General features: G+C 70.9%; 94 protein-coding genes, 1 pseudogene and 2 riboswitches (1 of these 97 only partly in view). Of the genes and pseudogenes, 57 read left to right on the plus strand and 38 right to left on the minus strand.

What is annotated here, in order from left to right; genetic code table 11:
• The first annotated feature begins 80 nt into the window (after positions 1-80).
• A complete protein-coding gene (guaA, locus tag ACFY9I_RS14180) occupies positions 81-1,661 on the plus strand; it encodes a glutamine-hydrolyzing GMP synthase (RefSeq protein WP_391001110.1) in 1,581 nt (526 codons plus the stop codon).
• Positions 1,662-1,692: 31 nt separating this feature from the next.
• Here guaA and ACFY9I_RS14185 read toward each other — a convergent pair whose 3' ends face one another.
• A complete protein-coding gene (locus ACFY9I_RS14185; protein ID WP_391001113.1) occupies positions 1,693-2,175 on the minus strand; it encodes a pyridoxamine 5'-phosphate oxidase family protein in 483 nt (160 codons plus the stop codon).
• A gap of 209 nt (positions 2,176-2,384) precedes the next feature.
• Between ACFY9I_RS14185 and ACFY9I_RS14190 the strand changes: the two genes are divergently transcribed.
• The 3 genes from ACFY9I_RS14190 to ACFY9I_RS14200 all read left to right on the plus strand — a co-directional run bounded on the left by ACFY9I_RS14190 (position 2,385) and on the right by ACFY9I_RS14200 (position 5,529).
• Positions 2,385-3,179, plus strand: coding sequence for a class II aldolase/adducin family protein (locus tag ACFY9I_RS14190; RefSeq protein ID WP_391001115.1), 795 nt, complete (start codon positions 2,385-2,387; stop codon positions 3,177-3,179).
• Between the two features lie 340 nt (positions 3,180-3,519).
• Positions 3,520-4,800, plus strand: a complete 1,281-nt coding sequence (locus tag ACFY9I_RS14195) for a hypothetical protein (RefSeq protein WP_391001118.1) — start codon at positions 3,520-3,522, stop codon at positions 4,798-4,800.
• A gap of 186 nt (positions 4,801-4,986) precedes the next feature.
• Complete coding sequence (locus ACFY9I_RS14200; protein ID WP_391001121.1) at positions 4,987-5,529, plus strand: DoxX family membrane protein; 543 nt, start codon at positions 4,987-4,989, stop codon at positions 5,527-5,529.
• A gap of 410 nt (positions 5,530-5,939) precedes the next feature.
• Here ACFY9I_RS14200 and ACFY9I_RS14205 read toward each other — a convergent pair whose 3' ends face one another.
• The gene (locus tag ACFY9I_RS14205) at positions 5,940-6,221 is read right to left on the minus strand and encodes a hypothetical protein (protein WP_391001124.1); all 282 of its coding nucleotides are present in this window, start codon (positions 6,219-6,221) and stop codon (positions 5,940-5,942) included.
• Positions 6,208-7,737: a PspC domain-containing protein gene (locus tag ACFY9I_RS14210; RefSeq protein WP_391001127.1), complete on the minus strand. Its 1,530-nt coding sequence runs from the start codon at positions 7,735-7,737 to the stop codon at positions 6,208-6,210. Before ACFY9I_RS14210 ends, ACFY9I_RS14205 begins: the two co-directional genes overlap by 14 nt.
• A 166-nt stretch (positions 7,738-7,903) precedes the next feature.
• Here ACFY9I_RS14210 and ACFY9I_RS14215 point away from each other — a divergent pair, with 166 nt between their 5' ends.
• Both ACFY9I_RS14215 and ACFY9I_RS14220 read left to right on the plus strand, forming a co-directional pair.
• A complete protein-coding gene (locus ACFY9I_RS14215) occupies positions 7,904-9,193 on the plus strand; it encodes a PspC domain-containing protein (protein WP_391001130.1) in 1,290 nt (429 codons plus the stop codon).
• Positions 9,190-10,047 (plus strand): LuxR C-terminal-related transcriptional regulator, encoded by an 858-nt coding sequence (locus ACFY9I_RS14220; RefSeq protein ID WP_391001133.1) that lies wholly within the window; start codon positions 9,190-9,192, stop codon positions 10,045-10,047. Before ACFY9I_RS14215 ends, ACFY9I_RS14220 begins: the two co-directional genes overlap by 4 nt.
• 162 nt (positions 10,048-10,209) lie before the next feature.
• On the opposite strand, the gene ACFY9I_RS14225 is transcribed toward ACFY9I_RS14220, so the two are convergent.
• Entirely contained in the window at positions 10,210-11,283 is a 1,074-nt protein-coding gene (locus ACFY9I_RS14225; protein ID WP_391001135.1) for an NlpC/P60 family protein, read from the minus strand.
• 455 nt (positions 11,284-11,738) lie between these two features.
• Between ACFY9I_RS14225 and ACFY9I_RS14230 the strand changes: the two genes are divergently transcribed.
• Positions 11,739-12,092: a hypothetical protein gene (locus tag ACFY9I_RS14230; protein ID WP_391001138.1), complete on the plus strand. Its 354-nt coding sequence runs from the start codon at positions 11,739-11,741 to the stop codon at positions 12,090-12,092.
• Between the two features lie 57 nt (positions 12,093-12,149).
• On the opposite strand, the gene ACFY9I_RS14235 is transcribed toward ACFY9I_RS14230, so the two are convergent.
• On the minus strand, positions 12,150-13,376 hold the full coding sequence (locus tag ACFY9I_RS14235; protein WP_391001141.1) for an NlpC/P60 family protein: 1,227 nt from the start codon (positions 13,374-13,376) through the stop codon (positions 12,150-12,152).
• Between the two features lie 8 nt (positions 13,377-13,384).
• A riboswitch (cyclic di-AMP (ydaO/yuaA leader) is annotated at positions 13,385-13,545 on the minus strand.
• A 252-nt stretch (positions 13,546-13,797) separates the two neighbouring features.
• On the opposite strand from ACFY9I_RS14235, the gene pcrA reads away from it, so the two are divergent.
• Positions 13,798-16,314, plus strand: a complete 2,517-nt coding sequence (gene pcrA, locus ACFY9I_RS14240) for a DNA helicase PcrA (RefSeq protein ID WP_391001144.1) — start codon at positions 13,798-13,800, stop codon at positions 16,312-16,314.
• 69 nt (positions 16,315-16,383) lie between these two features.
• Here pcrA and ACFY9I_RS14245 read toward each other — a convergent pair whose 3' ends face one another.
• Together ACFY9I_RS14245 and ACFY9I_RS14250 are read right to left on the minus strand one after the other, a co-directional pair.
• Positions 16,384-17,991, minus strand: coding sequence for a peptidoglycan DD-metalloendopeptidase family protein (locus tag ACFY9I_RS14245; RefSeq protein WP_391001147.1), 1,608 nt, complete (start codon positions 17,989-17,991; stop codon positions 16,384-16,386).
• A 461-nt stretch (positions 17,992-18,452) separates the two neighbouring features.
• Positions 18,453-19,313: an alpha/beta fold hydrolase gene (locus tag ACFY9I_RS14250; RefSeq protein WP_391001149.1), complete on the minus strand. Its 861-nt coding sequence runs from the start codon at positions 19,311-19,313 to the stop codon at positions 18,453-18,455.
• Positions 19,314-19,979: 666 nt separating this feature from the next.
• On the opposite strand from ACFY9I_RS14250, the gene ACFY9I_RS14255 reads away from it, so the two are divergent.
• A complete protein-coding gene (locus ACFY9I_RS14255; protein WP_391001152.1) occupies positions 19,980-20,396 on the plus strand; it encodes a cobalamin-dependent protein in 417 nt (138 codons plus the stop codon).
• 230 nt (positions 20,397-20,626) lie between these two features.
• Here the strand turns inward: ACFY9I_RS14255 and ACFY9I_RS14260 are convergent, their stop codons facing one another.
• Positions 20,627-22,264, minus strand: coding sequence for a DUF5691 domain-containing protein (locus ACFY9I_RS14260; protein WP_391001155.1), 1,638 nt, complete (start codon positions 22,262-22,264; stop codon positions 20,627-20,629).
• 32 nt (positions 22,265-22,296) lie between these two features.
• On the minus strand, positions 22,297-23,694 hold the full coding sequence (locus tag ACFY9I_RS14265) for an SWIM zinc finger family protein (RefSeq protein WP_391001158.1): 1,398 nt from the start codon (positions 23,692-23,694) through the stop codon (positions 22,297-22,299).
• A 133-nt stretch (positions 23,695-23,827) separates the two neighbouring features.
• On the opposite strand from ACFY9I_RS14265, the gene ACFY9I_RS14270 reads away from it, so the two are divergent.
• From ACFY9I_RS14270 to sucD, 6 genes are all read left to right on the plus strand, one after another.
• Complete coding sequence (locus tag ACFY9I_RS14270) at positions 23,828-25,030, plus strand: AAA family ATPase (protein WP_391001161.1); 1,203 nt, start codon at positions 23,828-23,830, stop codon at positions 25,028-25,030.
• Positions 25,030-27,558, plus strand: coding sequence for a DUF5682 family protein (locus ACFY9I_RS14275; RefSeq protein WP_391001163.1), 2,529 nt, complete (start codon positions 25,030-25,032; stop codon positions 27,556-27,558). The genes ACFY9I_RS14270 and ACFY9I_RS14275 overlap by 1 nt, the downstream gene beginning before the upstream one ends.
• 241 nt (positions 27,559-27,799) lie before the next feature.
• Positions 27,800-29,023: a VWA domain-containing protein gene (locus tag ACFY9I_RS14280; protein WP_391001462.1), complete on the plus strand. Its 1,224-nt coding sequence runs from the start codon at positions 27,800-27,802 to the stop codon at positions 29,021-29,023.
• Positions 29,024-29,563: 540 nt separating this feature from the next.
• Positions 29,564-30,418 (plus strand): hypothetical protein, encoded by an 855-nt coding sequence (locus ACFY9I_RS14285; protein ID WP_391001165.1) that lies wholly within the window; start codon positions 29,564-29,566, stop codon positions 30,416-30,418.
• A gap of 810 nt (positions 30,419-31,228) precedes the next feature.
• Entirely contained in the window at positions 31,229-32,407 is a 1,179-nt protein-coding gene (gene sucC, locus ACFY9I_RS14290; RefSeq protein WP_391001167.1) for an ADP-forming succinate--CoA ligase subunit beta, read from the plus strand.
• Positions 32,408-32,428: 21 nt separating this feature from the next.
• Positions 32,429-33,313 (plus strand): succinate--CoA ligase subunit alpha, encoded by an 885-nt coding sequence (gene sucD / locus ACFY9I_RS14295; RefSeq protein ID WP_391001169.1) that lies wholly within the window; start codon positions 32,429-32,431, stop codon positions 33,311-33,313.
• 111 nt (positions 33,314-33,424) lie between these two features.
• Here the strand turns inward: sucD and ACFY9I_RS14300 are convergent, their stop codons facing one another.
• Positions 33,425-34,468, minus strand: a complete 1,044-nt coding sequence (locus ACFY9I_RS14300; protein WP_391001172.1) for an RNA polymerase subunit sigma-70 — start codon at positions 34,466-34,468, stop codon at positions 33,425-33,427.
• Positions 34,469-34,707: 239 nt separating this feature from the next.
• On the opposite strand from ACFY9I_RS14300, the gene ACFY9I_RS14305 reads away from it, so the two are divergent.
• The gene (locus ACFY9I_RS14305) at positions 34,708-37,158 is read left to right on the plus strand and encodes a DUF6350 family protein (RefSeq protein WP_391001174.1); all 2,451 of its coding nucleotides are present in this window, start codon (positions 34,708-34,710) and stop codon (positions 37,156-37,158) included.
• A 10-nt stretch (positions 37,159-37,168) separates the two neighbouring features.
• Here the strand turns inward: ACFY9I_RS14305 and ACFY9I_RS14310 are convergent, their stop codons facing one another.
• Positions 37,169-37,960, minus strand: coding sequence for a hypothetical protein (locus ACFY9I_RS14310; RefSeq protein ID WP_391001177.1), 792 nt, complete (start codon positions 37,958-37,960; stop codon positions 37,169-37,171).
• 567 nt (positions 37,961-38,527) lie between these two features.
• On the opposite strand from ACFY9I_RS14310, the gene purN reads away from it, so the two are divergent.
• Both purN and purH read left to right on the plus strand, forming a co-directional pair.
• Complete coding sequence (gene purN, locus ACFY9I_RS14315; RefSeq protein WP_391001180.1) at positions 38,528-39,157, plus strand: phosphoribosylglycinamide formyltransferase; 630 nt, start codon at positions 38,528-38,530, stop codon at positions 39,155-39,157.
• Positions 39,154-40,743: a bifunctional phosphoribosylaminoimidazolecarboxamide formyltransferase/IMP cyclohydrolase gene (gene purH / locus ACFY9I_RS14320; RefSeq protein WP_391001182.1), complete on the plus strand. Its 1,590-nt coding sequence runs from the start codon at positions 39,154-39,156 to the stop codon at positions 40,741-40,743. The genes purN and purH overlap by 4 nt, the downstream gene beginning before the upstream one ends.
• A 150-nt stretch (positions 40,744-40,893) precedes the next feature.
• Here the strand turns inward: purH and ACFY9I_RS14325 are convergent, their stop codons facing one another.
• The 3 genes from ACFY9I_RS14325 to ACFY9I_RS14335 all read right to left on the minus strand — a co-directional run bounded on the left by ACFY9I_RS14325 (position 40,894) and on the right by ACFY9I_RS14335 (position 43,774).
• Positions 40,894-41,514 (minus strand): peptidoglycan DD-metalloendopeptidase family protein, encoded by a 621-nt coding sequence (locus tag ACFY9I_RS14325; RefSeq protein ID WP_391001185.1) that lies wholly within the window; start codon positions 41,512-41,514, stop codon positions 40,894-40,896.
• Between the two features lie 143 nt (positions 41,515-41,657).
• Positions 41,658-43,040, minus strand: coding sequence for a protein kinase (locus ACFY9I_RS14330; protein WP_391001188.1), 1,383 nt, complete (start codon positions 43,038-43,040; stop codon positions 41,658-41,660).
• Complete coding sequence (locus ACFY9I_RS14335) at positions 43,040-43,774, minus strand: FHA domain-containing protein (protein WP_391001191.1); 735 nt, start codon at positions 43,772-43,774, stop codon at positions 43,040-43,042. Before ACFY9I_RS14335 ends, ACFY9I_RS14330 begins: the two co-directional genes overlap by 1 nt.
• 229 nt (positions 43,775-44,003) lie before the next feature.
• Here ACFY9I_RS14335 and ACFY9I_RS14340 point away from each other — a divergent pair, with 229 nt between their 5' ends.
• Positions 44,004-44,408: a hypothetical protein gene (locus ACFY9I_RS14340; RefSeq protein WP_391001194.1), complete on the plus strand. Its 405-nt coding sequence runs from the start codon at positions 44,004-44,006 to the stop codon at positions 44,406-44,408.
• A gap of 140 nt (positions 44,409-44,548) precedes the next feature.
• Here ACFY9I_RS14340 and ACFY9I_RS14345 read toward each other — a convergent pair whose 3' ends face one another.
• Positions 44,549-45,127: a hypothetical protein gene (locus ACFY9I_RS14345; RefSeq protein ID WP_391001197.1), complete on the minus strand. Its 579-nt coding sequence runs from the start codon at positions 45,125-45,127 to the stop codon at positions 44,549-44,551.
• 306 nt (positions 45,128-45,433) lie between these two features.
• Between ACFY9I_RS14345 and ACFY9I_RS14350 the strand changes: the two genes are divergently transcribed.
• The 3 genes from ACFY9I_RS14350 (at position 45,434) to ACFY9I_RS14360 (ending at position 48,341) form a co-directional block, all read left to right on the plus strand.
• Positions 45,434-46,288 carry a bifunctional methylenetetrahydrofolate dehydrogenase/methenyltetrahydrofolate cyclohydrolase gene (locus ACFY9I_RS14350; RefSeq protein WP_391001200.1) on the plus strand — a complete coding sequence of 285 codons (855 nt, stop codon included), beginning with the start codon at positions 45,434-45,436 and terminating at the stop codon, positions 46,286-46,288.
• A 697-nt stretch (positions 46,289-46,985) separates the two neighbouring features.
• Complete coding sequence (locus tag ACFY9I_RS14355) at positions 46,986-47,504, plus strand: DUF3017 domain-containing protein (RefSeq protein WP_391001465.1); 519 nt, start codon at positions 46,986-46,988, stop codon at positions 47,502-47,504.
• Positions 47,505-47,843: 339 nt separating this feature from the next.
• Entirely contained in the window at positions 47,844-48,341 is a 498-nt protein-coding gene (locus tag ACFY9I_RS14360; protein WP_391001203.1) for a helix-turn-helix domain-containing protein, read from the plus strand.
• Positions 48,342-48,360: 19 nt separating this feature from the next.
• Here the strand turns inward: ACFY9I_RS14360 and ACFY9I_RS14365 are convergent, their stop codons facing one another.
• The gene (locus ACFY9I_RS14365; protein WP_391001206.1) at positions 48,361-48,894 is read right to left on the minus strand and encodes a peptidoglycan-binding protein; all 534 of its coding nucleotides are present in this window, start codon (positions 48,892-48,894) and stop codon (positions 48,361-48,363) included.
• Between the two features lie 539 nt (positions 48,895-49,433).
• On the opposite strand from ACFY9I_RS14365, the gene ACFY9I_RS14370 reads away from it, so the two are divergent.
• Complete coding sequence (locus tag ACFY9I_RS14370; protein WP_391001208.1) at positions 49,434-50,774, plus strand: DUF2690 domain-containing protein; 1,341 nt, start codon at positions 49,434-49,436, stop codon at positions 50,772-50,774.
• A 382-nt stretch (positions 50,775-51,156) separates the two neighbouring features.
• Positions 51,157-52,146, plus strand: a complete 990-nt coding sequence (locus ACFY9I_RS14375; protein ID WP_391001211.1) for a malate dehydrogenase — start codon at positions 51,157-51,159, stop codon at positions 52,144-52,146.
• A 549-nt stretch (positions 52,147-52,695) separates the two neighbouring features.
• On the opposite strand, the gene ACFY9I_RS14380 is transcribed toward ACFY9I_RS14375, so the two are convergent.
• From ACFY9I_RS14380 to ACFY9I_RS14390, 3 genes are all read right to left on the minus strand, one after another.
• The gene (locus ACFY9I_RS14380) at positions 52,696-53,724 is read right to left on the minus strand and encodes a GNAT family N-acetyltransferase (RefSeq protein WP_391001213.1); all 1,029 of its coding nucleotides are present in this window, start codon (positions 53,722-53,724) and stop codon (positions 52,696-52,698) included.
• A gap of 216 nt (positions 53,725-53,940) precedes the next feature.
• Entirely contained in the window at positions 53,941-54,732 is a 792-nt protein-coding gene (locus ACFY9I_RS14385; protein WP_391001468.1) for an isocitrate lyase/phosphoenolpyruvate mutase family protein, read from the minus strand.
• A 361-nt stretch (positions 54,733-55,093) separates the two neighbouring features.
• Positions 55,094-56,380: an alpha/beta fold hydrolase gene (locus tag ACFY9I_RS14390; RefSeq protein ID WP_391001216.1), complete on the minus strand. Its 1,287-nt coding sequence runs from the start codon at positions 56,378-56,380 to the stop codon at positions 55,094-55,096.
• Positions 56,381-56,463: 83 nt separating this feature from the next.
• Between ACFY9I_RS14390 and ACFY9I_RS14395 the strand changes: the two genes are divergently transcribed.
• The 4 genes from ACFY9I_RS14395 to ACFY9I_RS14410 all read left to right on the plus strand — a co-directional run bounded on the left by ACFY9I_RS14395 (position 56,464) and on the right by ACFY9I_RS14410 (position 60,830).
• Entirely contained in the window at positions 56,464-57,513 is a 1,050-nt protein-coding gene (locus tag ACFY9I_RS14395) for a WYL domain-containing protein (RefSeq protein ID WP_391001219.1), read from the plus strand.
• A 35-nt stretch (positions 57,514-57,548) separates the two neighbouring features.
• Entirely contained in the window at positions 57,549-57,938 is a 390-nt protein-coding gene (locus ACFY9I_RS14400) for a hypothetical protein (protein WP_391001222.1), read from the plus strand.
• 21 nt (positions 57,939-57,959) lie between these two features.
• Positions 57,960-59,141, plus strand: a complete 1,182-nt coding sequence (locus tag ACFY9I_RS14405; protein ID WP_391001225.1) for a glutathionylspermidine synthase family protein — start codon at positions 57,960-57,962, stop codon at positions 59,139-59,141.
• A 120-nt stretch (positions 59,142-59,261) separates the two neighbouring features.
• A riboswitch (ZMP/ZTP riboswitch) is annotated at positions 59,262-59,350 on the plus strand.
• A 31-nt stretch (positions 59,351-59,381) separates the two neighbouring features.
• Complete coding sequence (locus ACFY9I_RS14410) at positions 59,382-60,830, plus strand: glycine hydroxymethyltransferase (RefSeq protein ID WP_391001227.1); 1,449 nt, start codon at positions 59,382-59,384, stop codon at positions 60,828-60,830.
• Positions 60,831-60,843: 13 nt separating this feature from the next.
• Here ACFY9I_RS14410 and ACFY9I_RS14415 read toward each other — a convergent pair whose 3' ends face one another.
• From ACFY9I_RS14415 to ACFY9I_RS14425, 3 genes are all read right to left on the minus strand, one after another.
• Positions 60,844-61,596 carry a hypothetical protein gene (locus ACFY9I_RS14415; protein WP_391001229.1) on the minus strand — a complete coding sequence of 251 codons (753 nt, stop codon included), beginning with the start codon at positions 61,594-61,596 and terminating at the stop codon, positions 60,844-60,846.
• Positions 61,597-61,948: 352 nt separating this feature from the next.
• The gene (locus tag ACFY9I_RS14420) at positions 61,949-62,791 is read right to left on the minus strand and encodes a hypothetical protein (protein ID WP_391001470.1); all 843 of its coding nucleotides are present in this window, start codon (positions 62,789-62,791) and stop codon (positions 61,949-61,951) included.
• 421 nt (positions 62,792-63,212) lie between these two features.
• Entirely contained in the window at positions 63,213-63,869 is a 657-nt protein-coding gene (locus ACFY9I_RS14425; protein ID WP_391001232.1) for a sigma-70 family RNA polymerase sigma factor, read from the minus strand.
• 100 nt (positions 63,870-63,969) lie between these two features.
• On the opposite strand from ACFY9I_RS14425, the gene trpS reads away from it, so the two are divergent.
• Both trpS and ACFY9I_RS14435 read left to right on the plus strand, forming a co-directional pair.
• Positions 63,970-64,983: a tryptophan--tRNA ligase gene (gene trpS / locus ACFY9I_RS14430; protein ID WP_391001235.1), complete on the plus strand. Its 1,014-nt coding sequence runs from the start codon at positions 63,970-63,972 to the stop codon at positions 64,981-64,983.
• 182 nt (positions 64,984-65,165) lie between these two features.
• The gene (locus ACFY9I_RS14435) at positions 65,166-65,747 is read left to right on the plus strand and encodes a 2'-5' RNA ligase family protein (RefSeq protein ID WP_391001237.1); all 582 of its coding nucleotides are present in this window, start codon (positions 65,166-65,168) and stop codon (positions 65,745-65,747) included.
• Positions 65,748-65,902: 155 nt separating this feature from the next.
• Here the strand turns inward: ACFY9I_RS14435 and ACFY9I_RS14440 are convergent, their stop codons facing one another.
• Positions 65,903-66,658 carry a decaprenylphospho-beta-D-erythro-pentofuranosid-2-ulose 2-reductase gene (locus ACFY9I_RS14440; protein ID WP_391001240.1) on the minus strand — a complete coding sequence of 252 codons (756 nt, stop codon included), beginning with the start codon at positions 66,656-66,658 and terminating at the stop codon, positions 65,903-65,905.
• A gap of 194 nt (positions 66,659-66,852) precedes the next feature.
• Positions 66,853-68,331 carry an FAD-binding protein gene (locus ACFY9I_RS14445; protein ID WP_391001243.1) on the minus strand — a complete coding sequence of 493 codons (1,479 nt, stop codon included), beginning with the start codon at positions 68,329-68,331 and terminating at the stop codon, positions 66,853-66,855.
• Positions 68,332-68,474: 143 nt separating this feature from the next.
• On the opposite strand from ACFY9I_RS14445, the pseudogene ACFY9I_RS14450 reads away from it, so the two are divergent.
• The 3 genes and pseudogenes from ACFY9I_RS14450 to ACFY9I_RS14460 form a co-directional block, all read left to right on the plus strand.
• Positions 68,475-69,011: pseudogene (locus ACFY9I_RS14450) on the plus strand (phosphatase PAP2 family protein); the annotation flags it as partial.
• Positions 69,012-69,108: 97 nt separating this feature from the next.
• Complete coding sequence (locus tag ACFY9I_RS14455; protein WP_391001246.1) at positions 69,109-70,050, plus strand: decaprenyl-phosphate phosphoribosyltransferase; 942 nt, start codon at positions 69,109-69,111, stop codon at positions 70,048-70,050.
• Positions 70,051-70,200: 150 nt separating this feature from the next.
• Complete coding sequence (locus ACFY9I_RS14460) at positions 70,201-71,076, plus strand: YhjD/YihY/BrkB family envelope integrity protein (RefSeq protein ID WP_391001249.1); 876 nt, start codon at positions 70,201-70,203, stop codon at positions 71,074-71,076.
• Positions 71,077-71,272: 196 nt separating this feature from the next.
• Here the strand turns inward: ACFY9I_RS14460 and ACFY9I_RS14465 are convergent, their stop codons facing one another.
• The gene (locus tag ACFY9I_RS14465; protein WP_391001251.1) at positions 71,273-72,586 is read right to left on the minus strand and encodes a D-alanyl-D-alanine carboxypeptidase family protein; all 1,314 of its coding nucleotides are present in this window, start codon (positions 72,584-72,586) and stop codon (positions 71,273-71,275) included.
• Positions 72,587-72,713: 127 nt separating this feature from the next.
• Here ACFY9I_RS14465 and ACFY9I_RS14470 point away from each other — a divergent pair, with 127 nt between their 5' ends.
• From ACFY9I_RS14470 to ACFY9I_RS14480, 3 genes are all read left to right on the plus strand, one after another.
• Positions 72,714-72,956, plus strand: a complete 243-nt coding sequence (locus ACFY9I_RS14470) for an SCO4848 family membrane protein (protein WP_391001254.1) — start codon at positions 72,714-72,716, stop codon at positions 72,954-72,956.
• A gap of 16 nt (positions 72,957-72,972) precedes the next feature.
• Positions 72,973-74,385 (plus strand): metallophosphoesterase, encoded by a 1,413-nt coding sequence (locus ACFY9I_RS14475; protein ID WP_391001472.1) that lies wholly within the window; start codon positions 72,973-72,975, stop codon positions 74,383-74,385.
• Between the two features lie 170 nt (positions 74,386-74,555).
• Positions 74,556-76,109 carry an ABC transporter substrate-binding protein gene (locus tag ACFY9I_RS14480; RefSeq protein ID WP_391001257.1) on the plus strand — a complete coding sequence of 518 codons (1,554 nt, stop codon included), beginning with the start codon at positions 74,556-74,558 and terminating at the stop codon, positions 76,107-76,109.
• Positions 76,110-76,476: 367 nt separating this feature from the next.
• On the opposite strand, the gene ACFY9I_RS14485 is transcribed toward ACFY9I_RS14480, so the two are convergent.
• Both ACFY9I_RS14485 and ACFY9I_RS14490 read right to left on the minus strand, forming a co-directional pair.
• Positions 76,477-76,887, minus strand: a complete 411-nt coding sequence (locus ACFY9I_RS14485) for a VOC family protein (protein WP_391001260.1) — start codon at positions 76,885-76,887, stop codon at positions 76,477-76,479.
• Between the two features lie 178 nt (positions 76,888-77,065).
• Positions 77,066-77,866 (minus strand): hypothetical protein, encoded by an 801-nt coding sequence (locus tag ACFY9I_RS14490; protein ID WP_391001262.1) that lies wholly within the window; start codon positions 77,864-77,866, stop codon positions 77,066-77,068.
• 309 nt (positions 77,867-78,175) lie between these two features.
• On the opposite strand from ACFY9I_RS14490, the gene ACFY9I_RS14495 reads away from it, so the two are divergent.
• The 4 genes from ACFY9I_RS14495 (at position 78,176) to ACFY9I_RS14510 (ending at position 80,624) form a co-directional block, all read left to right on the plus strand.
• Positions 78,176-78,907 (plus strand): thioredoxin domain-containing protein, encoded by a 732-nt coding sequence (locus tag ACFY9I_RS14495; protein WP_391001475.1) that lies wholly within the window; start codon positions 78,176-78,178, stop codon positions 78,905-78,907.
• Positions 78,908-79,138: 231 nt separating this feature from the next.
• On the plus strand, positions 79,139-79,630 hold the full coding sequence (locus ACFY9I_RS14500) for an NINE protein (protein WP_391001263.1): 492 nt from the start codon (positions 79,139-79,141) through the stop codon (positions 79,628-79,630).
• On the plus strand, positions 79,623-80,021 hold the full coding sequence (locus ACFY9I_RS14505; protein WP_391001265.1) for a DUF2752 domain-containing protein: 399 nt from the start codon (positions 79,623-79,625) through the stop codon (positions 80,019-80,021). Before ACFY9I_RS14500 ends, ACFY9I_RS14505 begins: the two co-directional genes overlap by 8 nt.
• A 339-nt stretch (positions 80,022-80,360) precedes the next feature.
• Positions 80,361-80,624 (plus strand): TM2 domain-containing protein, encoded by a 264-nt coding sequence (locus ACFY9I_RS14510; RefSeq protein ID WP_005481016.1) that lies wholly within the window; start codon positions 80,361-80,363, stop codon positions 80,622-80,624.
• Between the two features lie 114 nt (positions 80,625-80,738).
• Here the strand turns inward: ACFY9I_RS14510 and ACFY9I_RS14515 are convergent, their stop codons facing one another.
• From ACFY9I_RS14515 to ACFY9I_RS14535, 5 genes are all read right to left on the minus strand, one after another.
• Positions 80,739-81,518 carry a succinate dehydrogenase iron-sulfur subunit gene (locus tag ACFY9I_RS14515; protein WP_391001267.1) on the minus strand — a complete coding sequence of 260 codons (780 nt, stop codon included), beginning with the start codon at positions 81,516-81,518 and terminating at the stop codon, positions 80,739-80,741.
• Complete coding sequence (sdhA, locus tag ACFY9I_RS14520; protein WP_391001268.1) at positions 81,518-83,272, minus strand: succinate dehydrogenase flavoprotein subunit; 1,755 nt, start codon at positions 83,270-83,272, stop codon at positions 81,518-81,520. Before sdhA ends, ACFY9I_RS14515 begins: the two co-directional genes overlap by 1 nt.
• Positions 83,273-83,295: 23 nt before the next feature.
• Positions 83,296-83,787, minus strand: a complete 492-nt coding sequence (locus ACFY9I_RS14525; RefSeq protein ID WP_391001270.1) for a succinate dehydrogenase hydrophobic membrane anchor subunit — start codon at positions 83,785-83,787, stop codon at positions 83,296-83,298.
• A gap of 5 nt (positions 83,788-83,792) precedes the next feature.
• Complete coding sequence (gene sdhC / locus ACFY9I_RS14530) at positions 83,793-84,173, minus strand: succinate dehydrogenase, cytochrome b556 subunit (RefSeq protein WP_391001272.1); 381 nt, start codon at positions 84,171-84,173, stop codon at positions 83,793-83,795.
• 557 nt (positions 84,174-84,730) lie between these two features.
• The gene (locus tag ACFY9I_RS14535; protein ID WP_391001274.1) at positions 84,731-85,369 is read right to left on the minus strand and encodes a 2-oxo-4-hydroxy-4-carboxy-5-ureidoimidazoline decarboxylase; all 639 of its coding nucleotides are present in this window, start codon (positions 85,367-85,369) and stop codon (positions 84,731-84,733) included.
• 197 nt (positions 85,370-85,566) lie between these two features.
• On the opposite strand from ACFY9I_RS14535, the gene ACFY9I_RS14540 reads away from it, so the two are divergent.
• The 3 genes from ACFY9I_RS14540 (at position 85,567) to ACFY9I_RS14550 (ending at position 88,514) form a co-directional block, all read left to right on the plus strand.
• On the plus strand, positions 85,567-87,216 hold the full coding sequence (locus ACFY9I_RS14540) for a family 20 glycosylhydrolase (RefSeq protein ID WP_391001277.1): 1,650 nt from the start codon (positions 85,567-85,569) through the stop codon (positions 87,214-87,216).
• A gap of 175 nt (positions 87,217-87,391) precedes the next feature.
• A complete protein-coding gene (locus ACFY9I_RS14545; protein ID WP_391001279.1) occupies positions 87,392-87,964 on the plus strand; it encodes a hypothetical protein in 573 nt (190 codons plus the stop codon).
• A 121-nt stretch (positions 87,965-88,085) separates the two neighbouring features.
• Complete coding sequence (locus ACFY9I_RS14550; RefSeq protein ID WP_391001282.1) at positions 88,086-88,514, plus strand: hypothetical protein; 429 nt, start codon at positions 88,086-88,088, stop codon at positions 88,512-88,514.
• 41 nt (positions 88,515-88,555) lie between these two features.
• Here ACFY9I_RS14550 and ACFY9I_RS14555 read toward each other — a convergent pair whose 3' ends face one another.
• Both ACFY9I_RS14555 and ACFY9I_RS14560 read right to left on the minus strand, forming a co-directional pair.
• Entirely contained in the window at positions 88,556-88,717 is a 162-nt protein-coding gene (locus tag ACFY9I_RS14555) for a hypothetical protein (RefSeq protein WP_391001285.1), read from the minus strand.
• 17 nt (positions 88,718-88,734) lie between these two features.
• The gene (locus ACFY9I_RS14560) at positions 88,735-91,263 is read right to left on the minus strand and encodes an FG-GAP-like repeat-containing protein (RefSeq protein WP_391001288.1); all 2,529 of its coding nucleotides are present in this window, start codon (positions 91,261-91,263) and stop codon (positions 88,735-88,737) included.
• A 185-nt stretch (positions 91,264-91,448) separates the two neighbouring features.
• On the opposite strand from ACFY9I_RS14560, the gene ACFY9I_RS14565 reads away from it, so the two are divergent.
• The 5 genes from ACFY9I_RS14565 (at position 91,449) to ACFY9I_RS14585 (ending at position 95,832) form a co-directional block, all read left to right on the plus strand.
• On the plus strand, positions 91,449-91,595 hold the full coding sequence (locus ACFY9I_RS14565) for a hypothetical protein (protein WP_391001291.1): 147 nt from the start codon (positions 91,449-91,451) through the stop codon (positions 91,593-91,595).
• Positions 91,596-91,726: 131 nt separating this feature from the next.
• Entirely contained in the window at positions 91,727-92,353 is a 627-nt protein-coding gene (locus tag ACFY9I_RS14570) for a sigma-70 family RNA polymerase sigma factor (RefSeq protein WP_391001294.1), read from the plus strand.
• A 185-nt stretch (positions 92,354-92,538) separates the two neighbouring features.
• The gene (locus ACFY9I_RS14575) at positions 92,539-93,465 is read left to right on the plus strand and encodes a hypothetical protein (RefSeq protein WP_391001296.1); all 927 of its coding nucleotides are present in this window, start codon (positions 92,539-92,541) and stop codon (positions 93,463-93,465) included.
• Between the two features lie 394 nt (positions 93,466-93,859).
• Positions 93,860-94,546 carry a sigma-70 family RNA polymerase sigma factor gene (locus ACFY9I_RS14580; protein WP_391001478.1) on the plus strand — a complete coding sequence of 229 codons (687 nt, stop codon included), beginning with the start codon at positions 93,860-93,862 and terminating at the stop codon, positions 94,544-94,546.
• Positions 94,546-95,832 (plus strand): hypothetical protein, encoded by a 1,287-nt coding sequence (locus ACFY9I_RS14585; protein ID WP_391001299.1) that lies wholly within the window; start codon positions 94,546-94,548, stop codon positions 95,830-95,832. Before ACFY9I_RS14580 ends, ACFY9I_RS14585 begins: the two co-directional genes overlap by 1 nt.
• 526 nt (positions 95,833-96,358) lie before the next feature.
• Here the strand turns inward: ACFY9I_RS14585 and ACFY9I_RS14590 are convergent.
• Positions 96,359-97,288, minus strand: a complete 930-nt coding sequence (locus tag ACFY9I_RS14590) for a L,D-transpeptidase family protein (protein ID WP_391001301.1) — start codon at positions 97,286-97,288, stop codon at positions 96,359-96,361.
• Positions 97,289-97,536: 248 nt separating this feature from the next.
• Between ACFY9I_RS14590 and ACFY9I_RS14595 the strand changes: the two genes are divergently transcribed.
• The gene (locus ACFY9I_RS14595) at positions 97,537-99,117 is read left to right on the plus strand and encodes a methylmalonyl-CoA mutase family protein (RefSeq protein WP_391001304.1); all 1,581 of its coding nucleotides are present in this window, start codon (positions 97,537-97,539) and stop codon (positions 99,115-99,117) included.
• 85 nt (positions 99,118-99,202) lie between these two features.
• Here ACFY9I_RS14595 and ACFY9I_RS14600 read toward each other — a convergent pair whose 3' ends face one another.
• Genes ACFY9I_RS14600 through ACFY9I_RS14610 form a run of 3 tightly spaced genes read right to left on the minus strand, consistent with a single transcriptional unit; the run spans position 99,203 to position 102,721 of the window.
• Positions 99,203-100,408, minus strand: a complete 1,206-nt coding sequence (locus ACFY9I_RS14600) for an acyltransferase family protein (protein WP_391001307.1) — start codon at positions 100,406-100,408, stop codon at positions 99,203-99,205.
• 4 nt (positions 100,409-100,412) lie between these two features.
• Positions 100,413-101,747 (minus strand): polysialyltransferase family glycosyltransferase, encoded by a 1,335-nt coding sequence (locus ACFY9I_RS14605; RefSeq protein WP_391001310.1) that lies wholly within the window; start codon positions 101,745-101,747, stop codon positions 100,413-100,415.
• Positions 101,744-102,721 (minus strand): glycosyltransferase, encoded by a 978-nt coding sequence (locus tag ACFY9I_RS14610; RefSeq protein WP_391001313.1) that lies wholly within the window; start codon positions 102,719-102,721, stop codon positions 101,744-101,746. Before ACFY9I_RS14610 ends, ACFY9I_RS14605 begins: the two co-directional genes overlap by 4 nt.
• A gap of 198 nt (positions 102,722-102,919) precedes the next feature.
• Between ACFY9I_RS14610 and ACFY9I_RS14615 the strand changes: the two genes are divergently transcribed.
• From ACFY9I_RS14615 to ACFY9I_RS14650, 8 genes are all read left to right on the plus strand, one after another.
• Positions 102,920-104,290: a DUF6716 putative glycosyltransferase gene (locus tag ACFY9I_RS14615; protein WP_391001316.1), complete on the plus strand. Its 1,371-nt coding sequence runs from the start codon at positions 102,920-102,922 to the stop codon at positions 104,288-104,290.
• A 35-nt stretch (positions 104,291-104,325) separates the two neighbouring features.
• The gene (locus tag ACFY9I_RS14620) at positions 104,326-105,936 is read left to right on the plus strand and encodes a cytidylyltransferase domain-containing protein (RefSeq protein ID WP_391001319.1); all 1,611 of its coding nucleotides are present in this window, start codon (positions 104,326-104,328) and stop codon (positions 105,934-105,936) included.
• A gap of 14 nt (positions 105,937-105,950) precedes the next feature.
• Positions 105,951-106,901 carry an N-acetylneuraminate synthase family protein gene (locus tag ACFY9I_RS14625; RefSeq protein WP_391001321.1) on the plus strand — a complete coding sequence of 317 codons (951 nt, stop codon included), beginning with the start codon at positions 105,951-105,953 and terminating at the stop codon, positions 106,899-106,901.
• A gap of 138 nt (positions 106,902-107,039) precedes the next feature.
• Positions 107,040-108,146, plus strand: a complete 1,107-nt coding sequence (locus ACFY9I_RS14630) for a hypothetical protein (RefSeq protein WP_391001324.1) — start codon at positions 107,040-107,042, stop codon at positions 108,144-108,146.
• A gap of 361 nt (positions 108,147-108,507) precedes the next feature.
• Positions 108,508-110,010: a hypothetical protein gene (locus tag ACFY9I_RS14635; protein ID WP_391001327.1), complete on the plus strand. Its 1,503-nt coding sequence runs from the start codon at positions 108,508-108,510 to the stop codon at positions 110,008-110,010.
• A gap of 598 nt (positions 110,011-110,608) precedes the next feature.
• The gene (locus ACFY9I_RS14640; RefSeq protein ID WP_391001330.1) at positions 110,609-111,862 is read left to right on the plus strand and encodes an amidohydrolase; all 1,254 of its coding nucleotides are present in this window, start codon (positions 110,609-110,611) and stop codon (positions 111,860-111,862) included.
• Between the two features lie 301 nt (positions 111,863-112,163).
• Positions 112,164-113,219, plus strand: a complete 1,056-nt coding sequence (locus ACFY9I_RS14645) for a BMP family ABC transporter substrate-binding protein (protein ID WP_391001333.1) — start codon at positions 112,164-112,166, stop codon at positions 113,217-113,219.
• A gap of 342 nt (positions 113,220-113,561) precedes the next feature.
• Positions 113,562-114,250, plus strand: the 5' portion of a protein-coding gene (locus ACFY9I_RS14650) for a BMP family ABC transporter substrate-binding protein (protein ID WP_391001335.1). It continues 364 nt past the right edge of the window; 689 of the gene's 1,053 nt are visible here — the first part of the coding sequence; it begins with the start codon at positions 113,562-113,564; the stop codon falls past the right edge of the window.

Here is a 114,250-nt window from a genome sequence, read left to right on the forward strand (position 1 = left end):
CCTCGGTGGGCCCGCATCACAGGAGGGCACCCCGGTAGACTCGGCACCACAGACCCCGCCCAACCGCCGGAAGGCACCCCGTGTCATCAGCGAACCCCGCTGCCGCCGCTCCCGACACCGTCCTGGTCGTCGACTTCGGCGCGCAGTACGCCCAGCTCATCGCCCGACGCGTCCGCGAGGCCCGGGTCTACAGCGAGATCGTGCCGAGCACCATGCCGGTCGCGGAGATGCTCGCCAAGAACCCGGCGGCGATCATCCTCTCCGGCGGCCCCTCCTCGGTCTACGCCGAGGGCGCCCCCCGCCTCGACCGCGCACTCTTCGAGTCCGGCGTCCCGGTCTTCGGCATGTGCTACGGCTTCCAGCTCATGGCCACGACCCTCGGCGGCACGGTCGACAACACGGGAGCGCGCGAGTACGGCCGTACGCCCCTGCACGTCTCCAAGTCCGGCAGCACCCTCTTCGAGGGCACCCCCGACGAGCAGTCGGTCTGGATGTCCCACGGCGACGCCTGCTCCGCCGCCCCCGAGGGCTTCACCGTCACGGCCTCCACCGACGTCGTACCGGTCGCCGCCTTCGAGAACGACGAGAAGAAGCTGTACGGCGTCCAGTACCACCCGGAGGTCATGCACTCCACGCACGGCCAGCAGGTCCTGGAGCACTTCCTCTACCGGGGCGCGGGCATCACCCCGAGCTGGACCACCGGCAACGTCATCGAGGAGCAGGTCGAGGCCATCCGCGAACTGGTCGGCGACAAGCGCGCGATCTGCGGTCTCTCCGGCGGCGTGGACTCCGCGGTCGCCGCCGCCCTCGTACAGAAGGCCATCGGCTCCCAGCTCACCTGTGTGTACGTCGACCACGGTCTGATGCGCAAGAACGAGACCGAGCAGGTCGAGAAGGACTTCGTCGCCGCGACCGGCGTCCAGCTGAAGGTCGTCGACGCGGAGGAGCGGTTCCTCAAGGCGCTGGCCGGGGTCTCCGACCCCGAGCAGAAGCGGAAGATCATCGGCCGCGAGTTCATCCGCGTCTTCGAGCAGGCCCAGGCTGAGATCATCGCCGACGAGGGCCCCGAGGTCGCGTTCCTCGTCCAGGGCACCCTCTACCCGGACGTGGTCGAGTCCGGCGGCGGCACCGGCACGGCCAACATCAAGTCCCACCACAACGTGGGCGGCCTGCCGGAAGACCTCGAGTTCAAGCTGATCGAGCCGCTGCGCAAGCTCTTCAAGGACGAGGTCCGGATGGTCGGCCAGGAGCTGGGGCTCCCGGAGGAGATCGTCCAGCGCCAGCCGTTCCCGGGCCCCGGCCTCGGCATCCGGATCGTCGGCGAGGTCACCAAGGAGCGTCTCGACCTGCTCCGCGAGGCCGACGCCATCGCCCGCGAGGAGCTGACGGCGGCCGGCCTCGACCGTGACATCTGGCAGTGCCCGGTGGTCCTCCTCGCCGACGTCCGCAGCGTCGGCGTCCAGGGCGACGGCCGGACCTACGGCCACCCGATCGTCCTGCGCCCGGTCTCCTCCGAGGACGCCATGACCGCCGACTGGTCCCGGTTGCCGTACGACGTCCTCGCCAGGATCTCCACCCGGATCACCAACGAGGTCGCGGACGTCAACCGAGTCGTCCTCGACGTGACCTCGAAGCCGCCGGGCACCATCGAGTGGGAGTAGGCCCCGCTTTCTCGGCCTCCGCGCCCCGGGTTCAGGTCCGCTTGAGGGTCCGCACCGGCTCTCCGGGCTTCCAGACCTGGACGACCAGGTACTTGTCGTCCTCGATGTAGGTCCGTACGACCTCCGTCAGCTCGGTGCGGAAGAGGTGGAACGGCTCCGGCGGTTCCACCTCTTCGGTGTACGCGGCCTTGACCGCCGGATCGTCGACCTCGACCGCCCGACCGCTGATCCGTACGTCGCCGCCGCCCATCTCCGTGCCGGGCCCAGGATTGGCCTGGAGCGCGAACCGGGGATCACGACGCAGATCGAGGGCCTTGACCGAGTTCGGCAGCATCCCCAGCCACAGGTCGCCGTTGAGGAACCGGATCTCCAGCCCCGTCGTACGCGGGGAGCCGTCCTTGCGGAGAGTGGCGAGGACGTGATGGGTGAAGGCCTGGAAGCGCGCCTCGACGGTCTGCGCGAGCCCGGGTTCGGCGGCGGCGAAGGCGGCCCAGCGTGAAGGATTCTCTGGCATACGTCGAGTCTCGCGCGGATACCCGACAACTGCTGTCCGGTTACCCGGAGCGACGGGGAAGAATCGCTCGACCCGAGCAGGGCGTGTGCGTCCGGCACGTTTCTGTGACTTGCGTAACGGTTACGCACTCTCTTCACGGAACGCACCTGTTCCGCATGGGGAGCCGACGGTAACTTCCGCCTCGTAAAGGAAGTCAGTCTGGAGGACACATGCACGGGCCCACACCGCCCCTGCCCCTACCCACCGAACAGCTCCGGTTCGCCATGCCGCCGATGCACGAGTCGGCGCAGGACGAGCGACGGCACCGCAAGGAACGGCTGGCCGGGGCCCTGCGGATCTTCGGGCGTCTGGGGTTCGAGGAGGGGGTCTCGGGACACATCACCGCGCGCGACCCGGAGTACAGCGACTGTTTCTGGGTCAATCCGTTCGGGATGCCGTTCAAGCACGTCACAGTGAGCGATCTGGTCCTCGCCAACCAGGACGGGCAGGTGATAGAGGGCCACTACCACGTGAACCAGGCCGCCTTCACCGTCCACGCCCAGGTGCACGCCGCCCGCCCCGACGTCGTCGCGGTCGCCCACTGTCACTCCGTGCATGGCCGCGCGCTCGCCGCGCTCGGCGACCTGCTCGACCCGATCACCCAGGAGTCCTGCGCGTTCTACGAGGACCACGCCCTCTACGACCACTACACGGGGGTCGCGGTGGACGCGGACGAGGGCCGCCGGATCGCGGCCGTGCTCGGCAGCCGCAAGGCGCTGGTGCTGCGCAACCACGGGCTGCTGACGGTCGGCGACTCGGTCGACGCGGCGGCATGGTGGTTCCTGTCGATGGAACGCTCGGCCCAGGTACAGCTCACCGCGAAGGCCGCCGGAAGGCCGCTCCTCATCGAACACCGGCTCGCCGCGGCGACACGGGAGCAGGCGGGCGGTGATCTGGTGGCGTGGATCAACTACCAGCCGCTGTGGCAGGACATCAGCCGCAGCGAGCCGGATCTGTTGAGCTGACCCGGCTTCCCCTCCGTGTGCAGCTGCGAGTACGCCGTGGCTCCCCCCCCGGCCGGGTCAACACGAAGACCGGAACTTCACCCCGCGCCCGCCTTGCACGGAGCGGCCCCACCGGACCCAGGCCGCGTTCCGTACGGCACAATGCGTCGTCATCGCAGGGCACCTGTACGGCGGTACGGCTGTGGTAGCGAGCGGCCGTACGTACGACCGCCCGGCGGCGCGGTGACGGCGTCGATGAGGTGACGACGCCGATGGCGGTGACAGTGACAGTGACAGTGACGGCGGATGCCGAGGGACGCGGACGCGGAGGCGGACGCGGCGCGGGAAGGCGGGCTCGGACGTGGCGGTGCAGGAGGCGAGAGGGGGCATGGGCGCGGGCGCTCATGAAGGCGGGTGCACGTGCGGCGACTGCCCGCACGGGGCACGCGCGGGGCATCGGCGGGCGGTTGCCGCATTCCTGCTGAAGCGGGAGGAATTCGCGTCCGGGCAGGGGCTTCCCGCTGCAGTCGCCCACTCCGCGTCCGCCTCCCGGCAGTGGGTCTCCGACGAACTCACCCAGTCCGCCGCCCTCGTCGCCGAACGCGGCCGCGTCGAGGGCGAGGCCTGGCTCTCCCGCCTCTGGCTGCGCACGGCGATCGTCGCCTGGGCCGCCGTCATCACCCTCCTCCTCGTCCAGTCCCTCACCGCGATCGGCGCGGGCTGGACGGCCGCCCGCACGGCGGGCCTGCTCGCCGCCCTGCTGGTCGGCGCGGCCCTGACCGGTGCCGGATATCTGCACCGGGCGCGCGGTGGCGCCCTCGCCCCGGTCATCGGCGAGGACAACCGTCTCTCCACCTCCCGCGCGGTTGCCGCCGGTTGGGTGCTCTTCGTCGTCTACGCGATCCTCGTCCTCGTCGGCCGCCTGGCCGCGGCCTCCGACCACCGTGAACGCGACGCCCTCATCGCCGGCCTCGACCTCGCCCACGGCGCCGGCATCGTGACCGTCCTAGCCGTCGTCTGCGGCATCGCCGTCCTGGTCCGCCGTGTGGTCGGCCTCCGCGTCCTGTCGCAACGCCTCCAGAAGGTCCGCGCCCACCGACCCCGCGCCGCCGACCTCCTCACCGACGACTCGGGCCGGGGCAGCTTCACGGACATCCAGTACGTGATCATCTGCACCGTCGCGCTGGTCTTCGCCGCGGTGCGCCTGGCCCGCCGCCCCGACCAACTCCCCGACCTCCCCTGGGGCCTCGCCCTCCTCGTCCTGGTCTCGTCCGCCACCTATGTCGCCGGCAAGTACGCGGAGGGCGGCCGCCCCGTCATCCTCTCCGTCGTCCGCGCCCGCGAGGCCGGCGACCTCGACGCCCCCATCCGCAGCGGCGACGACATCGAGATCCGCGGTGCCGGCTTCGTCCCACCCGGCGCCCAGACCGCCGACCGCCTCTCCCGCATGGTCGTCCGCATCGGCCCCATCCATGTCCACGTCCCCCTCGTCCCCGTCACCGGCGGCTTCAGCAACCCCACCGACGCCGTCCTCACGGCCCCCGTCCCCGCCGACGTCGAACCCGGCACGGTCGAGGTCCAGGTCGTCACCGCAGCCGGCGTCGAAACCAACCGCTACACGATCGAGGTCTCGGCGGACTGACGCCCGAGCGGCGGATCGCCGGGGCGGATTCCTCGAAGCTGCCCCGCGCCGGTGGGCTCCCGGAGGGCCATGGGACGAGGCTTCCGCCCAGGAAATTCCCCACCGCAGTCTTGAGCACCCCCACCCTTGCGAACGTATCGTCTGTTGAGGGGTCAACGGCACGGTGGACAAGAGGCGGCGCAGACGATGACTCACGACATTCGCTCGGACTCCCACACCCCCTACTACGACGGCGGCCAGGACTGGCGGGACACAGCCACCCGCTACGCACTGCTCCCCCTACGCGTCTTCCTGGCCGTCACCTTCATCTACGCGGGCCTGGACAAACTCACCGACAGCGCCTTCATGGCCGCCTCCGGCTCCGGCTCCATCGGCGACATGATGAGCGCCGCCAGAGACTCCTCCGCCATCCCGGCTCTGATCGACATGGCCCTCAAGAACCCCGTCGGCTTCGGCTACGCCATCGCCCTCGGCGAGCTCGCCGTCGGCATCGGCACCCTCCTCGGCCTTCTCTCCCGTCTGGCCGCCCTCGGCGGCGCCCTCATCTCCCTCAGCCTCTGGCTCACGGTCAGCTGGTCGGCGTCCCCGTACTACTACGGCAACGACCTCCCGTACCTCATGGCATGGATTCCCCTGATCCTCGCCGGCGCCCCGGTCCTCTCCCTCGACGCGGCCATCCGCTCCCGACGCCACGGCCCCAGCAGGCACCGCGCGGGCGATTACCGCTGAGCCGTTCCTGCCCCGCCACCGCCCACCACTCCCCAGCGACGGCGGCTCAGCCCTCGCGATTGAGCCCGAATTCTCGGCGAGGCCATCCGCGCCCGCTTGAGCCCTGCGACCCAGTGCCCTGCGCCTGCACCCAACCTGCACCCCCGTGCCCTGCGCCTGCACCCAGGCCCGCGCGAGCCTGCGCCTGGGCTGTCGCAGCCCTACTACTGGGGGCTGCCGAGGCTGTATCCGGGGACGAACACGCTGTGCGCCCCGCCAGCCCGAGCCCTCCATCTCGGCCCCGCCCGAGCCCGCCGTCCTTACCGCCTTCAGGCCTCCCCACCTCCTTCAGACCGGCCCCGCCCCTTCAGACCGGCCCCGCCCGCCGCCTCCTCTCCGGTCGTGTCTGTCAGCCCGCCCGCTCGGTGGTTTCACGCCATCCCGTCACCCCAGGCGTTCCTGTCGGCCCGGTTGTTCCCGTCGGATCCGGCCGCCCCCGGCGCCCCCGGCCGTACGGACGCCCGGTGCCCTCGTATCACGTGGCTCAGGAAGGCCACCGCACCCGCGAGGCACAGCCCGCCGACGACGAGTGGGATCACGACGTACCACGGTGTCGCCCAGGCATCACCCGCGTCGCCCAGGTACACGACCCCGGTGGCGGTGAGGACGAGGCCGGCGACGAGCTTCCCCGGCCGGAACTCATGACGCAGCACGAGCCACCTCCGCCTGTCCCAGACCGACCTCGAGGTCGATCGTGAGGGTGCCACCGCTCTCCGAACCCTTCGCCGGGGACAGCGTCAGCCGATCTCTCTTGTCCGGTGCCACGTCCACGTCCTCCTTGTCGTCACCCGGCAACTGGATGTCACCGAGGCCCACTTCGACGTCGAGCCGCACGACGACGTCCGGCGGAACCACGACCTTCACCTTGCCCGCGCCCACCTCCACGCTGGTGGCGAGCGTCGCTCCCTCCGCCACGTCCACCTTCGACAGATCCAGCGTCCCCACGCCCGTGCCCAGCTCGTACCGGGCCGCCACGCCGTCCGCGTTCCTCGGCGTCCACTCCGTACGGGCCCAGTCGGTGGTGATGTTCGCCGGGAGCGCCGCCGCACCCGCCAGGAGGCCCGCCGTGACCACGGCCAGGAAGATCGACCCCGCTCCCGTACGGCCCAGGAGGGCGCTCACGGCTATGCCCAGGCCGAACACGGTCAGCGCGCAGGCCAGGCCGGTCTGCAGGCCGGCCGCCAAGGAACGGTCGTCCCATGTCGCGCCGGTGCCGATACCGCCGGCGAGCAGCGCGAGCAGGAAGACCCAGCCACCTATCCAGCGCGGCCCGCGCGGTTTCGGCGGGCGCACGGTGCGTATGTCCCGGCGGGAGGGTGGAACGCCCCGGGCGATGTTGACAGCCGCGGCTATGTCCCGGTCGCGGGTCGCCCACGGCCCCCACAGATAACCGGTGCCGCCCACATGCGTCCCGTCCTTGACTATCGGGTCGCGCCACCAGGAGGGGTAGGAGGCGGCCGCGGGGGGTGCCTGGGCCTCCGGCGGGGCGTCGGCCACGGCCTGCGCGGCGAGCGGGTCGGGATCGGGGGCGCCACGCTGCTGCGACCAGTAGCCCGCGCCGGCCAGGAGCAGGGAGACGACCACGGAGAAGGTCAAGACCGTCGTGTTGCTCAGCAGGGTGAGGAAGACGCCACAGCCGACCAGCGCGAACAGCACGGCCGCCAGGGCCTGGCCGTCGACACGGCCGGTCAACAACTTGCGTACCTCGTTCTCCTCCTCGTCGTCGTACGGCATGAACAGCCAGGCGAAGCCGTAGAAGATGAGGCCGAAGCCGCCGGTCGCGGAGAGCACCGCCAGCACCACCCGGAATATCACCGGATCCATGTCGCACTGTCGGCCGAGCCCCGCGCAGACACCGCCCAACATCTTGTACCGCCGGTCGCGGCGGAACTTGTGCGGAGCGGCGGAGACACCGGCAGGGTCGGCGGCGACCGCTTGATCCGCGGGTGCGCCCGCAGACGCCTGCGGGCCCGCGTCCGCCCGTGTGTGGGCGCTCGCCCGTGCCCCCGCGACGCTCGCCTGGGTATGGGCGCCCGCGTTCTCGTGCGCGCGCGGCTCCCTGGCCGTGCTCGGTGAGGGCGCGGCGTCCTGCGGCTCTTCGCTGGGCCGCCGGGCGTCCGGACCCGAGCCGGGGCCCGGCTCCGCTGCCGCGTGCTGGTGATGCGTCATGCGTCCATCGTGACCGTCGCGCCGCTCCGATGGCAGTCGGGATGACCCTGGTCCGACCCTGATATCCGTCAGGGGATGTGTTCGACCGCTCCTGGGCCGAAGATCAGGGGCGTCTCGGGGGTCGACCCTGATGCCCTGATCCGCCATGCGTGTGAACATCGATGGCATGCCGGAAGCCGCAGCATCGCCAGTCGACACTCCGCGGCCCCCGCGCAAGCTCTACCGCAGCAGCGACGGACGCTGGCTCGGAGGCGTGGCGCGAGGGCTCGCCGGACATCTCGGCCTGCCCGTGACCTGGGTGCGGCTCGTGTTCGCCGGCCTCTTCCTCGCGGACGGCCTCGGTGCCCTGGTCTACGCGGCATTCTGGTTCTTCGTGCCGCTGGGCGTGGGTGGTGTGGACAATCAGCGGCTCCCGGCCATTGCCACCGAGACCTCCCCGGACGGCCGCCGCAGACTCGTGGCCCGCAAGCCTGATCGGGGCCAGATAGTAGCCCTCCTCCTCATGGTCGTCGTGGCCATGGTCTTCGTGGGCAATGTGGATCTCGGCGATGCCGCCAGGGCCTACCTCTGGCCCAGCGTGTTCGTCGCGGCCGGCGTCGCCCTGGTCTGGCGCCAGGCGGACAACGCCCGGCGCGCCCGCTGGGCCGAGGTCGGCCGCCGCCGGCGCACGATCACCCTGCTGCGCTCCGTGGCCGGTGTCCTGCTGGTCACCGCGGGCGTCTCCGGCATCTTCGTGCTGCAGGGCTCGGCAGACCACCTCGGCTCGGTGCTCCAGGCCGCGCTCGCGGTCCTGGTGGGGATAACGCTGCTGGCCGGCCCCTATCTCGTCCGCATGACCCAGGACCTCTCCGAGGAGCGCCTGATGCGCATCCGCGCCCAGGAACGCGCGGAGGTCGCGGCCCACGTCCACGACTCGGTGCTGCACACCCTGACACTGATACAGCGCAACGCGGACAACCCGAACGAGGTCCGCCGTCTCGCCCGCGCCCAGGAGCGCGACCTGCGCACCTGGCTGTACAAGCCCGAGGGCACCGGAAAGGAGGAGGACGACGAGCCCGACACCCTGGCCGAGGCAGTGCGGCGCAACGCGGCGGAGGTCGAGGACAAGCACGGTGTTCCGATAGAGGTGGTCGTCGTCGGCGACTGCCCGCTCGACGAGGGACTGACCGCACAGATGCAGGCCGCGCGCGAGGCGATGGTGAATGCCGCCAAGTACGGTGGCGAGGGCGGTGCCGTGCAGGTCTTCGCCGAGGTCGAGGGAAGGACGGTCTTCGTGTCCGTTCGCGATCGCGGCCCAGGCTTCGACCTCGACGCGATACCCGCCGACCGCATGGGCGTCAGAGAATCGATCATCGGCCGCATGGAGCGCAACGGAGGTACGGCACGGCTGCGCGCCGTACCGGACGGCGGCACGGAGGTCGAGCTGGAGATGGAGAGGGCGGAGACGACGTCATGAGTGACGCGAACGGGGCCAACGACCGTGCCGCACAGGGTGGTTCGGGCACCGGGCCGGGTGGTGACCTGGCAAGCTCGGCCTCGCGGGACCGGGGGGCGGCCGAAGAGACGACGGGCGCCTCCGCGACCCACGCCGACACCGGGGCCGGGACCGACACCGGGACCGGGATCGGCGCCGGGGCCTCCGGCCCCGGGCGGCATGTCCGGGTCGTGCTGGTTGACGATCACCGTATGTTCCGTACCGGGGTACAGGCCGAGATCGGGCAGACGGACCGCACGGGCGTGGAGGTCGTCGGAGAGGCGCCCGATGTCGACCAGGCGGTCTCGGTGATCACGAGCACGCGGCCCGAGGTGGTACTCCTCGACGTCCATCTGCCAGGTGGCGGCGGTGTCGAAGTGCTGCGTCGCTGTTCGGCGTTGATGGCGGACACCGAGCAGCCGGTCCGATTCCTCGCCCTGTCCGTGTCGGACGCGGCGGAGGACGTGATCGGTGTGATCCGGGGCGGTGCGCGGGGCTATGTCACCAAGACGATCACCGGCTCCGACCTTGTGGACTCGATCTTCCGGGTCCAGGACGGCGACGCGGTCTTCTCCCCACGTCTGGCCGGCTTCGTGCTCGACGCCTTCGCCTCCACCGACGCCCCGCCCGTCGACGAGGACCTCGACAGGCTCACCCAGCGCGAGCGCGAAGTGCTGCGCCTCATCGCCCGGGGCTACGCGTACAAGGAGATCGCCAAGCAGCTCTACATCTCCGTGAAGACGGTGGAGTCCCATGTCTCGGCCGTTCTGCGGAAGTTGCAGCTGTCCAACCGTCACGAGCTGACGAGGTGGGCGACGGCTCGACGCCTGGTCTGACAGCCCTCGCCCACTGTGCCGGGGCGGCGGGCTCACGTCGTCGCAGTCGTGCGAGCCGGCGACCGGCCGCCGTTCGGTCGTTCGGTCGTTCGGTCGTTCGGGAGGGGAGAGGCGAACAGAGCCGATGGGCAATGGCTTGCACGGACCGATCTCCCCGCCCGCTCAAGCCACCCGCGTAGCCCCCGCGAACGGCATCTCGTCGAGTGGGGCCACGCGTACCGGGGCGGACGGGTTGGGGGCGTGGATCATCTGACCGTTGCCGATGTAGATGCCGACGTGGCTGATGCCGGAGTAGAAGAAGACGAGGTCGCCCGGGCGGAGTTCGGAGCGGGCGACGCGTCGGCCTGCGTTGATCTGGGCGTAGGTGGTGCGGGGGAGCGAGATGCCGGCCGAGCGGTAGGCGGCCTGGGTGAGCCCGGAACAGTCGAAGGCGTTGGGGCCGGTGGCACCCCAGACATACGGGCTGCCGATCTTGGTGTAGGCGTAGGAGACGGCCGCGGCGGCGCGGGAGTCGGAGGCATGGACGGTGGCGGGGGAGGCCGGGCCGGTGAAGTCACGCCGGGACGAGGCGGAGGTACGCGAGGCGCGCCCCGGGGCGCCGCCGGTGGTGTCGAACCGTGCCCGGTCCTCGGTGCTGAGCCGGTCTAGGAGCTGTCGCGCGGTGGTCAGTTTAGAGGTGACGGTCTTCTTGTGCCGTTTCAGTTCCGTCTGACGGGTCTTGAGCGTGCCCAGTTCCACGCGGGCGGCTCCGCGCAGCCGTTCGATCTCCAGCAGTTGCTTCCGCACGCTGGACACATCGGCCGCCTGACGGCTGCCGACCCGCTCGACGAAGGCGGCGCCGTCCAGGTACTGGTCCGGATCGGTGGAGAGCGCGAGCTGCCAGGAGGGATCGATACTTCCGCTCCGGTACTGCGCTGCGGCCAGGGAACCGAGTTCGTCCCGCGCCGAGTTGAGTCGATCGGTCCGGCGGGCGGCCTGGTCGCGCAGTTCCTCGAGGTTTTCCTGCGCCTTGTCGGCCTTCTCCTTCGCGCCGTTGTATTTCTCGGTGGCGACCTCCGCCTCCTGGTACAGCTTCTCCACCCTCGCCTTGACCTGCTCAGGCGTGAGCTGTGGATCGGCGTGCCCGGTGCCGTCGAAACCGGTCGCGGTCGCCGCGCCCGCGAGGGCGACGGTCGCGGCCGTGCGGACCGTTTGGCCGCCGAGCGAGCGCTGTCTGGGCTTGCGGTGCGCTGCCACGTGGACTCCATGTCCTCTCCGTACGACCGCCGTCCGTTGTACGAACATCGGTCTGTCCGTACGGACCGCCTGGGGGAGCGGTTACGCGTCCGGCGGCGGCCCGCACAGGGGGAGCGGGACGCCGCCGGACCTTTCTCGGCGGTGGTGTCCGACTGCCGCCCCTGGCCCGGGCGGCGGTGGGGAGCCGGTCACCTGCTGGAGGACGGTAAACCTGGCTGCGGCGGCCCGGTGGGGTCTTGTACGGAACTGGCTTGCACCGACCGGGAGGTGACCGTATGTGACCGCGATCCCTTCCCGCCGTCGCTGACTTCACGCTGTGCGATGACCGATGCGGGCATTTCGGACCGGGCGCAGGTGCGGCGGTGCTATAGGGCGCATATATGCAAGATCGGTACGGGTTTTCGGCGGCCGCCCCGGTGCCCGACCGAAGGCGCCCCTCTCATTAGGCTCCGCCCATGGACGTACTCATCCACCTCTTCGTCGCCCTCCACATCATCGGCATCGCCTCCCTGCTCGGGGGCTTCCTCACCCAGATGAGGGCCATGGGGCAGGGCACGGCCCGCTTCGTCCCGGCGATGCTCCACGGCGCGCTCGTCATGCTGGTCACAGGCGCCGTCCTCGTCGGCCTGAACCAGGCCGACGACCAGCCTGTCGACAACATCAAGATCGGCGTCAAGCTGGCGCTGCTGATCGTGATCCTCGGACTGGTCTACGTCAAACGGGACGAGGGCACGGTGGACAAGCCGCTGTTCGGGCTGGTGGGCGCGCTGACCACCGCGAACGTCTTCATCGCGGTGCTCTGGACCTGAGGGCTCGCACGGCGTGAGCCGGGGGGCAGGAGCGTCGCCGAGCCGTGCCCCCGTCGGCTACGCAGGCCGCACCACGCTGTGGATCGACGACTCCCCGTCGTAGAAGACGGATTCCTCGCGGACGTACGTCCCCGGCTTCGGGGCGTGGATCATCATGCCGTTGCCGATGTAGAGGCCGACGTGGCCGATGTTGTCGTAGAAGAAGATCAAATCGCCGGGCCTGGCGTTGGCGAGGGAGACCGTGGTGCCGGCGTCGACCTGCTCGTAGGTGGTGCGGGGGAGGTCGACGCCCGCGGCCTTCCAGGCGGCCTGGGTGAGGCCGGAGCAGTCGTAGGAGCCGGGGCCGGTCGCGCCCCAGACGTACGGCTTGCCGATCTGCGCGCGGGCGAAGGCGAGGGCCTTGGCGGCTTTCGAGGCGTAGGTGGAGTCTTCGGCCGGGGTGGTGCTCTCGGTGCCGGCGGAGGGTTCCTCCTGGGTGGCTCCCGTGGCTCCCGTAGCCCCCTGAGCCGTCCCCGTGGCCTCCCGGGGCGCTGCTGTGGTGGCCCCCTGCGCCTCCTGGGCTTCCTGGGTCGTCTGGGCTGCCGCCTGCTGCCGTGCCAGTTCCCGCGCCTTGCGCTCGGCCTCCTCCTGCTCCCGCTGTTCGATCGCGGCGAGCCGGGTCCGCTCCTCGGCGGTGAGGGTGGACAGCAGTTCGCGGGCCTCGGCGAGCTTCGCCTGAACCTTGGCCTTGCCGGCCTTGAGTGCGTTCTGTGACTCGGTGAGCTGGTCGAGGCTGTCGGTCGCCTGCCGGCGCTGTTCGGCCGCCTCGGCCTGCTGCGTGACGTACGCGTCCACGGTGCCCTGCTGACGGTCCGTCAAGCGGTCCATGAGCTGGGTCTGGTCGAGGTAGTCCTGCGGGCTGTCAGCCAGGAGCAACGACGCCCCGTCGGGGGCGGCGGCGCCCGTGCGGTACTGGGCGGCCGCGAACGAACCGAGTTGCTCCCGCGCCTCGTTGAGCTTGTCCGTGCGCTGGGCGACGTCATCGAGGAGGGTTTCGACCTTTTTCTTCTGCTTGGTCGTCCTCTCCTTTGCCGCGTTGTAGTTCTCGGTCGCCGACCCGGCCTGACGGTAGAGGTCGTCGACCTTCTTCTCGACCTCCTCCAGGCTCGGCTTGTCGTCCGTCGACGGGGCGGCGGTGGCCGTCTGGGAGAGCAGGGCCACGGAGGTGAGGGCGGCCGTGGCGAGCGCGGGCGTGCGTATGCCCGCGCGCGTCCGGCCGGCCGGGCGCGGCTTGCGGTGCGCCATGGTTCGGCGACTCCTTCCGTACTCCGCCTACCGAGTTAGCTGTCGGGTTCGGGCGCATGCTTTCGGAAGGTTTGCCCTACGACCCTCGCCGCGGGCGGCGGTCGGGTCGATTCACCCCGGAGATCGGTGGGTCCCCGGCTCCGGCTGCCACGGGAGGCGTGCCGGACTCGGCGGGGCCGTGCGGCCCGGCGAGGTTCGCCGGTTGGGTCGTACGGCCTGTCAAAACGCTAGCCAACTCGTGTGGTCCCTGTGAAGGTTGATGTTCGATATGCCCGATACGTTTTCGTGACCTTAGCCTCTTCGGCGCGATAGGCGATACGCTCGATCGCTCGGCGTCGCGACATGGGCACGGTGCGTATGCGGTGCGGACTTCCCGGGGCGGCCCCGCGCTGTCAGTGCGGGCGCCTAGACTCGGACAGCGATGAGCAGCCTCTTTGACGACAGCTTCCTGGCGGACCTCCAGGCCCCCCGCGGCCACGCGGAGGAGCCCCCGCCGCCGCCCGAGGACGATCACGTACCGGAGTCGATTCCGGACGATCTGTTCGGCGGGAAGTTCGACGTGCCGCCCGACCGGGACGCGTACTACCGCGACGGCGCCCCCCGCCCCGCCCTGGACGCGGCGGCGCTCCTCGACGGGCTGAACGAGAACCAGCGCGCGGCCGTGGTGCACGCCGGCTCCCCCCTGCTCATCGTGGCCGGCGCCGGCTCCGGCAAGACCCGTGTGCTCACCCATCGCATCGCTCATCTGCTCGGCGAGCGGCAGGTCCACCCGGGCCAGATCCTCGCGATCACCTTCACCAACAAGGCCGCGGGTGAGATGAAGGAGCGCGTCGAGCACCTCGTGGGCCCGCGCGCGAACGCGATGTGGGTCATGACCTTCCACAGCGCGTGCGTACGGATCCTCCGGCGCGAGTCGAAGAAGCTCGGCTTCACGTCCTCCTTCTCGATCTACGACGCCGCCGACAGCAAGCGGCTGATGGCGCTCGTCTGCCGTGATCTGGACCTGGATCCCAAGCGCTTCCCGCCCAAGTCCTTCAGCGCCAAGATCTCGAACCTGAAGAACGAGCTGATCGACGAGGAGGACTTCGCCGCCCAGGCCTCCGACGGCTTCGAGAAAACCCTCGCCCAGGCCTACGCGCTCTACCAGTCCCGCCTCCGTGAGGCCAACGCGCTCGACTTCGACGACCTGATCATGACGACGGTCAACCTGCTCCGCGCCTTCCCGGACGTCGCCGAGCACTACCGCCGCCGCTTCCGCCATGTCCTCGTCGACGAGTACCAGGACACCAACCACGCGCAGTACGCCCTGGTCAGGGAACTGGTTGGCACCTCCGAGCACCCCGCCGACGTACCGCCCAACGAGTGGGACGTGCCGCCCGCCGAACTGTGTGTCGTGGGTGACGCCGACCAGTCGATCTACGCGTTCCGCGGCGCGACCATCCGCAACATCCTCCAGTTCGAGGAGGACTACCCGAACGCGACGACGATCCTGCTGGAGCAGAACTACCGTTCCACGCAGACGATCCTGTCCGCCGCCAACGCGGTCATCGAGCGCAACGAGTCCCGCCGCCCCAAGAACCTGTGGACCAACGCGGGCGCGGGCGCCCAGATCACCGGCTACGTCGCCGACACCGAGCACGACGAGGCCCAGTTCGTCGCCGACGAGATAGACCGGCTGACGGACGCGGGCGAGGCGAAGGCCGGGGACGTCGCTGTCTTCTACCGCACGAACGCCCAGTCCCGTGTCTTCGAAGAGGTCTTCATCCGTGTCGGCCTGCCCTACAAGGTCGTCGGCGGCGTCCGCTTCTACGAGCGCAAGGAGGTCCGGGACGTCCTCGCGTATCTGCGCGTCCTGGCCAACCCGGAGGACTCGGTCCCGCTGCGCCGCATCCTGAACGTGCCGAAGCGCGGCATCGGCGACCGTGCCGAGGCGATGATCGACGCGCTCTCGCAGCGCGAGAAGATCAGCTTCCCGCAGGCGCTGAAGCGCGTCGACGAGGCGTACGGCATGGCGGCGCGGTCGACCAACGCGGTCAAGCGGTTCAACACGCTGATGGAGGACCTGCGGACCGTCGTCGACTCCGGCGCCGGCCCCGCCACCGTCCTCGAGGCCGTCCTCGAACGCACCGGCTATCTGGCGGAGTTGCAGGCCTCCACCGACCCGCAGGACGAGACACGCATCGAGAACCTCCAGGAACTCGCCGCCGTCGCCCTGGAGTTCGAGCAGGAGTCCGGTGCCGCGGAGGGCGAGGGCGAGGGCGAGGCAGCCGGTACGACACCCGCCGGGCTCTCCGACTTCCTGGAGCGGGTGGCCCTGGTCGCCGACTCCGACCAGATCCCGGACGAGGAGGAGGACGGCTCGGGCGTCATCACGCTCATGACCCTCCACACCGCCAAGGGCCTGGAGTTCCCGGTCGTCTTCCTGACCGGCATGGAGGACGGCGTCTTCCCGCACATGCGCGCCCTCGGCCAGACCAAGGAGCTGGAGGAGGAACGTCGCCTCGCGTACGTCGGCATCACCCGCGCCCGGGAGCGGCTCTACCTCACCCGGTCAACGCTCCGCAGCGCCTGGGGCCAGCCCTCGTACAACCCGCCGTCCCGCTTTTTGGAGGAGATTCCGGCCACCCACCTGCAGTGGAAGCGCACGGGTGCTTCCGCGCCGGTGTCCTCGGGCCCGGCCGCCGGAATCGCGTCGTCGCTGTCGTCATCCCGCTCCCGGTCCTCCGCCGCGGGCGCGTCCGGCTTCGCGACCCGGCGCTCCAACGAGAAGCCGGTGGTCTCCCTCGCCGTGGGCGACCGCGTCACACACGACCAGTTCGGCCTCGGCACGGTCGTCGGCGTCAAGGGCACGGGCGCGAACGCGGAGGCGACGATCGATTTCGGAGACACCAAGCCGAAGCGGCTGCTGCTGCGGTACGCGCCGGTGGAGAAGCTGTAGCGAGCGAGGCGGCGCCGATATGAGTCGGGCCCCTGCTGAGCAGGGGCCCGGCCGCCGTCGCGGTTTCTCTTACGTCGGGTCCAACCCGTGGCTGCGCAGCCACGGCAGCGGGTCGATGGCGGAGCCGCCCGCCGGGTGGACCTCGAAGTGCAGGTGAGGGCCGGTCGAGTTGCCCGAGTTGCCCGAGTAGGCGATGGTGTCGCCGGCCTTGACGGTCGTACCGGAGGCGACGTTGTACGTGGAGAGGTGGCAGTACCAGGTCTCCGTGCCGTCCTTGGCGGTCACGATGACCATGTTGCCGTAGGCGCTGTTCCACTGGGTGCGCACGGTGCCGTCGGTCGCGGCCATCACCGGGGTGCCGTAGGAGACGGGGAAGTCGATACCGGTGTGCAGGGACATCCAGTTGACGCCGGACTGCCCGTAGTACGCGCTGAGTCCGTGCTGGGAGACCGGCAGCGCGAACTTCGGGCGCAGCCGCTCCTTGCGGGCCGCCTCGGCCGCCGCCTTCTTCTGCTCCAACTCCTGCTGGGCCTTGAGGTCGATGCGCTCCTGCGTCCGGCTCGCCCGGTCGGCGAAGTCGTCGGCCTCGGCCGAGAGGCTCTCCAGCTGGGTGTCGAGCTGGTTGTTGGCGGCGGACGGCTGTACGGCGGTGGCGTCCGACTTGATGGCCGCCGTCGTCTCCGTGTCGTCCGACGTGGCACCGACCGAGGCGGCCGCGATCCCCGCGACCCCCATGACACATGCCGACGGAACGGCCACGGTCAGCAGGGCGGAACGTTTGGCCGGAGCCTTCCGGCGTGATCGCGACGCCGCCCGGGTGGCTGCCCGACCGGGGCCGGCGCTCCTGGGCGCAGTGGGAGTGGCCTCCTCCTCACCGTCGAGGAGGGGGGCGCGATCCGCGCCGTCAGCGTCCGACTCGCCGTCCAGGCTGGGCGATTGTTCCTGGTCGTACGGGGCGATCTGCTCGAAGGTCGCGGTCGCCTGCTGTGCGAAGTCCACAGCCTCGGCCGAGAAGTCCACGATTTCGGTCTGCGGGTGCTCGTGCATGTCGTACGACTCGGGTGCGCTGCCGCCGTGTTCGTACGAGTCGGAGGCGGAGCCCCCGCGTTCGTCACCGGCCGGCGTGCCGTCGCTGTTCCACTGCGTCGCGTCGAAGGCGCCCGTGTCGAAGTGCTGGGTGCCGATCCACTGCTGGGTCTGGTCGGACTGTCCCGACTGGCCCGCCTCGTCCGGCTGTTCGGGCTGCAGCCAGTCGCTCGCGTCCCACTGGCCGCTGATGTCGGGACTCGACGACTGCGCCGGGATCTGGGCGAGGTGCTCGTAACCGGCCGACCAGGCGGTCGTTTCGTAACTACCCGTGTCGTACGCGGTCTGGTGCTGCGCCGCGTACGGGTCGTAGTTCAGCGTCTGGTGGCTGCCGGTCGACCACTGCGAGGCGTCGTAGGTGCCGGTGCCGGTGTCGCTGCCGGGCATGTCACCGAAGAGCGGGTCGGCCGCGAAGGTGCCGGTCGCGTGGGCGCCGGTACCGGAGCCAAAACCAGTGGCGGTGTAATCGCCGTACGTGGTGAAGTCGCCGTGGCCGGTTTCCTGGTGGCCGTACGACGCGTAGTGCGTCGGGTCGGCTTCGGAAGCCGGAGTCGGGGGTGTTGCGGTCCCCGACGGGTGACGGTCGTTCACCAACTTCTCTTTCGCCTCGACGACAGGGGCTGGCAGAGCAGTGCGGTGACTGTACCCGGCGGTATGCGGGCGCGACAATCTTCAACGGGTTTCACGCGCGCAGGAAACGGGCATTCGAGCGTCTTTCGGCGGTCTGTGGGCACGACTTTGGCTTTGCGTTCGAAGGTTGTTCGATAGCAGGTTGCTGTGCGGGGGCTGTGGGGCGGCCGTGCCGTCGGGGTTGAGGTGTTCTCGCCGGGTGATGGCGTGTCGGTGGTGGGGCGCGTAGTTGCCGTCGGGAGGGTGTCGAGGGTCGGGCGCGTGATGGGGGGCGTGCGGGCGCGCGCCGCGTTTAGGGTGTTACGTACCCTTTTGGAGGCGCTGTGGTGAGGGTCACCGGGCTCATGCCGGTGAGCACCGCGCACCTGTCTTCGTCCGCGCATCTGTCTCCGGCTGCCGGGCGTCTGTTCCGGCCGTGAGGCTCACGCCACGGTCAGGCCGCCGGGGCGGGCGGTGGTGCAGTCCCCTGTCCGTGACGTGTCGAGGGCCTTCCGTACTCCGGCGGCGACGGCGGGGTGCACGGGCAGGGCGAGGTGGCCGATGCCGGTGACCCGGATGTTCTGCGCCATCAGGTCCGGGTGGTCGACACAGGCGGTCTCCAGCGGGTCCATCAGGTGGTCGAGATCGCTCCAGAACGCCACGAAGTGTGTACGGCACCCCGGCGCCGGCTCGCGCAGTTCCTCCAGCACCTGCGAACCCGGACGCATCTGGCGGACGATCGGGTGGGCGTTCGCCAGCGGCACGACACGGGTGCCGCCGTGCGGGGTGCCGAGGGTGACGAGCGTCCGGACGCGGTGGTCGCCGCCGAGCCGCTGCACGTAGTACCGCGCTATCAGTCCGCCGAGGCTGTGCCCGACGACATCCACCCGCTCCTGACCGGTGCGCTCGCAGATGTCCTCGATGTGCCGGCCCAGCAACTCGGCGGCCGTGCGGATGTCACAGGTGAGGGGCGAGTAGTTGAGCGACTCGAGGTGCCGGCCGCCGTGCTGCCCGAGAAAGCGACGCAGCAGGACGAAGACCGAGCGGTTGTCGATGAATCCGTGCAGCAGGACGACCGGAGGCTTCTCCTCCGTCGGCAGCCGGGGCGCGTCGGGCGGCGGCAGCGTCGGAGTGACCCGGCGCTCCTGTGTCATCCCGGACGGGTAGAGCACCAGGTGTCCGGCGAGGATCGCCAACTCCAGGGCGGTCGACTTGAGGAGGGCCACGGAAAGGCCTGCCAACCTGGCGGGCAGGAACCGCTCGCAGAGCGGAAGAAAGGGCGCTATCGCCCCGGTGACCTTCATGCCCGACCTCCTGTCGGCAGCCGGGCGGACACCTCTGTCCCCCCGTGCGCCCTCGTGGAAAGCCGTGGTGCGGGCGGCGGACGGAGGTGCGATACGCGCGACGCGGCCGTGTGGCATGCGCCGTGGGCGATGCGTGCGGTGCGTGCGCGACGTGTGAGGCGTCGATCACGCGACGAGGGGTCCGGCTCTCCTGACTCCCCGCTGCCCTGCCGTCTGCCGTCAGCCGGCGCCGATCCGCTCCGTCGCCGTGACCTCCGGCGGGCGATGGGTCGGTGTGGCCCCCTCCGACGACTCTCCTTTGCGCATGCTCCCCTTGGCGCGTACGCCACGGGGGTCTGTGGCAGTCGGCCCGTGCCGGTCCGGATGCCGCGATCGCCTCGGCTGTCAACGCCTCGGTCATCACTCGAGTCCCCGCGACGCGTGAGCCGCGGAAACCGGGAGCGGTGCGCGGCGAACGTGTCCCACCGTGTGATTTCCCCCTCGCTCACCACCGCGAAACTGCCCGGTACGGGATGCTGGAGATAACGTTCGTTCACTTCCTCGGAGCGCGGTGTGGGTAGGTGTTCTGTGGACCCGAAGTCGTGATGTGTGTCGTTTGCGTGGTTCGCGCGACATGTGTGGCCGTGTTCTGTTACGGGTTGATGTAGTCGTTTCATGGAGGCAGTGATGGGTGTGGCAGCCGGTCCGATCCGCGTGGTGGTGGCCAAGCCGGGACTCGACGGCCACGATCGTGGGGCCAAGGTGATCGCGAGGGCGCTGCGCGACGCCGGTATGGAGGTCATCTACACCGGCCTCCACCAGACGCCCGAGCAGATCGTCGACACCGCGATCCAGGAGGACGCCGACGCGATCGGCCTCTCCATCCTCTCCGGCGCCCACAACACGCTCTTCGCCGCAGTCATCGACCTGCTCAAGGACCGTGACGCCGAGGACATCCTCGTCTTCGGCGGCGGCATCATTCCCGAGGCGGACATCGCGCCGCTGAAAGAGAAGGGTGTCGCCGAGATCTTCACGCCGGGGGCGACGACCGCATCGATCGTGGCGTGGGTGCGGGCGAACGTGCGACAGCCGGCGGGGGCGTAGCGTACTCCGCCCCCGCCCTGGAGCTGCCGCCTCCGGCTCACGCTGAGTGCTCGGAAGTGAGCCGGAGGCTCGTTCGGCGGCGGGTTCATCGTGCTTCGTTGTGGTTTGTTGTGGTTCGTCGCGCAGTTCCCCGCGTACCTGGAGGAGCCCGTGGTCCTTCACGGGCGCCAGGGTCTCGCGAGGGGCCACGCACGACCCGCACCAGCCGACCGGCCGCGACCTCCCGAGTCCTACGGTGGCGGTGCCAGTTCCGCCTGCATGGTCGCTCTCAACCGCAACGTCGTGGCGAGCCGCTGGAACGCCTCGGCCCAGTACCCCCCGGCACCCGGCGCCGCATCCTCCGTGTCCTCCGGCGTCGCCGTGAGCGGCTCGAGCCGTACGGCCTCCCCCGGATCAAGACACCGCTCGGCCAGCCCCATCACCCCACTGAAACTCCACGGATAACTCCCCGCGTCACGCGCGATGTTGAGCGCGTCCACCACGGCCCGGCCCAGCGGCGGAGCCCACGGCACCGCGCACACCCCCAGTAGCTGGAACGCCTCCGACAACCCGTGGGTGGCGATGAACCCCGCCACCCACTCGGCCCGCTGCCGACCCTCCAACGTCGCCAGCAACTTCGCCCGCTCGGCCAGCGACACGGCGCCCGGCCCCCCGGCCTCCGGCGTGGACGGCGCGCCCAACAGTGCCCGCGACCAGTCCGGATCCCGCTGCCGCACCGCCGCCCGGCACCACGCCCCGTGCAACTCCCCCTGCCAGTCGTCCGCGACCGGCAGGGCCACGATCTCCTCCGGCGTACGTCCGCCGAACCGCCGCGACCACGCGGCGAGCGGCGCCGCCTCCACCAACTGGCCCAGCCACCACGATCGTTCGCCCCGCCCGGCCGGAGCCTTGGCCACCACACCGTCACGCTCCATGCCGGGGTCGCACTCGTGCGGCGCCTCGACCATGATCACGGGGGTGCCGCCGGGGGATGTGCCGTGCGTGTGGTCGACGGCCACGCACGCGGTAGCCCGCTTCGCCATCCGTCCGGCGAGTGCCGAGTCGGGCAGTGCGGACAGCAACTCCGCCGCCGTGGCCCGCACATTGCGGCTGCGATCCGCCAGAGCGGCCTCCAGGAACGGCTCGTCCGCCGCCGCCAGACCCGTACGCAGCGTGTCGAGGAACATGAGCCGGTCCTCGGCCCGCTCCGTCGACCATGTGGACGCCAGCAACTCGCGTGCCGAGGCGGCGTCGCGAACCCTTGTCTCCGTGAGCAGCGCGACGCGCTCCGCGAACAGGCCTTCCTGCCAGAGCCGTCGGACCCGCTCCGGGTCGTCCGGGCCGGGCAGTGCGGTGCCGCCGCCCGGTGCCGCACGCAACGCGAAGCGCCAGTCGGCGTTCAGCCGGGCCAGCCACAGCGCCCGCACACCGGCGAAGGTCAGGGCGGCGGGGCGCAGATCCGTACGGCCGCGTGCGGCGTCGAGGAGCGCGGGCAGGGCTTCCGGAGGCGCCGCGTAACCGTACGCGTTGGCCGACGCCAGCCACTGGGGCAGCAGCTCCATCAGATCGGGCGCCGCGCCCCGTCGGCCGCCGCCAGTGCCGGGACGGTCGGCCAGCAGGGTGGTCAGTCTCCGCGCCGCTGCCCGCGGCAGCGGAGGCCGCGGATCCGGCGCCGCCGGCTCCGGCCGCGCCGCCGCCGGCACCGGGCGTATCCCCGCCCTGCGCCGTACGGTCTCCACGGCCGCGGCGTCCAACAGCGCCACGGGCGCCTCCCGGCCCGACGCCGCCCCCGGCGGCGTACGACGATCCGTCCCGAGCAACGCCGTGGTGACGAGTTCCTCCCAGGAGAGCCCCGTCGAGGCGGCCGTAGCGGCCTGGGTGCTGGTCATGTGGGTTCCTTCCGTACGAGGGCGGTCTCCTCTCAACACAGCACCACCGCCTGGCCGACCGTCCCCGGTGTCTCCTCGGTCCTCTCCCTCTCCTCCGTCTCCTCCGTCTCCGCCCATGCCGTCAGCGGTGTGAAGCCACGGTGGCCGCACTCGCCGAACACGGTGACGGGGGTGCCGCCGGAGAGGGCGACCAGGCGCCACAGGCCGGGGCGTGAGCGGGCGGACGGGGTGAGGGGGAGGGCGAGGTCGCCGTCGGCGTCGGTCAGTTGCCAGGAGTCGCCGTCCCGGGTGGGTATGACCCGGGCCAGGGTGACCGGGCAGGAGTCCAGCCAGGGGTCGTCCCGGAGGGCCTCGCCGTAACGGGCCGCCGCCTCGGAGACCGTCATCCCCGGCGGGCGTACGGCCGTCGGCTCGGGCGCGGTGAAGCGCTCGCCCAGAGCCGCTCGTGGTTGTCCCGCGCCTGGATACGCCGACACCTCGGCCTCGAAGGCCAGCCCGACCGGGAGCGACAGCTCGGGAGCGCGGCCGGCTGCGCCGTAGGACAGGAGCAGTGCCGTACGGCCCGACTCCACGCCGTGGAGCCAGATACGGCGGGTGGTGAGGCGGGAGTCGGAGGTGTCGTACTGGGCGAGGGTGAGCCAGCGGTCGCGGACCGGTGGGCCGTCCGGGGAGCCGGGCAGGCCCACCCGGGAGCGGACCGTGGCCGCGAGGCCGCCCGGGAGGTGCTCCCGGCGCAGCCAGCCCTGGTCGAGGAGATGGAGAAGGGCGCACTCCTCCAGCAGGCGCACCGGCCAGCCGGGGCCCGAGCCGGGTATGGACCCCAACTCCCGTACCCTGGTGGCGAGTCCGGGGGCCTGGGCGTCGACCATGCGGGCCGCCGTCTCCTCCCACAACCCGTATCCCGCCTGCTCCGCGGCGGCGAGGCCGCCGCGGAGCAGGTCGGTCAGGCGCTGTTCCAACTCCACAGCGCCCGCGGTGATCCGGTCGGCGCGCCGCTCGGCCCGGCGACGCGCCGCCTCGGTGTCAGCGGACGTGGCCCCAGATGCCGCGTCCGTCGTCGTCCTCGCCGCTGCGCGAGCCCGGCGGCCGGCAAGCCACTGCTCCGCCCAGTCCGGCACCTGCCCGGGCGGCACCGAGGCGGCGTCGCCCGCCCAGAGCAACAGCAGCCCCAGGGCGTGCTTGCAGGGAAACTTCCTGCTCGGACAACTGCACTTGTAGGCGGGCCCGAGGGAGCCCGCGACGTCGACAACTGTTTGATACGGCTTGCTGCCACTGCCTTTGCATAGTCCCCACACCGTCCCCTCGTCCGAAGTACCCGCCTGCGACCACGGTCCGGCCACGGCGAGTTTGCTTCCGGCTTTGCGCGACATGGCGTCAGGTGCCAGTGCCAGCACCTGCTCAGCCGTCCAGCGCACCCCCTGCTGAGTCATGTTCCGAAGGTAGATCCCACCACTGACAATTGGCTTGCGCGATCCAATTTCCGCAGGTCAGACTGGATTGTCAGTGGCGTGGTGCAGTGTGGTCAGCAGATCCGAACCGGCCGAGCTGGAGGGGGACTCAGCCATGCCTGCGTCCGTAGAAACGACCACTGTCGACCCGAGGCACAACCAGTCCGCGCCCGCGAACACGCACACGCCCGCGTCCACGGATGCGCAGGGGGGCGCGCGCCCGGACGCGCGTACGGGCGGCGAGGTGTTGCGTGCCCACGCCGAGGACGCCTTCGCGGGGGAACTCGCCGCGCTGGCCGCCCAGGACGACCGGCCCCGGCCGGCCCGCTGGAAGCTCTCGCCATGGGCCGTCGCCACGTACCTGCTTGGCGGAACCCTCCCCGACGGCACGGTGATCACACCGAAGTACGTCGGGCCACGCCGCATCGTCGAGGTCGCCGTCACCACGCTCGCCACCGACCGTGCCCTGCTCCTGCTCGGCGTGCCCGGCACCGCCAAGACCTGGGTGTCCGAGCATCTGGCGGCGGCTGTCAGCGGCGACTCCACGCTCCTCGTGCAGGGCACGGCGGGCACCCCGGAGGAAGCGATCCGCTACGGCTGGAACTACGCGAGGCTGCTCGCCCACGGCCCGAGCCGCGAGGCGCTGGTGCCCAGCCCCGTCATGCGCGCCATGGCGGAGGGCATGACGGCCCGCGTCGAGGAGCTGACCCGGATCCCGGCTGATGTCCAGGACACACTGATCACCATCCTGTCCGAGAAGACGCTGCCGATACCGGAGCTGGGACAGGAGGCGCAGGCCGTACGCGGCTTCAACCTCATCGCCACGGCCAACGACCGCGACCGCGGGGTCAACGACCTGTCGAGCGCCCTGCGCCGCCGTTTCAACACGGTCGTGCTGCCGCTGCCGGAGAGCGCCGACGCCGAGGTCGACATCGTCTCGCGCCGCGTCGACCAGATCGGCCGCTCCCTCGACCTGCCGGCCGTGCCCGACGGCATCGACGAGATCCGCCGCGTCGTCACCGTCTTCCGCGAGCTGCGCGACGGCGTCACGACGGACGGCCGTACGAAGCTGAAGTCGCCCAGCGGCACGCTCTCCACCGCCGAGGCGATCTCCGTCGTCACCAACGGGTACGCCCTGGCCGCCCACTTCGGCGACGGCGTCCTGCGTCCCTCCGACGTAGCCGCCGGCATCCTGGGCGCCGTCGTCCGCGACCCGGCCGCCGACCGTGTCATCTGGCAGGAGTATCTGGAGGCGGTAGTCCGCGAGCGCGACGGCTGGACCGACTTCTACCGCGCCTGTCGCGAGGTGAGCGCGTGATGGGGCGAGCGGGGGGAGCGACGCACACCGGCGACGCCGTTGCGGCCGAAGGGACGGCGCAGGCGGCGGGAACCGAAGGGGAGAGCGCGGGAAAGACGTGTGTCCGGGTGGAGGCGCGCGGTGGGGTGCGGGCAGCCGGCGGTGGGCCTCTGCTGCTCGGGGTGCGGCACCACGGGCCGGGATCGGCGCGAGCGGTGCGGGCCGCCCTGGACGCGGCCCGGCCCCGGGTCGTGCTGATCGAGGGGCCACCGGAGGCGGACGTGCTCATTCCGCTCGCCGCCGACGAGGACATGCGGCCCCCGGTCGCCCTCCTGGCCCACGCGGTCGACGAGCCCGGCCGCTGCTCCTTCTGGCCCTTCGCCGAGTTCTCCCCGGAGTGGGTGGCCGTCCGCTGGGCCCTGGCCCATGGAGTGCCGGTCCGGTTCATCGACCTGCCGGCCACCCACACGCTGGCCCGGCGGAGCGAGGAAGAGGCCGCGACCGCCGAGCCGGACGAGGCGACAGCCCCGGATGAGGCGGCGCCGGATGAGGCGACAGCCGCGGACGGGGAGGCGGAAACGGCTGTCCGGGGCGATCCACTGGCCGCGCTCGCCGATGCCGCCGGGTACGACGACGCCGAGCGGTGGTGGGAGGACGTGGTCGAGCACCGGGGGGTCGGCGGGGACGCCTTCGCGCCGTTCGTCGTGCTGGAGGAGGCGATGGGGGCGCTGCGTGAGGTGTACGGCAGCGGCGGGCGCGATCGGGACCTCGTGCGTGAGGCGTCCATGCGGTTGCGGGTGAAAGCCGCCCAGAAGGAGTTCGGGGACGACGACGTGGCCGTCGTGTGCGGGGCCTGGCACGTGCCCGCGTTGCGGGAGAAGCGGACCGTGGCCGCCGACCGGGCGCTGCTGAAGGGGCTGCCCAAGGCCAAGGTCGACATGACCTGGGTGCCCTGGACCAACAGGCGACTGGCCCGCGCCGGCGGCTACGGCGCGGGGATCGACTCGCCGGGCTGGTACGGGCATCTGTTCGCCGCACCCGACCGTCCCGTGGAGCGGTGGCTCACCAAGGTGGCGGGGCTGCTCCGCGAGGAGGACCGCCTCGTCTCCTCCGCCCACGTCATCGAGGCGGTACGGCTGGCGGAGACACTCGCCGCGATGCGCGGGCGTCCCCTGCCCGGGCTGACCGAGACCACCGACGCCGTACGGGCGGTGATGTGCGACGGCTCGGACGTACCACTGTCTCTGGTGCGGGACCGGCTGGTGGTCGGCGATGTCCTGGGCGAGGTACCGGAGTCGGCGCCGGCGGTGCCGTTGCAGCGGGACCTGGCGAGTATCCAGCGACGGCTGCGGCTCAAGCCCGAGGCGCCGGAGCGCGAGGTGGAGCTCGACCTGCGCAAGGAGAACGACGTGGAGCGCAGCCGTCTACTGCACCGGCTGGGGCTGCTCGGTGTCGAGTGGGGCGAGCCGACGACCTCGCGCGGCAGCACGGGCACCTTCCGGGAGACCTGGCGGCTGCGCTGGGAGCCGGAGCTGTCGGTACGGGTCGCCGAGGCCGGGGTGTGGGGGACCACCGTGCTCTCCGCGACGACCGCGAAGGCCGAGGCGGACGCCGTCGCGGCCCGGTCGCTCGCCGACATCACCGGACTCGCCGAGCGCTGCCTGCTCGCCGAACTCCCCGACGCCCTGCCCGTGGTGATGCGCATCCTCGCCGACCGTGCCGCACTCGACGCCGACGTCGGTCACCTCGCGCAGGCGCTCCCGGCCCTCGTCCGCTCCCTGCGCTACGGGGACGTCCGCGCCACGGACACCGGAGCACTGACGGAGGTCGCCACCGGGCTCGCCGAGCGCGTCTTCGTCGGGCTCCCACCCGCGTGCGCCGCGCTCGACGGCGAGGCCGCCCAGGAGATGCGCCGCCATGTGGACGCGGTGCACGGCGCGGTGGGGCTGCTCGATGACGCCGTGACCAAGGAGCGGACGCGACGGTACGGGGACCTGCGGGGCAGTTGGCACACGGTGCTGCACGTCCTCTCCGGGCGGGAGACCGTTCCGGGTGTCGTACGGGGACGGGCCGTACGACTCCTGCTGGACGACGGGCGGTTGGCACAGGACGAGGCTGCACGCCTCATGGGGCTCGTGCTGTCGCCCGGCACGGCTCCGGCCGACGCGGCGGCGTGGGTCGAGGGGTTCATGGGCGGCGGCTCCGGCGGCGGAATGCTGCTGGTGCACGACGAGCGGCTGCTCGGGCTGGTGGACACCTGGCTGACGGGGGTGCCCGGGGACGCCTTCACGGATGTGTTGCCGCTGCTGCGCCGCACCTTCTCGGCGTACGAGCCGGGGGTGCGCCGGACGCTCGGCGAGCTGGTGCGGCGGGGGCCGGGGCAGCGGGGGAGCACGGTGGCCGGCGGGGACGGCATACCGGGCTTCGCGGCCGAGCTGGACGGCGTCCGCGCGGACGCGGTGCTGCCGGTCGTGCGGCTGCTGTTGGGCCTGGACGGTGACGATCGCGAGAGCGTCGACGACAACGACCTTGTGGGGGTGGCGGGATGACGACCGACGGATCGAGCAGGACGAGGCGGACCACCGAAGCGGTGGACACCGGGGACGGGCACGGCAGCGAGCGCGGGCACGGCTTCCGCGCCGGCTCCGGCTCCGGCTCGACGACGACTGTGCCGGTGATCCCTCTCTGGGCGCGGCCTCGAACGGGGGCGCGCGGATGACTAGCGGTATGACGAGCACGGCCAGCACGGCCAGCACGGCCAGCACGACGGGCATGACCAGCACGGCGGGCATGACCAGCACGGCGGGGGCCGCGGGAGTGGTGGGAACGGCGGGGGCGCCGGGAGGCACAAAGGCGGACCCCGATGCCGTCGACGAGCGGTTGCGGCGTTGGCGGCTCGTGCTCGGTGGCGAGTCGGCGGACGGCACCGGGTGTGCGCTCGGCGGGCGGGACGCGGCGATGGACCAGGCGTTGACCTCGCTGTACGAGGGAGGGGGAGGGGGCAAGCCACGGACGGGGCGCGACCGTTCGGCCGGGCTCGGGGCGTCGGCGCCATCGGTGGCACGGTGGCTCGGGGACATCCGGACGTACTTCCCCTCCTCCGTCGTACAGGTGATGCAACGGGACGCCATCGAACGGCTCGGGCTGTCCGCGCTGCTGCTGGAGCCCGAGATGCTGGAGGCGGTCGAGGCGGACGTCCACCTTGTCGGCACCCTCCTCTCCCTCAACAAGGCCATGCCGGAGACGACGAAGGAGACCGCGCGGGCCGTTGTACGCAAGGTCGTCGAGGACCTGGAGAAACGGCTCGCGACCCGCACCCGGGCCACGCTCACCGGCGCCCTCGACCGCAGTGCCCGTGTCAACCGGCCCCGTCACCACGACATCGACTGGAACCGCACGATCGCGGCCAACCTCAAGAACTACCTGCCGGAGTACCGGACGGTCGTGCCCGAGCGGCTCATCGGGTACGGGCGGGCCTCGCAGTCGGTGAAGAAGGACGTCGTCCTCTGCATCGACCAGTCGGGTTCGATGGCGGCTTCGGTCGTGTACGCATCGGTGTTCGGGGCGGTGCTGGCCTCCATGAGGTCCATCAGCACCCGGCTCGTCGTCTTCGACACGGCGGTGGTCGACCTCACCGACCAGCTCGACGACCCGGTCGACGTCCTCTTCGGTACCCAGCTCGGTGGTGGCACCGACATCAACAGGGCGCTCGCGTACTGCCAGTCGCAGATCACCCGGCCCGCCGAAACCGTGGTCGTGCTGATCAGCGATCTCTACGAGGGTGGGATACGCGACGAGATGCTGAAGCGGGTGGCGGCGATGAAGGCGTCGGGGGTGCAGTTCGTGACCCTGCTCGCCCTCTCCGACGAAGGAGCGCCGGCGTACGACCGCGAGCACGCGGCGGCGCTCGCCGCCCTCGGAGCACCGGCGTTCGCTTGTACGCCCGATCTCTTCCCGGAGGTGATGGCGGCGGCGATCGAGAAGCGGCTGCTGCCGATACCGGACAGTGCGTGAGGAGAGCCGTGCGGAAGTTGCGACCGGCGGGTGACGGTCACTCCGGTGGGGAGACGGGGGTGGGAAACCGGACAAGCGGGGTTGCAAAGCGGACATGACCGCGCATCGATGACTCGGGGGTTGCGCGACGGCGGGCGTCCCATGCGAGGATCGGCAACGCTTCACACCCTTCACACGAGTGTTCGCTTCTCGTGCGTTTTCGCCGAGCACTCCGTTGTTCTGTCGTTGCGTAGTTCCGTAGTTCCGTATGGGAGGGTTCTCCCCGTCTTGTCCTCAGCAGCCGCACTTCCCGGTGCCGGTGCCGTCCTGCGCGCAGCGCGCGGGGTCGCCGGTCGGCGTGCGGTGCGGGTGGCGTTGTTGGTGGGCGGGCTGTTCGTACTCGGGCTCCTCTGCGGGGAGCGGGCGAACGCGACGGAGGGGATGCCGACTTCGCTGCCCTCCTCGGCCCCGGTCTCGACGCCCGCTGTCCCCGCAGCGGTTACGGCACCTGGCGCAGGCACTGCCTTGCAGGCGCCCTCGGCCGAGGCCGCGCTTGCCTCGGTGGCTGCCCCCGCGACCGGCGCCGCGGCCAAATCGGCGACCGGTCCCGTGACCGCCGTCGTGGACACCCTCGCCGACGTCACCGGGACGGCAGGCCGGGCGGTGCCGCCCGTAGGAGCACACGTCGTCGAGCCGGTCGTGGAACATGTGGTCCAGCCGGTGACCGAGCAGGTCGTGCGCCCGGTCACCGACAGCGTCGTACGGCCGGTCACCGACCCGGTGCTGCGGCCGATCACCCAGCATGTCGTGGTGCCGATCGGTGATCTCGTGGAAACGGTGACCGAGGGCCTGACGGAGGCGCCGACCCGGTTTCCGCCCGTGAGCGGGACGCCGCCGCTGCCCGGGGCCCCGGGCATTCCGGAGGAGCCCGAGCTGCCGGAGCTCCCCGGGTGGTCGACGCTGCCCGTGGAGATCCCGCCCTTCGACGTGACGCCTGTGGAGCGGGGGCGGGCGGAGGTCGAGGCGCCGGGCTCGACCGTGACCGGTGACCACGACTGTGACGGTGACGGCGACTGTGACGGTGCCGGTGAGTGGGCTGCCGACCCGGAAACCGCCTCGTACGGGCCGCATGTCTCCATGGACGACGCGGTGTCCGTATCGGCTGCTCGTCGGGATGCCGGGGCAGGGGATGCGCCCGTCGTACGGGTGCCCGAGCGGCCGGACACCGACGCTCTTCCGGCGAGCACGCTCGGCCATCACTCCACGGTCGACAACGGTGGTCCGCGTCACGCCGAGCCGTATGCCGTCGCTTCATTCGACCGGGTGCCCCTGAGCCTCGTGCCCGTTGCCACCGCGGTCGACGCCGCGTACGACACCCGGGAGCGGCACCGGGACATCCCCGAGTCCCCCGGCTAGGGCAGGCCTTCTTCACCCTCCAGCCACCGCCGGGGACGGCGCCGTGCCCACCACGCGCAGCCCGTCGTCGACGGTGCGGGTGGGCTGGCGTACGGCGTCCCCGACCACCTGGCGCCCTTCGTGTACGGCATCGTCGGCGAGACCGGTCCCGTGGTGGACCAGGCCGTTCCCTTCGGCCAGGGCCCTCCGACCGGCACCGTCCGCGGGACCGCCGGCCCGTTGGCCGCGAACGCGCCCGCTGGGGCGGAGGGCCTTGCGAGACGGTCACGCGGTGCCACGTCCCACGGTCCGCTGATCCGGTGGGGACGGTCGCTGTCGACCTACCCCATCAGAACCCCATCAGCAACCGAGCAATAACCCACTGCAGTCACTGCAGTGCCCCCTGCAGTGACCCCATCGACAACCATCACAGGCGGAAACCCGGACGGCCGAAAGCCGTCGGTCCTGTCCAGGCGGACGCCGGGGGTGGTGACGGGTGGTCTCCCTTGGGGAGGAGATCACCCGTCGGGGGCCCTTCGGAGCCGTCGAAGAGCCTCGGAGGGGCCTCACCGGGTGTACCCCCGTCCGGTGAGGCCCCGCACACGCGGCACTCGGTGCCAGTGAGTCCGGCATCATGTGACAGGTATCACCGCTCAGGTGTGACTCGCGATTTAGGGGGCTCCCGGAAGCAGCGATAACCTGCGAGACGGACATGCCGCGCGCTCGGACACCGTGTGCGCCTCCCTTGTGACTCTCGGCGGACGTCACGTTGCCCTTCGCGGCACGCCCACGCATCCAACGAACCGCGATCACTGATAGGGACGGAAGCGCGTGGACCTGTTCGAGTACCAGGCGAGGGACCTCTTCGCCAAGCACGGTGTACCGGTGCTGGCCGGTGAAGTCATCGACACGCCTGAGGCGGCGCGCGAGATCACCGAGCGGCTGGGCGGCAAGTCTGTCGTCAAGGCTCAGGTGAAGGTCGGTGGTCGAGGCAAGGCCGGCGGCGTGAAGCTCGCCGCCACCCCGGACGAGGCTGTCGCCCGTTCGACGGACATTCTCGGGATGGACATCAAGGGCCACACGGTCCACAAGGTGATGATCGCCGAGACCGCTCCGGAGATCGTCGAGGAGTACTACGTCTCCTACCTCCTCGACCGCACCAACCGCACCTTCCTCTCCATCGCGTCCGTCGAGGGCGGCATGGAGATCGAGGAGGTGGCGGCCACCCGCCCCGAGGCCGTCGCCAAGACGCCCATCGACGCCAACGAGGGTGTGACCCCCGAGGTCGCCCGTGGCATCGTCGAGGCCGCCAACTTCCCGGCCGAGGTCGCCGACAAGGTCGCCGACATCCTCGTCACCCTGTGGAAGACCTTCATCGAGGAGGACGCCCTCCTGGTCGAGGTCAACCCGCTGGCGAAGGTCGCCTCCGGCGATGTCATCGCCCTCGACGGCAAGGTCTCCCTGGACGAGAACGCGGACTTCCGCCACCCCGACCACGAGGAGCTCGTCGACCACGCGGCCGCGAACCCCCTCGAGGCCGCCGCCAAGGAGAAGAACCTCAACTACGTCAAGCTCGACGGCGAGGTCGGCATCATCGGCAACGGCGCGGGTCTCGTCATGAGCACCCTGGACGTCGTCGCGTACGCCGGTGAGGCGCACGGTGGCGTCAAGCCCGCCAACTTCCTCGACATCGGTGGTGGCGCCTCCGCCGCCGTCATGGCGAACGGCCTGGAGATCATCCTCGGCGACCCGGACGTCAAGTCCGTCTTCGTCAACGTCTTTGGTGGCATCACCGCCTGTGACGAGGTCGCCAACGGCATCGTGCAGGCACTGCAGCTGCTCAAGGACAAGGGCGAGGAAGTCACCAAGCCCCTGGTCGTCCGTCTGGACGGCAACAACGCCGAGCTGGGTCGCAAGATCCTCTCCGACGCCAACCACCCGCTGGTCCAGCGCGTGGACACCATGGACGGCGCGGCCGACAAGGCCGCCGAGCTCGCGGCTGCGAAGTAAGGGACGAGGGACAGAACAGCCATGGCTATCTTCCTCAACAAGGACTCCAAGGTCATCGTCCAGGGCATGACCGGTGCCACGGGCATGAAGCACACCAAGCTCATGCTGGCCGACGGCACGAACATCGTCGGTGGCGTCAACCCCCGCAAGGCGGGCACGACCGTCGACGTCGACGGCACCGAGATCCCGGTCTTCGGCACCGTCGCCGAGGCGATCGAGAAGACGGGCGCGAACGTGTCCGTCCTCTTCGTACCGCCGGCCTTCGCCAAGGCCGCCGTCGTCGAGGCCATCGACGCCGAGATCCCGCTCGCGGTCGTCATCACCGAGGGCATCGCGGTCCACGACTCCGCTGCCTTCTACGCGTACGCGGTGTCGCAGGGCAACAAGACCCGGATCATCGGCCCGAACTGCCCGGGTCTGATCACCCCCGGTCAGTCGAACGCCGGCATCATCCCCGGTGACATCACCAAGCCGGGCCGCATCGGTCTGGTCTCGAAGTCCGGCACGCTGACGTACCAGATGATGTACGAGCTGCGTGACATCGGCTTCTCCTCCGCCGTCGGTATCGGTGGTGACCCGGTCATCGGCACCACGCACATCGACGCGCTCGCCGCGTTCGAGGCCGACCCCGACACCGACCTCATCGTGATGATCGGTGAGATCGGTGGCGACGCCGAGGAGCGGGCCGCCGACTTCATCAAGGCGAACGTGAAGAAGCCGGTCGTCGGTTACGTCGCGGGCTTCACCGCGCCCGAGGGCAAGACCATGGGCCACGCCGGCGCCATCGTCTCCGGCTCCTCCGGTACGGCCGCCGCGAAGAAGGAGGCCCTCGAGGCCGCCGGCGTCAAGGTCGGCAAGACCCCGACCGAGACGGCGAAGCTGGCGCGCGAGATCCTCGGCGGCTGACGTCGTCGACGGCCGGGCTCAGGCCTGGCCGAGCCTTTGTCGGGCCCGCACCCCCTTGACCGGGGGTGCGGGCCCGTCGGCGTTCCCTGGGGCGTGGCCCGGTCGCGCGACTCAGTGGGCTTCCGGGTGTAGCCGTTGCGGGCCTCTGGCCGTCTCCGATCTGAGCTTCGCCCGAAGCTTCTGCTCACGCTCGGACAGGGGGCCGGGGGCCGCTCTCGGGGGGACACCCTGCACCGGCGCGCCCGGGGGGACCGGGGGCTCGTAGTGGTCGGGGGCGGTGCGGAGGGTGAGAGCGGTGCAGGTGAGGAGGAGGACGGTGAAGACTACGGCGGCGTGGACCCAGTGGCTGGCGCTGAGGTCGGCTCTGGTGCGCAGCTCGATCGGTTTCGTGGGGAGGGGCCGGACATCGGCGGACAGGTCGGCCAGCAGACGGCCCAGGTCTTCCGGCGTGACCGGCTCCGGCAGGCGGGCGGTGACGCTCGCGCGGGCGTAGAGCACCCGTCCCGCCGTGGCCGGGGTACTCGCCTCCGTCTCGGCGGCCGTGTCGGGTAGGTCGAGGCCGACACCGTCGTAGAGGAGCAGGGTGCGACGGTACGGGGGCGGCAGTTCCAGGAGCGCCTCCAGCAGGGCCCGGCCGGTGGGGTCGGTCGGCAGGGGCTCCTGGCGGCTCTGACGGTTCCGCGGGAAGTCGGGGCGCAGCCGGTGCCAGGGGGAGAGCGCGTACTCGTGGGCCGCAGCCCGCACCCAACCCGCTGGGTCGGGGTCGACGGCCACCTCCGGCCAGCGCTGCCACGCCAGCTGGAAAGCCCGCTCCACCGCCTCGCGGGCGAGCGAGCGCCGCCCGGTGAGCAGGTAGGTCTGCCGTACGAGGGTGGGGGCGCAGTACACGTAGAGCGCGTCGAAGGCCCGGCCGGGCGTCCGCGGCGGTGGGGCCGGATCCGGATCGTCGGCGTCATCACCGCGAAGGGGTTGCTGGTACCACTCGGTTCCGCCGGGGAGCGCCGACTCGCCGGGAGCGGCTTCCGCACCGGGTCCGGCCTGCGCACCGGGTCCGGCCTCTGAACCAGGTGTGGTTCCTGCTCCGGAGCCAGCTCCCGTTCCGGAGCCAGCCCCCGTTCTGGCTTCGGCCCCCGTTCCGGCTTCGGCGCTGTTCATCAGGCCGCCTCCCGTCGTGCCTGTCCTCGTCGGACCGACCTTCCCATGAAAAAACTCATAAGCGCATATTGAGCGACACGTGCGCGAATCATTCGTTACGCCAGTAAAGCGCGTGTCGTTGGGAGCATGGCGACGTGACCCACGTGACCGACTCGAACGACCCGACCGCGAGGCCCGACCACGCCGCTGACCGCGATCGGTCGGCATCCTTCATGGCGCCCGGGACGCCCATGGGGCCCATGGCGTCGACAGCATCCCTGTACGCCTCATCGCGGCGGTCTCCGCTGACGCCGCTGATCCGGCGACTGCGTGGCCGGTTGCGCGGCCGGTCCTCCCGGCTGGTCGCCGGGGTGCTCGGCGGGGTCCTCGCGGCGGGGCTCGGACTCGGGACGTTCGCCGCGCTCACGACGGTGCTGTGGGTCAGCTCGCCGTATCCCGACAGCGGGCCCGGCGGGGCCCTGCACATCGCGGCGGCGCTGTGGCTGCTCTCCCACGGCGTGGAACTCGTCCGCCTCGACACGCTCTCCGGCGACCCCGCCCCGGTCGGCCTCGTCCCCCTCCTTCTGCTCGCTCTGCCGGTGGTCCTGCTGCACCGTTCGGCCCGCGACCACGTGGAGGACGCTTCCGGCGCGAGTGCCCGTGCCACATGGATCGGGCTCGTGACCGGATACGCGGTCGTCGGCGCGGCGGTCACGCTGTACGCCTCGGGGGGCGTGCTACGACCGTCGTGGCCTTGGGCCGCGCTGTGCGTACCGCTCCTCGCGGCGCTCGCGGCGGGCACGGGGGTGTGGGTGGGGTGCGGGCGCCCCCGGTTGCCGCTGCCCGCGCTCCTGGTGGGCCCGCCGAAGACAGACTGCCGACGGCACGTCGTGGCCGCCGCAGGGCGGGCGGCCGGGGCGGGCGTCCTCGTGTTGGTCGGCGGCGGCGCCCTGCTGGTGGGCGTGTCTCTGGCCTGGCACGGGGGCGCGGCCCGCGACTCCTTCCTCCAGCTCACCGAGGGGTGGTCCGGCCGTTTCGCCGTACTGATGCTCTGTCTCGCACTCGTCCCCAACGCGGCGGTGTGGGCGGCGGCCTACGCCCTCGGCCCCGGGTTCGCTCTGGGCGCCGGGCATGTCACCGGGCCCCTGGGCGCGGACGCGCCGGCCGCCTTTCTGCCTCCGTTCCCCCTGCTCGCGGCCGTTCCGGCGGGCGGTGGTACGCCGGTGTACTGGGCTGTGGGTGCGGTGCCGCTCGCCGCGGGGGTGACCGTGGGCTGGTTCACCGGGGCCCGCGCGGCCGCCGACCGGGCGGCTCCCTGGTCCGCGCTCCGGACCACCGGCGTGACCCTCCTCGCCGCCCTCATGTCCGCCTCCGCCTTCGCCCTGCTCGCCCTCCACGCCGGCGGAGCCCTCGGCGTCGCGACCCTCGCCGACTTCGGACCGGTGTGGTGGCAGGCGGGGTGTGCGGCCGGGGCATGGATGGGCCCTGTGGGGGTGCCGGCGGCTCTGCTCGCCCGGTGGTGGCGACTGTGGACTGGCGCACCGACGACCGCGGCGGGTGTGCCCCGTCGCGTTCCGGGTGGGACACGAGCGGACACGGCGTCGGCCAAGACCGGAGCGCTCCTACACACTCCGAGCGCGCCCTCGCGTACGGAGTTCCCCGACGACGTGCGGGCGGCTGCACCCACCGCACCCAAAGCCTCCCCTGACACGCCCGCGGAGCATGACCCATCGGTCGGGCAGGCCGTGGTCAAGGGCGGAGGGCCGGGGGAGTCGCGGGCGCCGGGGGCGGGGCGGCCTTCCGCTCAGCGACGACGCCTGCCGAAGGGCGGGAAGCCGGGCGGGTCCAAAGCCGGGCTGCTGTCCGCCGAGCGGGGCATGGCGAAGGGCGGAACGCCGGGTGGCTCCAGCAACGGGCTGCCGCCCACCGAGCCGGACGGGTCGAAGTACCGGACACCGGGCGAGTCCAGCATCTTGGCGCGAACCTCCGAGCAGCCGCCGGGCCCGACGTCTCGGCCGCGCCCTCCGGCCGGGCCGAGAACAAGGCGCCGACTCCAAGCGTGGCTCTCCAGAACGAAGCGGCGTACGGCTGAGACTCCGGCCCCGGTCGGCCCCCCGACCGCCCCCGCGTCCGGCGCATGCTCCGGCACCCGCCCGAACCCGCTCAGAGTCAGCCCCGCCCCCGGCCCGATCCCCGACCCCGGCCCGAGCGCCGGCCCAGGCCTCAGCCTTGGCCGCAACCCCGGCCCCAGCCCCGACCCTGGCCCGAGCCGCAACCCCGGCCCGAGCCCTGACCCCGGCCCGAGCCCTGACCCCGGCCCCAGCCCCGACCCCGGCCCTAGCCCCGACCACAGCCCGAGCCCAGACCACAGCCCCAGCCGGAACCCCAGCCGCAGTGCTGACCCGAGCCCGAGTGCTGCCGGTGGCGCCATGCCCAGCTCCAGCCCGGCCTCCAGCCGTACCGTCGGCGATCCCCTCGACCCGTACGACCCCGTCGATCCATACGTCGCCGGCTCCCCGCCGGGCTGGGATCCCGACTCCCGAGCTGCCCGCTGGGCGGCACTGCGTGAGGCGATGTCCTCGACGGTGCGGAACGGCTACGAGCACGCCTCGGACACCGCTCCTCCTCCCGACCCGGACCTCGACTCAGGCCCCACCCCCATGCCGGACCCTACGTCCGAGCCCGATGCCGACACCGGAGACGTGGTCTGACCGTGTGGGTCTAGTTGGCACCCAGTACCTGCCGCACCGGCCCCTCCGGCAGGAGTTCCTTGCAGGACTGCTCGGAGACGGTGGTGAGGGAGTCGTTGACGCAGGTGTAGTAGTCCCGGTAGACGAACTGGGCCGTGAAGGTGACGGCGACGATGGCGAGGGCGATCGTGGAGGTCACCAGGCCGCTGATGGCCGCGGTCCGCTGGGGCCGGCCGCTCGGCTCGGGGGCCGCCGACCGGGCCGGGTCCGGTGTGCGGGGCTTGGCGCGCAGGGCGCTGACGGCCCAGTACACGGCCAGGGAACCGAGCAGCAGGGCGACGTACGGCCAGGCGAAGAGGGCGAAGAAGAAGGCCCACATGCCGCAGAGCAGCGAGTACCGAGAGCGCCGCTGGGCTGGATCCGTGGGGTCCCAGCGCAGCCCGCTGCCCGGGCCGCCCTCCGCACCCCGGCCGGGGCCGCCCGGACCGCCCTGGCCACCGGTGCGGTCACCGAAGGGTCCGCCGCCGGACGAGCGGCCGGGCTGCCGGTCGCTCCAATGACTGCCCCACGGCGAATGACCACCACCGCGACCCGTTCCGTCCTCGGAACCCCGGCCGTCGGAAGGCCGACGCGGCTGCCACGGCCGGTCGGGCGTGCCCTCGGGCGGAGGCGCGAACGGATTGTCGTCCGAAGAGCCTGAGCCCTGGCCCCGCCCGGGCTGCCCGGACTGCTCGGGGGTGTCCTCGCTCTCGCGCGGAGGCGTGGGAGAGGAACTCCGCTCGCGCAGCAGGAGCGAAGGAAGGCGGAGGCTGCGGTCCGGCATGAGGAGTGCGTCTTCCCCTTGGTGGATACGGCTTGGCGGTGGTTACGGCTCGGTGAGTAAGGCGGTGAACTCGGCGATGAGAACGGCGCTCACATCGGTGGTGAGACCGCTGCTGAGCCTGCCCATGCGCTCGGCGGCGCGTGTGACGGTTACTCGGCGGCGATCTCGAAAGCGATCTCGACGGTGAAATCTACTGGCAGGGCATGAGCTGTCACTCCGTGAACGCCCCACACATCGACCGCGTTCCCGAGCCAGCTCCTGGCAGACGCTACCTTCCGGCCGTGCCCCCGTCCCACGGGGGCCGTCCGGTGTGCCGGTATCGTTGCTGACGGTCGGCCGCTTCGTAGACTTCCCCGTACCGGGAGACGTGAAGCAATCGTATGAACGTACAAGAACGTGCAAGCTCGCGTCCATCGGGAGCCTGAACGTCTTCGCAGAACCGCAGAATCCGCACAACCGCAGAATCCGCACAACCCGCAACCCGCAACCCGCAACCCGCAACCCGCGAAACCCGCACAGCCCGCGAAACCCGTAGAACTCGATAGAACCCGTAGAAAGGGCCCCATCGTGGCCGCCAAGCCCGTGGCCAAGCGCCTCGTCGTGCTGGTCTCCGGATCCGGCACCAACCTCCAGGCGCTGCTGGACGCCATCGAGACGACCGGTGTCGAGGCCTACGGCGCCGAGATCGTGGCCGTAGGAGCCGACCGCGGCGGAATCGAGGGGCTCGCCCGAGCCGAGCGCGCCGGGCTGCCGACCTTCGTCCGTAAGGTCAAGGACTACGGGACCCGGGAGGAGTGGGACGCGGCGCTCGCCGAGGCCGTCGCCGCGTACGAGCCCGATCTCGTCGTCTCCGCCGGGTTCATGAAGATCGTGGGGAAGGAGTTCCTGGCGCGGTTCGGGGGACGGTTCGTCAACACACACCCGGCCCTGCTCCCCAGTTTCCCGGGGGCGCACGGGGTGCGGGACGCGCTCGCGTACGGCGCCAGGGTCACCGGCTGCACCGTCCACTTCGTCGACGACGGCGTCGACACCGGGCCGATCATCGCGCAGGGCGTGGTGGAGGTCCGGGACGAGGACGACGAGAGCGCTCTGCACGAGCGCATCAAGGAAGTCGAGCGAAGGCTGCTCGTCGATGTCGTGGGGCGCCTCGCCCGCAACGGCTATCGCATTGAGGGACGAAAGGTAGTTATCCAGTGACCGCCGACAGCACTGTCACGGCCGTGAGCGACGAGGGCACCAAGCGGGGCATCCGTCGCGCACTCGTCAGCGTCTACGACAAGACCGGGCTCGAAGAGCTCGCCCGTGGCCTGCACGAGGCGGGCGTCGAACTCGTCTCCACCGGCTCCACCGCCGGGCGTATCGCCGCCGCCGGTGTCCCCGTCACCAAGGTCGAGGAGCTCACCGGCTTCCCCGAGTGCCTGGACGGCCGGGTCAAGACCCTGCACCCCAAGGTGCACGCGGGCATCCTCGCCGACCTCCGGCTGGAGGACCACCGGAGCCAGCTCGACGAGCTGGGCGTCGAACCGTTCGATCTCGTCGTCGTGAACCTCTACCCCTTCCGGGAGACCGTCGCCTCCGGCGCCACCCCCGACGAGTGCGTGGAGCAGATCGACATCGGCGGCCCGTCGATGGTCCGCGCCGCCGCCAAGAACCACCCGTCGGTCGCCGTGGTCACCAGCCCGGCACGGTACGGCGACGTGCTGGCCGCCGTGCGGGACGGCGGCTTCGACCTCACCACCCGCAAGCGGCTCGCGGCCGAGGCGTTCCAGCACACGGCCGCGTACGACGTGGCGGTGGCCAGCTGGTTCGCCAGCTCCTACGCGCCTGCCGACGACTCGCGGTTCCCCGACTTCCTGGGCGCCACCTGGGAGCGCGCGCACACCCTGCGCTACGGCGAGAACCCGCACCAGCCCGCCGCGCTGTACGTCTCCGGGACCGGCGGTCTCGCCGACGCCGAGCAGCTGCACGGCAAGGAGATGTCGTACAACAACTACACGGACACGGACGCCGCCCGCCGTGCCGCGTACGACCACGACGAGCCGGCCGTCGCGATCATCAAGCACGCGAACCCCTGCGGCATCGCCATCGGAGCGGATGTCGCGGAGGCGCACCGCAAGGCGCACGCGTGTGACCCGCTGTCCGCCTTCGGCGGTGTGATCGCGGTCAACCGCCCGGTGTCGAAGGCGATGGCGGAGCAGGTCGCCGAGATCTTCACCGAGGTCATCGTCGCGCCCGACTACGAGGAGGGCGCGCTCGAAGCGCTCGCCAAGAAGAAGAACATCCGGGTGCTGAAGGCTCCGGGCGCCCCCGCCAACCCCGTCGAGCTCAAGCCGGTCGACGGCGGTGCGCTCCTCCAGGTCACCGACCGGCTCCAGGCCGACGGCGACGACCCCGCCAACTGGACCCTGGCCACCGGTGACGCGCTCTCCGCCGACGAGCTGGCCGAGCTGGCGTTCGCCTGGAAGGCCTGCCGCGCGGTCAAGTCCAACGCGATCCTGCTGGCCAAGGACGGTGCCTCCGTGGGCGTCGGCATGGGGCAGGTCAACCGCGTCGACTCCTGCAAACTGGCGGTGGAGCGGGCCGGGGCCGAGCGGGCCGAGGGCTCGTACGTGGCTTCGGACGCCTTCTTCCCCTTCCCGGACAACATCGACGTCCTGAGCGCCGCCGGCGTCAAGGCCATCGTCCAGCCCGGCGGTTCCGTCCGTGACGAGCTGGTCGTCGAGGCCGCGCAGAAGGCCGGGATCACGATGTACTTCACGGGGACGCGGCACTTCTTCCACTGAGCTGCTCCACGCGTACGACCACTGAGCCGCTCCGCTCGTACGACCGCTGAGCCGCTCCACGCATAGGACCACTGAGCCGCTCCACGCGTACGACGGCCGAGGGCCCGCCGGTGCTTGCCGGTGGGCCCTCAGCCTCTGTCGCCCCCGAACTCAGCAGTTCTTGCTGACGACGTCCAACCACGTCTTGCTCTTGCCCGTGTACGACTTGCCGTTGAAGTGGACCGGCTTGCGGTGCTTCTCGGTCGGGATGCCGTTGGTCCGGTAGCGCTGCTCGTAGTGCAGGTGGGCGTGGTTGCCGCTGTTCTTGCCGGTGGCGCCGATCCGCCCGATCTGCTTCTTCGCGGTGACCGTCTGTCCCACCTTGACGTACTTGGTGGCGCTGTCCTTGAGGTGGTAGTACGCCGTGTACCAGCCGCCCCCGTGGTTGATGATGATCATGTTTCCGGCGCCGGAGTCCTTGTAGGCCTTGACGACCTTGCCCTTGTAGCCGGGGTAGACCGGCTTGCCGGAGGAGCCGGTGTTCCCCTTCACCACCATGTCGATGGCCGGATTGTGACCCCAGGTGTCGATCCGCCAGTGCGTGTTGCACTTGAACGGCATCTGGAACTTCGGCTTCGCCGCCGCCACGGACGCGGCGTCCGGCGCGGAGACCGGCGCCGCCGTGGCCGTACCGCCGACCTGCACGCCGAGGCAGACGGCCAGCGCGGTCGCTGAGAGCGCGACGGCCGTACGCCGGCGTACGGGCCTGGCTGTGGTGCTTGTCGTCGTCATCGTTTCCCCGTTTCCCCGTTGTTCCCTTGTTCTCGTGGTTCTAGTGGTTCTCGGTGCTTGCTGTGAACGCGTTCAGCATCTGCGCGCGGCCCCCGCGCCGGTACCTCTGAGGTCATAGGGTCGCCCGCCCGACAGGCTTCCGCTCAGCAGGCACCCACCCACTCGTGGGAGCGGAGCTCCAAGCCGTCGGGATAGTTGACCTTGTTCAGCTCCTCGATGCAGCCGAACGGTTCTTTCCGGTCGGGCTCGCGGAAGAGCCGGACGTCGGCGTGCGGGTCCCCTGTGTAGCCGTTGTTGAAGGCGGATCTGGGCCTGGTGTGCTTGGCCCAGTCACAGATGATGACCCCGCCCAGCCAGTCGTCGTCGTACTCGTACCAGGCGCACATCTCACCCTGTCCGTCCGCCTCCGTGAAGAAGCAGACGTCCCCCTGGTCGCAGCGTTCGTACCCCTGCGGGGCGGGTTCGCGCATGGCCAGCAGGCCGGCCGTGGCGAGCGAGACGACGGTGACCGCGGCCAGCCCGCCGAGGACGGCCGGATGGGGGCCGCGCCTCCGCCGCAGGCGGGGCAGCCGCGGGGAGCGGGCGGCCCCGGCGGCCGTCTCGACGCGGCGCAGCAGGGCCGACGCGGCGTGCGGGGCGCGTGCCGCGTGGGTCGGGGCCAGACAGTCGGTCACGATCGGCCGCCAGACGTCCGGCAGTTCGGGGGAGAGCCGCAGCTCGTCGCGGCCGCTCGCGTAGCGCAGCACCGCGTCGCGGCGGGCGGCCGGGGTGGAGCCCGGGAAGGGCGGGCCACCGGTGAGGACGAGATGGGCGAGGACGCCGAAGGCCCAGATGTCGGCGGTGGGGCGGGTCTGGTGGCCGTGTTCGCCGACCTCGGCCCACAGCAGTTCGGGCGGGGTGTAGTCGGGGGTGGTGAACGCGGGGGAGTAGGCGTGGGTGCCGTCCATCTCGGCGGCCAGGTTGAAGTCCGCCAGCCGTACCGAACCGTCCGCCATCAGCAGTACGTTGGCGGGCTTGAGGTCGCCGTGCACCCAGCCCGCGTGATGCAGGTGGGCCACGCCCTCGCAGATCTGGGCGAGCAGCGAGGGCCCGCCGGGCAGGGCTACGGCCCGCTGCCCCCGCGCCCGCCCGGCCAGCCGCTCGATCAGCTGGTCGAGGGAACCCTCGGCGCGTTCCAGTACGAGGACGGAAGCGCCGTCGAGGAGGGGGTTCGACGGGTCGTCCACGGTGAGCGTCTCGTACATGCGGATGAGACGCGGCCGTCGGAGCCGGCGCAGCAACTCCGTCTCCCGTTCGGCGAGTTCCTGGAGATGGCGCAACTGGCGCGGGGTGCGGGTGCCGGTGGGGTGGAACTTCAGGGCCGCCTCGGCCGGCAGGCCCTCGGCCGGCTCCGCGCACCGGGCGGCGTACACGGTCCCGAAGGCGCCGGAGGCGAGCGGCTCCCGCACCTCCCAGGCGCCGACGCGGTAACCCTTGGGAACCGGCACGGCGTACGGCTGCTCCGTGCTCGCCCACTCCGGGCTCATCACTCGTCACCGCCCTTCAGCAGCGCCAGGTCGGACTCGCGGACGAGGTCGAAGCGGAGCGCCAGGGAGACCAGGCGGTCCTTCTTGCCGTTGAGGCGGGTGCCGCCGGCCGGTGAGGTCTCCGGGGCCGGCTTGAGGCGGAGTTTGACGGCCAGGTAGTCGATGTTCCACTGCACGGCGCTGCGGGAGACCGACGGCCAGGTGGGGCGGAGCAGTTCGACCAGTTCGTCGGCGGTGGCGAGCGCGGCGTGGGGTTCGCCGCGCAGTCGTGGGGCGCACAGGGCGGCCAGGACCTGGAAGTACCGTTTGCGCCGGTCGAGCGGGAACGCGGAGGCGGTGGGCGGTCCGTCGCACGGGCCGACGTGGTCCAGGAAGTCGTGGCGCGGGGCCCAGACGTCAAAGCTCACCAGGTCGTTGCCGGCGGGCAGCACCACGCGGGAGAACTCGAACGGCACCGGTGCGTCCAGTCGGCCCGGCGCGATCTTGATGTGCTCGCCGGCGCCCTCCGGGTTCTCGACGACGTACGTCTGCGCGCGGCTCAGATTGCTGAGCGTCCAGTAGGCTCCCGTGGCCGTGATCTCCCCCGCCTCCCGGGAGACGCCCTCGTGCGGAATGGTCAGATGAGGGGCGCCTGTGCGGGCCGTACGGCCGAAGGGCACGGACTGGCTGGGTGTGAGATGGATCTGGTCGGCCGGACGCGTACCGTCCATGGGTACGACGATGATGCTGTGCATGACCGGTTCCTCCCCCGAGGGCAGACATGGACGCGTCAGAGTATGGGGGAGGGGTGGCAAGCATTACAGGTCCGGCGTATGCGGCGTTTCCGGGAGGGAACGGTTGTTTACGGTCCCGTGACGCCTGGGGCAGAGCATGCGGAATGGCCGATATCCCGGTGCAGAGGCGTGCGTTCCGCTGCGAGGGTCGAGGGGTCAACTCCATCGCTCGGGGCTCTGGGGGTCAGTCATGCGCAACAGGACGAGTCGGTCACGCCGGGTCGCCGCCGTCGGGGCGGTGTTGGCGGTCGCGCTCGGGACGGGGGTGAGCGGCGCGGCGAGTGTGCGGGCGAGCGCGAGCACGAGTGCGAGTGCGCACGGCGCCGAAGCAGCGTTGGTGGTGCCTTGCCCGTTTGGGTTCGTGTGCCTTGCCGAGGGGGCGAGCGGCACGGGCGCCCACTACCGCATCGCGCAGGGGACGGCGGCACGCTTCGGTGTCTCGGTGCGGGTGGGCGAGGCCACCAACAGAACGACCGTCGACTACTGCGTGAGCGGCAGCTTCAGCTATCTGCTCCCCGCCGGGGAGACGCAGACGCGGGACAGCTTGGTGCGTTCCGTGGTGCCTCGTCCCACCGGCGGGACCTGTCCGATGTGAGACGGCCGAGGGCCGTGCCCCCCTGTGTGCGTGCGGGGGCACGGCCCTTCGTGTGCTGTGCTCGGTGGTGTCGTGGCTCGGGTGGTGTCTTGGCCGGTGGTGTCGTGGCTCAGTGGTGACGTGCCTCGGTGGTGACGGGCTCAGTAGCGCGGGCGGTTGAACCACGCCTTGCCGTTGGCGTTGCCGGTGAAGACGGCGATCAGGATGCCCAGCACCAGGTGGACGAGGCCGATCAGGAGGAACGGGAAGATGCCCAGCACCGCGGTGATGATGCCGAAGACCAGGGCGGCGACCCGTACGCCGTTGCCGCCGCTCTTGAACTTCACGGCCAGCATGATCGCGTAGACGAGCCAGGCCGCGGCGAAGATGGCGATCGCCACCATCTGGCCGGTGGGGATGTTCCCGAGGGCCTCCGCGAGGGCCGGGTCCTCCGTGCTGTCGCTGGCCGCCGCCACGCCGACCGCGCCGATGCCGTACAGGAGCACGCCGATCACCTGCAGGCCCACGATGACCCAGAGCATGATGCGGGCCGCGTTGACCGTGCTGGGCATGGTCTCGGGGGCGTTCGGGTAGCCGCCGTAGCCCTGGGAGACCGGCGGGGCCGTCGGGTAGCCGTAGCCCGGCTGCTGGGGCGGGGTCTGCTGCGGGTAGCCGTAACCCTGGGCGGGCTGCTGCTGCTGGGGCTTGCCGTACGGGTTGTTCGGGTCGCCGAAGCTCATGGCGTGATTTCCTCCGTTGCCTTATGCGGGGACGCGCGGCACGGTGCGGAGGAATGCCCTGATCTCTTGAAGTGGTCACGCCCCCCGGCAGTGCCCGCGGCACTGTGCCCCAATCGTTTTACAAGCCCGCCCGGATGTCCAGGGCGATTCGTCGGGTGTTGTGCAAGTGCAACACATCCGATCTTGTCGGGTATGGGGTTGTGGACGGGTACGGAAGCGGTGGGAGTTCGGTGGAAGACGGCCGGAAGGCGTCCGGCAGGTGACCGGATTGGAACCCGGCACCGGTCATCCGCGAAGATTGGGTTCATGAGCGCCCAGATTCTCGATGGCAAGGCCACCGCAGCCGCGATCAAGTCCGATCTGACCGCCCGCGTGGCGGTGCTGAAGGCGAAGGGCGTCACGCCCGGACTCGGCACGGTCCTGGTCGGAGACGACCCCGGCAGTCAGAAATACGTCGCGGGCAAGCACCGCGACTGCGCGCAGGTCGGCATCGCCTCCATCCAGCGTGAACTGCCCGCGACCGCCACCCAGGAGGAGATCGAGGCGGTGGTGCGGGAGCTCAACGAGGACCCCGCCTGCACCGGCTACATCGTCCAGTTGCCGCTCCCCAAGGGCATCGACGAGAACCGCATCCTCGAACTGATGGACCCCGACAAGGACGCGGACGGCCTCCACCCGATGAACCTCGGGCGCCTCGTCCTCAACGAGCCCGCCCCGCTGCCGTGCACCCCGAACGGTGTCCTCACCCTCCTCCGGCAGTACGGCGTGGAGATCAAGGGCGCCGAGGTCGTGGTCGTGGGCCGCGGTGTCACCATCGGCCGCCCGATGCCGCTGCTCCTCACCCGGCGCAGCGAGAACGCGACGGTGACCCAGTGCCACACCGGGACGCGTGATCTGTCGGCCCATCTGAAGCGGGCGGACATCATCGTCGCCGCCGCCGGCTCGGCCCACCTCATCCGGCCCGAGGACGTGAAGCCGGGCGCCGCCGTCCTCGACGTCGGTGTCTCCCGCTCCGCCGAGGGCAAGATCGTCGGCGACGTCCACCCCGGCGTCGCCGAGGTCGCCGGCTGGATCTCCCCCAACCCCGGCGGAGTCGGCCCGATGACCCGCGCCCAGCTGCTCGTCAACGTGGTCGAGGCGGCGGAGCGTAGTGTCGGCTGACGGCGAGGCGGAGGGGGCGGCTCCGGGACTGTTGGGGGCGCCCAGGACGCCGGCAGCGTCACGGGAGTCGTGGACCTCGGCAGCGTCGGGGACCTCGGCGGCATCGGCGGCTGCGAGTGATTCGCGGGGCTCGGAGAGGGCCGGGCGCTCCGGGGTTTCTGCCGACGGCGGGCCTGAGAGGGCGACGGACGGATCGGGTGAGACCGAGCGGTCCGGTGTCTCTGCCGACGGGGGGCCGGGGAGGACGCCGGACGTGCCGGGGAAGGCCACCAACCGGCCGGGGGCGTCGGAGCGGGTGGGTGGGCCGGAGGAGTCAGCCGCGTCCGGTCGGCACGGGCAGGCGGACGAGTCGGTCGCGTCGGAGCGGCTGCTGGATACGGACGAGGCAGTCGCGTCGAACCGGTCGCGGGACAAGGACCAGTCGACGTCGTCGGGCCGGCCGGGGCAGACGGACCGGTCCGCTGCGTCGGAGAGGGCGGAGATGTCGGGGACGGCCAGGACGACCGAGACGAGCGGGACGGCGAACGCGACGGTGAACGCGAACGCGACGGCAGAGGCGACCGGGACGGCCAACGCGAACGCGACCGGGACGGAAAAGGCGAACGCGATGGCCAGGGCGACCGGGACGGAAAAGGCGAACGGCACGGCCGAGGCGGACGGCACGGCGCGTACAGCCGGGGCGGACGGCGTGGCGGGCATGGCCGGGGCGGACGGCACGGACGACACGGCTGGGGCGGTGGGAACGTCCGGCGCGGCCGGTGGTGAGATCGAGGTGCGGGATCCCATCAGCGTGCCGGACACCGACGGCAGGCCGGTCCGGGCCACCCGGCGGTTTCCGATGTTCACCAAGGACACGGCGCGGCCCGAGGGCGGCGGCCGGGCGGCGCCCCGAGAGGCACCCGCGCCCGTCCGGCAGTGGCCGATCCTCGTCGTGCTGTGCACCGTGGGCCTCGGGCTGCTGCTCACCGCCCTGGACGCCTTCCGGCTCGGCACGATCCTGATCGGGGCCGCGCTGCTCGCCGGCGCTGCGCTGCGCTGGACCGTACCGGACGTCGGCATGCTCGCCGTCCGCTCCCGCTTCACCGACATGGTCACCTACATCGCCCTGGGCACCGCCATCGTGCTCCTCGCGCTGATGGCGCAGCCCCGACCGCTGTTGGAGATCCCCTTCCTCAAGGACACGCTCCACTTCACGGTGGGCGACGAGGCCGGCTGAGGCCGCTTCGTCCCGCCCTGGCTCCGCCCCCGCGCGACGGCGGCCCGTCCCCTCCCCCGAGTAAGGACGGACCGCCGCCGCGCTCCACATTCCTGCACCGCGAACGCCCTGTTCAACACCTGTCAGCCCGCTGTGGCACGGAAGTGACCATTCCGACAAGGTGTCCGCGCCCGGCCACGACGACGGCACCCGGACGTCATCACGACGTGCCCTCCCCGGTCGCTCGACGCCCTCTCCCACACCACCTCAAGAGCCGCCGCGCGCCCCCGTGCCGAGGGGAACCGGTCCGCCCACCCGCATCGTCACCTGCTCAGACCGCTTGAGCCGAGGAGGCAGCCGATGGGCGCCTGGCAGCCGCTGCCCGACGAACTCCCCCCGGAGGTGCAGCATTTCGTGGAGCAGTTGCGCCTGCTGAAGGACCGTACTGGACTCAGTCTCGTCGCACTCGGCGCACGCACCGCGTACAGCAAGTCCTCCTGGCAGCGCTATCTCAACGCGACCCAGCCCCCGCCCCGGCAGGCGGTCGTCGCCCTGTGCCGGGTCGCGGGGGAGGACGCCGAACGCTTCGGTGTGCGCTGGGAACTGGCCGTACGGGCCTGGCCGCGCCCCACGACACAGCCCGTGCCCCCGGCGCAGTCGTCGGAGACCGCCGAACCGGGGACGCGGGCCAGCTCGGAGCCGTACGAGGACGACCCCACGCTCCCTTGGTGGGACGCCCTCGCCGATGAGCCGAAACCCCGTCCGCCCGGCCGTATCGCCCTCTACGCCGCACTCGTCGTCCTGGCCGCCCTCGCCCTCGTGACCGCCGCGCTGATAGGGGCCGTCACACTCTCGTGACGGCCCCTCATCCGGCCGCTCAGCCGCGCCAGTCGTACGCGGCGAGCTTCCACTTCGAGCCGATCTTGACGTAGTACCGCCCGTCCAGGCGGAGGAAGTTCACCTTGTTCACCAGTCCCGCATAGGTGACGGTGCCGTCGTTGTACGGCCCGTCGAGGAAGCTGTCGGCCTGCCCGAAGGTCTCCTTGCCGACGATGCCGTCGACGTCCTCCAGATCCTCCGCCGCCTGCCAGTACTCGGTCGCCGACCGGGTCCTCGGGCCGAAGACCCCGTCGATGTCCGACGCGGTGAACGTGTGCAGATTCCCTCCGGCGTCCTCCCACTTGGCGCCGTCGGCGTACAGGACGCTCTGCCACAGTCGCGTCGCGTTGCTCTTGGAGTGCTTCTTGACGGACAGCGTGCCTTCGTCGCCCCAGTCGTTGTACGCGGCGCCGGAGCCGTCGACGACATGTGCTCCGGAAGCCGTGGCGAGCGGAGCGGCGGCGCCGAGCGCGAGCCCGGCGGAGGCCGTCACGGCGACGGCCGCGAGCAGCAGCCTGGTCATGTGATGCATGTGATCCCCCTGAATCCCCGTTGATGTTCGTCCCGGCTGAGCCCCGGCCGAGCCGACCACATCGGTGCGGTGGTCGATGAGGTGTGCGAGACAGGCGAGCCCTTGTTCGGCTCGCGTGACTGTGCATGTCTGGTCGTGTATCGATGTGTTGACAGCTTCGAGCATTCGCCCTCGGTCAGCTCGCCACCAGGGCTAACCTGGGTATTTGGGATGGTCCGGGACGTCCCGCGCGAGTACCTGCAAATCCGTCCGGAAATCCGGGAAGCCGGTGGGACACTGGGCCACGTGCCGTTAGGGGTGTGCAACGGCGCACGCCCCGGCCCGAAATGCTCCCGCACGCCCCTTTCCAGGGAACTGACATCCCGACCGGGCGCATCCCAGTGGGTAGGCCAGAACGGGGCTCCGGAGAGGGCCTTCGGGCTCGGTCCCGGGCCGGGAATCCACGAACACAGGAAGCAGTGAGGGCGTCATGCGTGGCACAGGGATAGCGGGCACGGGGGGAAAGTTCAGAGACGTACGGGGGGAAGAGGGGGGAAGCAATGCCTCGTTGGAGGGCCTTGCCCGATGAACTCGATCCACAGGTAAGGGAGTTCGCGGCCCAGCTGCGCCGGCTCGTCGACCGCAGTGGACTGAGCATCGCCGCGGTGGCCGACCGCACGGGCTACAGCAAGACGTCCTGGGAGCGGTACCTCAACGGCAGACTGCTCGCGCCAAAAGGCGCGATCGTCGCGTTGGCCGAGGTGACCGGTACTCATCCCGTCCACCTGACCACCATGTGGGAGCTGGCCGAGCGTGCCTGGAGCCGCTCGGAGATGCGCCACGACATGACCATGGAAGCGATCCGCATCTCCCAGGCGCGCGCAGCCCTGGGCGAGACGGGCGGCCAGTCGACCGTCAAGGGCGTCAAAGGCGGCAAGAACGGCCGGGCGAGCCGCAGCGCCACCATGACACCGGGGGTGGCCGGTCCAGCGGGTGTCTCACCGACGATCCCGCCGCAGCCGCAGCCACCGGGGGAGGAGCGCACCTCACGCCCGCCGTACAGGGGGTCGGCCAGGCCAGCTCCCTCATCGCCGTCCTCTTCGTCCGCGTCCTCTTCGTCCGCGTCGTCCTCGTACTCGCCGTACGGCGTTGGCGGTGCGGGGCCCGTGGGCGGCGGTGTACCCCGCATAAGCTGGGGATCGACGCCGGCGTCGCCGTCTACGCCCGCGCCCTCGTCCCCTTCTGCCTCCTCATCTGCGCCTTCGTCTGCCCCTTCGGCTGTGCCTGCGTCTTCATCGCCATCGGGCTTGGCCGGGGTGCCCTCGGAGTCGGGTTCCTCGGTCCCCTCCGGTGTGTTCGGGCCGCCGCCGGGCGGGAGTGGACGTGCCGACGACGGCGACTCCCAGCCGAGGCGGCGGGTGACGATGTTCCTCGCGGGAGCCGTCGGCGCGCTCGTCGTCATCGCGGTGGCCTTCTTCTTCACCAACGGTGACGGCGGTGACCGGGCCGAGGGCAAGCCGTCGGCGTCCCCGTCCACCTCGACCGGCACGAACGCCGACCTCCCGGCCGGTGTGAAGTGCAGCGGCGAGGACTGCGACGGCAAGGACCCGGAGACCATGGGGTGCATCGGCAACCTCGTACGCACCACCGACGAGGCCCTGGTGGGCACGACCAAAGTCGAGGTCCGCTACAGCAGGACCTGCCAGGCCGCCTGGGCCCGCATCACCGGCGCCGCCCAGGGCGACGAGGTCCAGGTCACCGTCGGCGCCACCAAGCAGACCGCCGCCATCGAAGCGGCCGGCGACAACATCGCGTACACCCAGATGCTCGCTGTGAAGGACGCGGGCGAAGCCACGGCCTGCGTGACGCTGGTATCGGGGCGGAAGGGGTGCACGGGATAGCTCTCGCCCGCAACTCACCGTGACTCCCGCTGCCCCCAAAGTAATCGTGGTGTAAGTGGAATGCCCGCCGAACTCCGGGGCATGCGGACAGTACCCCCACGGGAGTCCGGCCCGCCCGGGAGTTCGACACCCCTCCCGGCCCGGCACCCCCACACGGCGGCCGCCTTGGTCCACCTCTCCCGGACCGGCGGCCGCCTCTTCTTGCGTCAGGCCGTGCCGTGCGACGCTCCGTTGTGGGGTGGGCCACACGGACCCCCGCCGTCCGGAATCCCGGATGCGCGATAGCCTGACCAACGATCTCTCTTGACGCCAAGAGATCGATCATTTGTACGTCCCACAGGGGCAGGGACGCCCCACCGCCAGCTGTCATACGGAGAACGCCATGACCCGCACTCCCGTGAACGTCACCGTCACCGGCGCGGCCGGCCAGATCGGTTACGCCCTGCTCTTCCGCATCGCCTCCGGCCAGCTGCTCGGCGCGGACGTGCCGGTCAAGCTCCGCCTGCTGGAGATCACGCCGGCACTGAAGGCCGCCGAGGGCACCGCCATGGAGCTCGACGACTGCGCCTTCCCGCTCCTGGCGGGCATCGACATCACGGACGACCCGAACGTGGCCTTCGACGGCGCCAACGTAGGTCTGCTCGTCGGCGCCCGCCCCCGCACCAAGGGCATGGAGCGCGGTGACCTCCTGGAGGCCAACGGCGGCATCTTCAAGCCGCAGGGCAAGGCCATCAACGACCACGCCGCGGACGACATCAAGGTCCTCGTCGTCGGCAACCCGGCCAACACCAACGCCCTCATCGCCCAGGCCGCCGCGCCGGACGTCCCGGCCGAGCGCTTCACCGCGATGACCCGCCTGGACCACAACCGCGCGCTGACCCAGCTCTCGAAGAAGACGGGCGTCCCGGTCTCCGAGATCAAGAAGCTCACGATCTGGGGCAACCACTCCGCCACCCAGTACCCGGACATCTTCCACGCCACGGTCGCCGGCAAGAACGCCGCCGAGGTCGTCAACGACGAGAAGTGGCTCGCCGAGGACTTCATCCCGACCGTCGCCAAGCGTGGCGCCGCCATCATCGAGGCCCGTGGCGCTTCGTCGGCCGCCTCCGCCGCCAACGCCGCCATCGACCACATCTACACCTGGGTCAACGGCACGGCCGAGGGTGACTGGGCCTCCATGGGCATCCCGTCCGACGGTTCGTACGGCGTGGCCGAGGGCCTCATCTCCTCCTTCCCGGTCACCGTGAAGGACGGCAAGTACGAGATCGTCCAGGGCCTGGAGATCAACGAGTTCTCCCGCGCCCGTATCGACGCCTCGGTCCAGGAGCTGGCGGAGGAGCGCGACGCGGTCCGCGGGCTCGGTCTGATCTGACCAGCCCTCACCATCAGCTGTGGGCCCGCCGCCCGGCCGCCCCGCAGCTCCTCAGCTGACACGCACAGGCCCTGTCCCGGTTTCGACCGCGACAGGGCCTGTGCGGTGTGTACGCCGCTATCGTCGTGAACGCTTCGACCCGTCGTCGTGTCCGCGTGTCGACGCACGTCGTGAACGTTCGCGACGGTAGAGGGGACGAGATGGCGCACCTGGACCCGAGAGAAGGACACGGGGACCCGCGCCAGGGATCAGGGGACGTGCGATGTGGCCCCGGGGCCGGCAGCCCCCGGCCGCGCACGGCCGTGGTGATCGCCCTCGCCGCGTTACCCGGCGGTTCGGCGGTTTCGGCGTGTGGGCGCTGGCCCGGGACGACGGCACGACCCGTACGGCCTCCTCGAACGGGTCCCCGTCCACGCCCCGGCCCTCCCTCTCGATGGCCCATCCGCCTCAGCGCCCCCGAGTCCGCCCCGCACGACGAGCTGCGTGAACCGGTCACGACGGCGATGACGTCCCTGTGCCCGACAGGGGCGATCTGCGTACGAGGCTGAGTCACGCCTGCCCCGGCGCGAGGAGCCTCTTCTCGAAGAAGTGGGCCCCGTACACGTCGTCGTTGTAGCGGGGGATCTCGGTGTACCCGCAGGCCAGGTACATCGCCTGGGCCTCTGTCAACGAGGCGTGCGTGTCGAGTCGTACGGCGCCGAAACCCCGCTCGGCCGCCCGTCGTTCCAACTCGCCGAGCAACCGCCGGGCGAGCCCGAGCCGCCGCGCGTCGGGGTGCACCCACACGTGTTTGATCTCCCCGACCCCGACCCCGACCCCGACCCCGACCCCGACCCCGACCCCGACCCCGACCTCGCCTCCGGCCTGGGGGCCGAGCGTCCGCAGTGCTCCGCAGCCCACGGCCCGGTCCTCCTCGTAGGCGACGAGGAAGGCCCCCGATTCCCCCGAGACCTCGTGGGGTGGGACGAGGGTGGCCGGGTCGTACCCTTCGGGAAACCGCTCGTCGATGTCGGCGGCGTAGGCGTCGAGACAGGCGCGGGCGTCGTCCGACCCGCCGTCCACGGCCTCGATCCGGATCGATGCGAGCCGCAGCAGCCGCCGTGCGGCCTCCAGCGCCTGGGTCAACTCGCTCCGCTGCACCGGAGTCAGACCCTGCAACAGCCCCTCGGCCAGGGCGTCCGCCCGCCGGTTCTGCTCGCGGACCGCTGAGCACCCCGCCGCTGTCAGCCGGGCGACGCGCACCCGGCTGTCCTCGCCGTGCGGCCCGACCCGGACCAGCCCCTGCCCCTCCAGAGCCTTGACCATCCGACTCAGATACCCGGCGTCCAGCCCGAGCCGCCCGCGCAACTCCCGCAGCGAGGTACCTTCCCCGCCCCCGGCCTCACCGATCTCGAACAACACCCGCGCCTCACCCAGTGGCCGGTCCTGCCCGAGGTAGTGCTCGTCCAACGCTCCGACCCGACGGGTGAAGTACCGGCTGAACAGCCGCAAACCACTGACGTGGCGCGTGGCACGGTGTGCGACAAGACGAGAGTCGACCGGCTCCGACTCGGACTTCGGGTGCCGCTGGGTCTCCATTTCTTTGACCTTAGTCAAGCAACTGTCGAGTGTCGAGGTGAGGGTCGAATTCTGACGACCGCACGGGGCTCGTCTTCTCGGTCGGGGGCGGCGAGGCCTTCGCCTTGACCGCCGTGATCTCAGACGCCGACGGACGGCATTCCGAGACGGCATCCGAGGGCGGCATGCAGAGGGCGGCATGCCGGGCCGCGGTCCAAGCGGCGGGTGTCATTCCGATCAGGTGGTCCACTCTCTCCGCAGGTCGCCCGCCAGGGTCGTCAGGAGCTCCGCCGTCCGGCGTTGGAAACCTGGCCCGAAAGTGATCCGTGTGGCACCCAGCTCGCCGATCCGGCGCGGCGCCGGGCCGTCCAGATACGCGTACGCGTTGATCGGGCCGGTGATCTCCTTCCGAAGCAGCGGGAGTACGTCCGTGGGGGCGCCGATCGGATACACGCAGTCGGCGCCGGCGGCGACGTACAGCCGGGCCCGCTCGATCGCGTGTTCCACGACTTCCTCTGCCGCTCCCTCGGGCGCACCCGGAGGGGTGCCGTACTCGAAGACGTCGACGCGCGCGTTGACGAACAGGCTGGTGCCTGCCGCCGCCCGTACCTCCGCCAGCCAGTCGGCGTGCCGCGACGGGTCCTTGAGGGTCCCGCTCGCCGAGTCCTCCAGGTTGCAGCCGACGGCCCCGGCCTCCCCCAGGCGCTCCACCAACTCGCCGGGCGGGAGCCCGTAACCGTCCTCCACATCCGCTGAGACCGGGATCTCGACCGCCCTCGTGATCCGTGCGATCGCCGCGAACATCTCGTCCGCCGGCGCGGCGCCGTCCGCATAGCCCAGCGCGGCCGAGACCCCCGCGCTGGGCGTGGCGAGCGCCGGGAAGCCGGCCTCCGCGAACGCCCTCGCGCTGACGGCGTCCCACGGCCCCGGCAGAATCAGCGGATTCCCGGGCGCCCGCCCTCGGTGCAATGCGCGGAAGTCGTCGACCTGGCGTGCGGGCGCAGCCGACGTCGTGCGCGTCTCGGTCATCTCAGTCATCGCTCCGCCATCCCCCTTGCATTCGACTGCCCTGCCCGACCATGGCCTGCCTCGCACCTCGGGGAGGGGCCAGGCGGGACTCGTTCGTCGTCGTCACGCGGTCGAGCCTAGGAGGCCTATGGCCCAGGACCATGGTCCATTTCCACGCCGAAATCTTGGGCCATTCGGGGAACGGGGGCGGATGATCCGCAGCGGAGACGGAGTCAGCGGTGATGGCGAGGCGGTGGCAATGGTGGTGGCGGTGCCGCCAGTGGCGGCCCGGTGTCCTCGGTGACGGGCACCCTTCACCCCGTCTCCCGTGCCGGCCGACCTCTACGGCGCCCACGGGCACCAGCGACGGCTTCCACCCTCCTCACCTCATCGTCTTGAAGAACTCACTGACGTCCCCGACGAGCGACTCAGGGGCCTCCATGGCCAGGAAGTGCCCTCCACGGTCGAGTTCGGTCCACCGCACGACGTTGTGGTCCCGCTCCGCCCAACGCCGGATCGTCACATCGTGCGTGGAGACGAGTACAGCGGTGGGCACTTTCCCGCGCCCACCGTCCACCTCACCACCCCAGGCAGTCGACTCGCCCCACGCGCCCGGCTCGCCCCAGGCACCCGCTTCCCCCGAAGCGCCGACGTCACCCGCGGCACTCGCGTCATGCCAAGCACCGGCTGAGGCTGAGACCTCCTCGTAGTAGATCTGCGCGGCCGAGGCGGCCGTGCCGGTGAACCAGTACAGCGAGACGTTCGTCAGCATGCGGTCCCGGTCGACGCTGTCCTCGGGCAGCCCCTCCTCCGGATCGGTGAGCTCCTTGAACTTCTCCACCGTCCACGCCAGTTGCCCGACGGGAGAGTCCGTGAGGCCGTACGCCACCGTCTGCGGCCGCTTGGAGTTGCACTGGAGATAACCGTCGTTGAAGTCCTGCATGGACTGCCAGCGCCGCTGCTCGACCTCGCTGAGACCGTCCATTTCCCCCTCCGCCCCGACGGGGAAGGTGATCATGCCGTTGACATGGACCCCGATGACCCGCTCCGGCGCCTGCCTCCCCATCTCGGGAGCGATCCACGAGCCGGTGTCATATCCCTGGACCCCGTACTGTCCGTACCCCAGACGGGCCATCAACTCCGTGAGCACCGTGGCCGTACGGGCCACCCCCATTCCGGGCCCGGCCAAGGGCGTGGAGAAACCGAACCCTGGCAGCGACGGAACGACCAGGTGGAACGCGTCGTCCGGTTCGCGGCCGTGGGCCCGTGGGTCGGACAACGGCCCGATGACATCGAGGAAATCCACCACCGAGCCCGGCCAGCCGTGCAGCAACACCAACGGCGTGGCCCCCGGCTCCGGTGAACGCACGTGCAGGAAATGGATGTTCTGCCCGTCGACCTCCGTCGTGTACTGCGCATACGCGTTGAGCGCGGCCTCCTGCGCCCGCCAGTCGTAGCCGTCGCGCCAGTACTCGGCGAGTTCCTTCAGATACCCCACCGGCACACCACGGCTCCACCCGACGCCGGGCAGCTCCTCGGGCCACCGCGCCTCGGCCAGCCGTCTGCGCAGGTCGTCCACCCGGTCCTGCGGGATGTCGATCCGGAAGGGGTGAATCGTCTGGACCGGCTGGTCGGGCTCCACGGGCTGGATGGGACGGGGCTCAGGCATGTCAGGAATCGGCTTCGTCATGACTGCGACGCTACGGACCGGTTAGGTCATCCCCAGTCCTAACTCCCCGGCACTCTCCTCCCATGCTGGAATCTTCCGAGAGACTGCTCCAACTGCTCGCCCTGCTGCAGGTCCACCGTGACCGCGACCGCTCCGGTGCCGAACTCGCCGAGCAACTCGGGGTCAGCCGGCGAACCCTGCGCCGGGACATCGAGCGACTGCGCGGCCTCGGCTACCCCGTGCACGCCGCCCGAGGCGCCGCCGGCTACCGACTCGGCGCCGGAGCGAGCCTGCCGCCCCTTCTGCTGGACGACGAGGAGGCCGTAGCGGTCGTGGTGGGGCTCCGCACCGCCGCCGACGGCACCGTTGCCGGTATCGAAGAGGCATCGCTGCGCGCCCTCACCAAGCTGGAGCAGGTGCTGCCCTCCCGCCTGCGGCACCGGGTCACCACCCTGCACACGGCCACCGTACGAGCCGGCGCGGCCCCGGCCCCCAAGGTCTCACCGGACACCCCGATGACGATCGCCGAAGCCTGCCGCCGCCGCGAACAACTCCGCTTCGACTACACCACCCCGCACCCCACCACCCCGCACACCACCCCCTCCGGCGTCAGCACCGTCCGCAGCGTCGAGCCACACAGCCTGGTCAGCTTCGACCGGCACTGGTATCTCGTCGCCTGGGACACCGACCGCGCCGACTGGCGGACCTTCCGTGTCGACCGCCTCGCCCCCCGCACCCCTACCGGGCCCCGCTTCACCCCGCGCGCACTCCCCGACGGGGACGCGGCGACCTATCTGGCCCACCGCCTCTCCTCCAGGGCCTGGCCGCTCAGGGCCACCGTCACCCTGCATGAGCCCGCCGAGTCGGCCGCCGACCGGGTGTGGCCGGGCATGGGCGTCCTCGAACCCCTCGACGACCACCGCTGCCGGCTGCACCTGGGTGCCGAGACGCCCCGGGACCTCGCCTGGATGATCACCTCGGTGGACGCCGACTTCACCCTCGACGAACCCGCGCCGCCCGAACTCCTCGACGCCCTGCGCGCCCAGGCCCTCCGCTCGCTCAAGGCGATCCGCCGCCCATGGCCGCCGCACCGCACCCGATTGGCCCCTCCTACGGCTCGATCACTAGTCTGAGCGCCGGTAAAGCGCACATAAGCGGGGGAGCAGGCATGGGAGAACAGCGCAGGCGACTGCGGTCCAGCACGGTCGTACTCGGTGGGATGGGCATTGTCGCGGCGGCCCTCACCTCCTGCGGTTCCGACCCGGACCGCCGTTGCGTGGACCGCGACAGCTACGACTACGCCAACGGCTACAAGATCATCACTGACAAGAACTGCACCTCGGGCTCCAGTTCCTCGTCGTCGTACGGCAAGAACCGCAAGAGCAGCAGCAGCGGCAACAGGAGCCGGTCCGGCTCGGTCGACGCCGCCTGGTACTACGACGCCGACGTCAGCGGTGGCCGGGCCGACTACGGCACCTTCAGCCGGAGCGAGGCCGTCGACCGGGACGGCTTCGGCTGCTCGGGCGACGGCGACGGCTCCGGTTCCAGCGGCGGCTGACCCGGCGGACGAGGCAGAGCCATGGAACGCCGCACCATCGAACCCCGGCCGGGCTGGCAGGAGACCGTCGAGGCACAGGGGCTCATCTATCCCCTGACCCGCCACCCGGACGATTCCCTGCGCCCGTACTGGGACGAGAGCGCGTACTACGTGTTCTCGCTCTCCGAGGTCGAGGCACTGGAGGAGGTCGTCGAGGAACTGCACAGGATGTGCCTGGCCGCCGCCGCGCACATCGTCGAGCGGGACCGCTTCGCCGACCTCGGCATCACCGACCCACGCCTTGCCGACCTCGTCGCCGAGGCGTGGCACCGGCGTTCCGAACTGCCGTCCGTCTACGGCCGCTTCGACCTCCGCTACGACGGGTCCGGCCCCGCCAAGCTGCTGGAGTACAACGCCGACACCCCGACCTCGCTCGTCGAGGCCGCCAGCCCTCAGTGGTTCTGGATGGAGGAACGCTTCCCGGGCGCCGACCAATGGAACTCCCTCCACGAACGCCTCGTCGACGCCTGGAAGAAGCAGTCCCACCTCCTCCCACCGGGCAGTCCCCTCTACTTCGCGCACTCCGCCGGTGACGAACTGGGGGAGGACCTGATGACGGTCGCCTATCTGAAGGAGACCGCCGAGCAGGCCGGGCTCGACACCGACTGGATCTCCATGGAGGACATCGGCTGGGACCGGCTCTCCGAGCGCTTCGTCGACAAGAAGCTCCGGTTCATCCGCAGCATTTTCAAGCTCTACCCCTGGGAGTGGCTCACCACCGACCGCTTCGCCCCGCACGTCCTCGCCACCCTCGACAACGGCGGCGGCACCGGGACCACACTGTGGATCGAACCCGCCTGGAAGATGCTCCTCAGCAACAAGGCCCTCCTCGCCATCCTCTGGGAGCTGTTCCCCGACCACCCCAACCTCCTCCCCGCCTACCTCGACGGCCCCCGCGAACTGGCCACCACCGGCTACGTCGCCAAGCCCCTCCTCGGCCGCGAGGGCGCCGGCGTCACCCTCCACGCCCCCGGAGCCACCCCCGTCCTCCGCGAAGAACCCTGCTGCTACCAGCAACTGGTCCCCCTCCCGGCCTTCGACGACAATCACGTCGTCCTCGGTGCCTGGGTCGTCGAGGACGAGTCGGCCGGCCTCGGCATTCGTGAGTCCTCGGGCCTGGTCACGGACGAGTACGCCCGCTTCCTCCCCCATGTGATCCTCTGACTCCCGCCGCTGCTCTCCTCGTCCGTCCGCCGCCTGCTCTCCTCCTCCGTCCGGCGTCTCCTATCGTCGTTCGTATGGTGGACGTCCCCGCCCGGCGCTCCCGAGGGCCCGATAGGGTGGCTGTCGGGCCGTGACTGGCGCGCTGGGATGGGACGGACCATCGGGGAGCGGCCCGGGGAAAATGAGTGCCGTGCGCCTGGGCCGTACCGTGAACGCTGAACGCAACGTCCGGAGGTCCCCATGTCAGCCGAGCCCCTCTCCCACGAGTCCACCGCTTTCCGTGCCGCCCTCGATGTGATCCGCGCCGTCGAACCGCGCGTGGCCGACGCGATCGGCCAGGAGGTCGGCGACCAGCGCGAGATGCTCAAGCTGATCGCCTCCGAGAACTACGCCTCGCCCGCCACTCTCCTGGCCATGGGCAACTGGTTCAGCGACAAGTACGCCGAGGGCACCGTCGGCCGTCGCTTCTACGCCGGCTGCCGCAACGTCGACACGGTCGAGTCCCTCGCCGCCGAGCACGCCAGGGAGCTCTTCGGCGCCCGCCACGCCTATGTGCAGCCGCACTCCGGGATCGACGCCAACCTGGTCGCCTTCTGGTCCGTCCTCGCCGACCGCGTCGAGGCCCCCTTCCTGGAGAAGACCGGCGCCCGCCAGGTCAACGACCTCTCCGAGGCCGACTGGGCAGAGCTCCGCCAGGCCTTCGGCAACCAGCGCATGCTCGGCATGTCCCTGGACGCCGGCGGTCACCTCACCCACGGCTTCCGCCCGAACATCTCCGGCAAGATGTTCGACCAGCGCTCCTACGGCACCGACCCCGCCACCGGCCTCATCGACTACGAGGCCCTGCGCACCTCAGCCCGCGACTTCAAGCCCCTGATCATCGTCGCCGGATACTCCGCCTACCCCCGTCTGGTGAACTTCCGGATCATGCGCGAGATCGCCGACGAGGTCGGCGCCACGCTCATGGTGGACATGGCGCACTTCGCGGGTCTCGTCGCCGGCAAGGTCCTCACCGGCGACTTCGACCCGGTGCCGCACGCCCAGATCGTCACCACGACCACCCACAAGTCGCTGCGCGGCCCGCGCGGTGGCATGGTCCTGTGCGACGACTCCCTCAAGGACCAGGTCGACCGCGGTTGCCCGATGGTCCTCGGTGGTCCGCTCCCGCATGTCATGGCCGCCAAGGCCGTCGCCCTCGCCGAAGCCCGTCGGCCCGCCTTCCAGGACTACGCCCGGCGCATCGTCGACAACTCCCGCGCCCTCGCCGAGGGTCTGATGCGCCGCGGCGCCACGCTGGTCACCGGCGGTACCGACAACCACCTCAACCTGATCGATGTCGCAACCTCCTACGGTCTCACCGGCCGCCAGGCCGAGGCCGCGCTCCTCGACTCCGGCATCGTCACCAACCGCAACGCCATCCCGGCCGACCCGAACGGCGCCTGGTACACCTCCGGCATCCGTATCGGCACGCCCGCGCTGACCACGCGCGGGCTGGGCACCGCCGAGATGGACGAGGTCGCCGGTCTCATCGACCGCGTCCTCACCACCACCGAGCCCGGCACCACCAAGTCCGGAGCCCCCTCCAAGGCCCAGCACGTCCTCGACGCGAAGGTCGCCGACGAGATCTCCCGCCGTGCCACCGACCTCGTCGCCGGCTTCCCGCTCTACCCGGAGATCGACCTCGGCTGATCCTCGGCGGCCTTCACACGTCGATCACCTGCTGACGTGGCCCTCGTGGCGGTCCGGACTCGCGCCGGGCCGCCGCGCGGCGCAGGAGGAGCACGGCGCCTCCGGAGCCGAGAAGCAGGCCCAGGGCCAGGGCGGATATCGCCCACTGGGCCCGGCCCGCCAGGCCGGGTGTGCTTGCCGTGGCCCGAGCGTCGGCCGTCGTCCCGTCGGTGCCGGCTCGCACCTCGGCCGGTGAGTCACCCGACAGCGGTGCGCTCCCTTTCAGATCGCGGGGAGCCGTGCCCAGGACATTGAGGTCGCTGAGCAGCTCGCGCAGTCGCTCCGGCTGCTTCGCCTTGTGCCAGACGCCGGCGCCCGCAGTGCCCAGAGGCTCCTCACCAGTGGACACCATCGTGTGGATCCAGATGTCCCGGGTGTCCGGAGGGGCCGTGTACACCCGGTCCAGCCGCCAGGGCGTCACGTCGTGGATCATCCACGTCACGCTGACCATGTCGACGATCCGCTCTCCCCATATGTCCTCCTGCCCCCACTCCGGAGTCTTCTCCCGGCTCCCGTCGAGTTCGCCGCCCGCCGGCACGAGGAGCTTCTCCAGTCGGCCGTAATCCTCCTGTGTGCCGTACAGCGACGCCGTCCGCTGGGCCGTCGGTGAGGCCAGCAGCACGCTGGTCGGTCCGCCCGCCGCGGAGGGCGGTGCCCCCAGCAGCAGCAGGGCGAAAGCCGTCAGTAATACGCCCGCCATCGCCGTCAGTTGTCGCAGTCCACGCATCCGACACCCCCCGATCGATCCCGGTGCGGCCCGCCCGCACTCGCGGTGTCATTCCTGGTACACCGCTCGACCCGCCGGGGTTCCCACCACGGCGAGACCGATTGAAAGAACCGCCGCAAGCACCAGCCGACTCGCGTCCGGCACCAACGACTCGCGTCCGGCACCAACGACTCGCGTCCGGCGCGACCGACACGACGACTCGCGTCCGGTACGACTGACGCGAGACCGGCAGGTCTGGCGCGCCCCGCGCGTTTGGCACGACCGGCCGTGTCTGGCGCGTCCGGCACGACCGGTACCCGCAGCCGCCGCAGGCGGCCGTGTCGGCGCTGGGGCCGCTGCGAGGCCCCGTGCTTCAGGGCTGGGGCTGCTGCTCCGAAGACTCCGCTATCTCCCGCGCCCGGTCCTTGGACTCCACCCCCTCCAGCCGCAGCGTGATGGAGTCGTCGTGCACCCACAGCAGCGTGGGACCGGCGGTGCGCTCGGAACGGGTGAAGCGGGAGCCGTCGGGGGAGGTCATCCAGAAGCGCAGAAGGTGCGGCTCGGGGAACCACAGTGCCTCGTACCGGACCCCACCGAGCTCCACCCACTCGACGGCCTGCTCACCCGCCACGGTCTTGCCGTACTCCGGCGCCAGCCGGGCCGCGTACTCGTCGAGCCGGACGGTGTGCCCCCGCTCGTTCCAGCAGAGGGTGATCACGAAGCGGTCCTTCGGCGCACGGGTCACCGACACGGCGTCCGGAGCGCCCAGCGCGCCCGGCACGAGCGGAGCGAACCCAGCCCGCCGCTCGGCCTCGGCGAGCGGGTCCCGGCCAGGGACCGGGGCCGGGCAGCCAGGCACCCTCGCACCGGGTGAAGTGGTCGCCGACGGGTCGTACCGCACCTCGACCCCACCGAAGCGGAACCAGTCGGCCACCGCCGCCCGCACCGTAGGAGTGAGGACGAGGACCGTGAGCACCCCGCACAGCGCGGCGACGAGCGCGCTTCGGCGCAGCCGGGCCCATCGGCGCACCGCCCGTAGCCACTCACCGGCCCCCGCCGGTTCGGCCACCGGGGCCGGAACCCGCTCGGCGAGTATCTGCTGCAGGACCCGCTCGACCATGGTCTCGTCCCCGTCGGCCCCCGGCCGGTCCATGGCCCGCCCGAGCGCCCGCAACTCCTCGGGCAACCGGACGGCACGCTCACCAGCCTTCGCGATCTCGCCGTCCCGACCCGACGCCCACTCCGTGGCGTAACGCTCGTCCCGGTAGGAATGCCTTTCGTCCGCGTGATGCCGGCCCCGGTCGGAAGGCCGATGTCTCCAGGTGTGTGCGTCCTGGTCCGGATTTCGCCCCTGCGTGTGCGGTGGTCCTTCCGGGCCAGGATCGGGGCACCCCGCGTGCGGCCCGTCTGGGTGGGGATGCCGTTCCTCCGCGTGATGCCGGTCCCGGTCGGAAGGGCGGTCTCTCGTGGGGTGTGCGTCTTGGTCCGGATCCCGGCGCCCTGCATGCGGTGACCCGTCCCTGCCTTGCTCCCGGCCTCCCGCACCCGGCTCAGCCCTACCCGGATCTCGCCTTTCCGCGCGTGCCCCACCCCAGTCCTCTTCCGACTCCGACCCCGACCCCGACTCCGACCCCGACTTACTCACCCTCGTCACCCCCTCCCCTCTGCTCAGTGCCCCCGACGTGTCCAAGAGCCGCCCCTGGCGCAGCAGGGTCGCTCGGCTCGAACTCCGGCAGCAGTCGTCCCAGCTTGCGCAGGGCTCGGCTGAGGCGGGACTTGACCGTGCCCCGGGGCCAGCCGAGAGCGGCGGCCGTCTCGGGCTCGTCCATCTCCAGGAGATAGCGGTAGGTGACGACCAGCCGATGCTCTTCGCTCAGCTTCTCCAGCGCGCCGAGCAGTGCGACACGGCGCTCTATCGCCAACGCGGCGACCGCCGGGTCGGCGGACGGCGGTATCAACGGCTCGGCCTCGGCCAAGGCCGCCTCGCGGTCGGCCAGGGACCGCTGACGTCCCGCTGTCCGCACTGTGTTCCTCGTCTCATTGGCCACGATCGACAACAGCCACGGCCGGAACGCCGCGCCGTCCCGGAAGCGGCCCAGGGAGCAGTACGCCTTGAAGAAGGCCTGCTGCACCACGTCCTCCGCGTCCGCACCGGCACCGAGCGCCCGTGCCGCCCGCAGTGCGATGCCCGTGTGGGCGCGCACCAGCTCCGCATACGCCTCCGGCTCACCGGCGCGTACGCGTGCGATCACCGCGGCCTCATCGACGATGCGGCCCCCCTCCCGCGTTCTCACAGAATTGGTACACCGCCCGGACCACATCGGTTCCCACCCGTGTCACATCTGTTTCCGGACGGTTCCGGAACGAGCTCGGACACCTGCGAGAATGGTGAGCATGGCCTCTGATCGACCCCGCGTGCTCTCCGGTATCCAGCCCACCGCCGGCTCGTTCCACCTGGGCAACTACCTCGGCGCCGTCCGCCAGTGGGTTGCTCTGCAGGAGTCCCACGACGCGTTCTACGCGGTCGTCGACCTGCATGCGATCACCGTCGCGCAGGACCCCGCCGACCTGCGCGCCAACACCCGGCTCGCCGCCGCGCAACTGCTCGCCGCCGGTCTCGACCCGGAGCGCTGCACGCTCTTCGTCCAGAGCCACGTCCCCGAGCACGCCCAGCTCGGCTGGGTCATGAACTGCCTCACCGGTTTCGGCGAGGCCTCCCGCATGACCCAGTTCAAGGACAAGTCCGCCAAGCAGGGCGCCGACCGGGCGAGCGTCGGCCTCTTCACGTACCCGATCCTCCAGGTCGCCGACATCCTGCTGTACCAGGCGAACGAGGTCCCGGTCGGCGAGGACCAGCGCCAGCACATCGAGCTCACCCGCGATCTCGCCGAACGCTTCAACGGCCGCTTCGGCGAGACCTTCACGATTCCCAAGCCGTACATCCTCAAGGAGACGGCCAAGATCTACGACCTGCAGGACCCGGCGATCAAGATGAGCAAGTCGGCGTCGACCCCCAAGGGGCTGATCAACCTGCTCGACGAGCCGAAGGCCACCGCAAAGAAGGTCAAGAGCGCGGTCACCGACACCGACACGGTGATCCGCTTCGACATTGCCGAGAAGCCGGGCGTCAGCAATCTGCTCACCATCTACTCGACGCTCACGGGCAAGTCGATCGCCGAGCTGGAGCGGGACTACGAGGGCAAGATGTACGGTGCGCTCAAGACGGACCTCGCCGAGGTCATGGTCGATTTCGTGACGCCGTTCCGGGAGCGCACCCAGCAGTATCTGGACGACCCGGAGACGCTCGACTCGATCCTGGCCAAGGGGGCCGAGAAGGCGCGCGCCGTCGCCGCGGAGACGCTCGCCCAGGCATACGACAAGGTGGGCCTCCTGCCCGCCAAGCACTGAGCCGCACCACCTCGGCCCCGAGCGCCGCTCGCACCACCGTTCGCACCACCGACAGCGCCGCACATCACTCCCGCTGCGCCTGCCCGGAACACCCCCGTGGCCGTACAGTCGATAGTCGGGGCGACGGATCGCGACCAACAAGGACATACGACGACTCGCATGACACGACGACAGGAGACGACGTGGGGACCGTAACGATCGGTGTGTCGATCGCGGTCCCGGAGCCCCACGGCAGCCAGCTCCAGGAGCGGCGCGCGGGCTTCGGCGACGCCGCGGCTCACGGCATCCCCACGCACGTCACGCTGCTGCCACCGACAGAGGTCGAGGATGCCGACCTGGCGGCGATCGAGGAGCACCTCGTCGAGGTCGCGGCGGCCGGGCGGCCCTTCCCGATGCGGCTGTCCGGCACGGGCACCTTCCGCCCGCTGTCGCCCGTCGTGTACGTGCGGGTCGTCGAGGGCGCCGAAGCCTGCACCTGGTTGCAGAAGCAGGTCCGGGACGCCTCGGGGCCCGTCGCGCGCGAGCTGAACTTCCCGTACCACCCGCACGTCACGGTGGCGCACGGCATTGCCGAGGAGGCGATGGACCGGGCGTTCGAGGAACTCGCCGAGTACGAGGCGCAGTGGCCCTGCACCGGCTTCGCGCTCTACGAGCAGGGCGCCGACGGGATCTGGCGCAAACTGCGCGAGTTCACGTTCGGCGGCTCGATCGTCCCGCCCCAGGCCGGCGCGCCCGTGGGGGACACGACGCTTCCGACGCACTGACGCGAACGGCTGCCGCGGGGTGGCCGGGAACACGAGCCGTTGCACCGTAGCGGGCCGGGAACACGAGCCGTTGCTGAGCACAGGCGCTTCGCGGCTGCGGACCGGTCGTGGCCGCTCGCGCGGTTCACACGCCCTTGCGGGGCGCTCCCCTCGACCTACAGCGGCAAGCGGCGGAACACCGCCCTCGGTACGTGCCTCAGCGCGGCCATCACCAGCCGCAGGGCACCCGGTACCCAGACCGTCTCCGAGCGTCGGCGCAGGCCGAGTTCGATGGCGACGGCCACCGCCTCCGGGGTCGTCGCGAGGGGGGTTTCGGGCAGGCCGGCGGTCATGGTCGTGCGGACGAAGCCGGGGCGTACGAGCATGACGTGGACGCCGGTGCCGTGGAGGGCGTCGCCGAGGCCCTGGGTGAACGTGTCGAGGCCGGCCTTGCTGGAGCCGTAGATGAAGTTGGAGCGACGGGCGCGCTCGGCGGCGACGGAGGACAGGACGACGAGGGAGCCGTGACCCTGTGTCTGCAGTGCCCGCGCGCAGACCAGGGCGGACGACACGGCCCCCGTGTAGTTGGTCTGGGCGACACGGGCGGCGGCCACCGGGTCGCGTTCGTCGTTCGCCTGGTCGCCGAGTACGCCGAAGGCGAGCAGCACCATGTCGATGTCGCCCTCGGCGAAGACCTTGCCGAGGATCGCCTCGTGGGAGTTGGAGTCGAGCGCGTCGAAGGAGATGGTGTGGGTCTCGGCGCCGAGACCACGCAGATGGGTGGCCGCGTTCTCGAGGTCGGGCGACGGGCGCCCCGCCAGCCACACCGTGCGGGTGCGGCGGGCGATCAGACGGCGCGCGGTGGCGAGCGCGATGTCCGAAGTACCGCCGAGGATCAGCAGGGACTGGGGGGTGCCGAAGGCGTCCTTCATGACAGCTCCTGGGTCGTGGACAGGGTTTCCAGGGGGCGGGGCGGGGTGATGTCCACGGCCGACCGCGGGTTCACGGGGCCGACCGCGGGTGCACGGCCGACCGCGGGTGCACGGACCGACCGTGCGTCATGGACCGACCGTGCGTCATGGGCCGACTGTGCGTCATGGGCCGATCGCGGGGCCCGTCGCGGCCCTCACAGGCCCAGCCGACGGGCCAGGTCCGACACGAAGACCCCGCGGGGATCCGACTGCTCCCGCAGTGCGCGGAACTCGGGCAGCCGGGGGTACATCGCGGCCAGCAGTTCGGGGCGCAGACGGGCGTCCTTCGCGAGGTAGACGCGGCCGCCGGCCGCCGCGACCTCCTCGTCGAGCCCGTCGAGGAAGGCGCCCAGGCCCGGCAGGCTCGCCGGGATGTCCAGGGCGAGGGTCCAGCCGGGCATCGGGAAGGACAGCCAGCCGGGGTCGCCCTCGCCGAAGCGCTTCAGGACGGCGAGGAAGGAGGGGCAGCGGCGCACCGAGATCCGGTCCACGATCCGGCGCAGGGTCTCTTCTCGGCCGTACCCGACGACGAACTGGTACTGGACGAAGCCGGACCTGCCGTAGATCCGGTTCCACTGCGGGACCCCGTCGAGGGGGTGGAAGAAGGTGGAGATGCGCTGCAGTTCGTCGGCGCGGGCGCGGGGCGCTCTGCGGTACCAGAACTCGTTGAAGAGGCCCACGGTCGTACGGCCGAGGAGGCCCTCCGGGAGGAAAGAGGGGGCGGCCGGGAGACGGGAGGCCCGGAACTCCAAGGGACCGGTGTACGCGTCCCGCCGCGAGAACCGCCCTCCACGCGCACGCGTCGACCACGATGCCTCTCCACGCGCACGCGTGGACGATGATCCTCCGCGCAGACCGTCCAGAGCCTCCAGGGGTACGTGCTCGCCTCGTGTCAGTACCGCGCGGCCCGTCGACGTGCCCCTGGCGAGGAGGTCGATCCAGGCGACCGAGTAACGGTAGTAGCGGTCGGTGGCGGTGAGGCGGACGAGGAGGTCGTCGAAATCGCGGGCGCGTTCGGTGTCGACGGACATCCAGGACGTCTCGACGGGGAGCAGTCGTACGGTCGCGGTGAGGATGACACCGGTCAGGCCCATGCCGCCGGCCGTGGCGTCGAAGAGCGGGGTGCCGGGGCTGACCGTGCGGATCTCGCCGTCCGCCGTCAGGAGTTCCAGCGACAGCACATGGCGGGCGAACGACCCGGAGACATGGTGGTTCTTGCCGTGGATGTCCGCCGCGATGGCGCCGCCGACGGTGACCTGGCGGGTTCCCGGGGTCACCGGTACGAACCAGCCCAGGGGAAGCAGGACCTGCATCAGCCGGTGCAGCGAGACGCCCGCGTCGCACAGGACGGTGCCGCCGTCGGCGTCGATGGCGTGGACGCGGTCGAGTCCCGTCATGTCGAGGACGGACCCGCCCGCGTTCTGCGCCGCATCCCCGTACGCCCGCCCCAGTCCCCGGGCGATCCCACCGCGCGGTCCGCACGCCTGTACGGCGGCCGCGGCCTCCTCGTACGTCCGTGGGCGGATCAGCCGTGCGGCGGTCGGGGCGGTGCGGCCCCAGCCGGTGACGTGAGTGGTGCGGCCGGGCGGTGAAGGCGGTGAGGGCGGGGCGGCTGAGGGGGCGTCGGCTGGCATGCCCGCGACCGTATCGCCGCGTGTGCGCAGGATTCGGGCGCGTCGGCGGGGTCGCTCTGCCGCCTCACCGAAATGGGTGATTAATGGGATGTCGTTCAAGATTGCCGTAGTTCTTGGCCGGTCACCTAGAAGAGTGGCATCGCATGGATGAAGTTGACGTCGTCGACGGTGTGCGCGGCTTGGACCGGCGGCTGCTCTCCGTGCTCCACGCCAGCGGCGCGGACCCCCGTGTCGCGGCCGTGGCACGCGGACTGTCCTGGGTCGGCGAGCACGGCACGCTCTGGCTCGCGGCCGGCCTCACGGGCGCCGCCGCCGACCCGCCGCGCCGCGGTGTCTGGCTGCGCGGCACGACGCTGACGGCCGCCGCGCACCTGGCCAGCATGGTCGTCAAGCGGGTCGTACGTCGGCCGCGCCCCGCGCACGTCGAGCCCCTCGTTCGCACCGTCGGGCGGCACTCCTTCCCCAGTTCGCATGCCAGTTCGGCGGCGGCGGCGGTGGCGGTCGTGGCGTACGGAGCTCTCGGGGCCCCGCACGCGCTCCCGGCCGCCGTCCCGCTTGCTGCCGCGATGTGCCTGTCCCGGCTCGTCCTCGGCGTCCACTATCCGTCGGACGTGGTGGCGGGGGTGGTTCTCGGGGCGCTCACAGCGCGCTGGGGGGTGCGGTGGCTGAGGGCCGGGCGGGACAACCGCACGGGGTTCGACCACACGGCACTCGACCGCACGGTGTTCGACCGCACGGTGTTCGGCCCGATGGCGCTCGACCGGACGGTGGTTCGCCATGGCTGAGCGCACGGTGATCCTGGAGCGACGGGCGAGGCCCGGCCAAGCGCCCCCGAAAGCCGGTCTCGCCCGTGGTCTCCTGCGGACCGCCCGCCCCCGCCAATGGATCAAGAACGTCCTGGTCGTCGCCGCCCCCGCCGCGGCCGGGGAACTCCTCACCCCCCGCGCGCTCGTCCAAATCCCTCTCGTCTTCGCGCTGTTCATGGCCTGCGCCGCCGCCGTCTACCTCGTCAACGACGCCCGGGACGCCGAGGCGGACCGTGCGCACCCGGTCAAACGGCACCGCCCGGTCGCCGCCGGGCAGGTGCCCGTCCCGGTCGCTTACGGCGTCGGCGGCGCCCTGGCCGTGCTCGCGCCCCTGGCCGCCGCGTGGCTCTGCTCGCCGTACACCTCCGTGCTGCTGATGGCGTACCTCGGACTCCAACTCGCCTACTGCCTCAGCCTCAAGCATGTGCTGGTCGTCGATCTGGCGGTCGTCACCACCGGGTTCCTGATGCGGGCGATGATCGGTGGGATCGCGCTCGGCATTCCGCTGTCGCGCTGGTTCCTGATCACGACCGGTTTCGGCGCGCTGTTCATGGTCGCGGCCAAGCGCTACTCGGAGGCCGTACGGATGGCCGACCGGCCCGGAGCGACACGGGCCCTGCTCACCGAGTACACCGCCGGATACCTGCGTTTCGTCTGGCAGTTGGCCGCCGGGGTCGCCGTGCTCGGCTACTGCCTCTGGGCCATGGAGGAAGGCGGCGTACCGAGCGCCGGCATCCTGCCGTGGCGCCAACTCTCCATGATCGCCTTTGTCCTGGCCGTCCTGCGTTACGCCGTCTTCGCCGACCGGGGTTCGGCAGGCGAGCCCGAGGACGTGGTCCTGCGCGACCGTCCGCTCACCTTCATCGGGGTGGCGTGGCTGACCATGTACGGGCTGGCTGTGGCGGACTGGTGACCGGCTGACCGGCTGACCGGCTGACCGTTTGACCGGCAGACCGGCGAAGCGGTGAATCGGCAGTGCGGCAGACCGGCAGAGCGGCGGATTCCCGGCGCCGTGTGCGCGTGCCTGGCATCGGGCGGCGGTGACTGGGGCAGGGTTCGGATCATGGACTGGCTGAAGAAACTCCCCGGGGTCGGTCCCCTGGTCGAGCGCCTGATGACCACGCACGCATGGCGCTCGTACGAACGGCTGGAGCGGGTGAAGTGGACGCGGCTGGCCGCCGCGATGACCTTCATCAGCTTTCTGGCGCTGTTCCCGCTGCTGACCCTGGCCGCCGCGATCGCCGCGGCGACCCTCGGCGAGGACCGGCAGCGGGACCTGGAGGGCAGGATCGCCGAGCAGGTGCCCGGCATCTCCGACCAGCTCGACATCGCAGGCCTCGTCGACAACGCGGGCACGGTCGGGGTCATCGCCGGCACACTGCTCGTCTTCACCGGTATCGGCTGGGTCGGTGAGATGCGCGGCTGTCTGCGCGCGGTCTGGGAGAAGCCGGACCCCGACGAGAACCCCGTCCTCGCCAAGACCAAGGACATGGGCGTCCTGGTCGGCCTCGGCGGCGCGGTCCTGGTCTCCCTGGCCGCCTCCACGGTCGCCTCCTGGGCCGTCGGCTGGATCGCCGACCAACTCGGCATCGACCGCGACGGGTGGGGCGGCTTCCTCCTGCGCGTCGCCGCGTTCGCCGTCGCAGTCCTCGCCGACTTCCTGCTCCTCCTCTACGTGCTGACCCTGCTCCCCGGCGTGCAGCCACCCCGTCGACGCCTCGTCGTCGGCGCCGTCATAGGAGCCGTCGGCTTCGAGCTCCTCAAGCTCCTCATCAGCGGCTACATGCAGGGCATCGCGTCCAAGAGCCTGTACGGCGCCTTCGGAGTCCCGGTCGCCCTCCTCCTCTGGATCAACCTCACCACCAAGCTGCTGCTGTACTGCGCGGCTTGGACGGCGGAGGGCAGCAAGGAGACCCCGGATGACACCCGTGTCCCTTGAGGGCACGGGAAAACGCGCGACAGGCCGCGACGAACGTCCGACGAACGCGCGGGGAACAGTGCGACGACCGCCGCGACGAACGCCCTACGGCCGCCCCACGAACAGCGCGACGAACGCGCGACGAACAGCCCGATCGGCCACGACGAACCAGCGGTCCGCATCCGGGCGGCAAGTACGCGGCGCGCTCCCCGCCGCCCTACTTCCGCCCCCGCAGAGGCCACTTCCGATTCACCAGGAACACCCCACCGGCCAGCAGCACCAACACGCTCCCCGTGATCCCGAGGGCGACCCCGATCCCACCGGCCCCGCCGGAGGCACTCGCGGCGACCGACTTCCCGCCCGCCCCGCCGGAGGCCGCCGCGGACGCCGAAGCCGTGGCCCCCGCCTGCGCACTGGGCTCGGCGGTGGCCTCACCGGAGGTGTCCGCCCCCTTCGGCGGCACCAGCTCACCCACCGGCGTCACCTTGCCCGCCGCCTTGAACCCCCAGTCGAGCAGGCTCGCGGTCTCCTTGTAGACCTGGTTGTGCTCGTCCTTCTCCGGGTGCATGACGGTGACGAGGAGGACCTTGCCGTTCCGCTCGGCGACCCCCGTGAACGTGGCGCCCGCGTTCGTGGTGTTGCCGTTCTTCACACCCGCGATGCCCTGGTAGGCGTCGAGGCCGCTGTCACCCGTGAGCAGCCGGTTGGTGTTCTGGATCTCGAAGGTCGTCCGGGTCCTCTTCCCGTTCTTGCCCTTCTTGGTCTCACCCGGGAATTTCGCCCGCACGGTGGAGCAGTACTCCCGGAAGTCCTTCTTCTGCAGCCCCGACCGGGCGATCAGCGTCAGGTCGTACGCCGACGACACCTGCCCCTTGGCGTCGTAGCCGTCCGGGCTGACCGCGTGCGTGTCGAGGGCCTGGAGCTCCTCGGCATGGGCGTTCATATCGGCGACGGTCTGCTTGACACCGCCGTTCTTGGCGGCGAGGACATGCACCGCGTCGTTGCCGGAGCGAAGGAAGACACCGAGCCAGAGGTCGTGGACGGTGTATGTCTCGTCCTCCTTTATTCCGACCATGCTGGAGCCCGAGCCGACGTTCGCCAGATCGGCGGAGGCGACCTTGTGCGTGTCGTCCTTGTTGAACTTCGGCAGCAGTGTGTCCGCGAACAGCATCTTCAGCGTGCTCGCCGGGGCCAGCCGCCAATGCGCGTTGTGCGCGGCCAGCACATCACCGGTCTCGGCGTCCGCGACGATCCACGACCGCGCGCTGATGCCCTTGGGCAGCACGGGCGCGTCACTGCCCAGACTCGCCTGTGTGCCCGGCCTGCCCAGCAGCTCGCCGCCGACCGTCGACATGGTCGCCGGGGGAGTCGCGGACGGCGTGGCGCTCGGACTCGCTGACGGCTTCGGTGAGGGCTTCGCCGCGAAGGCGGGGGCGGCCGTCAGTGTCGTCAGCGACGTCAGCGAGAGGGACAGCAGGGTGGCTGAGGTGACCAGCAGGGGGCGCCTGGCGGTCTTCTGGGAGACGGGCACGATCGAGAAAGTACATGGCTCCGACCGGTAAATCCCACTACTAAGCCCCACGGCGCGCTTGTCGTTGCTCACGCCCCCGCTCGCACCCCGGCGCGAGAGGCCTGCCATCGGCGGCGATACTGAACGCATGAAGCTCAGCCGCCCCCTCTCCTGGTTCCTGCTCGCCTTCGGGGTGTGGAGCTGGGTCATCTGGATCACTTTCATCAAAAACCTGTGGAAGGACGGCAGCGGGCTCGCGTTCGACGACGCGGGCGATCCGACGGCGTACTTCTGGGTGCATCTGACGCTCGCCGTCGTCTCCTTTGTTCTGGGGACGGCCATCGGGGTCATCGGGTTGCGCGGGTTGCGCGCCCTTCGCCGAACCGCGTGACCTGGAGTACGACGTGATGATCATCGTCTTCGTCCTTGTCGCCCTGCTGGTGCTCGGCGCCTTCGCGGCCCTGCACCGGTACGCGTGGGGCCGCCTGGTGCGCGACACGACACGCGGGCCGGGCCTCGCCAGACGGGTGGGCACGGGCGTGTTCATCGCCGGGCCGGTGCTGATGGTCGCCGGCTTCGTGTCCGAGCGCGCCGGCGCCCCCTTCTGGCTGCAGCAGACACTGACCTGGCCGGGCTTCATGTGGCTCGCCCTCTCGCTGTACCTGCTGCTGGCCCTGCTGGTGGGAGAGCTCGTACGACCCCTCGTCCGCCGTTTGGCGGAGCGGCGCACGACGACGTCCGCGGAGCATCCCGAACCGGTCGTCCGTGAGCCGGAGCCGGAGCCGGTCCCCGCGGGCGCCAAGCCGACGGACATGAGCAAGCCGACGGACATGACCAGGCTGTCCGACACGACCAAGCCGTCGGACATGTGCAAGCCGACCGCTCCGGGCAAGCCGATGGACCCGGCCGGGTCGGCGGAGCCGGCCGAGTCGACCGGGGCCGCCGAGCCGGCCGGACCTCCGCCCACCGTGCCCTCCACGGCTTCGGCGACCGACCCCTCCCGCCGCCTGTTCGTCTCCCGTGTCGTCGGCGGTGCCGTCGCCGCGGCGGCCGTCGGAACCGTCGGCTACGGCACGTACGGCGTCGTACGCGGCCCCAAGGTCAAGCGGGTCACCGTGCCGCTGGCGAAACTGCCGCGCGCGGCCCACGGCTTCCGGATCGCGGTGGTCAGCGACATCCACCTCGGGCCGCTGCTGGGCCGGGGCTTCGCGCAGAAGGTCGTCGACACGATCAACTCCACCCAGCCCGACCTGATCGCGGTGGTCGGCGACCTGGTCGACGGCAGCGTGGCGGACCTGGGGCCGGCGGCGGCCCCGCTCGCGGGCCTGAAGGCGCGGCACGGCAGCTACTTCGTCACCGGCAACCACGAGTACTTCTCCGGTGCCGAGCAGTGGGTGGAGGAGGTGCGGCGACTGGGCATGATCCCGCTGGAGAACGCCCGCCGCGAACTGCCGTACCTCGATCTCGCCGGTGTCAACGACGTGGCGGGCGAGGACGAGGGCCAGGGCCCCGACTTCGCCAAGGCGCTCGGCGACCGGGACACCTCACGGGCCGTGGTCCTCCTCGCCCACCAGCCGGTCCAGATCCACGACGCCGTCGACCACGGTGTCGACCTCCAGCTCTCCGGCCACACCCACGGTGGCCAGATGTGGCCGATGACCTACGTCGCCCAAGCCGCCAACCCCACTCTCGCGGGCCTGGAGCGCTACGGCGACACCCAGCTCTACGTCTCCCGAGGCGCGGGCGCCTGGGGGCCGCCGGTGCGGGTGGGCGCGCCGTCGGACATCACGGTGGTGGAGCTGGCGTCGAAGCGGACATGACGGGACGTCAGAAATTATACGGACAGGCGTTGTTGGCGCAATCACCGTGTTCTTTCTCAACTGAACAAAACCTGACTTCCGTCAACACAGGTCCCTGTGGTTAGGTGATCCGCGCCACCGCGCGACCACCGTGCGTCGTGGGCCGGGTGGGGGTCTTGGGAGGGGCGCCGATGCGGTCGGTTCGCTTGCGGATTCTCGTGTCGCTGCTGGTACTGGCGATCGCCGCGATCGGCGGCTGGCAGTTGTGGCCGGTCCAGCGGGACGAGAACAGGACGATCGCCGTCGGGACGACCGACGCGGTCACCTCGCTCGACCCGGCCGGGGCCTACGACGCCGGCTCCTGGGCCCTGTTCAGCAATGTGTTCCAGTCCCTGCTGACCTTCGAGCCCGGCGGCGCCGCACCCGTCCCGGACGCGGCCCGGAGCTGCGCGTTCGCCGACAAGGCGCTCGTCGTCTACCGCTGCACGCTCCGCGAGGGCCTGAGGTTCCCCAGCGGGCGCGAGGTGAGCGGGGCGGACGTGCAGTACTCGTTCAACCGGGTCAGGCGCATCAACGCGGACGTCGGCCCCGCCGCGCTGCTGGACACCCTCCAGTCGGTGAGCGCCGGCGGGCTGACCGTCAGCTTCCGTCTTTCCAGGCCGGACGCCACCTTCCCGTTCAAGGTGGCCACCGGCGTCGGCGCGATCGTCGACCGCACGAAGTACCCGACGAACCGGCTGCGCACCGACGGCGGCGCCGACGGCACCGGCCCGTACGTCCTGACCGCGTACAAGGACCAGCAGGCCCGCCTAGCGCCCAACGGTGCCTATCAGGGCGCCGCCCAGGGCGCCCGCAACCCCGTCCTCATGCGCTACTACAAGAATTCGGCGGAGCTGGAGAAGGCCTGGAAGACCCGGCAGGTCGACGTCGCCACGCGCACGCTGCCGCCCTCGACGCTGGCCGGGCTGTCGCCGAGCGCCCCGGACCAGCGGGTGACGGAGGCCGACAGCACCGAGACCCGCAACCTCGTCCTCGACGTACGGGTGGGCTCGCCCTTCCACGACCGTCGGGTGCGGCAGGCGCTGGCGGTGTTGATCAAGCGGGAGAAGCTGGTCGCCGAGGTCTACGACGACACCGCCGACCCGTTGTACTCGCTGATCCCGGCCGGCATCACCGGCCACACCACCTCCTTCTTCGACGCCTACCCCAAGCCCGACCCGCAGCGTGCCCGCGAACTCCTCGACGAGGCCGGAGTCACCATGCCGGTGCGCTTCACCTACGGGTACGCCGAGGGCCGGGGGGCGTCCACAGCCGAGGCCGCCGAACTGAAGGAGCAGTTGGAGGCGAGCGGGCTGTTCTACGTCACGACCAAGGCGTACGAGTGGAGCGCCTTCCAACAGCGCTACGCGGAGGGCAAGCTCAACGCCTACGGCGTCGGCTGGATCGGCGACTACCCCGACCCCGACACCTTCAGCGGGCCCCTCGTCGGCACCGGTGGTTCCCTGGACAACGGCTACAGCAGCGAGCGGGTCGACCGGCTCATCCAGGACAGTCGGCGCTACGAGGACCGCAGCCTGGCCTCGGCGGACTTCAAGGAGCTGCAGCAGGTCGTGGCCGAGGACGTTCCGGTGATCCCTCTCTGGCAGCGCAAGGAGTACGTCCTCGGCAGCCAGGCCGTGGGCGGGGCGCAGTACCTGTCCGATGGGACCGGTGTCTTCAGGCTGTGGCAGCTGGAATGGATATGACCGACAGGGGAGCTTGAGGACCGCGTTGACGTCCAGGCCCACCGCGGCGCCGATGGACGCGGGCAGGGTGATGACCTCGCCGGGAGAGTGCGGACGGTGGTTCTCGTACTCGTACTCGTACTCGTCCCCGGCCGGGTCGGTGCAGCGCCTTGTACCCGGGGGCCAAGGGCCTCCCCGAGTCGTACGCGACCCGGCGCTGGGCGGGAGCCATCGGGATCGAATTCCACGAGGTCCTCATCGAGACCGACGCCCACCGTCCGACCCTGCTCTTCTCAGACCTGCACGTCACCGAAGTCCCGACCGGGTTCTCCCCCTTCACCGCCGACTGGCCAGCGTTCCGCCCCCGGTCACCCGCGGGCGGGGGCCTTCAACAGGTGCGCGCCAGCTCCGGGCGCTTGCTGTAGTCCGTGAGGCCGATGACGTTCCCCCAGGGGTCCGCGAACTCGACCGTCCACCCGGTGGCGACGGAGAACGGCGGATCGATGGACGGGACCCCCGCCGCCGCGAGGTCCGCCGCCGAGGCCCGGGCGTCCGGCACCTCCAGCCACACCCGCGCGGTGGCCCACGCGGGCGGACGGTGCCGCAGCTCCTCCTCCACCCGGAGCAGCAGCCCCGGCGTCTCCTTGCCCACCTTCAACCCGGCGATCCCGGCCTCGTCCAGCCGGAAGGCCACGGCGAACCCGGCCCGCTCGTAGAAGGAGACGGCCTCGCCGAGGTCACCGACGGGGAGGAGGACGTTGTCGAAGCCGAGCAGTTCGTACGATTCGTAGTCTGACATGTCGTCAGATTAAGGCCGGAGGTGCTCGGGGGGCGGGAGCCTCGACGTGGACGTCCGGTGTCGCGGGTCATGCCCCCCTTGGTCATGCCCCCCTTGGTCGTGCTGCCCGCAGGTGTCGGCGCCGCGGACGAGGGGTGAGGCCGCGAATTCCTTCGCGGCCTCGGTGGAAGGGTCCGGTTCAGGCCTTGCAGCCGCCCACCCGGCGGCTACTCACCGCGATGTCGTCCAGCCGCATCTCGAACGCGGCCGGCGCCGGGTTCGCCTGGTAGAGCTGCCAGCCCAGCTTCAGCTCGTCGAAGGTCGGGAAGACGAAGTCGTCGGCTGTTCCGCCGTGGTTCTTCGTGGAGACGGTGAGGTCGGACTGCTCGACACCGTCCAGGTAGACGGTGACTCGGTTGTCCGTGGCGTCCAGGTGGAATTCCGCGCACTGCCACTTCCCCGAGACCGCCGGGGACGAGGTCTTCCAGGCGGTCCAGTCGCCCGTCGGGCCCAGGTCGGAGCCGACGCCCCAGAAGTTGCCCTTGTCGGTGGGGGCGTACTGGCCGCCGAGGGGGCGGACGAGGGTGGGGGAGTCGGCGCCGGAGGCCTCCGCGAGGGTCCAGTGGGCCCAGTCGGGGGCCTTGGGGAACTTGGTCACGCGTAGCCGCATCCGGGCCCAGAAGCTGTTGCCGCGCGGGGCGAGGTCGGACAGGACCACGAAGGCGCGGCCGTTGCCCTCGGTGCGGACACGGAGTTCGCGGCCGTGGCCGTTGGCGCCGGGCGCGACGGTCAGGGTGCCGTTGGAGGTGTCGGTGGTCCATCCCCGGCCCCGCGTCACCGGGCCGAGCGGGAGGCGGTCGAAGTTCTCCCGGACGAGCGTGCCGCCGTACCCGCCGTACGTGTTGTGCGGCGCGGGCGTTGCCGAGGCTGTGGGGGGTGTCGCGATCAGGATCGCGGCCGTGGCCGTCACTGCGGCCGCGGCTTTCCTCAGGAAGGTCATGAGGGCAGTCTGCGAACAACGGCCCCATCCGTCACGGGAGTTAAGCATTATTTGGCCAAGCGGAGCCGCTCCGGGCGGCAGGAGCGAGCCTCCGGGTAGCCCTCGGTGCCTGACGTCGGCGGAGCAAGAGGTCCGCTTCGGCGTGCCGGGTCGTCGCGGGGCGTCGTACAGTGCGCGGACATGTCAGGCCCGCGGGTGTTCGGGGCGGAAGACGATGGGGGAGGGGAGCCGCGCAGGCTGTGATCCGGCCCTTCGGTGAGTGGGGAGGGGCGTGCGGAGATGGTGTGTGCGTGGAGGAGACCGGTGACCGTGGTGGCCGTCGCGCTGGGGCTGCTGCTCGGCGGGTGCGGGCAACGTGCCAATCGGGATGAGCCGATAGTCCAGTACGAGGATCTGCGGGAGCTGCCCGAGGCGCTCGACCCCGACGGTACGACGATCCGTGTGGGGGACCCGAAGGCGCCGGTCACCCTTCGTCTCTTCGAAGACCCGCGGTGCCCCTACTGCGAGGAGTTCGAGCGGACCGGCGGCGGCCCGGCCGCGCGTGAACACACGCTGCGGCGTACGGTCGTGACCGAGTACACCCTCGCCTCCTTCCTCGACGACAGAGTGGGCGGCAGCGGCTCCAAGAAGGCCGTCAACGCCCTGCGCGCCGCGCTGGAGGAGGGAAGATTCGCCGAGTACCACGCCGTGCTCTACGAGAACCAGCCGGAGGAGGCCGTCGACGGCTTCACCGACGCGTACCTGCTGAGCCTCGCCGAAGAGGTGGGGGGACTGCGCGGCCCGGCGTTCGACTCGGCGGTCAAGACCATGAAGTACCGGGACTTCGTGACGAGGTCGCAGAAGGCCTACGAGCGTGCGGGTGGCGCATCCGACCCGCGCGGGCCCGGTACCCCCACGGCCGCGATCAACGGAAACCGGATTCGGGAGATGTACGCCGGTGTTCTCTACGACCGGGACGCGTTCGACCAGTTGCTGGGGGCCGTAAAGCAGGATCCCCAGGCATGGGAGGACGACAAGTCCCTGTCGCAGGACATGGGGTGACCCCCCACTCGCCCGCCGGCTCCGGCCCGCCCGCGACGGGAGCGGAATGGTGCAGACCGGCTGTCCTGCCTCCGAGGGCGACCGTACTGTGACTCCGCGCACATGCGGGTCCCGGGCGGGTACCGGCCGAAGTAACAACTTCTCTCCGGGCCCTTCCCTCCTGCAATATGACGGACAGCCCATATTCAGCTTTTCAGCCGCTCAAGCAATCAACACGCAGGAGTCAGTACCGTGACCGAGCAGCCCCAGCAGCCCGCTCAGCCCCCGCAGCCGCCCCAGCCCGGCTACGGGTACCCGAACCAGGCTCCTGGCCAGGCGCCGGGCGCCAACCCGTACGGTGCCCCGCAGGGCGGCTACCAGCAGGACGCGTACCAGCAGCCGGGCGCCGCTCCGGGCTACGGGTACCCCCAGCAGGGCGCCCAGCCGGCCTACGGCTACCAGGCGCCCCCGGTCGGCGGCGCCTACACCGGCGACCCCAACGCCCCGTACGGCTACGACCCGTACGGCCGCCCGTACTCCGACAAGTCGAAGATCGTCGCGGGCATCCTCTCGCTGTTCCTCGGTGCCTTCGGCGTCGGCCGCTTCTACATCGGCCACGTCGGCCTCGGCATCGCGCAGCTCCTCACCTGCGGCGGCCTCGGCATCTGGTCGCTGGTCGACGGCATCATCCTGCTGACGAGCAGCAACACCACGGACTCCAACGGACGTGTCCTGCGTGGCTGAGCGCGGCCTCACCACCCTCCGGCATCCGGCGGCGGCCCCCCTCGCGGTGGCCGCCGCCGGGCTGGCGGGCGCCGCGTACCTGTACGGCACCAACCCGCACGAGCCCGGCCATCTGCTGCCCCAGTGCCCGTTCCGCTATGTCACGGGCCTGCTCTGCCCCGCGTGCGGCGGCACCCGCATGGTGTACGACCTGATGCACGGCCAGTTCGCCGCGGCCTGGCACGACAACCGCGCACTTCTGCTCGCCGCGCCCTTCGCGCTCGCGCTGCTGGGCCGCTGGTTCGTCGAGGGCCTGCGGGGACGCCGCTGGCGCCCCCGACTCAAGCCCCGCACCCAGGCGTTGATCCTGGGCATCGCCGTGACGTGGACAATCGTCCGCAACCTGCGCTGAGCCGCCTTCACGGCGCCGTCACCGCAACTCTGCATTCTTTCCGTGCCGGACGCCTGTTAATCCCTTACGCCCGCTTTACGTCGGTCAGTTGTCGCAAGTTGGCTGGAACCGGATCACGGAATCGGAACGATCGCCCGCTTCCCCTCCCCTCTGTCCCTTGAGTCTCACTAGGCTGCAACGGCGACAGGGGGGATGACGGGGGATTACGTCGTGTCTCGATCGTTGGCCGGTATTCGCCGTGCCGGATCGCTGCCGGTATTCGCCGCGCCTTCTCTCCTGCGACTCCCCCCGGAGCAATCCGCTCCGGTATCTCAGTCAGTACTTCCAGGAGTTACTTCCATGACCGTCCCCACCCCTGACGCTCCCTTCGGCCACGACCCGCAGGGCCGCCCGTACTCCGACAAGTCGAAGATCGTCGCCGGTATTCTGCAGCTCTTCCTCGGCACCCTCGGCATCGGTCGGTTCTACGTCGGTTCCGTCGGTGTGGGCGTCGCCCAGCTCCTCACCTGCGGTGGTCTCGGCTTCTGGTCGCTGATCGACGGCATCCTGTTCCTCACGAGCAACGACCGCACCGACGCCCAGGGCCGTGTCCTGCGCGGCTGACGTCGCTCCTGAGCCCAGGGCTCGATGAACAGCCCATCGGGCTCGGCACACACGCTGAGGGCCCCGCTCCGATCCCGGAGCGGGGCCCTCAGCGTCGTAGTACGGCCCGGAAGCCTAGAAGCGGCGCGTGATCAGCGCCCGCTTCACCTCCTGGATCGCCTTGGTGACCTCGATACCACGCGGGCAGGCGTCCGTGCAGTTGAAGGTCGTGCGGCAACGCCACACGCCGTCCCGGTCGTTGAGGATCTCCAGGCGCTGCTCACCGGCCTCGTCGCGCGAGTCGAAGATGAAGCGGTGGGCGTTGACGATCGCGGCCGGACCGAAGTACTGGCCGTCGTTCCAGAACACCGGGCACGACGATGTGCACGCGGCGCAGAGGATGCACTTCGTGGTGTCGTCGAAGCGCTCGCGGTCCTCGGCGGTCTGGAAGCGCTCACGCGTCGGCTCGTTGGTGTCCTTCGTGATCAGGAAGGGCATCACGTCCCGGTACGCCTGGAAGAACGGCTCCATGTCCACGACCAGGTCCTTGAGGACCGTGAGGCCCTTTATGGGCTCGACCGTGATCGGCTTCTCGGGGTTGATGTCCTTGATCAGCGTCTTGCAGGCCAGACGGTTCTTGCCGTTGATCCGCATGGCGTCCGAGCCGCAGATGCCGTGCGCGCAGGAGCGGCGGAAGGTCAGGGTGCCGTCCATGTCCCACTTGATCTTGTGCAGACCGTCGAGGACGCGCTCCTTGGGGTCGATCTCCAGCTGGAAGTCTTCCCAGGTCGCTTCGGCCGAGACTTCGGAGTTGAAGCGGCGGACGCGGAAGGTGACCGTGATGTACGGGGAGTCGGCGAAGCCGGGCTCGGGGCTGCCGGCCGCGTCCGCCTTGTCCAGGGTCGGGGTTGCCATCAGTACTTACGCTCCATCGGCTGGTAGCGGGTCTGGACGACCGGCTTGTAGTCGAGGCGGACGGTCTCGGAGCCGTCGTCGCCGACCTCGCGGTACGCCATGGTGTGACGCATGAAGTTGACGTCGTCGCGGTTCGGGTAGTCCTCGCGGTAGTGACCGCCGCGGGACTCCTTGCGCGCGAGGGCCGACACGGCCATGACCTCGGCCAGGTCGAGCAGGTTGCCCAGCTCGACGGCCTCCAGGAGGTCGGTGTTGAACCGCTTGCCCTTGTCCTGGATCGCCACGTTCTTGTAGCGCTCGCGCAGCTCGGCGATCTTCTCGACGGCCGTCTTGATCGTCTGCTCGGTGCGGAACACCATGACGTTGGCGTCCATGGTCTCCTGCAGCTCGCGCCGCAGCTCGGCGACGCGCTCGTTGCCCGTGGACGCGCGCAGCCGCTCGATCTGCTCGACGACCAGCGACTCGGGGTTCTCCGGCAGCTCGACGAAGTCGGCCTTCTGGGAGTAGTCGGCGGCCGCGATGCCCGCCCGGCGCCCGAAGACGTTGATGTCGAGGAGTGAGTTGGTGCCCAGGCGGTTGGCGCCGTGCACCGACACGCACGCTACCTCGCCGGCGGCGTACAGACCCGGGACGACGGTCGTGTTGTCCGCCAGGACCTCACCCTCGACGTTGGTCGGGATGCCGCCCATGGCGTAGTGCGCGGTCGGCTGGATCGGGATCGGGTCCGTGTAGGGCTCGATGCCGAGGTACGTCCGCGCGAACTCGGTGATGTCCGGGAGCTTGGCGTCCAGCTGCTCCGGCGGGAGGTGGGTGAGGTCCAGGTAGACGTGGTCGCCCTCGGGACCGCAGCCGCGGCCCTCGCGGATCTCCGTGTAGATGGAGCGTGACACGACGTCACGGGACGCGAGGTCCTTCATGACCGGCGCGTACTTCTCCATGAAGCGCTCGCCGTCCTTGTTGCGGAGGATGCCGCCCTCACCGCGGGCGCCCTCCGTCAGCAGGATGCCCATGCGCCAGATGCCGGTCGGGTGGAACTGGAAGAACTCCATGTCCTCCAGCGGCAGCCCGCGACGGTAGACGGCGGCCTGGCCGTCACCGGTCAGGGTGTGCGCGTTGGACGTCACCTTGAAGAACTTGCCGCAGCCGCCGGACGCGTAGATCACGGCCTTCGCCTGGAAGACGTGGATCTCGCCGGTGGCGAGCTCGTACGCGACCACACCGGCGGACTTCTTGACGCCGTCGACCTCGGTGATCAACTGGTCCAGGACGTAGAACTCGTTGAAGAACTCCACGCCGTGCTTGACGCAGTTCTGGTACAGCGTCTGGAGGATCATGTGGCCGGTGCGGTCGGCCGCGTAGCAGGAGCGGCGGACCGGGGCCTCGCCGTGGTTCCGGCTGTGACCGCCGAAGCGGCGCTGGTCGATCGTGCCGTTGGGCGTGCGGTTGAACGGCAGGCCCATCTTCTCCAGGTCGAGGACGGAGTCGATGGCCTCCTTCGCCAGGATCTCTGCGGCGTCCTGGTCGACCAGGTAGTCACCGCCCTTGACCGTGTCGAAGGTGTGCCACTCCCAGTTGTCCTCCTCCACGTTGGCGAGCGCGGCGGCCATGCCGCCCTGCGCGGCGCCCGTGTGGGAGCGGGTCGGGTACAGCTTGGTCAGCACGGCGGTGCGGCTGCGCTGCGTGGACTCGATGGCCGCGCGCATACCGGCGCCGCCGGCGCCGACGATGACGGTGTCGTACTTGTGGATCTTCATGATCGGTTACCTCAGCCCCGTGCCTATCGGATGTTCGGGTCGAAGGTGAAGATCACCAGCGTGCCCAGCAGGATGGTGAACACCGTGGCGGTGTAGAGCAGGCCCTTGAGCCACAGGCGGGTGTTCGGGCGCTCCGCGTAGTCGTTGATGACCGTGCGCAGACCGTTGGCGCCGTGCAGCATCGCGAGCCACAGCATCAGCAGGTCCCAGGTCTGCCAGAACGGCGACGCCCAGCGGCCCGCGACGAACGCGAAGCCGATCTTGGAGACACCGCCGTCGAGGACGAGCTGGATCAGCAGGTGGCCGATGACCAGGACGACCAGGACGATGCCGGACAGGCGCATGAAGAGCCACGCGGCCATCTCGAAGTTGCCGCGGGTCGACTTCGGGGTCTTCTTGGTGCGCTTGCGGGGCGGCTCGATGACGGGGGCCGGGTTGTCGGGGCTGTAGCCCGACAGCTCCCCGGAGCCCTCGACGGGGCCGATGCCGGATGCGGTGGTTTCAGTGGCGGACATCTGCCTCAGCCTCCGAGGACTTCACGAGCGGCGTGACCGAGGACCGGGTACAGGGCCCCGATCATCAGCACGAGCCAGATACCGACGACGGTCCAGAGCATCGTCTTCTGGTGACGGGGGCCGTTCGACCAGAAGTCGACGGCGATGACCCGAAGACCGTTGAGCGCGTGGAAGAGGATGGCGGCGACGAGGCCGTACTCCAGCAGCGCGACGATCGGCGTCTTGTACGTGGCCACGACCTTGTCGTAGGCGTCGGGGGAGACACGGACGAGAGCGGTGTCCAGCACGTGTACGAACAGGAAGAAGAAGATGAGGACGCCGGTGACTCGATGAGCCACCCAGGACCACATTCCTTCCCGGCCGCGGTACAGCGTTCCAGCCGGCACGGAAGAACCCTCCGGGAGCGGGGATTGGGGCCGGCCGGCTTGCTTGTCGGTCTGACCCGGCCGGGTACGGTCCACCGGCCCCGGCCATGGTAGCGACGTCGTTGCACTTGGCTTAAGCCGGGATGGGGGGTGTGATCAAACTGGCATACAAAGGTGCACGTAAGGGTGAGTAGCGGGCGGGGGCCGGGGAGGGGGTGCCTGTGCGTTGCCGGGTGCGGGTTCGTTGTGGCTGATCGCGCAGTTCCCCGCGCCCCTAAAAGATTGCGCAGTTCCCCGCGCCCCCAGAGGAGTGCGCGGTTCCCCGCCCCCAAAGGATCGCGCAGTTCCCCGCGCCCCTAAGGGAGTGCGCGGTTCCCCGCGCCCCCAGAGGAGTGCGCGGTTCCCCGCGCCCCCAGAGGAGTGCGCGGTTCCCCGCCCCCAAAGGATCGCGCAGTTCCCCGCGCCCCTAAGGGAGTGCGCGGTTCCCCGCGGCCCCAGAGAGGTGCGTACTTCCCCGTGCCCCCAAAAGATCGCGCAGTTCCCCGCGGTCCCAGAGGGGTGCGTGCTTCCCGGTGCCCCTAGAGGGTCGCGCGGTTTCCCGTGTCCCTGAGGTGGCTGGTCAGGCGTTCTTTGGCCAGGCGGCGTAGCTCTTCCGCGACCACCATTCGCTCCTCCTCGGGGTCGTTCGCCAGGCGGGTGCGGATGCCCTCCAGGGCTCGGTCGAGGATTTCGCCGGGGCCGGTGCCGTCCGGGGCGATGACGAAGACGTGGCCGAAGCGGGCCTCGTAGGCGGCGTGGGCGGCGTTGAGGGCGGTGTGGGCGGCGCCGTAGGTGTCCTCGGGGAGCGGGGGGAGGGTCTCGCCGGCCAGGGCCTCGGCCAGGTCCGCCGTCGTGAGGTCGTACGCGGCCTCGTCGGAGGCGGCGAGTAGGGCGTCGAGGTCGGGGTAGGGGCGGTGGTCGGTGAGGCGGTGGGCCCAGCGGAGGCTGCGGAGGCAGGTGAGGAGGGCCTGGCGGGCGGTGTCGGCGGGGGCCTGGTTGAACCGCTCCAGGGCCGACGGGGCCGGGGCGTGGACCTGAACCTTGACCTGCTCCGTCATGGCGACCTGGCCGGGGAGGCGGGGGAGACGGTGCGCGGGCAGCGTGGTTCCTCGGCGGTGCGTAGGGGGTGGCGGGGCAAGCTGAGCGAGATGCGCCACCACGTTATCGAGGCAGGTCATGGATTGTCCGTTCGATGCCCGAAATTCACCCGAACGGGAGAGTTTCGGAACCTGTGGTGGACGGGTCGGGTGGTGGGACGTCGTAGGTTTCGTGGAGAGGGCTCGGAAGAGAGTCGGGAGTGAACCGGGGGACGGCGCGGGCGAGAGGTGTGTGAGAGGTCGTGGACGGTGACCGTAATCGGGACCAGGGGCGCGTCGTGAACCGTGGCCGGCGCAGGGCTCCCCGCAGGAAGACGGCGATCACCTCGAAGGGGTTGCTCCTGGGTACGGGAGTGGCCCTGGCGGGCGGCGCGGTCGCGGTGGCCGTGACCGTGTGGCCGGGCGGCGGGACCCGCACGCCGAGCGGGGCGGAGCCGTCCCGCGAGCGGTCGGTGTCGGCGAACGCGGCCGAGGGGGCGCCGTCCCCGTCACCCTCCCGCACGTATCCGCTCTCGCAGGCACCCCGGACCGTTCCCGCCGTACGGCAGCATGAGGCCGCCCGCGGTCCCGGCTGGAAGCCCTCCGACGGCAGCCGGATCGTCGTACGGAACGCGGAGCTGGCGGACGAGGGGCGGCTGACCGCCGACGAGCTGGGTCTGGAGTACGCCGGGGAGGCCCGGCCCCGGGACGGGGACGTGGAGCTGGCGCTCGACGGGACGGGGAAGTCCGGCTCGGAGGCGTACACGCTGACCGTGAAGGACCGACGGGTACGGATCGCCGCGCCCGCCGAGGCGGGCGTCTTCTACGGCACCCGCACCCTGAAGCAGGAGGTGCGCGGCGGCGGTACGGCGCCGGAAGGCGTCGTCCGGGACGAGCCGGCCAAACCGCAGCGCGGGTTCATGCTCGACATCGCACGCAAACACTTCACGGCGGGCTGGATCGAGGACCGCGTCCGTGAGCTGGGCGACCTGAAGTACAACCAGCTCGGCCTGCACTTCTCCGACGACCAGGGCTTCCGGATCGAGTCCGCGTCCCATCCCGAGGTGGTGTCGGAACAGCACCTCACCAAGGCGCAGGTGCGGAAGATCCTGGACCTCGCGAAGAGCCGGCACATCGAGGTCGTACCGGAGATCGACTCACCCGGCCATCTGGGCGCGGTGATCGCCGGCAATCCGGGACTGCAGCTGGTGAACGCCCAGGGTGTGGCCGCACGCGGTGCCGTCGACATCTCCAAGCCACGGGCGGCCGAAGTCGTCGACGAGCTGCTCGACGAGTACGCCGGTCTGTTCGACGGAGCGTACTGGCACCTCGGCGCCGACGAGTACCGGGCGCTGATGGTGTCCGACCCCGAGGCGTCCTACCCGCAGCTCGCCGCCGCCGCGCGGCAGAAGTACGGCGCCGGCGCCACCGTCGCGGATCTGGCGACCGGGTGGCTCAACGACCGCGCCAAGGTGATGCGCGGCCACGACCGGACCGTTCGGGCCTGGAACGACGGGTTCTTCAGGGGCGGCTCGGTCCAGGCGGACAAGGCGATCCAGGTCGCGTACTGGACGGGCAAGGAGATCGGGGCCCGGCCGCCGGTCGAGTATCTGAGCGCCGGGCGGCAGGTGATCAACTACAACGACGAGTACCTGTACTACGTCCTCGGCGAGCCCAACCAGTTCGTCTACCCGACCGGACAGCGCATCTACGAGTCCTGGACCCCGAGGGTGCTCCGCGGCACGACCGCCGTCTCCGCGCAGTACGACGACCAGATCCTCGGCGGTTCCTTCGCCGTCTGGTGCGATCTCGCGAACCGGCAGACCGAGGCGCAGGTCGCGGCGGGCGTACGGATGCCGCTGCGGGCGCTGTCGCAGAAGCTGTGGGACCCGAGGAAGCCGGGTCTGAGCTGGACGCAGTTCCGGGAGCTGGCGGGGAAGGTGAGCTGAATTCGGGCATCGGAACCTGGACCGGCGGACCCCTTGGCTGAAAACATTCTTTTCCGGATGCTCGACCGGCTCGGGGTCGTCCCTCTGTGACACTCCCGCGTCGTCGCACGCAGTAAGGGGAAGTGTGGGCTCCGTATAACCGGGGCGTGGTCGAGCGGGATCTAGGGGAGGCGTGATGAGCCTGGTGGAGCTGATGGCCCAGGCCGACGAACGCGGTCTGGCGGCAAGCGGGTTGGCTTGTTTGGATCGCTGCGTACCGCTTCTCGGGGGTGACGACGAGGTTCTGCGTCCGCTGTGGGCGGGGCTGGTGGACGACGGGGCGGGGTGGGGAGAGAAGGTCACGAAGGTGCGCGGTGAGCTGGATGCCGCGGTGTCGCCGCCGTCGCCCTCCGGTGGGGAGGAGGTCGTCCTGCTCGTCCGTCGGATGCTCGACGCGGTTCCCGCGGAGCGGTCCGGCGACGGGCTGCGGGAGTGGGCCGACCTGTGTTCCGTCTCCGCCCTGCGTGTCCACCAACTGCTCGACCCGCTGGACGCCGGGGGCGACGACTCGGTGGCCGCCTGCCGGGAGGGCCGTACCGAGGGTGTGTCCCATCTCGTCGCCGCCGAACTGCGTCGTCAGTTCGTGGTGCTGGAACTGCTCGCGCAGCACGGCGCCTCGGGGGTGCGGCAGGCGCTGGGTGTGTCCACGGAGGGGCGTCGGGTGCTGCGGGCGGTCGTGTCGCGAAGGGCCCGGGGGCCGAGGCGGTAAACCTGGTTTCTTCTGGTGGTCCTGTGGGTGTCCTGGGGCCTGGTGTGGTGGTCCTGCACCGGTGTCGCGCAGGGCGGCGAAATCGTGTGACGCGCGCGGTGGGGCGAGCGCTGTCCCCAGTGTGAGCGCACAGCAGACATTCAGTCCGGTCAGTACGTCCCCTGCTTCGGGGAGCCTCGGGAACCGGTCCGGGAGTGCGGCGAAGCCTGTCCGGTGGGCGGCCGACGCGGTGGCGATGATGCGGGAGGGCGCGCGGGTGCGCCTCGACTACTCGACGCGGAGTCTGTGGCGAGTGGACCGGATGATCGAGGAGATACGGCGGGAGGGGGCGCCGTACGCGGCCGTGGAAGGGGTGTTGAGGGGGTTCGGGGCGTACGGGGGTGAGGTCGTGGTGCGTTCCGTCGGGGGTGAGTGGGTCGAGTCCGGGGGTGGGTACTGGGTGCGTGCCTGGGACGGGCGGTTCTGGGATCCCTTCGATGAGGCTCGGCGGTGCTTTGCGGGGGAGGGGTCGTTGCGGTTGCTGTGCCACGACGCGATGGCCTCCGGCTGAAGCGGGGTCTTTCGCCCTCGCCGCCCCTACCCGGTTCATCCTCAGATGCTGCGCCCTTCGACCGCCTTGGGTGTGTTCTTCGGGTGCGGGTGGGTGGGGCTGGTCGCGCAGTTCCCCGCGCCCCTGAAGAGCAGGGGCTGGGCCCTGCTCTTCAGGCCCACCAGGGCCTGGTTCTTCAGGGGCGAAGGGAACTGCGCGAGCAACCACGTACCACCCGCGCCTAGGGGGTGAGGAGTTGGCCGAGGCGGCCGGCTGTCGGTGTGGCCAGTTGCGTGCGGCCGTAGTACGACGACTGCGGGCGGGACGGCGTGCCGTTGAGGGACGGGACGTACAGGATCGTGCCGTTGCCGCCGTCCTCGCCCTCCGTTCCGGTGAGCAGGTCGGCGTGGCCGTCGCCCGTGACGTCGGTCAAGGAGGTCGCGGAACCGAACTTGTCGTCGGTCTCGGTGGAGCCGGCGATGTCCGGGGCGTCCTGGGAGAGCGCGAGGGAGCCCGTGCCGGTCAGGCCGGAGGCCGTTCCCTTCAGCAGCCACGCCGAGCCCGCGTTGGAACGGTTCTTCCCGGCCCGGGTGATGTCCTCGTTCGGTGCACCGGTGAGCACGTCGGCGTGACCGTCGGCGTTCACATCGCCCACCGACACGGAGGACCCGAAACCGTCGGACGTCTCGGAGGCCCCCTCGACGTCCGCCGTGGCCTGGTGGATCGTCGTCACGCCGGTGGTGGTGAACCCGGTGGACGAGCCGGGCACCATCGTGACCTGACCACCCGCGTTGCCGCCGGACTCGGAGGCGTAGGGCTGGCCGATGACGATGTCGTCGTAGCCGTTGCCGTTGACGTCGCCCGCGGCGATGGCGCGGCCGCCCCTGACGGTCAGGGTCGAGGCCTTCGTCAGCCCCAGCGACGTGGAGCCCTTGAACCAGGTCACCTTGCCGGCCCCGGACGCGTCGCGGTAGGTGAGGGCCACGTCCGCGTAGCCGTCCCGGTTGAAGTCGCCGGTCGCCGAGTCCGCGTACGCCAAGGAGCCCGTCGCCGTGGTGAGGTCACCGGCGACCTCGTGGCCGTCGCCGAAACGCGCCGCCCAGTTGCCGCCCGTACCGGTGGACGCGGTGAACACGTCCGCCCTGCCGTCGGCGTTGAAGTCCCCCACCGTCACGGTCGCGCCGAACCGCGCGCCCCTCGGCTCGTAGTCGTCACCGAGGGCCATGGTGTCGGCGTCGGCGGTGAAGGCGGGGCCGTAGAGGATCGTCACGGCGCCCCGGTCGGCGTGGCCGGTGGTGTCGTCCTCGCCGGGCGCGCCGATCGCGAGGTCCGCGTACCCGTTGCCGTCGATGTCGCCCCACGCGGTCGCCGCGCCCCACTGGTCACCGGACTCGGCGGCGCCCGGCACGCCCGCGCTCGCCTGGTCCAGGCGCAGCTTGGACGCGGGGACGGGGCCGTTCACGCCGCCGGGGACCAGGGTGAGCGAGCCGCTGCCGACGCGGTGCGTGGGCGCGACGAGGTCGCTGACGCCGTCGCCCGTGTAGTCGGCCGTCGGGATCGCGGAGTCGCGGCCGGGGGAGGCGGCGTAGCGGCGTATCTCGGGAAGCCTGGCGTAGAGGTCCCTGCCGGGGGACGTGGTGGTCGCGGCGTCCTTGCCGCCGGAGATCACGTCCAGCTCGGCCGACTCGCCCCCTGCGAACACCCCGCTGTCCTCGGCCGCCGTCAGCGTCACCTTCCCGGTCGGGTCACCGTCGTACTGGCCCAGTTTCCAGGCCGCCAGCCGCGCCACGGACTCCACGGCCGCCCGGCTCGGCCTCGCGCCGTTCTCGAAGTCGCCGAGCACCGCGATGCCCGTCGAGTCGCCGTCGAAGCCGGGGGTGTGCTCGCCGCGCACCGACAGGTCCGCGCCGCCCGCCCGGCCCTCGTAGACACGACCGCACTTGTCGACCACGAAGTTGTAGCCCAGGTCGCCCCGGCCGGCCGTCTGGATGTCGTAGGCCGTCAACGCGCGGATCAGGGCCGGGGACTCGGCACAACTGTAGGCGTCGGTCCCGCCCGTGTGGTGGACGAGGACCGCGCTGATCCTGTCGATGTACTGCGCCGCACCCGTCACCGTCGACTCGTCGGCGCCCCAGCGGGCCCGGCTGACGATCGGGGGGCGCGTGACGGTCGAGGCGAGGGGGGTGGGCACATCGTCGGCGACGAACGCCGCGGGGACCATGTCACCGGCCGGGTCCGGGTTCCGTGACTCCTCGGCCGTCAGTCCGGGATCGACCAGACTGACCTCAAGTCCCTTAGGCAGCCCGGCCGTCGCGGAGCCGTCGGCTGCCACTACGCGGGCCTCGACGCCGTCGCTGGGACCGACCCAGACAGGCGCGGAGGTGCCCCGCGCGACTCCCGTGACGGGCGTGGCCGGGACGAGCGTGCGCCAGGCGGTCCACTCGCCGGTGGCCGAGTCACGGGTGCGTACCTGGGCGGTGCCGTCGAGTTCGTCGGCGCCGGTCCAGGAGACGCCGAGGAGGGAGAAGGGACGGGCGGTGGTGCGCGCCAGGGCCCGGCGGCCGTCGCCGGCGTCCGTGAGTGCCAACGTGCGCACCTCGACGGGCCGTTCGGCCCGAGCGTCGAAGGTGCCGCGGTCCGCCGGACCGGCCACGGCGTACGACGCGGTGCCCACGCCTCCCGCCACCACGGCCGCCAGCGTCAGCCACGCCCTCCGCCGCACACGTAACGGCTGGTACGCACGGGTCTTCCGGCGGCTCAAATGCCCCACTCCCAGAGGTGATCGACAAAGCTGCCACCCGTCACACGGGTGGCCTTCTACTCCAGCGCACGGACCGCCCCGAGCGTCACAGGTGCGACTGTGTCCCGCACCACCTCCGGCGTCGTTCTCCGGGGCCCGCTGGGGGAGACACGGAAGCGGCCGTCGCGAAGGCCGAGGCCAAGAAGCTGTGGAACGTGCTCGATGGACTGTCCGTGGCGCCCGGTGATGCGGCCGCAACTCTCATGGGTGAGCGCACCCGCCGGCGCACCGTCGAGATGATCGACTCGTACGAAACGGTCGTCCCTGGTCTCGACAACGGGTGGCGTCGCGGCCCGCTGTGACACTTCCGTGAAGCCCGGCGCAGATCATCGTGGGGGCTTGGCGGCGGCCGGGACGGTCCCCCGGAAGGCGATCCCGGCACTGACGTGGCCTGTCTCGGACGGCTTGGGGCCAGGGAGGGGAGCCTCGGCGCGTGCAGGCGTACGACGGGGAACTGGGCGCGGCCGTCGCGCGGGCGCAGGCCGGGGACGAGGCCGCGTTCGCGGTGGCGTACCGGCTGGTGCAGCCCGGACTGCTGGGCTATCTGCGCGGCATCGTCGGGGACGACGCGGAGGACGTCGCCTCGGACGCCTGGCTGGAGATCGCGCGGGACCTCGGGCGGTTCAAGGGCGACGGTGCGGGCTTCCGGGGCTGGAGCGCGACCATCGCCCGGCACCGGGCCCTGGACCATCTGCGGCGCCAGAAGGTCAGACCCCGGGCGACCGCGCTGGAGAACGACCTGCTGGAACTGCCCGGCACGCACAGCACCCAGGACCAGGCCCTGGAGTCCCTCTCCACCGAGCAGGCCCTCGCACTCGTCGCCCGGCTGCCCCGCGACCAGGCCGAGGCCGTGCTGCTGCGGGTGGTCGTCGGCCTCGACGGCCCCGCCGCCGCCCGCGTCCTCGGCAAACGGCCGGGCGCGGTCCGCACGGCCACCCACCGGGGCCTTAAGCGCCTCGCCCAGCTCCTCCGGGCCGAAGGGGCGAGCGACGGTGTGAGTGAAGGTACGGGCGAAGGTGTGACGGATGACGGCTCCCGGACGCTGGGGGAGTCGAGATGACCGACCGCGACGACGGCCCCCACGGCCATGCGGACGACGACGGTCACCACAGGCACGGGCACGGTCGCCACGGCCACAGCCGCGGCTTCGACGGCCGCGGCGCCGGCCGTCAGGGGCACGACACCAACGGAAGAGCGGCTACCAGGAAGGGCGCGAGATGCCGTCGGGCAGGGGCGGAGTCGGACATGGATGAACGGCGCGACAGCGGACACGGGGCCGAGCGCCGCCCGACCATGAGCGACGCCCGCCACGAGACCGCCGCCGACACCCGCCCCGACATTCCTGCGGACCTTTCGCCAGGCCTCTCGCCGGGCACTCCTGAGGGCCTCTCCTCGGGCACTCCTGCCGCCGTTCCGCCCGGCACTGCTGCCGCCGTCCTCTCCGTCGACACCCTGCTCGCCGCCGTACGCACGGGTGCCGAGGTGGGCAGTGAGGGTGAGGCGCGGGCCGTTGCCGCGTTCCGGGCGGCCCGGGAGAAGGGGGCGCGCACCGCTCGTACAAGGCGTCGCGACGACTGGCGGCCGAACGCCCGACGCCGCGTACAGCTCTCGATCCGCACCACCCTGGCCGTTCTGCTGGCCAGTCTGACCCTCGGCGGAGTCGCCTTCGCGGCGATCGGCTCGGCGGTGCGCGACGACGGCGGCGCCGACGGAAACCGCTCGGGCCAGGACCGCCGGTCCTCGAGGGACGGCGCCCCCGCCCGGTCCGGACCCTCCGACGTTCCGCATGCCCCCGACACCGGCATCGACACCGACACCGCGCCGGGCGATCCGCCCGCCGAGTCGGGGGACACCGAGGCCCACTGCCGTGCGTGCGCGAAGACGAACGAGGGGCGCGCCGACAAGGCCGATAAGATCGATAAAGCCGATAAGCGCGACAAGGCCGACAAGGCTGACAAGGTCAGGAAAGAGGGCAAAGCTGACCGATCGGCGGACGAGGTGACACCACCGCAAGGGTCAACCCCGGCGAACAAGTCGACACCATCGAGTGAGCCCAAGCCGTCCGAAGAGCCGAGCGAGACGGGCCGGTCCACGGTCTCGGACGAGTCGGACCAGTCGGGTTCCTCCGGCGGTCGGCCGGAACGGCCGGGTGCGGGGCGGGGAACGAAGTAAGGCCGGCGTGCTCGCGAGACCCCCGTACTCGCAAGACACCCGGCCGACTCCGCCGATGGCAACGGTCGGGGCCGCCACCCCCCACAGGAGAGGCCCCGACCGTCGCGCGGCACGGGCCGCGCGGCGACCCGTACTACCTACAGCGCCGCGCCTGCGTTTTCTGTCACACCTCACCGCATCACGAGTCAGTTGCATGTTCTACGGACATGGACGGTCAGCGGTTTCAGGCCGTAACGTGCCTTTCGCGCCGGATCGTGGATGGCGGAAGACCACCACAACCCTCCACGGCCTGGCACCGCAACCATCCATGACCATCCATTCGAGGAACCACGACGGCGACAACCCGGTCCGTGAGAGCGGGGCCGGTCGAGGCGCAAAAGAGGGGCGCGCGCGGGTGCTGGGGGACGACGCGGAGCTGACCGCCGCGGTGCTTGCGGCGCAGGACGGTGACGAGACCGCGTTCCGGACTGTGTACCGCTCGGTGCACCCACGGCTGCTCGGGTACGTACGGACGCTGGTCGGGGATCCGGACGCGGAGGACGTCACCTCCGAGGCCTGGTTGCAGATAGCCCGTGACCTGGAGCGGTTCAGCGGTGACGCGGACCGGTTCCGGGGCTGGGCCGCCCGGATCGCCCGCAACCGGGCACTGGACCACATACGCATGCGGGGGCGCCGTCCCGCGATAGGCGGCGACGAGACCGAGCTGACCGGCAAGGCCGCCGAGTCCGACACGGCCGGCGAGGCCATGGAGGCCCTGGCCACCGACCGGACGCTGTCGCTCATCGCCCGGTTGCCGCAGGACCAGGCCGAGGCGGTGGTGCTGCGTGTCGTGGTCGGCCTCGACGCGAAGAGCGCGGCCGAGACGCTGGGCAAGCGCGCGGGAGCCGTCCGCACGGCCGCGCACCGAGGGCTGAAACGGCTCGCCGAACTGATCGGGGACAATCCGGAGACGGCTTCGGAGGGCGCCCCGGAATCCGGTGATCCGCTGGACGCCGTCCCCCCGCCGAGAGAACCGCGCGCACGCGCGACCACGTCCGCCGGTGTGACGCATACGCGTTCGCGGACGCAGAAGGATGTGTGATGGCCGACGAGCAGTACAGGTGGCTGAACCGCGAAGTCGCGGAGCGGCTGCTGCGTGGTGAGCCGCTCGAAGCCGTCGACGCCGACACCCGCGCCCGTGCCGACCGGCTCGCCGAGGCGCTCGGCGCCCTGGCCGCGGAGGCCGCGGCCGCCCCGTCGCAGAACGCGGAACTCCCGGGCGAGCAAGCCGCGTTGGCCGCTTTCCGGATGGCCCGCACGGCCCGTACCGCCCGCTCTGTCGAACGCGCCGAATGCCTCGCGCGCGCCGCGCACTCCGAGGCGGCGGAGCCGGGCCGTGGCAGCCGTACGCACGCCGTCCCGGCCCCGGTCGCCGACGCCGGACTCGTACGCCTCGGCCGTCCCGTGTCCTCCGCGCCGGACGGCCGCCGGGCCCGTTGGGGCCGCCCTGTGCGGTACGGGCTGGTCGCGGCGCTGGCCGCCGGGATGCTCGGCGGGGTCACGCTCACAGCCGGTGGCGGCGCGCTGAGCACGTTCCACGACGACGAACCGGAACCCTCCGCCTCCATCCCCGCCGCCGAGACGCCGGACCGGCTGCTGTTGTCACCGTCGCCGAACGCCGATCCGGGCGACGGCGAGCGGGGGAGTCCGGCCGAGCCCACACCCGAGGGCTCCCCGGACGTCACGCCGAACGGCGACGACCCCTCCGGCGGCACCGACGCGGAGCGCCTGCCCGGTGACACCGGGCAGGGCGAGGGCACCCGGAAGTGGTGGAACAGCGTGTTGTCCGCCTGCCGTGACGTGCGCGCCGGCAAGGAACTGGACGCCGACCGCCGGCGCGGCCTGGAGGGCGCGGCGGGCCGCAAGAACCAGGGGCAACTGAAGCGGTACTGCGAAGGCGTCCTGTCCGGCGCCGAGAATCCCGGCAAGGCGAAGCGCCCGGGAACGGGAACCGGCACGGGGACCGGCAGGGGCACCGGGACCGGCTCTTCGGGCTCCGACGGCTCCACCGGTTCCTCCGGCGACGACAGGACGCGGTCGGGCAAGGACTCCGACGAGGACGACGACTCCCACAGGGGCAAGGGCCGCAAGGGGAACGGCAAGGGCGACGGAGACGGCCCCCGGCACGGCGACGGCGACGGCAAGGGCGGCAAGAACAACGGCGGCAAGGGCGGCAAGGGTCACGGTGGCCGCGGCCATCATGGTCAGCTCGGGGCGGTGACCCCCGTCAATTTCGGGTGCCGCGCCGGCGCAGACGTTTCGGATGTCCCCTGGACCACCCCGCCCGCCGACCCCGCCACCCGGTCACCGCTGTCCCGCGCGCTCTGACAGTCTCCCGCTGCCTCTATCCCGCTCCCTCTATCCCGCGCCCGGTCCCGCGCCCCACGCTCGCGCCCCCGCGCCCCGTCCATCGCTCGCGCCCCCGCGCCCCGTCCATCGCTCGCGCCCCCGTGCCCCACGCTCGCCCGCTGCGGGTCTCGGTGGCCGGCGCTCGCGCACCGTTCCCCCTGACCGTACTCACGCACCCTCCCTGACCTGCGCTTTCATAGACACACCGAATTCTTTCGCGGAACGGGTAACACTTTCAGCCGCCCCGGCGCAGTAATGAGTGAGCCGACTGGTCATCGGCCGTCGCACAGAGCCGGGGTTCCCCCCGTACCTACGGCTCGTGCACCTCGGCGCGGGCGGGACACGTTCCCCCGGTCCCGCCCGCGCCCCATACTCCATCCCCCGTGATCCCCCGTGGTGGTCCCCTGTGGACCCGTTGCTCCTCCTGACGCGTTGGACGCCCTCCCGCTATGCGTGATGTGGCGCACGTCACTCCACTTCTTCGGTGGCGGACAAGAGCGCCTCGTCACCAGTACACGACCACTTTGTCGCCGTTCCTGACCTGCTCGAAGAGCTGCGCGATCTTCGCTTCGTCACGGACGTTGACGCAGCCGTGCGAGGCGCCGTAGTAGCCCCGGACGGCGAAGTCGGACGAGTAGTGGACGGCCTGCCCGCCGCTGAAGAACATCGCGTACGGCATGGGTGTGTCGTACAGGGTCGACCAGTGGTCGCGGGACTTGAAGTAGACGTGGAACACGCCTTCGCGCGTCGGCGTGTACTGCGAGCCGAACCGCACCTCGACCGTCGACAGCGTCCTGCCGTCCACCATCCAGCGCAGGGTGCGGCTCGTTTTGCTGATGCACAGCACCCGGCCCGTCGTGCAGCGCGGATCGGGGGACGCGGCCGACTGCCCGCCGTACGCGTACAGGTCCCACTTGCCGGGCTCCCGCGTCATCCTCAGCAGCCGCTCCCAGGTGGCCGTGTCCGTCTTCCCGGTCTGCGGCAACCCCCGCTTGCCCTGGAAACCCCTGACCGCCCGGACCGTCAGATCGTCGTACGTGCCAGTGGGCCCGGCGAAGAGCCAGGCGACCTGTCGCAGCCGCGCCTGCAACTCGCGCACCTCCGGCCCTTCATCGCCCTGGTCCCAGAGCACTCTCGGGGCGGGGGTGGGGGTCGGAGTGGGGGAGGGCGGCACGGTCGTCGGGGACTTCTCGGGGGCGCCCTTGCCGTCGCGGCCGACCTCGTCGCCGTCGCTGTCACCGCTGTCACCGCTGTCATTGCTGTCGGCCCTGGCGCGATCGTCCTGTTTCGGGTCGGCGCTCGGTGTGGCGGTCACGTCGACGCGCACGGGCTGGCGCTGGCCGCCGTGCACCTGGACGCCCTGGGCCGTGCAGGCGCCCGCCACGACGAGAGCCGCGAGCGCGGCCACCGATCTCCGCATGTCCTTGGTACGCATTCGGCTCCCCGTCGTCTCATCGGCGCGTCCGACGCGCCCGTGTCCGGTCGCTCCGCCGGAGAGCTTCCGGAGGGCGTCCGAAAGAGGTTTCCCAAGCGTGACCCGTAGCGAACAAAGGGGCATGGTTGTGAGCAAGGTCCCAGCGTGGGGCCCTCCACCGGGCGAACGGCCGCCGCTACAGTCCGTCGCGAGGGTCGTCGTACTGGCAAGTAACCAGCCAGCAACCGAGCAGCACGGAGGCACACACCATGGCGCGCGAGTCGGAATCCGGACTGCCCATCGAGCCGGTGTACGGGCCGTCGGCGCTGGAGGGCTGGGATCCGGTGGAGAAGTTGGGTGAGCCGGGGTCGTACCCGTTCACCCGGGGTGTGTATCCGTCGATGTACACCGGTCGGCCGTGGACGATGCGTCAGTACGCCGGTTTTGGTACGGCGGTGGAGTCCAACGCCCGCTACCAGCAGTTGATCGCCAACGGCACGATGGGGCTGTCGGTCGCCTTCGACCTGCCCACCCAGATGGGGCATGACTCCGATGCTCCGATCGCCCATGGCGAGGTGGGCAAGGTGGGGGTGGCGATCGACTCGGTGGAGGACATGCGGGTGCTGTTCGGCGGGATTCCGCTGGACAAGGTCTCGACGTCGATGACGATCAACGCACCGGCGGCGCTGTTGCTGCTGATGTACCAACTGGTCGGTGAGGAGCAGGGTGTCAGTGCGGACCGGCTGACGGGCACGATCCAGAACGACGTGCTGAAGGAGTACATCGCGCGGGGGACGTACATCTTCCCGCCGAAGCCGTCGCTGCGTCTGATCGCGGACATCTTCAAGTACTGCAAAACCGAGATCCCGAAATGGAACACCATTTCGATCTCCGGCTATCACATGGCGGAGGCGGGGGCTTCTCCGGCGCAGGAGATCGCTTTCACTCTTGCGGACGGTATCGAATACGTCCGTACGGCGGTGGCGGCGGGCATGGACGTCGACGACTTCGCGCCCCGTCTGTCGTTCTTCTTCGTGGCCCGTACGACGATCCTGGAGGAGGTCGCGAAGTTCCGGGCGGCCCGGCGGATCTGGGCGCGGGTGATGCGTGAGGAGTTCGGTGCGCGCAATCCCAAGTCGCTGATGCTGCGGTTCCACACGCAGACGGCGGGCGTGCAGCTCACGGCCCAGCAGCCGGAGGTGAACCTGGTCCGGGTGGCGGTGCAGGGTCTGGGGGCGGTGCTGGGCGGTACGCAGTCGCTGCACACGAACTCCTTCGACGAGGCGATCGCGCTGCCGACGGACAAGAGCGCGCGTCTGGCCCTGCGTACGCAGCAGGTGCTGGCGTACGAGACGGATGTGACGGCCACGGTGGACCCGTTCGCGGGGTCGTACGTCGTGGAGAGGATGACCGATGACGTGGAGGCGGCCGCGGTCGAGCTGATGGGGAAGGTCGAGGACCTGGGTGGTGCGGTGGCGGCCATCGAGCGCGGTTTCCAGAAGAGCGAGATCGAGCGTTCCGCGTACCGGATCGCGCAGGAGACCGACTCGGGTGAGCGGGTCGTGGTCGGCGTCAACCGCTTCCAGCTCGACGAGGAGGAGCCCTACGAGCCGCTGCGCGTGGACCCGGCGATCGAGGCCCAGCAGGCGGAGCGCCTCGCCAAGCTGCGCGCCGAGCGCGACCAGCCGGCCGTGGACTCGGCCCTGGCCGCACTGAAGAAGGCGGCCGAGGGCGAGGACAACGTCCTTTATCCGATGCGTGAGGCCCTGAAGGCCCGCGCCACGGTGGGCGAGGTCTGCAACGCCCTCCGGGAGGTGTGGGGGACGTACGTCCCCAGCGACGCCTTCTGAGGCTGAGTGAGCGACGCCTTCTGAGGCTGAGTGCCGGAGCGGCGTGCGCCACTTCTCCCCATGTCCGAGGGCGGAGGGTGCGCCCTCACCGTGATCGGTCGAGCACTCCGCGCAGCCGTGGCGTGAACGGCTTCTCCACGTAGCGGTACAGCAGCCAGGCCACCAGCAGCATCGACAGGATCGCCAGCGCGAAGGTCGCCGCCGACGGCAGACCGGCGTCACGGTGCAGGGCCTGGATCACCACCCACCCCAGGTGCTCGTGGACCAGGTAGAACGGGTACGTGAGGGCACCCGCCACCGTCAGCCAGGGCCAGTTGATCCGGTTCAGCCGGCCGAGGGCGATCGCCGCCACCGCCACGAAGCCCAGGGTGACGACGAGGACGATGCCGAACGACGTGCGGTAGGAGAAGAAATCCGGGTTCGGGGCGTGCCACAGTCCTCGGACCGCGTAGTGCTGGCCGATCAGCCAGCTCACCGCCACGATCCCCCACGCGTACGCGTCACGCCGGTCGCGGTGGACCAGGTAGAGGCCGATCCCGCCGATGAAGAAAGGCGCGTACTCCGGCATCAGCACGACGTCCAGGAGGGGTTCGTCCGCCGACCGCGCGATCACCGCCGCCAGCGTCCAGCACGCGCAGAACATGATCACGCGTTGGCGGGTCGCGCCCGGCAGGACGACGCAGAGGGCGAACAGCGCGTAGAAGCGGACCTCCGCCCACAGCGTCCAGCAGACGCCCAGCACACGGTCCACGCCCAGCGGCTGCTGCAGCATCGTCAGGTTCACGAGCGCGTCGCTCGGTGACACCGCCTCGTACGCGACCACCGGCAGGGCGAACACCGCCGTCACCAGGATCACCGCCGCCCAGTAGGCGGGCAGCAGTCGGGTGGCGCGAGAGACGAAGAAGGACCGCAGCGGCCGGCCCCAGCCGCTCATACAGATCACGAAGCCGCTGATCACGAAGAAGACCTGCACGCCCAGGCAGCCGTAGGCGAACCATTCGTGCAGCGTGGGGAACTGCTGCCTGGGCGAGGTGCCCCACGCCTCGGAGATCTCGCCGTCCCGGCCGCCGTAGTGGTACGCGGCCACCATCAGCGCGGCGAGCAGCCGCAGTCCGTCGAGCGCGCGCAGGCGCGGGGCGGGGGCCCGGCGCGTGGTACGGGGCGGGACGAGGGCCGTCTCCGGTCCCGCTCTGCGCGTGGGATCGTCCGGGCGGATGCCCGGCAGGGCCGCCTCCAGGGGCGGCGCCTGCGCGGACGTGGTCAGGGGTGCTGTCTTCGCGGGTGAGTTCATCGGATCAGCCGAGTGTCGCCCTCTTCAGTGACCGGGCCCGCCGCGCGACTCTCCGCACGGTGGCGTTGCGCGGGATGAACGCGAGCTGGACGGGGACGCCGCCGGGCAGCCCCAGCGAGGTGAGCCGGCGGCGCTTGAAGTACCGCAGGGTGTGGGCGCCCGGATGTCGCGTCAGATAGGCCTCGGTCTCCGCGCGCAACGACGGGTAGATCTTCGACTGCATCGCGAACCCCACCGCCCGGACCAGGGCGCCCAGATCCGCCGCCCCCATACCCGGCTGCTGCGCGGTGACCGCCGCCCGGTCGCCCAGCTCCGGCAGCAGCGCGTCCACGATGGTGACGGGCACCCGGTTGCTGTTCTCGTACGGCGCGAGCCGGTCCAGCAGGGTGCCCGTGCCGACACGGGCGACCGGCAGCCCGTACAGCGCCGAGGCGGTGAGCAGGGCGGTGGAGAAGCAGCCGACGACGAGTGCCGGACGCATCCGCTGGTAGAGCACCTCGGCGAGGACCGGGACGTCGAGGACGGTCAGTTCGGCGCCGAGGCGCTCCGCCTCCTTCTCCAGAGCACGTGACCAGCGGGCCGGGGCGCTCGGATGGGGCTTGAACACGATCGTGCCGTGCCCCAACGCGACCGCGCCCCTCAGCATCCGTACATGGAGGTCCTCCTCCTCCTCGGCGGTGAGGATGCCGAGCGCGGAGAGGTACTGGCCGAGCAGCAGCGCCGGCTCCTCGATCGCGGGCACGTCGTCACCGGTGTCGACCAGCTCCGCCAGCACCTTCACGAAGGCGTCCGTCGGCACGATCTCCGCCTCGACCCCGAACTCGGTGAGCAGCAGCGGCTTCAGACCCGGTACGAGATCCAGGTGCAGCAGGCGGTCGATACGGGTGCCGACCAGCGGGTCGATTTTGTTGCGGGTGGGGCCGTAACTCATCAGGCCGTCCGCGTACACGGTCACCGGGGCGCCGGTGAAGATCTGGGCGAAGCCGAGCGCCGGGTGGACCTGGATGGACTCCACGGCCAGCTCGACGTCGTCGTCCCCCAGGTTCCACAGCAGCCGCAGATGCCGCTCCCACAGCGGTACGTCGTCCATGCGCGGGGACCAACCGCCTGGGTGGAATGGGGAGATGGTCTCGTTCCAGGAGATCACGTCGTCGAAGCGGGAGCGAAGCCGCTCGAAGCCCGGCATCTCGTCCACGGCGGGGGCCGTCTCCGGCGTCGTCGCGTTGTTGGAGACCAGCAGGATGCGCCGGGAGGCCGGGCGGAAGCACTCGGTGTCCAGGGCGGCGGCCAGCGTGGCCGTGCCGTACAGCGTGGACGCCATGAAGATCTGCGTGGTCACGCGGCGACCCCCGTGCCGGCGGGACGGCGGCGCAGCCTGCGCAGCCGGGTGGCGCGCTGGACGTCCATGGAGTCGAGGGCCTCGTCCAGCACGTCCTGCGGCATTCGGCGCAGCGCCACCGCGCTCATCGACTTCAGTTTCCGTGCCACCGCCGGCTCGAACCTCTCGATGGATCCCAGGTGATGGGAGATGATCGCGCAATAGGTGCGCACGGCCTTGGGAAGCAGGGCGTCCGCGTCCCGGTCCTTCGCGGTTTCCGCGATGACCTGGTCGAACGCGCGAATGAAATCGAGCTGCCGTACGTCACCGATCTGGGTCAGTGAAGAGGCCACGCCGCGCCGGTAGTACACGCCCAGCAGCCCCACCGTGGCGAAGGAATCCGCCTCCCGGTGGAGCTTCCAGATCCACGGCCGGTCCTCCGCCGTGCGCAGCCCGTGGGTGAAGTGCAGCACCCCCTTGTCGACCAGTCGGCGGTGGTAGACACCCGCCCAGGCGTACGCGTAGTCGACGGAGGTCGAGCGGTCGGCCGGCAGGATCGCGTCCCGCGGGTTCATCACCACGCCGCGTCGCCCGTTGGGCACCCGGTGGACCGAGCGGGCCCGCGCGGTGCACTGGACATGGTCCGTGCGCACGAAGTCGCAGCCCAACTCCTCGATGGCGCCCAGCAGCCGCGGGTAGTAGCCGGGGGCGAGCCAGTCGTCCCCGTCGAGGAACGTCAGATACTCGCCGCGGGCCTCGTCGATGCCCGTGTTGCGCGCGGTCGCCAGACCTCCGTTCTTCTCGTGTCTGACGTACACCGCCCCCGGAAGCTCGCGCTCCGCGCGCGCGAGAATGTCCGGTGTCTCGTCGCGGGAACAGTCGTCGACGAGAATGAATTCGAAGTCCTCGCGCGCGTTCGCGCGGAGGCTCTTCAGGGTGTCGGGCGCGTATTGCCGCACGTTGTAGAACGGCACGATGACGGAGAGCTTGACCACGTCAGTGACGTTAGGGCGCACTCCGGCATTCGTCTTGACCACCTGCTTGATACCAGGTGAACGACGCGTGGCGGTACCGTGAACCAGGCTTTTTCCCGCAACTTCCGCGCCCCGATTCGCCATTCGGCGATGTGCTGTTAACCCTTTGTTGCATTCGGGTTGGGCCGATCAACGAAATTGCTTCCTAGCGTCTTCGACGTGCCAGCAAGTGCTACGAACAGCCTGCGAGTCGCCGTACTCGCGGATTCCGACACCCGGTGGAAATGGGGCGCGCTCACCGCGAACCGCCTCGCTCCGGAGCAGTCGGACATCCGCCTCGACGGCTTCCTCCTGCGCGGCCGGGCCACCCCCACCGCCCGCCAGTTGGAGGAGGTCGGCGTCCGCCCCGACTCCCTGCGCGAGGTGACCGCCGTAGAGTTCCTGCGCGCCGTGACGCGGGACGCGTACGACGTCGTCGTGCTCGCCCTCGTCGGCGGGGGAGTCCAGGCGATGCTGCACGGCCTGCGCCGCGCCTGGGACGGACGTACCGAACGGCCCGTGGTCGTCACCGGTTACGTCGGTGTCGTCTACGAGAAGCTCGCCGACGGTCTGCTGCTGCGCCACGGCGCGGACCTCGTCCTCGCCAACTCCCGCCAGGACGCGGACCGTTTCCGCGCCGTGTACGAGGGCGTGGGCGCCGACGCCTCCTCGGTCACCGAGGTCGCCCTGCCCTTCCTGGGCGGCAGGCCGTACGCCGGCGCGGAGGACCCCTCCGCGGAGCAAGGGCGCGGGCCCTACACGGTCGTCTTCGCCGCGCAGCCCTCCGTCCCGGACAACCGCAGGGACCGTACGTACCTGCTGAACCGCCTCATCGGGCACGCGAAGCTGCACCCCGACCGCCAGGTCCTGCTGAAGCTGCGCTCCAAGCCCGGCGAGCACACCACGCACATCGAGGAACTGCCGTACCAGAAGCTGCTGCAGCGGCTCCCCGGTGGCGCCGCGCCCGCCAACTTCCGTCTGGTGTACGGGAACATGGGCGAGGTCCTCGACACCACCGACCTGCTCGTCACCATCAGCTCCACGGCCGCCCTGGAGTCCCTGCACCGCCGGATCCCCACCGTCGTCCTCACCGACCTCGGCATCCGCGAGACCCTCGGCAACCACCACTTCGTGGGCTCCGGCTGCCTCGCCTCCTGGGACCAACTGGACGACGGGTACGAGCCGGTACCGGACCCGGAGTGGGTGGCACGGCAGGGCGTCGCCGCCGGCGGCGCATCCCGGACGGAGTCCGGGGGAGGCTCGTACGCCACCGCCTTCGACGCCGCCCGCGCCCGCATCGCCAAGCTGGTCGCCGCCGCCGAACTCCCGCCGCTGACGCCGTACTACACGCCCGTCACCGCGCCCGGCTATCTGCCCGGCATCCTCGCCCGCCACCACCTCGGCCCCGACGGGGAACCGCTGCCCGGGGCGCCCGCCGCCGACCGGCAGGCCGGGCCCGTACGGCAGATCGTGCGCCGGGCCGCGCGCGGCGCCTACCGCCACGGAGTGCAGCGCGTGGCGCCCGTCATCCGCCGGATGGGGGAGCTGTGAGCCGCGACCCGTCCCCTGCGCAAGGAGTACAGCCCATGTCCCGTCCGGAAGCGGACCGAGCGGTTTCCGCACGCCGCGTCCTCGCCGTGATCCCCGCGCGCGGCGGCTCCAAGGGCGTCCCCGCGAAGAACCTGGCCCCCGTCGGCGGCGTGCCGCTGGTGGCGCGCGCGGTCCGCGAGTGCCTGGCCGCCGGACTGGTGACGCACGTCGTCGTCTCCACCGACGACCACGCCATCGCCGCGGCGGGCCGGGAGGCGGGCGCCGAGGTCGTCCTGCGCCCCGCCGCCATCGCCGGTGACACCGCGACCTCCGAGGCCGCCGTCCTGCACGCCATGGACGCCCACGAGACGCTCCACGGCGCCGCCGTCGACGTCGTCCTCCTCGTCCAGTGCACCAGCCCGTTCATCCTCCGCGAGGACATCGACGGCGTCGCCCGCGCCATCGTCGACCACGGCGCCGACACCGCCCTCACCGTCGCCCCCTTCCACGGCTTCATCTGGCGGGACACGGCGGACGAGTACGCAGGCGAAGCGCCCGTGGCCGCCGCGGTGGCCCGTGGGGCTGGGGCGTACGACGGGGTCGCGGGGGCGTACGACGGGGTCGTGGGGGCGACTGGTGGCGCGGTGGCGCACGGTGCGTTCGCGGCGTCGGGCGGAGGCAGGCCCGGCGAGGCCGCCGGGAGCGGTACGTCCGGCGCGGAAGAGGCCGCCCGCGCCGACGCGCCGACCGGCGGCCACGCACCCACCACGAGCGGCACCGGCGTACCCGGCCGAGCCGCCGTGGGCGCGGGAGCCACAGCCGGAGCAACCGACGTGTCGAGCCCGGCGGGCGCACTCCGCGGAGCACCGGCGGTCGCAGTGGACGGCGACGCCCACGACACCCCCGGCTCCACCGCCGGAGGCCACGGCGTCAACCACGACAAGTCCTTCCGCCCCCGCCGCCAGGACCGCCCCCAGGACCTGCTGGAGACCGGCGCCGCCTACGCCATGGACGCGGCCGGGCTGCGCAAGCACCAGCACCGTTTCTTCGGCCGTACGGAACTCGTCCGCACCGACCCCGCCCGGGTCCTGGAGATCGACGACCCGCACGACCTCGCCCGCGCCCAGGCCCTCGCCCCCCTCTTCGACGCGAACCGGCCCGGCGCCCTCCCCACCTACGACGACATCGACGCCGTAGTCCTCGACTTCGACGGCACCCAGACCGACGACAGGGTGCTGATCGACTCCGACGGACGGGAGTTCGTCTCCGTGCACCGCGGCGACGGACTCGGCATCGCGGCCCTCCGCAGGAGCGGCCTGAAGATGCTCATCCTGTCCACGGAACAGAACCCGGTCGTCGCCGCACGGGCCCGCAAGCTGCGGCTCTCGGTTCTCCACGGCATCGACCGGAAGGACCTCGCACTCAAGCAGTGGTGCGAGGAACAGGGCATCGCGCCCGAGCGCGTGCTCTACGTCGGCAACGACGTCAACGACCTCCCGTGCTTCGCCCTCGTGGGCTGGCCCGTGGCGGTCGGAAGCGCCCACGACATCGTGCGTGGCGCCGCACGCGCGGTCACCACCCTCCCCGGTGGTGAAGGCGCGATCCGGGAGATCGCCGGCTGGATCCTCGGCCCCTCCCTCGACTCTCTCGACTCCCTCACCAAGTAAGGAAATCATCGGTCATGAGCACCAACTCCCGTCTGCGCACGTTCGGTTCGAAGACCGCCGGCCCGGGCCACCCCGTCTACGTCGTCGGCGAGATCGGCATCAACCACAACGGTGAGCTGGAGAACGCCTTCAAGCTGATCGACGCCGCCGCCGAAGCCGGCTGCGACGCCGTCAAGTTCCAGAAGCGCACACCCGAGATCTGCACCCCCCGCGACCAGTGGGACATCGAGCGCGACACCCCCTGGGGCCGTATGACCTACATCGACTACCGCCACCGTGTGGAGTTCGGTGAGGACGAGTACCGCCAGATCGACGAGTACTCCAAGGAGAAGGGCATCGACTGGTTCGCCTCCCCGTGGGACACCGAGGCCGTCGCCTTCCTCGAGAAGTTCGACGTCCCCGCCCACAAGGTGGCCTCCGCCTCCCTGACCGACGACGAGCTGCTGCGCGCCCTGCGCTCCACCCACCGCACGGTCATCCTCTCCACCGGCATGTCCACCCCGAAGCAGATCCGCCACGCGGTCGAGGTCCTCGGCTCGGACAACATCCTCCTCTGCCACGCCACCTCGACCTACCCGGCGAAGGCCGAGGAGCTCAACCTCCGCGTCATCAACACGCTCCAGGCCGAGTACCCGAACGTCCCGATCGGCTACTCCGGCCACGAGACAGGCCTGCAGACCACCCTCGCCGCCGTCGCCCTCGGCGCCGCCTTCGTCGAGCGCCACATCACCCTCGACCGCGCCATGTGGGGCTCCGACCAGGCCGCCTCCGTCGAACCCCAGGGCCTCACCCGCCTGGTCCGCGACATCCGCACCATCGAGGCCTCCCTCGGCGACGGCGTCAAGAAGGTCTACGACTCCGAGCTCGGCCCCATGAAGAAGCTGCGCCGTGTCACCGGCGTCGTCGCCGAGGCGGAGATCGCGGCGGCGGCCGGCGAGCCGGTCGGCGAGCCGGTAGGCGTCTGACACGACCGCCGTGGCTGCGGGCAGTCGTGCCGCCGGGGCGGCACGGGTGGGCGCAGCGGCACCCGGTACGCACCGGGCAGGCGTTCCCACCCCCGCCCCCAGAAGGTCCGTACTCACGGAAGCGACGGTCATACGTCGATGAGCCCCCGCGCCGGAACCGCCGGCCCCCACACTCTCGCCTTCGTCGAGAGCCCGGTACAGCTTCTGAACGTGCTGGAGTGGGCACACGCCCACGCCCTCGGCACGCCCGGGGACCCCGCCGTGGGGCCCTTCGGCTCCGGCGGCGCGGTGCTCACCCTCGTGGTCCTGTCGCCCAACGACCCCATGACCCGGGGCCAGCTGCGCCGCATGGCGGAGCTGGCCCGGGACGAGGGCCACGACGTGCGCTGGGAGGAGGCGCGCGGCGGCACCGCCGCCCCCTTCCGCACCATCGGCGGCCTCGCCCCGCTGCTGCGCGCCGCGAGCCGCGTCGTCCTGGGCGACCCCTTCTCCCGATACGTCCAACTGCTGCTGACGATCACCCGGGCGACGGACGTGGTCGTCGTCGACGACGGCACCGCCACCATGGAGTTCGTCTCCCAGCTCGCCCGCGGCGAACGCCTCGTCCGCTGGCACCGCAAGGGCGGCCGCCCCGGCCCCCGCGACCTCGTCTTCGCCCCGGTCTCGGCCAAGGCCCGCAAGCGCCTCACCCCGACCGCCGGCCGACACGTCGAGGTCTTCTCATCGATGCCGATCGACGAGACCCCCGAGGGTGTCTTCGTCACCGCCAACGACTTCGCCTGGACCCGGGCCCGCTTCGGCCCGCCCCGCCTCACCAAGGGCGCCGACCTCGTGGGCACGTCCCTGGTGGAGACCGGAGTGGTGGACGGCGGCCGCTACCTGGAAGCGGTCCGCTCCCTCGCGACCGGCCACAGCGCGACCCGCTACTTCGCCCACCGCCGCGAGAGCGCCGAGAAACTGCACACCCTGGCGACGGAGACGGGCCTGGAGATCGTCCGCCCGGACCTCCCCCTCGAACTCATCGCCCGCCGGGGCCCCATCGGCCGTACGATCCTGAGCTTCCCCTCGACGGTGGTCCACACCCTGCCGCTCGCGCTGGCCGGCACGGACGTACGCGTCGCGGTCTGCGACATCGACCCGAGCTGGCTGACCGAGAAGGCCTCCCCCCGTGCCCAGGGTTTCCTGTCCGGCGTCACGGGTACGGCACGGGACGTCCACCGGCTCTCGTCGGTGGCGCCTCTCTGAGGCGAGCCCGCGCCCGTCGTCGAGCCAGGCGGACCGTCGACGCGTCGGCCAGTCGGCCAGTCGGCGAGTCGGCAGTCGCAGTCGGCCGTCGACCAGTCGACCGGTCGGCCATCGATGCGGTGACGTGTAGACGCGGCGACGCATAGACCAGTCGGCCCATCGGCCCATCGGCACTGACGCCCATCGGCACTGACGCCGGAACGGCCCATCTGATCCCATAGGCATTTTTCGGATCCCGGCAGGGGCGATACGCCTCTTACGAACCGTGGCCAGTGAGCGGCTTCCACGCCTCTCCGGCTCGCAGCCCGGTTCCATAGCCGCTCCGAAAGCACCCCGCATGCTCACTGACCGCACGTCACGTATGGCTTCCCGCCCTGCGAGGACACAGGCCACGTTCACCTCCTCGCGCACCGGCCTCCCACGGCACGACATCCTCGTCTGGCTGATTCCGTCGCTGTGGACCGTCACCCTCGGCCTGTGGGGCCTGTCACGGCAGGACAGCCTGTGGCGGGACGAGGCGGCGACCTGGCAGGTGGCCCGACGCTCCACCGCCGAGATCTGCCGCATGCTGGGGAACGTCGACGTGGTGCACGGGGGCTACTACCTGTTCATGCACGCGGTGTTCGAGTGCTTCGGCCCCAGCACCACGGCCCTGCGGCTGCCATCCGTGCTGGCCATGGGGGTGGCGGCGGCCTGCGTTGCGGTCATCGGCCACCGGCTGGCCGGTATGCGCACGGGCCTGGCGGGCGGTATGGCGTTCGGACTGCTGCCCGCTGTGCAGTTCCACCTCCAGGAGGGCCGGCCCTACGCGCTGGTCGCCGCCGGGGCCGCGATCTCCACCCTGCTGCTCGTGACCGGACTCCGAAGACCTGTCCGTACACCGCACTGGGCCGCGTACGGCGCCACTGTGCTGGTGATCGGGCTGCTCAACTGGCTCTCGCTCCTCATCCTTCCGGCGCATCTGGTGACTCTGCTCCTGGCCCGTGCCGGGCGGGGAGTCCGCACACGCTGGGCCGTGGCCGCCGCGGCCGCCACGGTCTGTGTGCTGCCACTGATCCTCTTCAGCCGGGGCCAGTCCGCTCAGGTGTCATGGATCCCGCCGCTGACCTGGCACATGCTGATCGCCCCCGCCGTCCTGTTGGCGACAGGGGGCGTGGGAGCCCTCCTCGACCGGCCTCTCAGAGCGGGCCGGCTGTCGGTGGCGGCCGTCGGACTGCCGCTGCTGGCTCTGCCACAGCTCGCCCTCGTCGGTCTTTCCCTGGTCCGGCCCCTGTTCCTGGACCGGTACGTCCTCTTCAGCTTCCTGGGCCTGGCGCTGCTGATCGGCGCGATCGTCGACTCGGCGGTACGGGCTGTCAGGCCCCGGCTCCCGAGAGCCGCGCAGTGGATCCTCCCCGTGGTGGTCGCGGCGGCGACGGCGGCACTGCTGCCACAGTCCCTGGCGAAGCGGTCCCCTGCGAGCAGGGTGGACGACGTCCTGGCGATAGCGTCGGACGTGCGGCGGCTGAAGAGGACCGGGAACGCGGTGCTCTTCGTCCCGGCGGCACGTCGGGACACCAAGTCCGTCTCGCCGCACGCCTTCGCCGGCCTGCGGGACATCGCTCTGACGGAGAGCCCGGAGCAGTCCGGAACCCTGAAGGGCGTCGAGGCCGACCCGGACCGCATACGTGCCGACATGCTGACCCACCGACGGATCCTCCTGGTGACGGACGCCGACCAGGTGGCCGGACCGGTGACGGCCGAGCGCGACCGGATGAAGACCGCCGTGCTGAAGCAGTACTTCACCGCGGTGGCCGACGAGCAGGTACGCGGCCGGCGGGTGACGGTGTACGAGCGGCGCGTCGGGTCCGACGGCCACCACTGACAGCCGGCGCGCGTCGGGTCCGACGGCCACCACTGACAGCCGGCCGGCTCTGAAACGAATGACTCCCATCGGCCGCACGCCCGCGCCGTCTCGTGATCCGCGTCACCCTGGGCGCCCCTACGCCCCCCGATCACACCAAGTGACCCCCACCGCCCTGATCGCCCCCAGAAGCGCAGGCCACTGCCCCTCTCGTCCCTTCCCAGCGGTACCGCCGCACACCCTCGTCGAACACATGACGTAGCGGAACGGTCGCGCCGAGGTGAGGGTTCCGGCACCGTGGGATGGCGAGGACGTGGTATCCGTGGAGTGTGGGAATCGTTCGGGCACCCCCGGACGTTTAAACGATGGGATTCGCGGGCAACCCCGGCGTTCCCTGAGGGACGCCCCGGTCACCCCGGTGGACCGCGTCGTCGAGCGCGGCGTGGCGTGTGTCCCGTCTCCGAGGTCCCACCCGTCCCGAAGGCGGACGGGTATACCCATCCGTGCCAATACGTATGCGTTGTGCGACCGGAAAACTTCCCCTTACGGGCTGATTTTTTGTTGATCGAGGGTTAGAAGGTCGCTCGATCGCCCTACCCTTCAGAGGGTGAACCAACTGATGTCCCGAGAGTCCGAGGCCGATCTGCCAGGGGAAGCCGAAGCGTCGCTCCCCGGCACCCTGCCGGAAGCACTGCGTGCCGAACTCGTCGCGTTCCGCCGCGACTTGCACATGCACCCGGAGCTCGGCAACCAGGAGTTCCGTACGACCGCCGCGATCAAGGCCCGCCTGGAGAAGGCAGGGCTCCGACCGCGTGTGCTCGACAGCGGAACCGGACTCATCTGCGACATCGGCGACTGGAACGGCACCGACCAGTCCGCGCTCGCCCTGCGCGCCGACATCGACGCCCTGCCCATCCCGGACACCAAGGTGGACTGCGACTACCGCTCCACCGTCCCGGACCGCGCCCACGCCTGCGGCCACGACGTGCACACCACCGTCGTCCTCGGCGCCGGCCTCGTCCTCGCCGACCTGCACCGACAGGGCCAGCTGCCCCGCCCCGTCCGGCTGATCTTCCAGCCCGCCGAGGAGGTCCTGCCGGGCGGCGCCGCCGACGTGATCAGGACCGGCGCGCTCGACGGCGTCGGCCGGATCATCGCCGTGCACTGCGACCCGAGGGTCGACGCCGGCCTCATCGGACTGCGCCACGGCCCCATCACCTCGGCCTGCGACCGGCTGGAGCTCTCCCTGGACGGGCCCGGCGGCCACACCGCGCGTCCGCACCTCACCACCGACCTCGTCACCGCCGCCGCCCGTGTCGTCACGGACGTGCCCGCGCTGGTCGGCCGCCGGTTCGACGCCCGCGCCGGCCTCGTCGTCACCTGGGGCCGCATCGACTCGGGCCACGCCCCGAACGTGATCCCGCAGCATGCGGAGCTCTCCGGCACCGTTCGCTGCCTGGACATCAACGCCTGGCGGCAGGCACCCGACCTCATCAACGAGGCGGTCCAGGAGGTCGCGGTCATGCACCGCGCCAAGCCCGAGATCAACTACATCCGGGGCGTCCCGCCGGTCGTCAACGACCCCGTCGTCACCGAGCTGCTCCACGACTCCATGGCCGCCCGCCGAGGGGTCAAGTCCATCGAGGACACCGAGCAGAGCCTCGGCGGTGAGGACTTCTCCTGGTACCTGGAGCACGTCCCGGGCGCCATGGCCCGCCTCGGCGTCCGCCGCCCGGGCGACCTCACCGTCCGCGACCTCCACCAGGGCGACTTCGACGCCGATGAGCACGCCATCACCGTGGGCGTCGAGCTCTTCACCGCCGCGGCCCTGCTGGACGCCCGCATGCGGGTCCTGGACGCGGCCGTCGGGTAGTCCCGCTCCGGTTGCGCCCCGCCCACCCTCGCGGCAGCCTGGTGCGCGTGTCGTACGAACCCGTACGGCGCGCGCACCTACACGCTGAAGTCACCCCCCGCACGCGGAAGGCCAGGGGCAGGAAAAGCGCCGTGCCCGACACGTCCCCTTCGATCCCCCGGTTCACGAGGGCGTAACGGCCACCGGCACGAATGGATAACGGCCAGTCGGAACCCCGTTCCCAGGAGTGTCTACGCGCGTTAATGTGCGCCGAACTGAGCACCCACACTGCGGGGCTTTGGAGAAGATGGGGAACTTCAAGATGCGTCGGATTTCCAAACTGACCCGCGTCGCGGTGGGGGTCGCGTCGCTGGCGCTCGCCGCGACCGCCTGTGGTGGCACCAGCAGCGAGAGCGGCAGCGACGGCGAGACCACCAAGGGCACCAAGGGCCTCGCGATCGCGTACGACATCGGCGGCAAGGGCGACCAGTCCTTCAACGACGCCGCGTACGCGGGCCTGGAGAAGGCGAAGAAGGAGTTCAAGTACACGACCGCCGACATCGAGCCCAACGAGGGCGAGACGGACGCGGACAAGGAGCAGCGCCTGGCCTCGCTGGCCAAGCAGGGCTACGACCCCGTCATCGGCGTCGGCTTCGCCTACGGCCCCGCGATGGAGGCCGTGGCCAAGGACTACCCGGACACCACCTTCGGCATCGTCGACTCGGTCGTCGAGGGCGACAACGTCGCGTCCCTCGTCTTCGCCGAGCAGGAGGCCTCGTACCTCGCCGGTGTCGCGGCCGCCAAGGCCACCAAGACCAACACCGTCGGCTTCGTGGGCGGTGTGGACATCCCGCTGATCCACAAGTTCGAGGCCGGCTACAAGCAGGGTGTCCAGGACACCAGCGGCGGCAAGGTCAAGGTCATCTCGCAGTACCTGACCCAGACGGCCGAGGAGGGTGGCTTCTCCAGCCCCGACAAGGGCAAGGCCGCCGCCGAGGGCCAGATCGAGAAGAAGGCCGACGTCGTCTACCAGGCGGCCGGTCTCTCCGGCCAGGGCGTCATCGAGGCCGCCGCCACGGCCAAGGTCTGGGCGATCGGCGTCGACTCCGACCAGTACCAGCAGGAGGCTCTCGCCCCCTACAAGGACTTCATCCTCACCTCCGCCCTCAAGGACGTCGGCGGCGCGGTCTACGCCCTCGCAAAGTCCGTCGAGGACGACAAGCCCCTCAAGGGCGTCCAGACCTTCGACCTGAAGGTCGACGGCGTGGGTCTCGCCGACTCCAACCCGAAGATGGGTGAGATCGCCGGCCTCACCGACGCGGTCGCCAAGGCCAAGGAAGAGATCATCAACGGCACGATCAAGGTGAAGACCGAGTAGGTCCAGATCCGCGAGGAGAGCCGACAGCGGGCGGGTGTGCACATGTGCACACCCGCCCGCTTCGCTTTTCAGCCGGACGAGGCTCATGCCGTTCAGGGGCGCGGGGAACCGCGCGACCAGCCACAACGTACCCGCAGCCGAATCCCGGGCCCCACCCCGGCCTCCACCCTCCACGCCGCCCCCGGGCACCATTGCGACACGGCCCCATAACAACGTGGTCCACCGGGCTTCACCCGGAGGGTCTACGCGCGTTACTCTGCGGCGAAAGCCATATAGGGCGCCGACGCTGTGAAGCACTACTGATCAGTAACCCCCGGCGCTGTACGACAGGAGCACCACAACATGCGCCGGGTTTCCCGCATCGCGGTCGCAGGCGCAGCGACCGCCTCCCTTGCACTCGCCCTCTCCGCCTGTGGCGGCACCTCGACGGAGGCGTCCTCCTCCGCCGACTCCAAGGGTGACAAGGGTCTCGCCATCGCGTACGACGTCGGCGGCAAGGGTGACCAGTCCTTCAACGACGCCGCGTACGCGGGTCTGGAGAAGGCGAAGAAGGAGTTCAAGTACACGACCGCCGACATCGAGCCCAACGAGGGCGAGACGGATGCCGACAAGGAGCAGCGCCTGGTCTCCCTGGCCAAGCAGGGCTACAACCCGGTCATCGGCGTCGGCTACGCGTACGCGACGGCCGTGAAGGCCGCGGCCGAGCAGTACCCGGACACCACCTTCGGCATCGTGGACGACTCCACGGTCCAGTTGAAGAACGTCGCGGACCTGGTCTTCTCCGAGGAGCAGGCCTCGTACCTCGCCGGTGTCGCGGCCGCCAAGGCCACCAAGACCAACACGGTCGGCTTCGTGGGTGGTGTGGACATCCCGCTGATCCACAAGTTCCAGGCGGGCTTCGAGCAGGGTGTCAAGGACACCAACCCCAAGGCCGAGGTCCTCACCCAGTACCTGACCCAGACGGCCGAGGAGGGTGGCTTCTCCAGCCCCGACAAGGGCAAGTCGGCCGCCGAGGGCCAGATCGAGAAGAA

The sequence above is a fragment of the Streptomyces sp. NPDC012510 genome (genome assembly GCF_042955065.1).
In the GTDB taxonomy this organism is placed as follows: Bacteria; Actinomycetota; Actinomycetes; order Streptomycetales; family Streptomycetaceae; genus Streptomyces.

Coding starts and splice junctions, on each gene's coding strand:
- ACFY9I_RS14185 (WP_391001113.1), bottom strand. CDS start 2,175: ATGCCAGAGAATCCTTCACGCTGGGCCGCCTTCGCCGCCGCCGAACCC.
- ACFY9I_RS14190 (WP_391001115.1), top strand. CDS start 2,385: ATGCACGGGCCCACACCGCCCCTGCCCCTACCCACCGAACAGCTCCGG.
- ACFY9I_RS14200 (WP_391001121.1), top strand. CDS start 4,987: ATGACTCACGACATTCGCTCGGACTCCCACACCCCCTACTACGACGGC.
- ACFY9I_RS14210 (WP_391001127.1), bottom strand. CDS start 7,737: ATGACGCATCACCAGCACGCGGCAGCGGAGCCGGGCCCCGGCTCGGGT.
- ACFY9I_RS14215 (WP_391001130.1), top strand. CDS start 7,904: ATGCCGGAAGCCGCAGCATCGCCAGTCGACACTCCGCGGCCCCCGCGC.
- ACFY9I_RS14220 (WP_391001133.1), top strand. CDS start 9,190: ATGAGTGACGCGAACGGGGCCAACGACCGTGCCGCACAGGGTGGTTCG.
- ACFY9I_RS14230 (WP_391001138.1), top strand. CDS start 11,739: ATGGACGTACTCATCCACCTCTTCGTCGCCCTCCACATCATCGGCATC.
- ACFY9I_RS14235 (WP_391001141.1), bottom strand. CDS start 13,376: ATGGCGCACCGCAAGCCGCGCCCGGCCGGCCGGACGCGCGCGGGCATA.
- pcrA (WP_391001144.1), top strand. CDS start 13,798: ATGAGCAGCCTCTTTGACGACAGCTTCCTGGCGGACCTCCAGGCCCCC.
- ACFY9I_RS14250 (WP_391001149.1), bottom strand. CDS start 19,313: ATGAAGGTCACCGGGGCGATAGCGCCCTTTCTTCCGCTCTGCGAGCGG.
- ACFY9I_RS14255 (WP_391001152.1), top strand. CDS start 19,980: ATGGGTGTGGCAGCCGGTCCGATCCGCGTGGTGGTGGCCAAGCCGGGA.
- ACFY9I_RS14260 (WP_391001155.1), bottom strand. CDS start 22,264: ATGACCAGCACCCAGGCCGCTACGGCCGCCTCGACGGGGCTCTCCTGG.
- ACFY9I_RS14265 (WP_391001158.1), bottom strand. CDS start 23,694: ATGACTCAGCAGGGGGTGCGCTGGACGGCTGAGCAGGTGCTGGCACTG.
- ACFY9I_RS14270 (WP_391001161.1), top strand. CDS start 23,828: ATGCCTGCGTCCGTAGAAACGACCACTGTCGACCCGAGGCACAACCAG.
- ACFY9I_RS14275 (WP_391001163.1), top strand. CDS start 25,030: ATGGGGCGAGCGGGGGGAGCGACGCACACCGGCGACGCCGTTGCGGCC.
- ACFY9I_RS14280 (WP_391001462.1), top strand. CDS start 27,800: ATGACCAGCACGGCGGGGGCCGCGGGAGTGGTGGGAACGGCGGGGGCG.
- sucD (WP_391001169.1), top strand. CDS start 32,429: ATGGCTATCTTCCTCAACAAGGACTCCAAGGTCATCGTCCAGGGCATG.
- ACFY9I_RS14300 (WP_391001172.1), bottom strand. CDS start 34,468: ATGAACAGCGCCGAAGCCGGAACGGGGGCCGAAGCCAGAACGGGGGCT.
- ACFY9I_RS14305 (WP_391001174.1), top strand. CDS start 34,708: ATGGCGTCGACAGCATCCCTGTACGCCTCATCGCGGCGGTCTCCGCTG.
- ACFY9I_RS14310 (WP_391001177.1), bottom strand. CDS start 37,960: ATGCCGGACCGCAGCCTCCGCCTTCCTTCGCTCCTGCTGCGCGAGCGG.
- ACFY9I_RS14325 (WP_391001185.1), bottom strand. CDS start 41,514: ATGACGACGACAAGCACCACAGCCAGGCCCGTACGCCGGCGTACGGCC.
- ACFY9I_RS14330 (WP_391001188.1), bottom strand. CDS start 43,040: ATGAGCCCGGAGTGGGCGAGCACGGAGCAGCCGTACGCCGTGCCGGTT.
- ACFY9I_RS14335 (WP_391001191.1), bottom strand. CDS start 43,774: ATGCACAGCATCATCGTCGTACCCATGGACGGTACGCGTCCGGCCGAC.
- ACFY9I_RS14340 (WP_391001194.1), top strand. CDS start 44,004: ATGCGCAACAGGACGAGTCGGTCACGCCGGGTCGCCGCCGTCGGGGCG.
- ACFY9I_RS14345 (WP_391001197.1), bottom strand. CDS start 45,127: ATGAGCTTCGGCGACCCGAACAACCCGTACGGCAAGCCCCAGCAGCAG.
- ACFY9I_RS14350 (WP_391001200.1), top strand. CDS start 45,434: ATGAGCGCCCAGATTCTCGATGGCAAGGCCACCGCAGCCGCGATCAAG.
- ACFY9I_RS14355 (WP_391001465.1), top strand. CDS start 46,986: ATGGCCGGGGCGGACGGCACGGACGACACGGCTGGGGCGGTGGGAACG.
- ACFY9I_RS14360 (WP_391001203.1), top strand. CDS start 47,844: ATGGGCGCCTGGCAGCCGCTGCCCGACGAACTCCCCCCGGAGGTGCAG.
- ACFY9I_RS14365 (WP_391001206.1), bottom strand. CDS start 48,894: ATGCATCACATGACCAGGCTGCTGCTCGCGGCCGTCGCCGTGACGGCC.
- ACFY9I_RS14370 (WP_391001208.1), top strand. CDS start 49,434: ATGCCTCGTTGGAGGGCCTTGCCCGATGAACTCGATCCACAGGTAAGG.
- ACFY9I_RS14375 (WP_391001211.1), top strand. CDS start 51,157: ATGACCCGCACTCCCGTGAACGTCACCGTCACCGGCGCGGCCGGCCAG.
- ACFY9I_RS14380 (WP_391001213.1), bottom strand. CDS start 53,724: ATGGAGACCCAGCGGCACCCGAAGTCCGAGTCGGAGCCGGTCGACTCT.
- ACFY9I_RS14385 (WP_391001468.1), bottom strand. CDS start 54,732: ATGACCGAGACGCGCACGACGTCGGCTGCGCCCGCACGCCAGGTCGAC.
- ACFY9I_RS14390 (WP_391001216.1), bottom strand. CDS start 56,380: ATGCCTGAGCCCCGTCCCATCCAGCCCGTGGAGCCCGACCAGCCGGTC.
- ACFY9I_RS14395 (WP_391001219.1), top strand. CDS start 56,464: ATGCTGGAATCTTCCGAGAGACTGCTCCAACTGCTCGCCCTGCTGCAG.
- ACFY9I_RS14400 (WP_391001222.1), top strand. CDS start 57,549: ATGGGAGAACAGCGCAGGCGACTGCGGTCCAGCACGGTCGTACTCGGT.
- ACFY9I_RS14405 (WP_391001225.1), top strand. CDS start 57,960: ATGGAACGCCGCACCATCGAACCCCGGCCGGGCTGGCAGGAGACCGTC.
- ACFY9I_RS14410 (WP_391001227.1), top strand. CDS start 59,382: ATGTCAGCCGAGCCCCTCTCCCACGAGTCCACCGCTTTCCGTGCCGCC.
- ACFY9I_RS14415 (WP_391001229.1), bottom strand. CDS start 61,596: ATGCGTGGACTGCGACAACTGACGGCGATGGCGGGCGTATTACTGACG.
- trpS (WP_391001235.1), top strand. CDS start 63,970: ATGGCCTCTGATCGACCCCGCGTGCTCTCCGGTATCCAGCCCACCGCC.
- ACFY9I_RS14440 (WP_391001240.1), bottom strand. CDS start 66,658: ATGAAGGACGCCTTCGGCACCCCCCAGTCCCTGCTGATCCTCGGCGGT.
- ACFY9I_RS14445 (WP_391001243.1), bottom strand. CDS start 68,331: ATGCCAGCCGACGCCCCCTCAGCCGCCCCGCCCTCACCGCCTTCACCG.
- ACFY9I_RS14455 (WP_391001246.1), top strand. CDS start 69,109: ATGGCTGAGCGCACGGTGATCCTGGAGCGACGGGCGAGGCCCGGCCAA.
- ACFY9I_RS14460 (WP_391001249.1), top strand. CDS start 70,201: ATGGACTGGCTGAAGAAACTCCCCGGGGTCGGTCCCCTGGTCGAGCGC.
- ACFY9I_RS14470 (WP_391001254.1), top strand. CDS start 72,714: ATGAAGCTCAGCCGCCCCCTCTCCTGGTTCCTGCTCGCCTTCGGGGTG.
- ACFY9I_RS14475 (WP_391001472.1), top strand. CDS start 72,973: ATGATCATCGTCTTCGTCCTTGTCGCCCTGCTGGTGCTCGGCGCCTTC.
- ACFY9I_RS14480 (WP_391001257.1), top strand. CDS start 74,556: ATGCGGTCGGTTCGCTTGCGGATTCTCGTGTCGCTGCTGGTACTGGCG.
- ACFY9I_RS14485 (WP_391001260.1), bottom strand. CDS start 76,887: ATGTCAGACTACGAATCGTACGAACTGCTCGGCTTCGACAACGTCCTC.
- ACFY9I_RS14490 (WP_391001262.1), bottom strand. CDS start 77,866: ATGACCTTCCTGAGGAAAGCCGCGGCCGCAGTGACGGCCACGGCCGCG.
- ACFY9I_RS14510 (WP_005481016.1), top strand. CDS start 80,361: ATGACCGTCCCCACCCCTGACGCTCCCTTCGGCCACGACCCGCAGGGC.
- ACFY9I_RS14515 (WP_391001267.1), bottom strand. CDS start 81,518: ATGGCAACCCCGACCCTGGACAAGGCGGACGCGGCCGGCAGCCCCGAG.
- sdhA (WP_391001268.1), bottom strand. CDS start 83,272: ATGAAGATCCACAAGTACGACACCGTCATCGTCGGCGCCGGCGGCGCC.
- ACFY9I_RS14525 (WP_391001270.1), bottom strand. CDS start 83,787: ATGTCCGCCACTGAAACCACCGCATCCGGCATCGGCCCCGTCGAGGGC.
- ACFY9I_RS14535 (WP_391001274.1), bottom strand. CDS start 85,369: ATGACCTGCCTCGATAACGTGGTGGCGCATCTCGCTCAGCTTGCCCCG.
- ACFY9I_RS14545 (WP_391001279.1), top strand. CDS start 87,392: ATGAGCCTGGTGGAGCTGATGGCCCAGGCCGACGAACGCGGTCTGGCG.
- ACFY9I_RS14575 (WP_391001296.1), top strand. CDS start 92,539: ATGGATGAACGGCGCGACAGCGGACACGGGGCCGAGCGCCGCCCGACC.
- ACFY9I_RS14585 (WP_391001299.1), top strand. CDS start 94,546: ATGGCCGACGAGCAGTACAGGTGGCTGAACCGCGAAGTCGCGGAGCGG.
- ACFY9I_RS14590 (WP_391001301.1), bottom strand. CDS start 97,288: ATGCGTACCAAGGACATGCGGAGATCGGTGGCCGCGCTCGCGGCTCTC.
- ACFY9I_RS14595 (WP_391001304.1), top strand. CDS start 97,537: ATGGCGCGCGAGTCGGAATCCGGACTGCCCATCGAGCCGGTGTACGGG.
- ACFY9I_RS14600 (WP_391001307.1), bottom strand. CDS start 100,408: ATGAACTCACCCGCGAAGACAGCACCCCTGACCACGTCCGCGCAGGCG.
- ACFY9I_RS14620 (WP_391001319.1), top strand. CDS start 104,326: ATGTCCCGTCCGGAAGCGGACCGAGCGGTTTCCGCACGCCGCGTCCTC.
- ACFY9I_RS14625 (WP_391001321.1), top strand. CDS start 105,951: ATGAGCACCAACTCCCGTCTGCGCACGTTCGGTTCGAAGACCGCCGGC.
- ACFY9I_RS14630 (WP_391001324.1), top strand. CDS start 107,040: ATGAGCCCCCGCGCCGGAACCGCCGGCCCCCACACTCTCGCCTTCGTC.
- ACFY9I_RS14635 (WP_391001327.1), top strand. CDS start 108,508: ATGGCTTCCCGCCCTGCGAGGACACAGGCCACGTTCACCTCCTCGCGC.
- ACFY9I_RS14640 (WP_391001330.1), top strand. CDS start 110,609: ATGTCCCGAGAGTCCGAGGCCGATCTGCCAGGGGAAGCCGAAGCGTCG.
- ACFY9I_RS14645 (WP_391001333.1), top strand. CDS start 112,164: ATGCGTCGGATTTCCAAACTGACCCGCGTCGCGGTGGGGGTCGCGTCG.